The organism is Labrys sedimenti (assembly GCF_034424805.1).
In the GTDB taxonomy this organism is placed as follows: Bacteria; Pseudomonadota; Alphaproteobacteria; order Rhizobiales; family Labraceae; genus Labrys; species Labrys sedimenti.
Genome location: NZ_JAXOUF010000001.1, coordinates 112,319 through 223,657 on the forward strand (window position 1 = coordinate 112,319; position 111,339 = coordinate 223,657).

Annotated in this window: 107 protein-coding genes, 1 tRNA gene and 5 riboswitches (2 of these 113 only partly in view); of the genes, 49 read left to right on the plus strand and 59 right to left on the minus strand. The window is 63.6% G+C overall.

From position 1 onward, the window contains the following. The 7 genes from U1R88_RS00555 to U1R88_RS00585 form a co-directional block, all read left to right on the plus strand. A protein-coding gene (locus U1R88_RS00555; RefSeq protein ID WP_425545384.1) for a GNAT family N-acetyltransferase crosses the window boundary here: on the plus strand, nt 1-405 show its 3' portion. 174 nt of this gene lie to the left of the window's left edge; the window shows 405 of its 579 coding nt (coding positions 175-579); the start codon falls outside the window, past its left edge; its stop codon occupies nt 403-405. Next, the gene (locus tag U1R88_RS00560) at nt 402-1,622 is read left to right on the plus strand and encodes an MFS transporter (RefSeq protein WP_322429530.1); all 1,221 of its coding nucleotides are present in this window, start codon (nt 402-404) and stop codon (nt 1,620-1,622) included. The genes U1R88_RS00555 and U1R88_RS00560 overlap by 4 nt, the downstream gene beginning before the upstream one ends. Before the next feature lie 70 nt (nt 1,623-1,692). Continuing rightward, on the plus strand, nt 1,693-3,225 hold the full coding sequence (locus U1R88_RS00565) for an acyl-CoA carboxylase subunit beta (protein WP_322429531.1): 1,533 nt from the start codon (nt 1,693-1,695) through the stop codon (nt 3,223-3,225). A 417-nt stretch (nt 3,226-3,642) separates the two neighbouring features. Then, entirely contained in the window at nt 3,643-4,479 is an 837-nt protein-coding gene (locus U1R88_RS00570) for a hypothetical protein (RefSeq protein ID WP_322429532.1), read from the plus strand. 338 nt (nt 4,480-4,817) lie between these two features. Further along, on the plus strand, nt 4,818-6,833 hold the full coding sequence (locus U1R88_RS00575) for an acetyl/propionyl/methylcrotonyl-CoA carboxylase subunit alpha (protein ID WP_322429533.1): 2,016 nt from the start codon (nt 4,818-4,820) through the stop codon (nt 6,831-6,833). Between the two features lie 33 nt (nt 6,834-6,866). After that, the gene (locus U1R88_RS00580) at nt 6,867-7,547 is read left to right on the plus strand and encodes a Crp/Fnr family transcriptional regulator (RefSeq protein WP_322429534.1); all 681 of its coding nucleotides are present in this window, start codon (nt 6,867-6,869) and stop codon (nt 7,545-7,547) included. Between the two features lie 99 nt (nt 7,548-7,646). Then, nucleotides 7,647-8,078 carry a hypothetical protein gene (locus tag U1R88_RS00585; RefSeq protein ID WP_322429535.1) on the plus strand — a complete coding sequence of 144 codons (432 nt, stop codon included), beginning with the start codon at nt 7,647-7,649 and terminating at the stop codon, nt 8,076-8,078. Nucleotides 8,079-8,093: 15 nt separating this feature from the next. Here the strand turns inward: U1R88_RS00585 and lipB are convergent, their stop codons facing one another. Beyond that, nucleotides 8,094-8,852, minus strand: a complete 759-nt coding sequence (gene lipB, locus U1R88_RS00590; RefSeq protein ID WP_322429536.1) for a lipoyl(octanoyl) transferase LipB — start codon at nt 8,850-8,852, stop codon at nt 8,094-8,096. Between the two features lie 183 nt (nt 8,853-9,035). Between lipB and U1R88_RS00595 the strand changes: the two genes are divergently transcribed. After that, nucleotides 9,036-9,120: transfer RNA gene (locus U1R88_RS00595), tRNA-Leu, on the plus strand. A gap of 60 nt (nt 9,121-9,180) precedes the next feature. Here U1R88_RS00595 and U1R88_RS00600 read toward each other — a convergent pair. After that, nucleotides 9,181-10,035 (minus strand): polysaccharide deacetylase family protein, encoded by an 855-nt coding sequence (locus U1R88_RS00600; protein WP_322429537.1) that lies wholly within the window; start codon nt 10,033-10,035, stop codon nt 9,181-9,183. Nucleotides 10,036-10,202: 167 nt separating this feature from the next. Between U1R88_RS00600 and U1R88_RS00605 the strand changes: the two genes are divergently transcribed. Continuing rightward, nucleotides 10,203-10,958 carry a glycoside hydrolase family 25 protein gene (locus U1R88_RS00605; protein ID WP_245314897.1) on the plus strand — a complete coding sequence of 252 codons (756 nt, stop codon included), beginning with the start codon at nt 10,203-10,205 and terminating at the stop codon, nt 10,956-10,958. A 28-nt stretch (nt 10,959-10,986) separates the two neighbouring features. Here U1R88_RS00605 and U1R88_RS00610 read toward each other — a convergent pair whose 3' ends face one another. Further along, nucleotides 10,987-11,250: a DUF3253 domain-containing protein gene (locus tag U1R88_RS00610; RefSeq protein WP_322430475.1), complete on the minus strand. Its 264-nt coding sequence runs from the start codon at nt 11,248-11,250 to the stop codon at nt 10,987-10,989. Between the two features lie 798 nt (nt 11,251-12,048). Here U1R88_RS00610 and U1R88_RS00615 point away from each other — a divergent pair. The 3 genes from U1R88_RS00615 to U1R88_RS00625 all read left to right on the plus strand — a co-directional run bounded on the left by U1R88_RS00615 (nt 12,049) and on the right by U1R88_RS00625 (nt 13,686). Next, nucleotides 12,049-12,702, plus strand: a complete 654-nt coding sequence (locus tag U1R88_RS00615) for a glutathione S-transferase family protein (protein WP_156771646.1) — start codon at nt 12,049-12,051, stop codon at nt 12,700-12,702. Next, nucleotides 12,702-13,121 (plus strand): DUF1489 family protein, encoded by a 420-nt coding sequence (locus U1R88_RS00620; protein WP_322429538.1) that lies wholly within the window; start codon nt 12,702-12,704, stop codon nt 13,119-13,121. The genes U1R88_RS00615 and U1R88_RS00620 overlap by 1 nt, the downstream gene beginning before the upstream one ends. A gap of 205 nt (nt 13,122-13,326) precedes the next feature. Beyond that, entirely contained in the window at nt 13,327-13,686 is a 360-nt protein-coding gene (locus U1R88_RS00625) for a hypothetical protein (protein WP_068292227.1), read from the plus strand. 47 nt (nt 13,687-13,733) lie between these two features. On the opposite strand, the gene U1R88_RS00630 is transcribed toward U1R88_RS00625, so the two are convergent. Beyond that, a complete protein-coding gene (locus U1R88_RS00630) occupies nt 13,734-14,309 on the minus strand; it encodes a PAS domain-containing protein (protein ID WP_322429539.1) in 576 nt (191 codons plus the stop codon). A 395-nt stretch (nt 14,310-14,704) separates the two neighbouring features. Between U1R88_RS00630 and U1R88_RS00635 the strand changes: the two genes are divergently transcribed. Further along, a complete protein-coding gene (locus U1R88_RS00635) occupies nt 14,705-15,454 on the plus strand; it encodes a rhomboid family intramembrane serine protease (protein ID WP_322429540.1) in 750 nt (249 codons plus the stop codon). Between the two features lie 8 nt (nt 15,455-15,462). On the opposite strand, the gene folP is transcribed toward U1R88_RS00635, so the two are convergent. The 6 genes from folP to U1R88_RS00665 all read right to left on the minus strand — a co-directional run bounded on the left by folP (nt 15,463) and on the right by U1R88_RS00665 (nt 22,710). Beyond that, nucleotides 15,463-16,758 (minus strand): dihydropteroate synthase, encoded by a 1,296-nt coding sequence (gene folP, locus U1R88_RS00640; protein ID WP_322429541.1) that lies wholly within the window; start codon nt 16,756-16,758, stop codon nt 15,463-15,465. Nucleotides 16,759-16,769: 11 nt separating this feature from the next. Further along, on the minus strand, nt 16,770-17,666 hold the full coding sequence (locus U1R88_RS00645; protein ID WP_322429542.1) for an aminotransferase class IV: 897 nt from the start codon (nt 17,664-17,666) through the stop codon (nt 16,770-16,772). Further along, on the minus strand, nt 17,663-18,229 hold the full coding sequence (locus tag U1R88_RS00650) for an anthranilate synthase component II (protein WP_322429543.1): 567 nt from the start codon (nt 18,227-18,229) through the stop codon (nt 17,663-17,665). The genes U1R88_RS00645 and U1R88_RS00650 overlap by 4 nt, the downstream gene beginning before the upstream one ends. Beyond that, the gene (gene pabB, locus U1R88_RS00655) at nt 18,226-19,584 is read right to left on the minus strand and encodes an aminodeoxychorismate synthase component I (protein ID WP_322429544.1); all 1,359 of its coding nucleotides are present in this window, start codon (nt 19,582-19,584) and stop codon (nt 18,226-18,228) included. Before pabB ends, U1R88_RS00650 begins: the two co-directional genes overlap by 4 nt. A 307-nt stretch (nt 19,585-19,891) precedes the next feature. Then, nucleotides 19,892-21,091, minus strand: a complete 1,200-nt coding sequence (locus U1R88_RS00660) for a benzoate/H(+) symporter BenE family transporter (protein ID WP_322429545.1) — start codon at nt 21,089-21,091, stop codon at nt 19,892-19,894. Between the two features lie 263 nt (nt 21,092-21,354). Continuing rightward, a complete protein-coding gene (locus tag U1R88_RS00665; protein ID WP_322429546.1) occupies nt 21,355-22,710 on the minus strand; it encodes a hypothetical protein in 1,356 nt (451 codons plus the stop codon). A 387-nt stretch (nt 22,711-23,097) separates the two neighbouring features. Between U1R88_RS00665 and cckA the strand changes: the two genes are divergently transcribed. The 4 genes from cckA (at nt 23,098) to U1R88_RS00685 (ending at nt 29,715) form a co-directional block, all read left to right on the plus strand. Continuing rightward, nucleotides 23,098-25,656 (plus strand): cell cycle histidine kinase CckA, encoded by a 2,559-nt coding sequence (cckA, locus tag U1R88_RS00670; RefSeq protein WP_322429547.1) that lies wholly within the window; start codon nt 23,098-23,100, stop codon nt 25,654-25,656. Nucleotides 25,657-25,800: 144 nt separating this feature from the next. Continuing rightward, a complete protein-coding gene (locus tag U1R88_RS00675; RefSeq protein WP_322429548.1) occupies nt 25,801-26,697 on the plus strand; it encodes an alpha/beta hydrolase in 897 nt (298 codons plus the stop codon). Nucleotides 26,698-26,729: 32 nt separating this feature from the next. After that, a complete protein-coding gene (locus U1R88_RS00680) occupies nt 26,730-27,719 on the plus strand; it encodes an alpha/beta hydrolase (RefSeq protein WP_322429549.1) in 990 nt (329 codons plus the stop codon). A 97-nt stretch (nt 27,720-27,816) separates the two neighbouring features. Beyond that, nucleotides 27,817-29,715 carry a hypothetical protein gene (locus U1R88_RS00685; RefSeq protein ID WP_322429550.1) on the plus strand — a complete coding sequence of 633 codons (1,899 nt, stop codon included), beginning with the start codon at nt 27,817-27,819 and terminating at the stop codon, nt 29,713-29,715. A gap of 24 nt (nt 29,716-29,739) precedes the next feature. Here the strand turns inward: U1R88_RS00685 and U1R88_RS00690 are convergent, their stop codons facing one another. Beyond that, nucleotides 29,740-30,363, minus strand: a complete 624-nt coding sequence (locus U1R88_RS00690) for a TetR/AcrR family transcriptional regulator (protein ID WP_322429551.1) — start codon at nt 30,361-30,363, stop codon at nt 29,740-29,742. A 105-nt stretch (nt 30,364-30,468) separates the two neighbouring features. Here U1R88_RS00690 and U1R88_RS00695 point away from each other — a divergent pair, with 105 nt between their 5' ends. Together U1R88_RS00695 and U1R88_RS00700 are read left to right on the plus strand one after the other, a co-directional pair. Further along, complete coding sequence (locus U1R88_RS00695; protein ID WP_322430476.1) at nt 30,469-31,158, plus strand: PspA/IM30 family protein; 690 nt, start codon at nt 30,469-30,471, stop codon at nt 31,156-31,158. A 40-nt stretch (nt 31,159-31,198) separates the two neighbouring features. Then, entirely contained in the window at nt 31,199-31,480 is a 282-nt protein-coding gene (locus U1R88_RS00700; protein ID WP_322429552.1) for a YiaA/YiaB family inner membrane protein, read from the plus strand. Between the two features lie 57 nt (nt 31,481-31,537). Here U1R88_RS00700 and metA read toward each other — a convergent pair whose 3' ends face one another. The 8 genes from metA to metE all read right to left on the minus strand — a co-directional run bounded on the left by metA (nt 31,538) and on the right by metE (nt 47,336). Continuing rightward, nucleotides 31,538-32,461, minus strand: coding sequence for a homoserine O-acetyltransferase MetA (gene metA, locus U1R88_RS00705; protein WP_322429553.1), 924 nt, complete (start codon nt 32,459-32,461; stop codon nt 31,538-31,540). Between the two features lie 55 nt (nt 32,462-32,516). Continuing rightward, a riboswitch (SAM riboswitch) is annotated at nt 32,517-32,594 on the minus strand. A 124-nt stretch (nt 32,595-32,718) separates the two neighbouring features. Continuing rightward, nucleotides 32,719-36,489, minus strand: coding sequence for a methionine synthase (gene metH / locus U1R88_RS00710; protein WP_322429554.1), 3,771 nt, complete (start codon nt 36,487-36,489; stop codon nt 32,719-32,721). Nucleotides 36,490-36,738: 249 nt separating this feature from the next. Then, nucleotides 36,739-37,041, minus strand: a complete 303-nt coding sequence (locus U1R88_RS00715) for a hypothetical protein (RefSeq protein WP_322429555.1) — start codon at nt 37,039-37,041, stop codon at nt 36,739-36,741. Between the two features lies 1 nt (nt 37,042). Further along, nucleotides 37,043-38,131 carry an FAD-binding oxidoreductase gene (locus U1R88_RS00720; protein WP_425545369.1) on the minus strand — a complete coding sequence of 363 codons (1,089 nt, stop codon included), beginning with the start codon at nt 38,129-38,131 and terminating at the stop codon, nt 37,043-37,045. Between the two features lie 228 nt (nt 38,132-38,359). Then, nucleotides 38,360-39,604 carry an aromatic ring-hydroxylating oxygenase subunit alpha gene (locus U1R88_RS00725; protein ID WP_322429556.1) on the minus strand — a complete coding sequence of 415 codons (1,245 nt, stop codon included), beginning with the start codon at nt 39,602-39,604 and terminating at the stop codon, nt 38,360-38,362. A gap of 117 nt (nt 39,605-39,721) precedes the next feature. Continuing rightward, a riboswitch (cobalamin riboswitch) is annotated at nt 39,722-39,926 on the minus strand. A gap of 425 nt (nt 39,927-40,351) precedes the next feature. Beyond that, a complete protein-coding gene (locus tag U1R88_RS00730; RefSeq protein ID WP_322430478.1) occupies nt 40,352-41,467 on the minus strand; it encodes a ribonucleotide-diphosphate reductase subunit beta in 1,116 nt (371 codons plus the stop codon). Between the two features lie 154 nt (nt 41,468-41,621). Then, the gene (locus tag U1R88_RS00735; RefSeq protein ID WP_322429557.1) at nt 41,622-44,537 is read right to left on the minus strand and encodes a ribonucleoside-diphosphate reductase subunit alpha; all 2,916 of its coding nucleotides are present in this window, start codon (nt 44,535-44,537) and stop codon (nt 41,622-41,624) included. Between the two features lie 108 nt (nt 44,538-44,645). Further along, a riboswitch (cobalamin riboswitch) is annotated at nt 44,646-44,864 on the minus strand. A gap of 102 nt (nt 44,865-44,966) precedes the next feature. Continuing rightward, nucleotides 44,967-47,336, minus strand: a complete 2,370-nt coding sequence (metE, locus tag U1R88_RS00740) for a 5-methyltetrahydropteroyltriglutamate--homocysteine S-methyltransferase (protein ID WP_322429558.1) — start codon at nt 47,334-47,336, stop codon at nt 44,967-44,969. Nucleotides 47,337-47,599: 263 nt separating this feature from the next. Beyond that, a riboswitch (cobalamin riboswitch) is annotated at nt 47,600-47,796 on the minus strand. A gap of 90 nt (nt 47,797-47,886) precedes the next feature. After that, a riboswitch (cobalamin riboswitch) is annotated at nt 47,887-48,079 on the plus strand. 113 nt (nt 48,080-48,192) lie between these two features. Here metE and U1R88_RS00745 point away from each other — a divergent pair. The 3 genes from U1R88_RS00745 (at nt 48,193) to U1R88_RS00755 (ending at nt 53,440) form a co-directional block, all read left to right on the plus strand. After that, complete coding sequence (locus U1R88_RS00745; RefSeq protein WP_322429559.1) at nt 48,193-50,115, plus strand: TonB-dependent receptor plug domain-containing protein; 1,923 nt, start codon at nt 48,193-48,195, stop codon at nt 50,113-50,115. Nucleotides 50,116-50,263: 148 nt separating this feature from the next. After that, complete coding sequence (locus U1R88_RS00750) at nt 50,264-51,901, plus strand: fumarate hydratase (RefSeq protein WP_322429560.1); 1,638 nt, start codon at nt 50,264-50,266, stop codon at nt 51,899-51,901. Nucleotides 51,902-52,186: 285 nt separating this feature from the next. Continuing rightward, nucleotides 52,187-53,440 carry a porin gene (locus U1R88_RS00755; protein ID WP_322429561.1) on the plus strand — a complete coding sequence of 418 codons (1,254 nt, stop codon included), beginning with the start codon at nt 52,187-52,189 and terminating at the stop codon, nt 53,438-53,440. Between the two features lie 70 nt (nt 53,441-53,510). On the opposite strand, the gene U1R88_RS00760 is transcribed toward U1R88_RS00755, so the two are convergent. Beyond that, nucleotides 53,511-54,428 (minus strand): NAD(P)-dependent oxidoreductase, encoded by a 918-nt coding sequence (locus U1R88_RS00760; protein ID WP_068294841.1) that lies wholly within the window; start codon nt 54,426-54,428, stop codon nt 53,511-53,513. Between the two features lie 316 nt (nt 54,429-54,744). Here U1R88_RS00760 and recA point away from each other — a divergent pair, with 316 nt between their 5' ends. From recA to U1R88_RS00780, 4 genes are all read left to right on the plus strand, one after another. Further along, on the plus strand, nt 54,745-55,818 hold the full coding sequence (gene recA, locus U1R88_RS00765; protein WP_068294844.1) for a recombinase RecA: 1,074 nt from the start codon (nt 54,745-54,747) through the stop codon (nt 55,816-55,818). Nucleotides 55,819-56,135: 317 nt separating this feature from the next. Further along, nucleotides 56,136-58,787: an alanine--tRNA ligase gene (gene alaS / locus U1R88_RS00770; protein WP_322429562.1), complete on the plus strand. Its 2,652-nt coding sequence runs from the start codon at nt 56,136-56,138 to the stop codon at nt 58,785-58,787. Between the two features lie 4 nt (nt 58,788-58,791). Then, nucleotides 58,792-58,980, plus strand: coding sequence for a hypothetical protein (locus tag U1R88_RS00775; RefSeq protein WP_068294850.1), 189 nt, complete (start codon nt 58,792-58,794; stop codon nt 58,978-58,980). A gap of 37 nt (nt 58,981-59,017) precedes the next feature. Continuing rightward, nucleotides 59,018-59,809, plus strand: a complete 792-nt coding sequence (locus U1R88_RS00780) for an arginine deiminase family protein (RefSeq protein WP_322429563.1) — start codon at nt 59,018-59,020, stop codon at nt 59,807-59,809. 140 nt (nt 59,810-59,949) lie between these two features. Here U1R88_RS00780 and U1R88_RS00785 read toward each other — a convergent pair whose 3' ends face one another. The 4 genes from U1R88_RS00785 to U1R88_RS00800 form a co-directional block, all read right to left on the minus strand. Continuing rightward, a complete protein-coding gene (locus U1R88_RS00785; protein WP_068294857.1) occupies nt 59,950-60,678 on the minus strand; it encodes an ABC transporter permease subunit in 729 nt (242 codons plus the stop codon). Nucleotides 60,679-60,680: 2 nt separating this feature from the next. After that, nucleotides 60,681-61,361 (minus strand): ABC transporter permease, encoded by a 681-nt coding sequence (locus tag U1R88_RS00790; protein ID WP_181161172.1) that lies wholly within the window; start codon nt 61,359-61,361, stop codon nt 60,681-60,683. 121 nt (nt 61,362-61,482) lie between these two features. Next, the gene (locus U1R88_RS00795; RefSeq protein ID WP_322429564.1) at nt 61,483-62,259 is read right to left on the minus strand and encodes a transporter substrate-binding domain-containing protein; all 777 of its coding nucleotides are present in this window, start codon (nt 62,257-62,259) and stop codon (nt 61,483-61,485) included. 129 nt (nt 62,260-62,388) lie between these two features. Further along, nucleotides 62,389-63,189 carry an ABC transporter ATP-binding protein gene (locus U1R88_RS00800; RefSeq protein WP_068294866.1) on the minus strand — a complete coding sequence of 267 codons (801 nt, stop codon included), beginning with the start codon at nt 63,187-63,189 and terminating at the stop codon, nt 62,389-62,391. Nucleotides 63,190-63,340: 151 nt separating this feature from the next. On the opposite strand from U1R88_RS00800, the gene U1R88_RS00805 reads away from it, so the two are divergent. Both U1R88_RS00805 and pssA read left to right on the plus strand, forming a co-directional pair. Next, nucleotides 63,341-64,039 (plus strand): phosphatidylserine decarboxylase, encoded by a 699-nt coding sequence (locus U1R88_RS00805; protein WP_322429565.1) that lies wholly within the window; start codon nt 63,341-63,343, stop codon nt 64,037-64,039. Nucleotides 64,040-64,041: 2 nt separating this feature from the next. Next, nucleotides 64,042-64,866, plus strand: coding sequence for a CDP-diacylglycerol--serine O-phosphatidyltransferase (pssA, locus tag U1R88_RS00810; RefSeq protein WP_322429566.1), 825 nt, complete (start codon nt 64,042-64,044; stop codon nt 64,864-64,866). Between the two features lie 60 nt (nt 64,867-64,926). On the opposite strand, the gene tyrS is transcribed toward pssA, so the two are convergent. Then, the gene (gene tyrS / locus U1R88_RS00815; RefSeq protein WP_322429567.1) at nt 64,927-66,168 is read right to left on the minus strand and encodes a tyrosine--tRNA ligase; all 1,242 of its coding nucleotides are present in this window, start codon (nt 66,166-66,168) and stop codon (nt 64,927-64,929) included. Nucleotides 66,169-66,367: 199 nt separating this feature from the next. On the opposite strand from tyrS, the gene U1R88_RS00820 reads away from it, so the two are divergent. Continuing rightward, complete coding sequence (locus U1R88_RS00820; protein ID WP_322429568.1) at nt 66,368-67,495, plus strand: anhydro-N-acetylmuramic acid kinase; 1,128 nt, start codon at nt 66,368-66,370, stop codon at nt 67,493-67,495. After that, complete coding sequence (gene mce, locus U1R88_RS00825) at nt 67,492-67,896, plus strand: methylmalonyl-CoA epimerase (protein ID WP_322429569.1); 405 nt, start codon at nt 67,492-67,494, stop codon at nt 67,894-67,896. The genes U1R88_RS00820 and mce overlap by 4 nt, the downstream gene beginning before the upstream one ends. Nucleotides 67,897-67,968: 72 nt before the next feature. Here mce and U1R88_RS00830 read toward each other — a convergent pair whose 3' ends face one another. The 8 genes from U1R88_RS00830 to U1R88_RS00865 all read right to left on the minus strand — a co-directional run bounded on the left by U1R88_RS00830 (nt 67,969) and on the right by U1R88_RS00865 (nt 77,568). Then, on the minus strand, nt 67,969-69,396 hold the full coding sequence (locus U1R88_RS00830; RefSeq protein ID WP_322429570.1) for a DEAD/DEAH box helicase: 1,428 nt from the start codon (nt 69,394-69,396) through the stop codon (nt 67,969-67,971). A gap of 465 nt (nt 69,397-69,861) precedes the next feature. After that, nucleotides 69,862-70,422, minus strand: coding sequence for a hypothetical protein (locus U1R88_RS00835; RefSeq protein ID WP_322429571.1), 561 nt, complete (start codon nt 70,420-70,422; stop codon nt 69,862-69,864). Between the two features lie 398 nt (nt 70,423-70,820). Then, nucleotides 70,821-71,234: an HIT family protein gene (locus U1R88_RS00840; RefSeq protein ID WP_322429572.1), complete on the minus strand. Its 414-nt coding sequence runs from the start codon at nt 71,232-71,234 to the stop codon at nt 70,821-70,823. A gap of 4 nt (nt 71,235-71,238) precedes the next feature. Further along, a complete protein-coding gene (locus U1R88_RS00845) occupies nt 71,239-72,477 on the minus strand; it encodes a GNAT family N-acetyltransferase (RefSeq protein WP_322429573.1) in 1,239 nt (412 codons plus the stop codon). Nucleotides 72,478-72,582: 105 nt separating this feature from the next. After that, a complete protein-coding gene (locus tag U1R88_RS00850; protein WP_068294893.1) occupies nt 72,583-73,050 on the minus strand; it encodes a RidA family protein in 468 nt (155 codons plus the stop codon). Between the two features lie 110 nt (nt 73,051-73,160). Further along, the gene (locus U1R88_RS00855) at nt 73,161-74,372 is read right to left on the minus strand and encodes an NADP-dependent isocitrate dehydrogenase (protein WP_322429575.1); all 1,212 of its coding nucleotides are present in this window, start codon (nt 74,370-74,372) and stop codon (nt 73,161-73,163) included. A gap of 113 nt (nt 74,373-74,485) precedes the next feature. Next, nucleotides 74,486-75,130: a glutathione S-transferase family protein gene (locus tag U1R88_RS00860; protein WP_322429576.1), complete on the minus strand. Its 645-nt coding sequence runs from the start codon at nt 75,128-75,130 to the stop codon at nt 74,486-74,488. A 197-nt stretch (nt 75,131-75,327) separates the two neighbouring features. Further along, entirely contained in the window at nt 75,328-77,568 is a 2,241-nt protein-coding gene (locus U1R88_RS00865; protein ID WP_322429577.1) for an NADP-dependent isocitrate dehydrogenase, read from the minus strand. A gap of 72 nt (nt 77,569-77,640) precedes the next feature. Between U1R88_RS00865 and U1R88_RS00870 the strand changes: the two genes are divergently transcribed. Beyond that, nucleotides 77,641-77,763, plus strand: a complete 123-nt coding sequence (locus U1R88_RS00870; RefSeq protein ID WP_322429578.1) for a hypothetical protein — start codon at nt 77,641-77,643, stop codon at nt 77,761-77,763. A 130-nt stretch (nt 77,764-77,893) separates the two neighbouring features. On the opposite strand, the gene U1R88_RS00875 is transcribed toward U1R88_RS00870, so the two are convergent. Beyond that, nucleotides 77,894-78,142 (minus strand): hypothetical protein, encoded by a 249-nt coding sequence (locus tag U1R88_RS00875; protein WP_322429579.1) that lies wholly within the window; start codon nt 78,140-78,142, stop codon nt 77,894-77,896. A 254-nt stretch (nt 78,143-78,396) separates the two neighbouring features. Here U1R88_RS00875 and U1R88_RS00880 point away from each other — a divergent pair, with 254 nt between their 5' ends. The 8 genes from U1R88_RS00880 to U1R88_RS00915 all read left to right on the plus strand — a co-directional run bounded on the left by U1R88_RS00880 (nt 78,397) and on the right by U1R88_RS00915 (nt 83,425). Further along, nucleotides 78,397-79,143: an RNA methyltransferase gene (locus tag U1R88_RS00880; RefSeq protein ID WP_322429580.1), complete on the plus strand. Its 747-nt coding sequence runs from the start codon at nt 78,397-78,399 to the stop codon at nt 79,141-79,143. Nucleotides 79,144-79,216: 73 nt separating this feature from the next. Next, the gene (locus U1R88_RS00885; protein ID WP_322429581.1) at nt 79,217-79,714 is read left to right on the plus strand and encodes a CYTH domain-containing protein; all 498 of its coding nucleotides are present in this window, start codon (nt 79,217-79,219) and stop codon (nt 79,712-79,714) included. A gap of 248 nt (nt 79,715-79,962) precedes the next feature. After that, nucleotides 79,963-80,784, plus strand: a complete 822-nt coding sequence (gene murI, locus U1R88_RS00890; RefSeq protein ID WP_322429582.1) for a glutamate racemase — start codon at nt 79,963-79,965, stop codon at nt 80,782-80,784. A gap of 154 nt (nt 80,785-80,938) precedes the next feature. Continuing rightward, nucleotides 80,939-81,193, plus strand: coding sequence for a PsiF family protein (locus U1R88_RS00895; RefSeq protein WP_068294909.1), 255 nt, complete (start codon nt 80,939-80,941; stop codon nt 81,191-81,193). A 28-nt stretch (nt 81,194-81,221) separates the two neighbouring features. Continuing rightward, complete coding sequence (locus tag U1R88_RS00900) at nt 81,222-81,467, plus strand: GlsB/YeaQ/YmgE family stress response membrane protein (protein WP_322429583.1); 246 nt, start codon at nt 81,222-81,224, stop codon at nt 81,465-81,467. Nucleotides 81,468-81,728: 261 nt separating this feature from the next. Next, entirely contained in the window at nt 81,729-82,292 is a 564-nt protein-coding gene (locus U1R88_RS00905; protein WP_322429584.1) for a DUF4337 family protein, read from the plus strand. 40 nt (nt 82,293-82,332) lie between these two features. Further along, the gene (locus U1R88_RS00910; RefSeq protein WP_068294916.1) at nt 82,333-83,037 is read left to right on the plus strand and encodes a hypothetical protein; all 705 of its coding nucleotides are present in this window, start codon (nt 82,333-82,335) and stop codon (nt 83,035-83,037) included. Nucleotides 83,038-83,143: 106 nt separating this feature from the next. Next, nucleotides 83,144-83,425 carry a hypothetical protein gene (locus U1R88_RS00915; RefSeq protein WP_322429585.1) on the plus strand — a complete coding sequence of 94 codons (282 nt, stop codon included), beginning with the start codon at nt 83,144-83,146 and terminating at the stop codon, nt 83,423-83,425. 42 nt (nt 83,426-83,467) lie between these two features. Here U1R88_RS00915 and U1R88_RS00920 read toward each other — a convergent pair whose 3' ends face one another. From U1R88_RS00920 to U1R88_RS00930, 3 genes are read right to left on the minus strand one after another with little or no spacing between them, the layout of a single operon-like run. Further along, nucleotides 83,468-84,166 (minus strand): DUF930 domain-containing protein, encoded by a 699-nt coding sequence (locus U1R88_RS00920; RefSeq protein ID WP_322429586.1) that lies wholly within the window; start codon nt 84,164-84,166, stop codon nt 83,468-83,470. Nucleotides 84,167-84,169: 3 nt separating this feature from the next. Beyond that, nucleotides 84,170-85,186, minus strand: a complete 1,017-nt coding sequence (locus U1R88_RS00925; RefSeq protein WP_322429587.1) for a serine hydrolase domain-containing protein — start codon at nt 85,184-85,186, stop codon at nt 84,170-84,172. Between the two features lie 11 nt (nt 85,187-85,197). Continuing rightward, nucleotides 85,198-85,560 (minus strand): hypothetical protein, encoded by a 363-nt coding sequence (locus tag U1R88_RS00930; protein ID WP_082980052.1) that lies wholly within the window; start codon nt 85,558-85,560, stop codon nt 85,198-85,200. 265 nt (nt 85,561-85,825) lie between these two features. On the opposite strand from U1R88_RS00930, the gene rpsD reads away from it, so the two are divergent. Both rpsD and U1R88_RS00940 read left to right on the plus strand, forming a co-directional pair. After that, entirely contained in the window at nt 85,826-86,443 is a 618-nt protein-coding gene (gene rpsD, locus U1R88_RS00935) for a 30S ribosomal protein S4 (protein WP_068294931.1), read from the plus strand. Between the two features lie 296 nt (nt 86,444-86,739). Continuing rightward, nucleotides 86,740-87,378, plus strand: coding sequence for a glutathione S-transferase family protein (locus U1R88_RS00940; RefSeq protein WP_322429588.1), 639 nt, complete (start codon nt 86,740-86,742; stop codon nt 87,376-87,378). A 12-nt stretch (nt 87,379-87,390) separates the two neighbouring features. On the opposite strand, the gene U1R88_RS00945 is transcribed toward U1R88_RS00940, so the two are convergent. Then, a complete protein-coding gene (locus U1R88_RS00945) occupies nt 87,391-88,317 on the minus strand; it encodes a LysR family transcriptional regulator (protein WP_322429589.1) in 927 nt (308 codons plus the stop codon). An 87-nt stretch (nt 88,318-88,404) separates the two neighbouring features. On the opposite strand from U1R88_RS00945, the gene U1R88_RS00950 reads away from it, so the two are divergent. Beyond that, complete coding sequence (locus U1R88_RS00950; protein WP_322430479.1) at nt 88,405-89,313, plus strand: DMT family transporter; 909 nt, start codon at nt 88,405-88,407, stop codon at nt 89,311-89,313. A 37-nt stretch (nt 89,314-89,350) separates the two neighbouring features. On the opposite strand, the gene U1R88_RS00955 is transcribed toward U1R88_RS00950, so the two are convergent. The 4 genes from U1R88_RS00955 to purL all read right to left on the minus strand — a co-directional run bounded on the left by U1R88_RS00955 (nt 89,351) and on the right by purL (nt 92,674). After that, on the minus strand, nt 89,351-89,656 hold the full coding sequence (locus U1R88_RS00955) for a putative quinol monooxygenase (protein ID WP_322429590.1): 306 nt from the start codon (nt 89,654-89,656) through the stop codon (nt 89,351-89,353). Between the two features lie 90 nt (nt 89,657-89,746). Next, nucleotides 89,747-90,088, minus strand: a complete 342-nt coding sequence (grxD, locus tag U1R88_RS00960; RefSeq protein WP_322429591.1) for a Grx4 family monothiol glutaredoxin — start codon at nt 90,086-90,088, stop codon at nt 89,747-89,749. 104 nt (nt 90,089-90,192) lie between these two features. Continuing rightward, nucleotides 90,193-90,423, minus strand: a complete 231-nt coding sequence (locus U1R88_RS00965; RefSeq protein ID WP_068294946.1) for a BolA family protein — start codon at nt 90,421-90,423, stop codon at nt 90,193-90,195. 28 nt (nt 90,424-90,451) lie between these two features. Further along, nucleotides 90,452-92,674 carry a phosphoribosylformylglycinamidine synthase subunit PurL gene (purL, locus tag U1R88_RS00970; protein WP_322429592.1) on the minus strand — a complete coding sequence of 741 codons (2,223 nt, stop codon included), beginning with the start codon at nt 92,672-92,674 and terminating at the stop codon, nt 90,452-90,454. A 238-nt stretch (nt 92,675-92,912) separates the two neighbouring features. Between purL and U1R88_RS00975 the strand changes: the two genes are divergently transcribed. After that, complete coding sequence (locus U1R88_RS00975) at nt 92,913-93,149, plus strand: Lrp/AsnC ligand binding domain-containing protein (RefSeq protein WP_068294951.1); 237 nt, start codon at nt 92,913-92,915, stop codon at nt 93,147-93,149. A gap of 81 nt (nt 93,150-93,230) precedes the next feature. On the opposite strand, the gene U1R88_RS00980 is transcribed toward U1R88_RS00975, so the two are convergent. Continuing rightward, nucleotides 93,231-93,695 carry a hypothetical protein gene (locus tag U1R88_RS00980; protein WP_322429593.1) on the minus strand — a complete coding sequence of 155 codons (465 nt, stop codon included), beginning with the start codon at nt 93,693-93,695 and terminating at the stop codon, nt 93,231-93,233. A 443-nt stretch (nt 93,696-94,138) separates the two neighbouring features. On the opposite strand from U1R88_RS00980, the gene U1R88_RS00985 reads away from it, so the two are divergent. Together U1R88_RS00985 and U1R88_RS00990 are read left to right on the plus strand one after the other, a co-directional pair. Beyond that, nucleotides 94,139-94,381, plus strand: a complete 243-nt coding sequence (locus U1R88_RS00985; protein ID WP_322429594.1) for a hypothetical protein — start codon at nt 94,139-94,141, stop codon at nt 94,379-94,381. Between the two features lie 243 nt (nt 94,382-94,624). Next, nucleotides 94,625-94,915, plus strand: coding sequence for a hypothetical protein (locus U1R88_RS00990; protein WP_322429595.1), 291 nt, complete (start codon nt 94,625-94,627; stop codon nt 94,913-94,915). A 159-nt stretch (nt 94,916-95,074) separates the two neighbouring features. Here U1R88_RS00990 and U1R88_RS00995 read toward each other — a convergent pair whose 3' ends face one another. The 3 genes from U1R88_RS00995 to U1R88_RS01005 form a co-directional block, all read right to left on the minus strand. After that, entirely contained in the window at nt 95,075-96,058 is a 984-nt protein-coding gene (locus U1R88_RS00995) for an asparaginase (RefSeq protein ID WP_322429596.1), read from the minus strand. Between the two features lie 46 nt (nt 96,059-96,104). Beyond that, entirely contained in the window at nt 96,105-96,800 is a 696-nt protein-coding gene (purQ, locus tag U1R88_RS01000; protein ID WP_322429597.1) for a phosphoribosylformylglycinamidine synthase subunit PurQ, read from the minus strand. A 137-nt stretch (nt 96,801-96,937) separates the two neighbouring features. Next, the gene (locus U1R88_RS01005; RefSeq protein WP_322429598.1) at nt 96,938-97,888 is read right to left on the minus strand and encodes a LysR substrate-binding domain-containing protein; all 951 of its coding nucleotides are present in this window, start codon (nt 97,886-97,888) and stop codon (nt 96,938-96,940) included. 219 nt (nt 97,889-98,107) lie between these two features. Between U1R88_RS01005 and U1R88_RS01010 the strand changes: the two genes are divergently transcribed. Further along, nucleotides 98,108-98,425: a DMT family transporter gene (locus U1R88_RS01010; RefSeq protein ID WP_068294971.1), complete on the plus strand. Its 318-nt coding sequence runs from the start codon at nt 98,108-98,110 to the stop codon at nt 98,423-98,425. A 33-nt stretch (nt 98,426-98,458) separates the two neighbouring features. Here the strand turns inward: U1R88_RS01010 and U1R88_RS01015 are convergent, their stop codons facing one another. The 5 genes from U1R88_RS01015 to purC all read right to left on the minus strand — a co-directional run bounded on the left by U1R88_RS01015 (nt 98,459) and on the right by purC (nt 101,271). Next, nucleotides 98,459-98,995 carry a hypothetical protein gene (locus U1R88_RS01015; RefSeq protein WP_322429599.1) on the minus strand — a complete coding sequence of 179 codons (537 nt, stop codon included), beginning with the start codon at nt 98,993-98,995 and terminating at the stop codon, nt 98,459-98,461. Then, a complete protein-coding gene (gene purS / locus U1R88_RS01020; protein WP_068294982.1) occupies nt 98,995-99,234 on the minus strand; it encodes a phosphoribosylformylglycinamidine synthase subunit PurS in 240 nt (79 codons plus the stop codon). The genes U1R88_RS01015 and purS overlap by 1 nt, the downstream gene beginning before the upstream one ends. Nucleotides 99,235-99,297: 63 nt before the next feature. Then, nucleotides 99,298-99,864, minus strand: coding sequence for an RNA 2'-phosphotransferase (locus U1R88_RS01025; RefSeq protein ID WP_322429600.1), 567 nt, complete (start codon nt 99,862-99,864; stop codon nt 99,298-99,300). A gap of 82 nt (nt 99,865-99,946) precedes the next feature. Continuing rightward, on the minus strand, nt 99,947-100,441 hold the full coding sequence (locus U1R88_RS01030; RefSeq protein WP_322429601.1) for a hypothetical protein: 495 nt from the start codon (nt 100,439-100,441) through the stop codon (nt 99,947-99,949). Between the two features lie 65 nt (nt 100,442-100,506). After that, nucleotides 100,507-101,271 (minus strand): phosphoribosylaminoimidazolesuccinocarboxamide synthase, encoded by a 765-nt coding sequence (purC, locus tag U1R88_RS01035; protein ID WP_068294993.1) that lies wholly within the window; start codon nt 101,269-101,271, stop codon nt 100,507-100,509. A gap of 361 nt (nt 101,272-101,632) precedes the next feature. Between purC and U1R88_RS01040 the strand changes: the two genes are divergently transcribed. Both U1R88_RS01040 and U1R88_RS01045 read left to right on the plus strand, forming a co-directional pair. Continuing rightward, entirely contained in the window at nt 101,633-101,956 is a 324-nt protein-coding gene (locus U1R88_RS01040) for a DUF1476 domain-containing protein (RefSeq protein WP_322429602.1), read from the plus strand. Between the two features lie 102 nt (nt 101,957-102,058). Beyond that, nucleotides 102,059-102,853, plus strand: coding sequence for an HpcH/HpaI aldolase family protein (locus U1R88_RS01045; RefSeq protein WP_322429603.1), 795 nt, complete (start codon nt 102,059-102,061; stop codon nt 102,851-102,853). Nucleotides 102,854-102,965: 112 nt separating this feature from the next. On the opposite strand, the gene U1R88_RS01050 is transcribed toward U1R88_RS01045, so the two are convergent. The 4 genes from U1R88_RS01050 to U1R88_RS01065 form a co-directional block, all read right to left on the minus strand. Continuing rightward, nucleotides 102,966-103,529, minus strand: coding sequence for an RBBP9/YdeN family alpha/beta hydrolase (locus U1R88_RS01050; RefSeq protein ID WP_322429604.1), 564 nt, complete (start codon nt 103,527-103,529; stop codon nt 102,966-102,968). Between the two features lie 219 nt (nt 103,530-103,748). Further along, nucleotides 103,749-105,059, minus strand: a complete 1,311-nt coding sequence (purB, locus tag U1R88_RS01055; RefSeq protein WP_322429605.1) for an adenylosuccinate lyase — start codon at nt 105,057-105,059, stop codon at nt 103,749-103,751. Between the two features lie 80 nt (nt 105,060-105,139). After that, the gene (rpe, locus tag U1R88_RS01060) at nt 105,140-105,811 is read right to left on the minus strand and encodes a ribulose-phosphate 3-epimerase (RefSeq protein ID WP_322429606.1); all 672 of its coding nucleotides are present in this window, start codon (nt 105,809-105,811) and stop codon (nt 105,140-105,142) included. Between the two features lie 195 nt (nt 105,812-106,006). Further along, complete coding sequence (locus U1R88_RS01065) at nt 106,007-106,996, minus strand: P1 family peptidase (RefSeq protein WP_322429607.1); 990 nt, start codon at nt 106,994-106,996, stop codon at nt 106,007-106,009. A gap of 208 nt (nt 106,997-107,204) precedes the next feature. Here U1R88_RS01065 and U1R88_RS01070 point away from each other — a divergent pair, with 208 nt between their 5' ends. Next, complete coding sequence (locus U1R88_RS01070) at nt 107,205-107,996, plus strand: cytochrome c biogenesis CcdA family protein (RefSeq protein ID WP_068299305.1); 792 nt, start codon at nt 107,205-107,207, stop codon at nt 107,994-107,996. Nucleotides 107,997-108,124: 128 nt separating this feature from the next. Here U1R88_RS01070 and U1R88_RS01075 read toward each other — a convergent pair whose 3' ends face one another. From U1R88_RS01075 to U1R88_RS01090, 4 genes are all read right to left on the minus strand, one after another. Continuing rightward, nucleotides 108,125-109,246: a branched-chain amino acid ABC transporter substrate-binding protein gene (locus tag U1R88_RS01075; RefSeq protein ID WP_322429608.1), complete on the minus strand. Its 1,122-nt coding sequence runs from the start codon at nt 109,244-109,246 to the stop codon at nt 108,125-108,127. 258 nt (nt 109,247-109,504) lie between these two features. Further along, nucleotides 109,505-110,623, minus strand: a complete 1,119-nt coding sequence (locus U1R88_RS01080) for a branched-chain amino acid ABC transporter substrate-binding protein (RefSeq protein WP_322429609.1) — start codon at nt 110,621-110,623, stop codon at nt 109,505-109,507. Nucleotides 110,624-110,746: 123 nt separating this feature from the next. Continuing rightward, nucleotides 110,747-111,100, minus strand: a complete 354-nt coding sequence (locus U1R88_RS01085) for a DUF6867 family protein (protein ID WP_068299296.1) — start codon at nt 111,098-111,100, stop codon at nt 110,747-110,749. 1 nt (nt 111,101) lies between these two features. Further along, nucleotides 111,102-111,339 carry the 3' end of an ABC transporter ATP-binding protein gene (locus U1R88_RS01090; protein ID WP_068299293.1) on the minus strand. Its footprint extends 485 nt past the window's final position, so 238 of the gene's 723 nt are visible here — the last part of the coding sequence; its start codon lies off the right edge, out of view — the gene reads right to left on this strand; its stop codon occupies nt 111,102-111,104.

Below are 111,339 nucleotides of genomic sequence, written 5' to 3' on the forward strand. Positions count from 1 at the left end.
GGCGTCCTGTCCCAGGGGCTGCCTTACCTCGTAGCCGAGACGGAGGGGCGCGTGGTCGGCTATAGCTACGCCACGGCCTACAGGCCGCGCCCGGCCTATCGCTACACCGTCGAGGATTCCGTCTATGTCGCCCCGGACATGGGCGGGCGGGGGATTGGCCGCCTCCTGCTGGAGGAACTGATCGCCCGCTGCGAGGCCGGCCCCTGGCGCCAGATGCTGGCGGTGATCGGCAATAGCGGCAATGCCGGCTCGATCGCCTTGCATCGGCGGTTGGGTTTTTCCGAGGTGGGCGTCTTGACATCGGTTGGCTTCAAGCTTGGGCGCTGGGTCGATACCGTACTGATGCAGCGCCCTCTCGGGATTGGGAATGACGCGCTACCCTTTGACGGCGAGGCCGGGCGATGATCGAGCGCCGTACCGTCCTCTGTCTCGGCCTTTTCCAGTTCGTGGCCTGGGGCGCGACCTATTATCTGGTCGGCGGCTTTGGTGAGCGGATGGCGGCTGACCTCGGATGGCCGCGCGACATCGTCTATGGCGGCTTCGCCCTGGCCTTGTTGGTGATGGGCCTGGTCTCGCCGCTCTGTGGGCGGCTGATCGACCGTCATGGTGGTCGCGGCATGATGGCGGCCGGATCGGTGCTCGCCGCCACGGGATGTGCCGGCCTCGCATTCAGCCATTCTATGCCGGCCTATTTCGCCGCCTGGCTCGTCCTGGGCGTCGCCATGCGGTTGACGCTCTATGATGCCGCCTTTGCGGCTCTGGCGCGGGCCGGCGGAGCCGAGGCGCGCCGGGCGATGGCCCAGATCACGCTGCCGGGCGGGCTGTCCTCCACCGCCTTCTGGCCGCTGGGGACGGCGCTGGCCGACAGCCTCGGCTGGCGGGGAGCCGTGCTCGTCTATGCCGGCCTGATGCTGGCGACGGCGCCGCTTGCCCTGGCACTGCCTGCCGTTCGGCGCCCTGTCGGGCCGATGCCTGATGTCGACAGTTCCCGACAGAGGTCCGACCGGCCCGGTTCCGACCTCCTGCTCGCCGGCGTGCTCTACGCGCTGATCACCACGATCTTGAATTTCCTCAACGCCGGCATGTCCTCCCACATGATCGCCATCCTGGCTGGGCTCGGCCTTGCGCAGGCCTCGTCGGTCTGGATTGCGACACTACGAGGCATCGGGCAATCAGCTGCGAGGCTCGCCGAGATCCTGTTCGGTACCCGCCTGCATCCGCTCGCACTCAATCTGCTTGCCTGCTCGCTGTTGCCGCTCTGCTTTGCCGCCGGGTTCGCCGGGGGCTACTCGCTCACGGCGGCCATGCTGTTCGCCCTCGGCTATGGCGCCGGCAACGGCCTTGCAACGATCACGCGCGGGACAGTCCCGCTCGTCCTGTTCGACCATCGGGCCTATGGCGCCATCACCGGCCGGCTTCTCGCGCCGAGCTTCGTCGTCTCGGCCGGGGCGCCGGTCATCTATGCCCGCGTGATCGATTGGTGGGAACCAGAGGGCGCGCTGGTCCTTTCGCTCGCGCTGGCCGGTGTCGCACTCGCTGCGGCTCTCCTGCTCAAGCAGCGTTTTGCGCCGGCGAGCGCCGGTTCCTGTGGAATTTCCCCGGGGAAAGGCCGAGCCCGGTGAAATCCGGGCGATATCGCTGTATGGAACAAGGCGCGGCAGGTCCTAACAAGAGCCGCGGGAAGCGCCCTTCATGAAGCATATCCTGGCCGAACTCGATACACGCCGCACCCAGGCCCTGCTGGGCGGTGGTGAGAAGCGCATTGCAGCCCAGCATGCCAAGGGCAAGCTCACAGCGCGCGAGCGCCTGGAATTGCTGCTCGATGCCGGTTCCTTCGAGGAATTCGATGCCTTCGTGGAACATCGTGCCGTCGATTTCGGCATGGATCGCACCCATATCGCCGGTGACGGCGTCGTCACCGGCTGGGGCACGGTGAATGGTCGCAAGGTCTTCGTCTTCGCCAAGGATTTCACGGTGTTCGGCGGCTCGCTGTCGGAGACCCACGCCAACAAGATCAACAAGATCCAGGACATGGCGCTGAAGAACCGGGCACCGATCATCGGCCTTTTCGATGCCGGCGGCGCCCGCATCCAGGAAGGCGTGGCGGCGCTGGGCGGTTATGGAGAGGTCTTTCGGCGCAACGTGCTGGCCTCCGGCGTGATCCCGCAGATCTCGCTGATCATGGGTCCTTGCGCCGGCGGGGATGTCTATTCGCCGGCCATGACCGACTTCATCTTCATGGTGAAGGACACCAGCTACATGTTCGTCACCGGCCCCGACGTCACCAAGACGGTCACCAACGAGACGGTGACTGCCGAGGAACTAGGCGGCGCTTCCGTGCATGCCGTGCGTTCCTCCGTGGCGGATGGCGCCTATGAGAATGATGTCGAGGCCCTGCTGCAGATGCGCCGGCTCATCGATTTCCTGCCGGCCAACAATTGCGAGGGGCCGCCGGAGATCCCTTCCTTCGATGATATCGAGCGGCTCGAGCCCTCGCTCGACACGCTGGTGCCGGACAATCCGAACAAGCCCTATGACATGAAGGAACTCGTAACCAAGCTGGCGGACGAGGGTGACTTCTTCGAGATCCAGGTGACGTTCGCGCGCAATATCATCACGGGCTTTGCGCGCCTTGCGGGGCGCACCGTCGGCATCGTGGCCAATCAGCCGATGGTACTGGCCGGCGTCCTTGATTCCGACGCCAGCCGCAAAGGCGCTCGTTTCGTGCGCTTCTGCAACGCCTTCGAGATCCCGATCGTTACCCTTGTCGATGTTCCCGGCTTCCTGCCCGGCACCGCGCAGGAATATGGCGGACTGATCAAGCACGGCGCCAAGCTGCTATTCGCCTATTCGCAGGCCACGGTACCCCTGGTGACGGTGATCACTCGCAAGGCTTATGGCGGTGCCTATGACGTCATGGCCTCCAAACATGTCGGGGCCGACGTCAACTATGCCTGGCCGACCGCCCAGATCGCGGTGATGGGGGCCAAGGGTGCCGTTGAGATCATCTTCCGCCAGGACATGGACGACCCGGAAAAGATCGCCAAGCACGTCAAGGGCTATGAGGACCGCTTCCTCTCGCCTTTCGTCGCGGCCGAGCGCGGCTATATCGACGAAGTGGTCCAGCCATCCCAGACGCGCAAGCGCGTGGCACGCGCCCTGGCCATGCTGCGCAACAAGCACGTCGAGGCCCCGCGCAAGAAGCATGACAACATCCCGCTTTAGCGCGATTGCAGGGCCGAACATTTTGCCTGCCGTAAGGGAAAATAACAAAACATGGTGAATCCCGCTGGCTGGGATCATCGCATGGGGGGCAGACGCGATGCACATCGCAGGGCAGGCCTGCGAAAGCGGCATGGCTGAACCCTGAAAAGGGTTTGATATCAGATAGATATCGGGTGTATCGGAGCGATCTCTTTATATCAGCTCTCTCGTCGAGCCCTTGGCGATCGCCAGGCCCAAAGCTGCGAATGATCGGATTTCGGCCCGACATTGCCACAGGATTGTGGCGAACCGCACATTCTTTGGCCATGTGCGGCTCCTAGGGTGAGACTCATTAACGCCGGTTTGAGTGATCCAGGCTCAAATTGGGTTTCATGAGGCGCCGCGAGTTAGGCGCAAATCAAGGCAAGGCACGACCCCATGGTGACGTCACCTATCGCAACTCTAGTTGAGCCGGCTCTGGAGCGCGGTTCGATCGAGGATTCCGAAGTTCAGCAAATGCGTCAGCGTTGGCAGGACGGCGTGCAGCTCCAGGCCGCCGATGCCGACGCACTCTTTGCGCTTCAGGGCGTATTGGCAGGACGCACCAAGAATTTTAACACCCTCTTCGAGGAAATGCTGACGGCTTTCGTCCTGGATCGTAACGAACCCAAGGGCAGCATTTCCAAGGAGCAGGGAGCCTGGCTCCTTTCGATGCTCGATGGCGGCGAGGGATTGGTGGCCAATGCCGCCGAGCTCGGCCTGCTGATCCGGCTGGTTGAACAGGCCGACAGCGTGCCGGATGATCTCGCCAGCTTCGCATTGCACCAGATCCAGCATGCCGCGATGACGGGTGAGGGGCCGGCGGCCAAGGGCCGCATCCATTTCTCCCGCGTGATCGATACGCAGGACATTGCCAACATGGCCCGCCTCTTCCAGGTCGAGAAGGGCGCCAAGCGCCGCATCATCTCGCGCCAGGAAGCCGAGATGCTGTTCGACATGGCCGAAGGCTGCAACAGCGAGGACCCGGCCTGGGACGGGCTTTTCGCCGAGACCATCCAGGCCCATCTGCTGGCGACCAACCAGCCGAGCAATACGGGCGGCCGCTCGCTGGCCACGCCTGTGGTCCTGGCCGATCGCGACAGTGCCTGGCTGAACCGGCGCATCCAGCATGATGGCCGGGTGAGCCGCGCCGAGCGGGCCCTGCTGGCCCTGGTCGATCCGCGCCAGATGGCGGCGACCAACAACTGGGACCAGTCGATCAGCCAGATGATCTGATCAAGCCACCTCTCCACAGGAATACAGGAATGCCGGCCCAGGGCCGGCATTTTTGTTTTCAATCAAACCCTTAGTGGGCATTGGCGAATCAGGGCATGAACCTACTCTCCAACGTAGTATCGCCCGGCGAGCCTTCGTAGGAAGCCACCTGAGGGCGCGCGGCTTTCACCTGATGACCCTCTGGAACAAGACGACTGTCCGGCGGCGGGCTGGCGTGGCCCAAGAGCGGTGCACGCCGCCTGAATCTGAAAGCCGGCTTATTGCGCGCAGCCGGAATCTATGAGACGCCCTAGGAAAGGGCGGACGGTCCATTCGAACTATTCTGGGTGATTGCGGGCATGTTTTCCAAAGTTCTGATCGCCAATCGCGGAGAGATCGCCTGCCGCATCATCAAGACGGCGCGCCGCATGGGCATCGCCACGGTCGCGGTCTACTCCGACGCCGATCGCGATGCCCTGCATGTCGAGATGGCGGATGAGGCCGTCCATATCGGCCCGCCACCCGCCGCCCAATCCTATCTCCAGATTGAGAAAATCATCGAGGCCTGCCGCAAGACCGGTGCCGACGCAGTACATCCAGGTTACGGCTTCCTCTCGGAGCGAGAGGCCTTCGCCACGGCACTCAAGGAAGCAGGCATCATCTTCGTCGGTCCCAATCCGCATGCCATCGCTGCGATGGGCGACAAGATCGAATCCAAGAAGGCGGCTGCGGCAGCCGGCGTTTCCACCGTGCCAGGGCATCTCGGCATTATCGAGGATGGCCAGGCCGCCATCCGTATCGCCGAGGAGATCGGCTATCCGGTGATGATCAAGGCCTCTGCCGGTGGCGGCGGCAAGGGCATGCGCATCGCCTACTCGTCGGCCGAAGTCGAAGAAGGATTCCGCCTGGCGCGTTCGGAGGCCAAGGCGAGCTTCGGCGACGACCGCGTCTTCATCGAAAAATTCATTGTCGAGCCGCGCCATATCGAGATCCAGGTGCTTGGTGACAAGCATGGCAACGTCATCCATCTGGGCGAGCGCGAATGCTCGATCCAGCGCCGCAATCAGAAGGTGATCGAGGAGGCACCGTCGCCCCTCCTGGATGCGGAGACGCGAGCCTTGATGGGCGCCCAGGCCGTGGCCCTCGCCAAGGCGGTCAATTATGATTCCGCCGGCACCGTGGAATTCGTGGCCGGGCAGGACAAGAGCTTCTACTTCCTGGAGATGAACACCCGCCTGCAGGTCGAGCATCCCGTGACCGAACTGGTGACGGGTATCGATCTGGTCGAGCAGATGTTCCGCGTCGCCGCCGGCGAGAAGTTGGCGCTGAAGCAGTCCGACATCAAGCTTTCGGGCTGGGCCGTGGAATCGCGGGTCTATGCCGAGGATCCCCTGCGCAATTTCCTGCCCTCGATCGGCCGCCTGACGCAATATCGCCCGCCGGCCGAGCGTCGCGAGAAGGGTATCACGGTCCGCAACGACACCGGTGTGTTCGAGGGAGGCGAGATCTCGCTCCACTACGACCCGATGATCGCCAAGCTCTGCACCCATGCCCCGACACGGGCCGGCGCGATCGCCGCCATGTCGGATGCGCTCGACAGCTTTGCCATTGAAGGCATTCGCCACAATATTTCGTTCCTTGCGGCCCTCATGCAGCACGAGCGCTGGAAGGAGGGACGGCTGTCGACCGCCTTCATCGCCGAGGAATTCCCTGGCGGCTTTGCCGTCAGCCCGCCCCGGGGCGCGATTGCCGACAGGCTGGCGGCGGTCGCAACCGCGATCGACCATATCCAGAACCAGCGCAAGCGCGGCATCAGCGGGCAGATGGTCGGCAGGCCCGTGGTGTTCGATCGTCGCCGCGTGGCGATGCTCGGCGATACCTCCTTCACCGTCGAGGTCGACGAGGCGCGCGGCGAGATGCAGGTGACCTTCCTCACGCCGGAGGGGGCACCGGAACGCCTGGTCACGCTGACCTCCGATTGGAAGCCCGGCCAGCCGGTATGGTCGGGACGCATCCATGGCGAACCGGCATCCATGCTGGTGCGCGCCATACCCAATGGCGTGGTGCTGGCTCATCGCGGCGCTGCTGCCGACATCCGCATCTACACCCAGCGCGAAGCCGAGCTTGCTCGCCTGATGCCGGTCAAGAGCAGGGCGACCCTCACGACCGCCTTGCTGTGTCCGATGCCCGGGCTGGTTCGGGCCATCGAGGTCATCGAGGGCCAGGAGGTCAAGGCCGGGGAGGCGCTCTGCGTCGTCGAGGCCATGAAGATGGAGAACGTCCTGCGCGCCGAGCGCGACGCCACCGTCAAGAAGATCCGCGTCAAGCCGGGCGATACGCTGGCAGTCGATGCGGTGATCATGGATTTTGCCTGACGACACGCCCTGGATCGTCGAAGAGCAAGGGGAATGGTTTTGAGCGTCTGGGACCAATTCTTCAGCTGGGGTGCGCTCCCCGGCCATATCGCCTATGCCATCATCGCAATCTCCTACCTCCTGACCAACATCTTCTGGCTGCGGCTGGCCGCGGTGGTCGGCATCGCCCTGGAGGTGCTCTATTTCCTGTTCAGCGGCTCGGCCGTCTGGCCTTCGATCGCCTGGGACAGCGCCTTCATCCTGATCAATCTGGTGCAGCTCGGCATTCTCCTGCGCGATCGGCTCAGCCTGAAGCTTTCGGCCGACGAACAGGCCTTCATCAAACCGATCGTCGGAGACCTCGACAAGGCGCAGATCGCCCAGCTGCTGCGAACGGCGGAATGGCGCACTTTGGAGCCTGGCTCGGTGGTGACCACCGAGGCCGATCCGGTGCGCGAGCTCACTTTCATCTGCGAAGGCCAGACGGAGGTACGCGTGCGCGACCAACTCGTTGCCCATGTCGGCGCCGGCGCCTTCGTCGGCGACGTGTCCTTTGCCACGGGCGTGCCGGCCACCGCCACGGTGGTGACGGAAAATGCCGTGCGCGTGCTGGCTTTCGATCAGGACAAGCTCAAGGCGCTGTGCAAACGGGACGAGCAGATCGCCCATGCCCTCTATCGGCGACTCGGCGGCGGCCTGGCCGACAAGATGCGGGTGGCAACCGGCCGGCTTTGAAGCATTTTGCGAAACAGGCGAATCGAAACTTCGAAACGCGGCGTTAACCCCCGGATGTTACAAGCATATCCAGCTTGGGTTCAGTGCGTTGTCAGGACAATGCTGTCAGTCGTCATCCTGCGTTTGCTGCTTTCACCGTCCGGTGCGATCGATCGCGTTGCCTTCACCGCGGGGGTCTTGCTGCTGGCCGCGCTCACGGTCGGCGGTCATCATGCCCTGCAGGGCTGGAGCGGTCCTTACGGCCTGGGCTCCTTTGCCTTCGTCGCAGCCATCGCCTGGTCGGCCATCTGTCTCTCACGCAAGCGCCTGCACGATTTCGGCTGGTCCGGCCTGGTAATCCCGGCCTTTCTGAGCCTCTATCTGCTGGCTGTCGCGATTGCGATCTTCTTTCTTGACCGGGGCGCGCTCGCTTCCTGGCAGCAGGCCCTGGCAACATTCGGCCTGTTCAGCGGTCCGATGGTAGGCTGGCTGATCGCATTGGCGATCATTCCCGGCAATGGGCTCGCCTCCAGCGCCAGAACGAGCTGGTAAGGCGCATAAGCCCACTCAGGCCAAGGCGCGCGATCCCAGGGCCTTGGCGGCATTTCCCGAATCGCTTTCTGCCCTCGGGAGACACGTCTGTCCGAAGATCGGCTCGAAGGTCTGGCGGAGGGCGAGATCGACGTCCTCCAGCGTCACCGGCAGCCCGAGATCGACCAGGCTGGTCACGCCATGATCGCGCACGCCGCACGGCACGATGCCGGAGAAATGCTCGAGATTGGGTTCCACATTGATGGCGATGCCGTGGAAGGAAACCCAGCGCTTGAGGCGAATGCCGATGGCGGCGATCTTGTCTTCGGCGCCGGCGCCGCGCTCCGGGCGCCTGACCCAGACGCCGACCCGATCCTCACGTCGCTCGCCTCGCACATGAAAGGTCCAGAGCGTGTCGATCAGCCAGGCCTCCAATGCCGTCACCAGTCGCCTGACGTCCTGCCGGCGGCGCTTGAGATCGAGCATGACATAGGCCACGCGCTGGCCGGGGCCGTGATAGGTGTATTGCCCGCCGCGCCCGGTCTGGTGCACTGGGAAGCGATCGGGGGCGACCAGGTCCTCGCGCCGGGCCGAGGTACCAGCGGTATAGAGCGGCGGGTGTTCGAGCAGCCAGACGCATTCATCGGCCGTCCCGTCCGCGATCGCCGTTGCCCTTGCCTCCATGGCAGCAATGGTTTCCTCATAGGGACTGAGGCCCGCCATTACCAGCCATTCCACCTGCGGAGAATCGCGGCCGGGCAGGAAACTATGGTCGAGGGCATTGCGGCTGGTCACTGGATCGGTTCCAATCGGGGGAAACAAGCCCTTCATATCGGCGGATTTCGAGGCTTCGACAAGGGCTTGCACGCTAAGTGCAGGAAAAGCGTGAATTGCCCTTGCTGCCCTGTGATCGATCTGTTAGACGATGCGCCGCTTCACATGGCAGCGCGCTCTTGGCGCCGGCCCCGTGCAGCAACCGCGGTCATGGCGGAATTGGTAGACGCGCTACCTTGAGGTGGTAGTTGGGAGACCAGTGGAGGTTCGAGTCCTCTTGACCGCACCAAATTCGAGCTTGGCTCCAAAGGCGATCCGGAAACGGATCGCCTTTTTGGTTTGTCGATGGCTATGGCGACAACGCGCGCCGGACCTTGCCGACCGGTCTGCCCTGGCGTGCGAGGATACGCTCGGTCTGGGAGAACCAGCCAACGGGAGCCGGTGCTGTTTCGAGCGCACCGGGGCCGGGCACGACATGCACGATTCGGAAGCCGCGTTTCTTCAGTTCCTGCAGAAATTGCGGCAGCATGGCCACGGTGCGGGGTTGGATGTCGTGCAGAAGCACGATGCCGCCCTTGTTCTTCTCGAGCCGTCCGAGCACCAGCTTAAGCTCCTCCTGTGGCGTTTCGGGTTCCCAATCGCTGGCCCACAGATCGGCCCCGAACGTCACCATGTCCAGCGAGGCAAGCCATTGGTTGAGGGCAGGTGAGTCGGCAAAGCCCGGAAAGCGGAAGAAGGGCTGGTGCGGGCGTTCTCGCGCTATGCCCCATACCGCCTTGTCGACGGCACGATAGCCGTTCTCGATATCGGCGCTCGCTCGCTCGAAGGGCAGGCGGCGCAGCACCGGGTGAGTCATCGAATGATAGGCGACGGTATGTCCCTCCTTCGCGACCCGGGCAGCCAAGGCGGGAGCGGCGGCGGCGTTGCGGCCAATCATGAAGAAGGTAGCCTTCACGCATTGGCTTGAAAGGGCATCCAGGATCTTCTCCGTGCGTCCCGGCATCGGTCCGTCGTCGAAGGTCAGTACCACCTCTCCAGGGGCCAGCCGCAGGGTCTGGGGATAGGTCTTGATGCCCACGGCTCCGCCGCCGACGGTGCCGACCGGCAGCGTGCGGGACACGCCCAGCGCCTCCGGCGGGCAGCCCGCGAGGCTGGAGGCGGGCAGGGCGCAGGCGAGGGCGGCAGCTAGGGCCAGGACTTTCATGATAGAACTTGACCGGTAATGGGGGATGATTCGCCTGATAAGCGTGTTTTCGGGCCGTGTCTTCAAAGATTTTTGTCGACAGTGAGGAGCGGTTAAGCTTCTCTCTCTACCCTGTGTTCCAGTCGTTGAAGTGCCGGATGTAACGGCCGTTCATAATGGGTTTCACAATGCGATCGCTGTCGTGCTTCATGCGCCATGGGCTCATCGCAGCAGGTGTGCTGGTTCTCAGTGCCTGCTCGACCGTTCAGCAAGCCTATCCCGAGGCGAACAGGTTTCCGGTGCACGGCATTGATGTCTCGAAATATCAGGGTGTCATCGACTGGAATGCTGCCGCGCGGGGAGGCGTGCGCTTCGCCTATCTGAAGGCGACGGAGGGCGGTGACCGCATCGACGACAAGTTCAAGGCCAATTGGGAGGGAGCCCGCGCCGCGGGCATACCGACCGGTGCCTATCATTTCTATTATTTCTGCCGGCCGGTGGAGGACCAGGTCGCCTGGTTCAAGACCCATGTGCCGCCGGCGAGCGACGCCCTGCCGCCGGTTCTCGACATGGAGTGGAACCACCTCTCGCCGACCTGCAAGCTGCGTCCGCCCGCCCAGAAGATCCATGCCGACATGGCGGTGTTCCTGCGTGAGATGGAGCGCTTCTATGGCAAGAAGCCGATCATCTACACCACGGTGGACTTCCACCGCGAGATCCTGACCGGTGAATTGGAGAGCTATCCCTTCTGGGTGCGCTCGGTGAAGGGGCATCCTTCCGGGCGCTACGGCAAGCGTTCCTGGGCATTTTGGCAGTATACCGCCACCGGCTCGGTGCCCGGAGTCCAGGGTCAGGTCGACCGCAACGCCTTCGCCGGCTCCGAGCAGCAATGGCAGGATTTCCTGGCCCAGAACGTCGCCACCGGCAGTATCGCTGCCAACTGAGATTGCATGCCGCTGGCAGCGCCCTGCGTCAGTCGATCCGCACCGGTCCGAGGCGGTAGACGCCCTTGAAATCGTCGGGATCGGCCGGCGCGCCCTTGCGATAGATCACCAGCCGGCCTTCCTTGGCCAGGCGCACTACGATACGGCGCAAGGGCTGCATCAGCGGTCCCCACTGATCGGCGGCCTTGCCCGCGATTTCTTGCGCGATATCGGCGGGCGCCATTGTCTTGCCGGCCGGCAGGGCTGCGATCAGGCGCAGTGCAGTTTGTTCCAGGACGTCCTTGTCTATCATTGAACTCACGATCTGGATGCGAAAGCGTCGCGCGCTCGCCATGACAATGCGGGACGGTTTCCATCGCTTGAAACGAAAACCGCTCTCTATATTTGCAACCTAGGCCCCATCTCGCTTGGGGGCGTTTCTTGCTTAGGTAGGCCTTTGCTCAGCAGCCGGTTGTGCCCGGCGGGCAATTAGGCACCGGGCCGGCGCCTGCAGGCGCGCTGGGGGCCGGCGATGGGCTTTCGACCCGAGGCGCGCTAGGCGTTGGCGACGGGCTCTCGATTCGTGGGGCTGGGGCTGACCAGCCAGGACGAGACAAACCGGGAGAGCCACCGACATTGGAGGTGACCGGCGGCCTTGAGCCAGGAGGAGCATTCCGCCAGCTGAAATCGCCACCTGGAGACGGGCCGGACCCAGGGCCTGTACCCGGACTTGGCTCTCCGGGAATTGGCCGGCCGGGGCGCGGTCTGCCAGGATAGCGATCGCGGCGGTCGCGACGGTGATCGCCATAATAGTTGCCGCCATAATAGCCGGGATCGCTGTAAGAGGGGCGGTCGGCGTAACCTCCTTCCGGCGTGGCGCAGCCTGCCAAGGGCAAAGCAAACAGGCTGGCAAGCACGAGTATCTTCTTCATGGGCACGACTCCCTGATCCATTACGGTTCGTGGCTGGACAATGAAGGCGCTGCCGCCAGCTTGCAACCGGATGTTTGGCACCAGGGTCGTCAAACTGCAGGCCGCTACGGCATGTTGACGGAGGCAAATCTCCGTTTGCGCGCCCGCGCAGGAGGCGGCATGGTGCGGCCCGTGTTGGAGTGCGCCCCTTGAAACTGATCATCGGCAACAAGAATTATTCTTCCTGGTCCATGCGGCCCTGGCTGGCAGCAAAGTCGGCGGGCATGCACTTCGAGGAGCAGATCATCTGGCTGCGCCATCCCGAAACCTCGGCGATGATCAAGGCGACCTCGGCGGCCGGTAAGGTGCCCATTCTGATCCATGGCGATATCATGGTGCACGAATCCATTGCTATCCTCGAATATCTGGCTGAGATCGCACCACAACTCTGGCCGGATGATCGCGAGAGCCGGGCTCACGCCCGTGCCATCAGCGCCGAGATCCATGCCGGTTTCCTGCCTCTGCGCCGCAACTGCCCGATGAACATCAAGCGCCGGCCCAAGGCCATCGCCCTCGATGATGAAACCCTGGCGAGCGTGGAAAGGGTGGTCGATCTCATCATCGACTGCCGCACGCGTTTCGGCAGCGGCGGCGATTTCCTGTTCGGTGCGCATTTCAACAATGCCGATGCGATGTGGGCGCCGGTGGTGAATCGCTTGCACGCCTATGACGTCAAGGTGCCGGCCGCGGTACGCCGCTATATGGATGCGGTGATGGCGACGCCGATGTGGCGGGAGTGGGAAGCGGCAGCCCTCGAGGAAACCGAAACGATCGTCGATATTGATTCAGTGTGATGAGCCTCAACCTGATCAAGCTATGTGTCGGCGCCGAATCGATCGCCGACCTCGAGGAATGGATCGCCCTGCGCCTGCGCCTGGCGGGTGAACAGATCCACACCACGCGCATGATGCCGAAGAACCGCGAGGCAATCCTTGGTGGCGGTTCGCTCTACTGGGTGATCAAGGGCATCGTCTCGTGCCGCCAGCGCATCACGGATTTGCGTGCGCGCCGTGACGAGGACGGCATCTCGCGTTGCGACATTGTGCTCGATCCGATGGTCGTCGCCGTCGATCCCCGCCCGCGCGGCCCGTTCCAGGGGTGGCGCTATCTCAGCGCGGCCGACGCGCCGCCCGATCTCGCCACGGTCGGCTCGGCCGACGCCGACCTGCCCATCGAGCTCCAGCGCGAGTTGCGCACCATCGGCCTCGTTTAGGCTTTTGAGGCGTCCTCAACGGCTGTGTGAATGCTTCGATGCGCGTTCACGCTATAGTCACACTCCATGCGTCATTATGGCACGTAATCGCCAGGTACCTGAACATTGTTGGTTATCAAGCGTTAACCATGACGTGTGCAGGATGGCACTTCGAAGTTTCACCGCTCTGGCATCATGGCCGTAAGTTGAGTGGATGGAGGACGCCATGTTGATCGCAAGTACAGAAGGGCAGGGCTGGTGCTACGAAGTCATCGCGCAGTCTGACGGCTTTCTCGTCCAGGCTCGCGATCTCGATACCGGCGAAGTTTCCCTGAACGAAACCACGCTATTCCGGACCTCGCCGGTGGCCCTGGCTTATGCCGATATGGCGGCTGCTGCCGACCGTTTCGCCGCCTCGAGGCTCGAAGAGGTCGAGGACTGGCAGGTCCTTGCCGATGATTATCACCATGAACTGGATCGTTTCACCACCATTCGCGATCGCTTGTCCGATGATGGCGTGGGGGGCGAACTGCTTCGTTGCAGCCGGGCGGGTTCGCTGCGCGATCAGGCTTATCGGTTGCACTAAGGGCTTTCGGTCGAGAAAATACTCTTGGATAGGAAACGCAGAATCAGTCAGGCGCTGGCCTTGCCACCTTCGACCAGCGTGAGATGGCCATAACGCCGGATACCGGTAGGCAGGGCCGTATGTCGCTGAACGCGTGCGGTCGCTGGGATCTCTTCCACTGAGACGATATCGAAACGCGAAATGGGATGCAGGCCGATCCAATAGGGGGCCTCGCCTGGTGTCAGGCTGCCGAGGATACGCGAATTGGCCTTGCCGCGATGATGGAGCGGCAGGAGCAGCAATTCCAGATCGAGATGATGGCCTTGCAGCGTGCTGCCGCTCAGCGCGATCACCCGTGCCGTCAGGTCCGACGATACCGCCATTACCAGTTCCGCCAGGCCAGTTCGGTCGGTCCAGCGATCGAGCAGGGAAGCACCGCGCAGTTCCTGGCCGAGCAGGGCGCACATCCGGGTTCCGGCCAGGCGGAACGGAAAGCTGCGGTTCTTGTCGATCTCCACGATGAAGGTATCGCCCAGCACGCGGCGGATGGCGGCCGGATCGATGTCGACACGTTCGGGAGCGGCTCGCTGACCGCGCAACTGGTCCCAATAGCCGTAGAGATCGCGTGTCGCCGTATTCTTCATTGGTCAGCCGCCCCCAGAGCAATGCGCGTACATGGCTGAACGCCCTTTGCTCTAACTCTCTGTTTCCAAGCCAATCCGACGGATTGGCCAGAGCGTCCTGTGGTTTGTGGCATATCTGCCGGATCACAAGGCGCCGGTGGCATGATCCGATTGTGATCGGCCCGTGCCCGTGCTTCAGCAATGCGAGCGACCTTCGTTCGAACGCCGCTCTCGCCCGTCATAGGCGGGCGAGGAGGTGACGATAGCACCGGCATGGGAGCGGACGGCAGGGGGCAGGATGGTTACCGCCTGGAAACGAATTATTAATGTTAACAAAAGGTTAACGCGACCGAATCGATGTTAAGAATGACGGAGCGAATGACCACAGTTTGCTTCCTGCTTCAGGAGATATGTCTTTGTCATTGAAATCGCGCGGCAATATCGATCCGCCGGCGGCCTTCAACGTGCCGGCGGTCGTGCTGCTGCTCACCGGCCTTATCGTCCTCGTTCACATTGCTCGGGCGGTGATACCCGGAAGTTGGAGCGGCTGGCTGGTCGGGGTCTTTGCCTTCACGCCCCTGCGCTACGATCCCTCGATCGGGGAGAGCATTGCCTGGCCCGGTGGACATCTTGCCGATATTGCCGGCTTCCTGACCTGTTTCTTTCTTCAGTCCGACCCGGGCACGCTGATGATCAATGGCGCGGCCCTGCTGATCCTGGGTGCTGCGGTGGCTTGGCGCTTCGGTACCTGGCGCTTTGTGGCCTTCACCGCCCTGTGCACCATTGCAGGCTCGTTCGCCTGCCTGCTGTTCTACTGGGGCAGCGCGGCCGCCATGGTGGGAGCGGGCGGCGGTCTGTCGGGCCTGTTCGCGGCTTCGATCCATTTCCTCTTCAAGGGCGGATCGGCGATGGCCGCTTTTCGCGTCGCCGGCGGGGCGGCCTTTCGCAAGCCGGCCTGGACCTTGCGGGATGCCCTGGCGGACCAGAACGTGCGCATCTGGCTCGCCGTCTTCGCCTTCATCACGGCCTGGAATGCCGTCAGTCCGCTGATCCTTACCACGTCGCAGGTGATGCCCGGCTGGCCGGGCAACATAGGCGGATTCCTGGCTGGCCTGCTCCTGTTTCGCTTCTTCGACCGCCAGCCACGGCTGCGCCGGGTCGTCTGAGTCTCCAATCAGCTCATCGCCTGCCCTTCTACCGCGCTCCAGACCGCCAGGGCTTGCCGCGTCTGTGCGACATCATGGACGCGTACCGCATCGGCGCCGCGCTGCGCGGCGGAGAGAGCGGCGGAAACCGATCCGGCTACGCGCTCCGAGGCCGGCCCATGGCGATCGACGCCGCGGATGAAGATCTTGCGGGAGGCCCCGATCAGCACGGGAAAGCCCAGGGCACGCAATTGCGGGGTGGCGTCGAGCAGGGCCAGATTGTGCTCCATCGTCTTGCCGAAGCCGATGCCGGGGTCGAGCCACAAGCGTGAGGCGGCGATGCCATCCTTGATGGCGCGCTCGCATTTGAAGCTCAACTCGGCGCAGACATCCTTCACCACATCGGCATAAACCGGATTGACCTGCATGCTCTGCGGATCGCCTTGCATATGCATCAGCACCACGGGGACATCATGATCGGCGACGGCCCTGCGGCTGGCCGGATCGTCCAAGGCCGTGACGTCGTTGATCATGGTGGCGCCGGCAGCAAGTGCGCGCGCCATGATCTCGGCATGGCGGGTATCGATTGAGATCAGACGGTAGCGCCGCTTGGCCTCCTCGGCGAGAGCCTCGATCACCGGACCGACGCGTTGCCATTCGGTTTCGATGTCGACGGGAGTGGCCCCCGGACGCGTCGATTCGCCACCGATGTCGAGAATGTCGGCACCTTCCTCCATCAACTGGCGGGCATGGGCGATGGCCGTCTCGGCGTTGTCATAGCGTCCGCCGTCGGAAAAGGAATCGGGGGTGACGTTGACGATGCCCATCAGCAGCGGCACCGTCCTGAGCGCTCGCACATGGGCTCGATCGCTGCGCGCCAGCATCAGGCTGACGGTTTCGCCATTGACGGGATGGCGCCAACTCGGGGCGATGTCGGCAAGCGGAGCGAGCACGAAGGCCCGCTCATGCATGCGCGGATGCGGCACTACGAGGTCCGGCGTATCGATGATGTCGCTGCCATAGCCGATCAGGTCGAGATCCAGCGTGCGGGCTGCATTGCGTTCGCTGCGTTCGCGCCCGAACTGCAATTCCACGTCGAGCAGGATAGAAAGAATCTGGTGGGGGTTGAGGGCGCTCTCGACGGCGATGACCTGATTGGCATACCAGGGCTGGTCCGAGCGCGGCACCGGCTCGGTCAGGAACAGGCGCGAACGCGCGGAAATCGTCAATCCACGGGCCGCCAGGGCGGATACTGCCCGGCGCAGGGTTTCCCGGGGAGCTCCTTCGGAGGATGGCAGATTGGCACCGAGGGCGACGTAGATCATGGAAGCACTGCTCACTGGATGGGAAGGACTACCTCAAGGCGCGCGCCGGTGTCGTGTGTGATGCGGGCCAGGAGGGCATTGAAGAGGCGGTTGATGGACAAGGCTGCCCGGGGAGACGGGACCAGGCTTCGGTTGCCCAGCGCCATGACCGGACGGATCAGGCGCACGGAATTGGTGAGGAACAGGGCTTCCACCCGCTCGAGCAGGGCCGGTGTGAGACTGGCCTCGCTGACGTCGAAGCCTAGGGCCTTCGCTTCCTCCAGCACCAGTTCGCGCATGACACCGTCGAGGCAGCCATCGGCGCAGGGAGGAGTGACGAACCGGCCATCGACGATGGCGAAGAGATTGGCGATGGTGGATGAGACTGCGTTGCCGTCGAGATTGCGGATCAGGGCATCGTCGACGCCGGCTTCAGCGGCCCGGCGCGCGGACAGGATGTTGTCAAGATAGTTGAGGGATTTCAGGCGGGCGAGTGGCGAGAGCTGATTACGCGGTAACTCGGCTTCGCACAGCCTTGCAGGCTGGCCGACAAGCGAGGAGCTCCAGGGCTGGGCCGTCACCAGGATAGTGGGCGAGACACTCGATGGTTGGGTGCCTGGCGGCGGCCACAGGCCCCGGGCAGCCTGCCCTCGCGTCACCGTGGTGCGCAGGATGGCATGCCGTTCGCCCAACTCTTCCAGCAGGCTGTCAAGCGCCGCCTTTAACAGGGATGGGTCGACATCGATGCCGATGGTTGCTGCATGTCGGATGAGCCGGGCGCGGTGACGCTCTTCTGCAAAAGGGCGTCCCTTGAAGCAGCTCATGGTGTCGAATACGCCATCCCCGAGCTGGAAGCCGCGATCGAGGGCATTGACCAGTGGGGCGTCGGCATTGCCGTCCCCCATGAGACGATGAAGAAAGAAGCTCACTGCACGCGATCCAGGAACGCGCTGATGATCTGATGTCCCTGCGGCGTCAGGATCGACTCGGGATGGAACTGCACGCCGAAAGTGGGATGCTGGCGATGGGTGAGTGCCATGATCTCGCCCTCGTCGCTGCGCGCCGTGACCTCCAGCGGGCCATCCTCGTCGATCTCGACGATCAGCGAATGATAGCGCGCCGCCTCGAAGGGCTGCGGCAGCCCGGCGAACAGGCCGCCGCCCTGATGCTCAATACGTGAAGCGCGGCCGTGCATGGGCGTGCGGGCATGGGCTGTGCGCCCGCCGAAGACTTCGCCGATGCATTGGTGGCCGAGGCAGATACCGAGGATGGGCAGCTTGCCCGAAAAGAGCTTGATCAGGTCGAGCGAAGCGCCGGCATCGCGCGGTGCCTTCGGACCAGGTGAAAACACCAGAGCTTGAGCGCCGAGGCGGATGACGTCATCGGCGCTCACGGCGTCATTGCGGACGACATGGGTCCTCGCACCGGCCTCCTCGAAATAGCGTGAGACGTTGAAGACGAAGGAATCGTAATTGTCGACGATCAGGATCATGCCGCTTCCTCCGCGCGGGCGGGATCCTCGAAGGCCGCAATGAGCCGCTCGGCCTTGGCCAGGGTCTCGTCATATTCGGCAAAGGGATCGGAAAGCAGCGTGATGCCGCCTCCGGCTCGGATCGAAAGGTCCTTGCCGTCATAGCTGAGGGTGCGGATGGCGATGTTGAGATCGGCAGCGCCGTCGAAGCCGATCCAGCCGATCGCACCACAATAGGCGCCGCGCGGCTCGCGCTCGAGTTCGCCGATGATCTCCATGGCGCGGATCTTTGGTGCCCCGGTGATCGAGCCGCCCGGGAAGGTGGCGGCGATCAGGTCGGTCACGTCGAGCCCTTCCTTGAGGCGGCCCGTAACCGCCGAAGTCAGATGGTGCACCGAGGCATAGGTTTCGATGCCGCACAAGAGGGGAACCTCGACGCTGCCCGCATCGCAGACCCGCGACAGGTCGTTGCGCAGGAGGTCGACAATCATGATGTTCTCGGCCCGGTCCTTTTCGCTGCGGGCGAGCGACTGGGCGATGGCAATATCCATGGCGGGGTGGGCGCAGCGGCGCTTGGTGCCCTTGATGGGCCTGGCCTCGACCCCACCGGCGTCCAGGCGCAGAAAGCGCTCGGGCGAGGTGGAGGCGATGAAGTTGCTGCCATCGACCAGCAGGGCGGCAAACGGCGCCGGATTGGATCGCCGCAAGGCGAGATAGGTCGCCAGCGGGTCGGCGCCTTGCTGGGGCGTGGCGCTGAAGCGATGGGAGAGATTGGCCTGGAAGATGTCGCCGTCGCGGATATAGCCGACCACGCGTGCGACCTCGGCTTCGTATTCGCTCCGGCTGCGGCTGTCGTGCCAAGTCAATGCACGCGGAGCCGATGTCCGGTGAGGCTGGGCCTCGAGCCCTTCGACGAGCCGTTCGATGCCCGTCTGGTTCGGCGCGATGGCGAAGGCACGCTTCTCGATGGCGTCGAAGGCAAGGAGGTGGTCGTAGAACGGCAGGTCTATCTGGGGAACGCCCGGCGCGGCTGATGGAACCGACGGTCCGAAACGCTCGAACAGGTGGCCCGCTTCATAGGCGAAGCTACCGATCGCGCCGCCTGTGAAGGGAGGCGCTCCCGGCATCGTGGGGCGGGCATGCTGCCGCAGCAGATGACGCAAGGCCTCCATGGGCCTGCCGTCGATGACGGCATCGTTCCAGCGCGCAACGCCGTCGACGACCTGGAACTGGCCGAAAGGGGAGGCAGCCAGATAGGACCACCGCCCCAGCGTTTCATGGGGCATGGCGCTGTCGAGCAGGGCCAGTCGCGGCTGGCTGGCCATGGCGGCCGCAGCTTCTAGGGGATCGATCCAGGGTATCTCAACAATGATCATGGCAGCTCAAGCACAATCCTGGTGCGGCAGAAACATACCGGCCAGCTCGTGTGATGCGGACAGACCGCTTCCGTAGCGTTTTGCGATCTTACGGAGTCACCCAGAATCGCAAAGACGCGTCTAACCAAGGAGTTAGAGCAAACAAGCGTTCAGTCATGAACGCGCTTTGCTCTAGGTTCGGCGATTGGAGCGTCGGGCGGCTTCCCTGTCAGCCGGCCGGAACTCATCACGCAGGGGCTTGCATCCAGGATGGGCCCAAGCGTCCCGCACCTCTCAGCCCTGTGGAGATACGTGGAACATCGCATATCTATGTAGCGCTTTTTTTTGCCTTTGTCGTGCCTCTGTTTGCGCCGGAATAGAGCATAAGCACGACAAGCCCTGCACAAAGGCCCCAGAAGGCGGCACCGATGCCGTAGAGACTGAAGCCGGATGCAGTGATCAGGAAGGTTGCGAGCGCTGGGAGGCGCTGGCTTTCTTCCTGCACGGCGCCAAGCAGGGAGGCCCCGAAAGCGCCTACCAGCGCCAGTCCCGCCGCCGCTTCGATCAGGATCGGGGAGGAGGCGGCGACCAGGCCGGCGGCGATCGCCGACAGCAACGAGAAGATCGCCGCATAGAACAATCCGGCGACCACTGCGGCAGTATAGCGCCGCTCGGGCCGGATATGGGCGTCCGGACCTGCGCAGAGGGCGGCGGTGATGGCGGCGAGGTTGATGGTGGGAGCGCCCAGCAGCGAGGAGAGGGCCGACACGCCCCCGGTCACGAGGAAGGCAGGCCGTGTCGATACCTGATAGCCATAGGCGGCCAGCACGGTCAGGCCTGGAATGTTCTGCGAGGCCATGGTGACGATGAAGAGCGGCAGCCCGATCGAAATCAGTGTTTGCCAATCGAGGCTTGGAGTCACGAATTCAAGCGACGGGAGAGCCAGCGGCAGTGAACTTGCCTGGCCGTCGAAGGCCATGGCGCCCAAGGCGACAGCGAGCGCTGCGGGCGCGGCCCATAGGCGGTAGAAACGCCCGACCACCAGCCAGGTCAGCACCACGGGTATGGCGAATTTCGGCACCTGGCCGATGGCGATCACCGGGGCAAGGCACAGCTTGAACAGGATGCCGGCCAGCATCGCGCCTGCGATGGGACGAGGAATACGGATGATCAGCTTGCCGAGGGGAGACCATAAGCCGGCCACCATGATCAGCACGCCGGTGACCAGAAAGGCGCCCACGGCAGCGGGATAACCCCCGGCTGGCGCTGCAAGGCCCGCCAGGAGGGCCATGCCGGGCGTCGACCAGGCCGTTGAGACCGGCATGCGAGTGGCGAGGCTGAGGCCGGCGCCGCACAGGCCCATGGTGACGCACAAAGCGGCGAGGCCCGAAGCGATCTGCCCCGGCGAAGCGCCGACGGCATTCATGCCATTGATCACCACCGCCACCGAGCTGGTATAGCCGACCACAGCGGTAAGGATGCCCATGCCGGCCGACTGGCCGCTGAGATCTGCAAGGAAGGAGCGCATGGCAGGGGAACCGGAATTCTCTGAGGGGCAGGGCAACATGGCGCGAGACCGCCTTATTCGACCCCCGCCACGAAATGTGCAAGCCACGTGTCGGATGAATTGAGGCGTCGAGCCCGGCCGGCCTGGATATTGCGCTGGTCCCGGCAGGAAACGCAAATATCCCAGCTCCTATCGTGTTTCCCGCGCCTGCCGGTGTGCAGGGTTTGCAGCCACGACACCAAAAGAAAACGGGCGGAAGATCCGCCCGTTGATCGTTTGCCCATTCAGGACTTCTTGCTGTCGTCCCTGTTTCGTCCCAGCAGGCTCGCCATTTCCTCCTCGAGGCTGGCGAAGGGGTCTTCGGCCTCGGCCGGGGCCGGCGTGGTCGTCGGCGCCGGAGGTGGTGTCGGCGTGGAGGCCGCTGTCGGTGTCGGCGCTGCGGTGGTGGCCGGCGCGGTTGTCGTGCTCGGCGCAGGCGCCGTGGTGGCTGGGCGTGTCGGCGTCGTCAGTCTTTCACCGACCCGGAAAGGCTCCGTACGCGTCGGCTCGGCTTGGGGGCGTGGCGCCGGCATGCCCAGCGAGGGCTCGATGCGGCCGCCGGGAGTCGGTAAGGGCTCGCCGGTCGGGCGCGGATCGGCGGAAAAACGAGGCTCGACCCGAAGTTCCGGCGCCTGGCGCGGGGCAGGCGTCGGAGCCGGTGTCGCTTCGGGGCGGCGCCATTCCGGTAAGCGCAGATCCGGCAGCCGAATCTCGGGCAGCGTCAGGCGCGTGGTGGTGGTCGGCGCTGGCGGTTCGCGCGTCTCGGGCGCGGGCTCGAGATCGAGTCCTTCCGCGACTTCGAAATCGAGCTCAGCCTTGGGCTTGGGAGCCGCCGTTGTCTGTGCAGCAGGGGCCGCGGATACGGTCGGCTTCGGCGCGGCAGTGGTTGCAGGCGGATCGCCGGCCAAAAGCTCTTCGAAATGCGCGGTATCGATGGTGGCGCGAGGCTCCTCGGCCGTAGGCACGGCCGGCGCGACGGGAGCAGGCGTCGCCGTGGCCGCGGGCCGGCCGAAATTTGGCAGACGCGACGTGGCGCGCTGGAAGAAGCCCGGTTCACGCGGGGGCACCACGCCCGGACGCGTAGCGGAGGTCGTCGAAGGTACCGGGGGCGTGGTCGCGGCGGCTGGAGAGGTCCTGCTGAGCGGTGTTGTGGCCGGGGCCGGAACTGGCGTCTCGATCTTGGCGACTGGCGGAGGCTCGACGGGCTCCGGACGGGCAAAATCTTCCTCGACTTGCCGGGGCGGAACGGCGACGGCCGTCGTACGTTCCTGGACCGGGGGCGGTGTTGTACCGGGCGTGGCCGGGCGTGCAGCCTGGCCGGCCGGACGGGCGCGCAGGATGCTGGATTCGACGACGACATCGTTCGGGCCGCCGATCATGATCAGATGTTCGACATTGTCGCGCCGCACCAGCACGAGCTGGCGGGTGCCGACGCCGTATGAATCAACCACGCCGAGCCGCGACTGCCGTCCACCTTTGGCGCCGCCGACCTGGGGGCGGTTGATCGCCCGCCAGATGAACATCAAGACGACTCCCACCACCAACAGCAGGCCAGCCAAGGTGAACAACTGCGCGGGCAGCCAAGAGTTCAACGAATCCATCGATATAATTCCTTAGATCTGGTCCGGTGCCGATAGGGGATGGCAGCCTGATGCGACCAGTACTCTTTCCGGGCTGGTTTCTTAGAAGACGGTTAACGTGCAAGAATCAACAGCAAAGTCGCTAAACTGAGGCTTGTCCCTTGAATTTGGCCAAAAAACCGGAGAAATGCCGCAAAAGAGGCGGATTTTTCTTTCCTCTCGCCTGTTTCAGCAGGGATGCACCATGGCCCGGCACATCTTTGGATGGTGCTAAATCGCCGCAAAGGGTCAGGATATTTTTGGTCAACGAGGTTAACACATTTTGAAATGTGAACTGCTAAGCCAAACTGACCATTATGCGGTTCGCCGGAGCGAATCGCCCTTTGACGATGCGCGGTGGGGTTGAACATGGCTGAAGGCGAGGAGGCGGCGGCACGCGGCGCCGCGGTCGATCGCAGCGAACGGCCCAGCGGCATCTTCTGGGTGCTCGTGCTCGCAGCGGTGATCATCGTGATTGCCTTTGGCGTTTATCTGCTTCCATCTGAATGGGGGTGGGCTGCGAGTTTCGGCATTCTTTCGATCTTTGCCATCCTCGGCATGTTGATGATGTTTGCCTTGGCAATGGGTATCGCGCATTTCGGCCTGACAGCGACTGCCCGCAACGATCTCACCAAGCTGATCGCTGACGATTCTCCCGAAGGCATCCTCGTCACCAACAAGGATGGTCGCATCATCTATGCCAACGCGGCCTATCTGATGCTGACCGGTGCGATGGGCGAGCAGGACATCCGCACGGTGGAACGGGCCTTCACCGGTGACCCCGACGTTTCGGAGGCAACCTACCGCCTGGCCCAGGCCGCACGGGTCGGCCAGCGCCTCGCCGAGGAGTTCCGCATCGCTTCCGCCCCGCCTGCCGGAACGGCTTCCTGGTATCGCGTGCGGGTGCGCCCGATCGAGCGCCCGTCTGGAGCAGGGGAAACGGTATGGACCGTCGCCGACATCACGCGCGAGCGCGAGCGCCAGGAAAACGTGTTCCAGGAGTTGCAGCACGCCATCGATTATCTCGACCATGCGCCGGCCGGTTTCTTCTCCGCCGATCCCTCGGGCGAGATCGTCTATCTCAACGCCACGCTTGCCGGCTGGCTCGACTATGATCTCGCCCAGTTCGGCACGGGTGGCCTGACGCTGGCCGATATCGCCCCCGGCAATGCCGGCGCCCTGGTCGTGACGCAGGCCAGCGAGCCGGGCAGCGTGCGCACCGAGATTTTCGACATCGATCTCAGGCGGCGCAACGGCACCATCATGCCGGTGCGCCTGTTCCACAAGATCGCCTTTGCCGCCGACGGCCAGCCCGGTCCGTCGCGCACGCTGGTGATCTATCGCGGCCCGGGCGGCGACGTCTCCGAAGGCCTGCGGGCGGCAGAAGTGCGGTTTGCCCGCTTCTTCAACAATTCTCCCCTGGCCATTGCGACCATTGACGAAAACGCCAGGATCGCGCGTACCAACGCAGCGTTCATGCGGCTGTTCAAGGAGTCCCTCAACGGCGATGCGCCGGGCCATTCCCTGCTCGAGGCCGTCATCGAGCGCGACCGCGAGGGGCTGAGCAAACTGACCCGCCTTGCCATGGCCGGTCGGGGCGACATCGAACCGGCCGAGGCCTCCTTGGTCGGACAGGGCAGCCGCTCCGCCCGCTTCTGGTTCGCGCCCGTCGATCGCGGCGAGAACGAGAAGGAAGCGGCGATCGTCTACATGATCGACACCACCGAGCAGCGCACGCTGCAGGAGCAGTTCACCCAGAGCCAGAAGATGAACGCGGTCGGGCAGCTCGCCGGCGGCGTGGCGCACGATTTCAACAATGTGCTCGGAGTGATCATGCTGGCGGCCGATTCCCTGCTCGGCAGCCACAAGCCCGGTGATCCCGCCTTCCAGGACATCATGGCGATCAAGAGCAACGCCAACCGCGCCGCCAATCTGGTGCGCCAGTTGCTTGCCTTCTCGCGCCGCCAGACCCTGCGCCCGCAGGTGCTGAACCTCAACGACGCGATGTCGGACCTGTCGATGCTGCTGCGGCGCCTGCTGGGTGAGAAGGTGGCGCTGGAGGTCGTGCATGGCCGCGATCTGTGGCCGGTGAAGGTGGACGTCAACCAGTTCGAACAAGTGGTGATGAACCTCACCGTCAATGCGCGTGATGCCATGCCCGACGGCGGCAAGGTGATCATCCGCACGCGCAATGTGCCGATCTCGGAGGCGAGCGCCCTCGACCGCAGCGAACTGCCGCCGGCCGACTATGTCACCGTCGAAGTCGAGGACAATGGCAGCGGCATACCGCCGGCCGTTCTGGACAAGATCTTCGAGCCCTTCTTCACCACCAAGGACGTCGGCAAAGGCACCGGCCTTGGGCTTTCGACCGTTTACGGCATCGTCAAGCAGACGGGTGGCTCCATCCTCGTCCATTCGGTGGAGGGCAAGGGCACGATCTTCCAGATCTTCCTGCCGCGTCTGGTCGAGCCGGCGAAGGCCGCAACCGTCGAGGCTGAGAGTGCTCCGGACCAGGCTGGTTCGACGCCGGCCAAGGCCAAGGAGATGACCGATCTCACCGGGCGCGGCCGCATCCTGCTGGTCGAGGACGAGGAAGCTCTGCGCGCGCTCTCCGCGCGTACCCTAGCGGCACGCGGCTTCGAGGTGATCGAGGCCGGCTCCGGCATCGAGGCCCTGCAGATCATCGACGAAGGCGAGAGCGAGATCGATCTCGTCGTCTCCGACGTGGTGATGCCGGAAATGGACGGGCCGACCCTGCTCAAGGAGATGCGCAGGCGCCAGTCGAAGACGCGGATCATCTTCGTCTCCGGCTATGCCGAGGAAGCCTTCGCCAAGAACATGCCGGAGGGCGAGGAGTTCGCCTTCCTGCCCAAGCCCTTCTCGATGAAGCAGTTGGTCGAGGCCGTGAAGTCCAACATGAAGCCGTAGGGCAGTGGCGGCGGGCTCGAACTCACGGTTACCCCGCCGCCGTCGTGGCTGACCTTCGCGAGAAGGGCGCTGAACATTCGATGCGGATGACTGTTCAGCGATAGTTCAGGTGTTGTTTTATTGATTTTTCTTGCGAATATCCGAGTGATCGCAGCCGTTGTGGCGCTATTGTGCGCCATTTCCGCTCCTGCCGAAGCCGCGGAGACGCCGGGATGCGATCTCGGCGGCACGCAGATCCGCTCGATTCCCGATCCCGTTTCGGGGCGATCCTATGATGTCGAGATCACGCTGCCATCGGATTATCAGGCCAATCCAACCAAGCGCTTTGCGGTACTTTATTATGCCGATGGGGGGCACCTTGCCACATCGGCCACCTGCCTGTCGAAGGAACCCCGGCGCCAGGAGGCCCTTCGGCTGGTGAGAAAGCTCCACCGCGAAGGCAGGCTCGCGGATGAGCCCATCCTCGTCGGCCTTTCCTATGCCAGGGGCGAAGGTTTCGCGGTGAGCCGGGCGCGGGACTATACGCCGGTGGCCGACAAATCCGGCTATGGTGGGGCCGGGACCTTCCAGGTCTATCTCGGCAGGACCGTCATTCCCGCGATCGAGGGCTCTTATCGCGCCGATCCGGGGCGGCGGCTGTTCTGGGGGCATTCCTATGGCGGGCTTCTGGGCGCGCGCATCCTGCTGACGGAACCCGGCCTCTTCCGATCCTATATTCTCGGCAGTCCGTCCTTCTGGTTCGCCGACTATGCCATTCTGTCGATCGAGGCCGATTACGCCAAGACGCACCGCGATCTCGAGGCTGATGTCCTGATCTATGTCGGCGGCGACGAGATCAGCCGCTACGATCCTGGCCGGCGGGGCAATACCCAGGACATGGTCGCCGATGTCAGGACATTCGAGAAGCGATTGAAATCGCGGGGTTTTTCGAGCCTGACCATTCGCTCTCTGGTCGTGGCCGGCAAGAATCACCGCACCGCCATCCCGCCAGGCTTTTCCTGGGCCATCACTTCGGCTCTCGGCGGCCTCTCGGCGCGGTGAAGGTAATGCAGGCGGATCCAGGGGGCCTTTGCGTGTCGGCTTTGCATCGGACAGGGCGCGGTGTCTGGCAGTTGGTTCGGCGGGATGTCGTGCGAGCCGCACTCGGCTGGGCCGCAATCGCTCTCCTGGGCCTGGGCACGCCGGCGGCCGCAGCGCAGACCAAGCCCGGCAATTGGCGCAATTGCGATCCCGGCGGCATCCAGACCCTGTCGGTGCCGGATCCGGTTTCCGGGCGATCCTATGACGTCGAGATCAGCCTGCCGCCCGACTACGACGCCGATACCTCGAAGCGTCACCCGGTTCTCTATCTGGCCGATGGCGGCCGTGCGACCCGTCCGCTGACCTGCCTGGTCAAAGCCCTTTACAGCAAGGGGGAACTGACCGAAGAACCCATCGGGCTTTCCTATGCCAAGGGAGAGACCCTGGAGGTGAGCCGCAAGCGCGACTACACCCCTGTTCCCCTCAAGCCCGGCGATACCGCCTATGGCGGCGGACAGGCCTATCAGCTTTATCTGCGCGCCACGGTGATCCCCCATGTCGAGAGCTTGTATCGGGTGGACCCCGGCCTGCGTCTCTATTGGGGACATTCCTATGGCGGTCTCCTGGGCACCCGCATCCTGCTGACGGAGCCGGGCCTGTTCAAGACCTACATTCTCGGAAGCCTGTCGCTCTGGTTCGCGGATCACGCCATTCTGGCGCTCGAAACCAACTATGCCAAAGCCAACAGCGACCTGAAGGCCAACGTGTTGATGTATGCCGGCGGCTTGGAAGTCAGCCGTTACGAGCCGGCCCGGCGTGGCCAGACCAGGGACATGGTCGGCGACATGAAGGCGTTCGAGGCGCAGCTGAAACAGCGCAGCTTCCCAAGCCTGTCCATCCGTACCCTGGTGGTGCCGGGCAAGAACCACCGGAACACCATTCCGCCCGGATTCACCTGGGCCATCACCTCGGCGCTCGGCGGCGGCAAGACGATGCAGTCACGCCAGGGCGTCTTGCGATCCGCGGGAAGCGAAGGTCCGTAGAACGCCTGGTCGTTGTTTGCTCTTAAATCATACCATCTATGGTTGTAGATAGAGGTGGTGGACGAAGGTCGATATCCCAGCCTTTCCTGATAGCGGCATGCATTCCGAGACTTGTTTTCCCCGCCTCGAACGTCCTGAAGCCGGCTGTGGGGCCTCGTCCGGCTATTTCAACGCGGATCCGACGCGGGTGTTCCCCTCGCTGGACCACCTGCGCAGGGCGATGACCCGGGCCAATCCCTCGGGCGGCCTGTTTCTGGACTACCTCTTGGATGGGGACTATTTCGCGGGCAAGGCGACATGGGTCAATCCGTCTGCCCCAGTACGCCAGGCCTATGAAGCCATGGTGGCAGCCAATCCCTTCTTGATCTCCGAAAGTCCCTATCAGCCCGCCTTTGCCTGCAAGGACGTGCGGGTGAGGGGGCAGAACAAGGTTTTCGTCGCACGGCTCGATACAGCCTGCGAAGAGGCGCGGCGGGTTGCCGGGGAGCACCGCAAGGCACGCGAGGTCGGTATCTGCCGGCCGAGGGCGATATTTGCCGGAGGTCCCGCCGCCAAGATCGGCGCCCTTCTGAGCGGCTTGCAAACAAACCCTGCCGACGCGTCGGACGTGGTGTTCGTGCTGGATGGAGCCGAGCAGTCCAATGAAAGCGGTTCGGCGAGTTACGAGCACGTCAATCATGCCAATGCGCTCAACGCCGAACTCGACAACACCGGGCTCGGCATCCTGGGTACCGCCCTCCGACGCGCCATCTTCGGCGAGGCGGATGCTTCGGTTGCCCTCGGCGTCGATTACAGGAAGGTCGACCTTTGGCCCCGCGGCGTTCGGTTGCGGGATTTGCCTGTCTATCTTCACAACGAATGGCACGGCCTGGCGCAGCGCGTTCGCAAACTCCGGGGATGGCCGACGGCTCATCTGAAGAGCCGCTTGGCCAGCAAGGTTTCGACGCGGATTCTCGCCGAGATCGAGCGGCAGATGGAGATCCGGCTGCGTCTCCACCAGGAGAGTCCACGTGCCGTCTTCCTCTATCTCTCGCGCAGGAACCATGAGGCTTCCCTGGTCGACAACCGCGAGCTTGCGGAGGATGTCGGTCTGGCGATCCGCAAGCTCGACGCGGCCAGCCTGGAGGCCTTCTATGGCTCCGCCATCCTGAATCGCGTGGTGTCAGGCGATCTCTTCCTGGACAATGGTTGCATTCGCCATGGTTTCGATCGCCTCTGCATGGACGCCATGGAGCGCAACGGCATCGAATGCCGGCACCGGCAGCGCTTGACGCAGGTCTATTTCGAGGAGGACGGGCATGGCACGGCCCGGGCGGCTGCGGTCACCGTGGAGGACATGAACACGGGGATGCCCTCGCATCTGGCCTTGGACCATCTGTGCCTCTCGCTCGGCCCGACGGCGACATTCCATTATGAGCCGACCGGCCACATGCTGCCGGCCCTGTCGGATCGCCTTGGCCTCGATCTGCCCGTTCCCCATCAGACCATCGCGACCGGCCTTTCGGCCCAGCTCCTGTTCAGGATCACCGATCCCGACAAGGTGCGGAACCTGCCTTTTACCGGAATGAAACAGACGCATTTCGTCGAGATGGGGCGAACCTCCAGCCATCTGGTGATGAAACTGACCTGTGGCGGCATGATCGGCCTGCCTGTCTATAGCCGGAGCTACGCCATCAATGCGCTGGCGAGCATCCTCGCCATATTGACGCCGGAATGCGGCCTGGCCTTCGAGGACGTGATCTGCGCATGGCCTTGCACGCGAGGCATCAATGGCCCCAACAACGGCCAGATCGTTCGGCTCGGCGACAATGCGGTGGCACGCTTCGGCGAAGGGGGCACGGGCATGTCGAAAATGGGCAGCAATGCCCAGACCATGCTGGATCTGGCAGGAATGAAATGGCCAATCTCACCGGAATTGCGGCTGGACCCATCGCTCTACCGGCATACGGTCATCGACCACCGCAAGCGTGTCGCCAGGCGGCTGGGTCTGCGTTGAGCCATCCCGGCAACCGGTGGTTTCTCATGCACTTTCGAGGCCCCGGCCCATGGCGCTGACCACCAGGGCGATCTGTTCGCGCAGATAGGGCAGGGGCAACTGCACCAGCTTGCCCTCGAGACCAAGCAGCACCATGCCATGGGCGGCCGAGAATAGGGAGCGGGCGAGCAAGGCTCTTTCGGCGGCGGCGAGGCCAGGCTGGAGCACGGCAAGGGGGGCTTCCAGATGCCTGAACAGGACGTCCTGCCGGCTGAGATGCTCTTTCGGCAGTTCCTGCCCTTCAGGCAGGCGAAGGTCGAACAAGGCGTGCCAGCGCCCGCCATGCTCGGCGGCGAAATCGAGATAGCCGTTGGCGAGTGCGATCAGCGTACGATTGGCGATGGCACGCGGGCTGCCGCCGTCTATGGCGGCCAATTCGGCTTGCCGTCCCAGAATGGCGTCGAGCAGGCCAAAGCTGCGCGCGTTGACGGCCAGGATCAGGGCGGTGAGATCGGGAAACACCGTATAGATGGCACCGAGGGCACAGCCGACCTCCTCGGCGAGAGCCCGCGCCTTCAGGGCTGCGTGACCCTGTTCGGCGATGGTTTTTTCGGCCGCTCCGATCAGCTTGTCCCGCAGCTCTTCCCGTCTTGCCTGGGCCTTCGTCATCCCTGATGCGTTCCTTTTGAACATTGTTCAAAATTTATCTTGAACATAGTTCATGATTCGGTTAGCGTTCAAATTGTGAACGTTGTTCATAACACGGAGAGCATGATGTTCAAGACCATCGTGACCTTGTTCCGCGGTGCTGCCGCCGAAGCGGAGGACAATCTGATCGATCGCAATGCCGTGCGGATCCTGGACCAGCAGATCCGGGATGCCCGCGCCGGCCTCGAACAGGGACGGCGAGCCTTGGCGGTGGCCATCGCCCAGGACAAGGCCCAGGCGCGCCGGCTCGGCGATCTGCGGCGGCGCATCGCTGATCTCGACGGACGCGCCATCGAGGCGCTGCGCGGCGGGCGCGACGACCTGGCGGGGGAGGCGGCGGCCGAAATCGCCAATCTGGAAAACGATGCCGCGGCCATTGCCGCCGCCCAGGCGACTTTCGCCGCGGAAGCGGCACGGCTGCGCACCAAGCTGGCGGCAGCCGAGCGCCGGTTTCTCGAAATCGAACGGGGCCGGCGTATCACCGCGGCCGCCGAGACGGTGAACAAGCTCAAATCGGGCTTCGCCGAGGCCGCACCCGGTTCGGCCCTGACCGACGCCGAGAGGACGCTGGCCCGCCTCAGGGAGCGCCAGGTCCATCAGGACGACGTGGACCTCGAGCTCGAGGCCCTTGACACCGGGGGGCGCTCGGCGGCGACAGCCGAAAAGCTCGAGGCGGAGGGGTTCGGCCCCTCGACGCGGACGACGGCCAAGGACGTGCTGGCGCGCTTGAAGGCACAAGCGGCACAGGCTGCCTGAGCCACCCTTCTTTCAACTTCTGAAAAATCGAGACAATCCCATGGAACAGTCAAACCTGATCAAGCACTCCAATGCCTGGGTGACCTTCACCTATGCCGCCTTCGCCGGTGCTGCCGGCATGGTCGGCCTCGGCATCCTGTTTCTTCCGGTCGATATCTGGATCAAGGCCTACCTGAGCATGGGCACAGTGATGCTGATCCAGACCTGCGTGACACTGAGCAAGACCCTGCGCGACCAGCAGGAGGCCGGCCGGCTGCACAACCGCATCGAGGACGCCAAGACCGAGCAATTGCTGATGCGCATAGACCGCGCCAAGGATTGACGGGGGTGGGGGTGCGCGAAACGCGGTGGGCCGGGGCGCCCGCGCAGCCGATGCTTCTCAACGTCCCTTGCCGACCTCCGCCAGATCGTAGGAGGTCGTCTGGTAGATTTCGTTGATCCAGTTGCCGAACAGGAGATGGGCATGGCTGCGCCAGAAATTGCGCGGCGGGAAGGACGGGTCGTCATAGGGGAAGTAGTTCTTCGGCAACTTGATCGGCACGCCCGACTCGACGTCGCGGAAATATTCGTCGGCCAGCGAGGTCGATTCATATTCGACATGGTTGAACAAATAGAGCCGGTTGCCCTTCTGCTCGTGGATGAGACACACGCCGGTCTCATCCGAATCCATCAGGATCTCCAGCTTCGGGTTCTTGCGCACATCTTCGCCACGCACTTCCGTCCAGCGCGAGACCGGGATGTGAAAGTCGTCCGAAAAGCCGTTCAGATAGATGGAGGCCGGCTTGCGGTTGTGGTGCTGGTAGACCCCGAAGGCCTTCTCGGTCAGATCATATTTGGGAATGCGGTGGAAGTGCCAGATCGCCGCCATCGCGCCCCAGCACACGTTCAGCGTGGAATGGACGTTGGTCGTGGTCCAGTCCAGGATCTGCTCGAGTTCCTTCCAATAGGTCACGTCCTCGAAGGGGAGCGTCTCCACCGGCGCGCCGGTGATGATGAAGCCGTCGAACTTGCGGTCGCGGACTTCCTCCCAGGTTTCGTAGAAGGCGAGCAGGTGGTCTTCCGAGGTGTTCTTGGCGCGATGGCCGCCGACGCGAACCAGCGACAGCTCGACCTGCAGCGGCGTCGCTCCGACCAGACGCGCCATCTGCAGTTCGGTGCGGATCTTGTTCGGCATCAGGTTGAGCAGGCCGATCTGCAGTGGGCGGATGTCCTGCCGGATGGCGGCCGTTTCCGTCATCACCCGCACCCCTTCGCTGACCAGGGTGGAGAAGGCAGGCAAAGTATCCGGAATCTTGATAGGCATGTTGCACTCGATCGACGTTGGGCCAGCCGGAAAGCAATGCGACAGGTCCACGGATGGAATGCATCCAGCGGCCCTTTAGCGAGTTGTTTAACGTGGCTGCAAGCCGGCCGGCCAAATCACCACGGGAGAAGAGGTAATCCTGGCGCGCGCCGAAATCAATGGCAATCCTGGGACCGCCGGCTTCCTGCCGACTCTTCCTTGGAAGCGATGCCGCTCGGGTGAGGAAGAGCCAGCTGGAAGCTGGCGGTCCCAGAGGTTTACTCCGCCGCCTCCTTGACGCCGGGCACATAGTTGAGCACCGGCGAGAGCCAGCGTTCGGCTTCCTGCACCGTCATGCCCTTGCGGTCCGCATAGTCCTCGACCTGGTCCTGCTCGATCTTCGACACCCCGAAATAATAGGCATCGGGATGGGCGAAATAGAGCCCGGACACGGAGGCGCCCGGCCACATCGCATAGCTTTCGGTCAGCTGCACGCCGATGCGGGCCTCGGCGTCGAGCAGGCGGAAGAGCGTGCCCTTCTCGGTATGGTCGGGCTGGGCGGGATAGCCGGGGGCAGGGCGGATGCCGCGATAGGGCTCGCCGATGAGTTCGTCGGGGGCGAGGTTCTCGTCGGCCGCATAGCCCCAGAATTCTTTGCGCACGCGCTCGTGCATGCGCTCGGCGAAGGCCTCGGCGAAACGGTCGGCCAGCGCCTTTACCAGGATCGAGCCATAATCGTCATTGGCGCGCTCGAAACGATGGGCGATCGCTTCCTCTTCCATGCCGGCCGTGACCACGAAGCCGCCGAGATAGTCGCCGTGCCCGCTGGCCTCAGGGGCGACGAAGTCGGAGAGGGCGACATTGGCCCGTCCGTCGCGCTTGGTGAGCTGCTGGCGCAAAGTGTGCAGGCTTGCGAGTGGCTGGCTGCGGCTCTCGTCCGTATACAGCCGGACATCGTCGCCGACGGCATTCGCTGGCCAGAAGCCGATGATGGCTTTTGGCTGGAACCATTTCTCCGCGATGATGCGTGCCAGCATAGTTTGGGCATCGTCGAAGAGCTGGCGCGCGGCCGCGCCCTGCTTCTCGTCGGATAGGATGGCGGGATAGCGCCCTTTGAGCTCCCAGGTCTGGAAGAAAGGCGTCCAGTCGATATAGCGCGCCAGCTCGGCGAGATCGTAGTTCTCGAAGACCCGTGTTCCCAGGAAGGATGGTTTCGGCGCCGTGAAGCCGGTCCAGTCCACCTTGTGGGCGTTGGCCCGGGCCTTGGCGAGCGGCAGGCGCAGCTTGTCGGCCTCGCTGCGGGCGTGGGCCGCCGCAACCTTGGTATATTCTGCCTGGACGGTTTCGATATAGCCCGGCTTGATCGTCGGGGAGAGCAGGCTGGAGACCACGCCGACGGCGCGGCTGGCATCGGTGACATAGACGGCCTGGCCACGGTCATAGCGCGGATGCACCTTCACGGCGGTGTGGACGCGGCTGGTGGTGGCGCCGCCGATGAGAAGCGGAATGTCGAAGCCCTCGCGCTCCATTTCGGAAGCGACATGCACCATTTCGTCGAGCGAAGGCGTGATCAGGCCCGACAGCCCGATGATGTCGACCTGTTCCTTGCGCGCGACTTCGAGGATCTTGCTCGAAGGCACCATCACGCCGAGATCGATGATCTCGTAATTGTTGCAGGCGAGCACGACGCCGACGATGTTCTTGCCGATATCGTGCACGTCGCCCTTCACCGTCGCCATCAGCACCTTGCCGGCGCTCTGGCGAACCTCGCCGCCATTGGCGGCCTTCTCCGCTTCCATATAAGGCAGCAGCACGGCCACGGCCTGCTTCATCACGCGGGCCGACTTGACCACCTGCGGCAGGAACATCTTGCCCGAGCCGAAGAGGTCGCCCACCACGTTCATGCCGGCCATCAGCGGACCTTCGATGACGTGCAGCGGGCGCTCCGCCGCCAGACGCGCTTCCTCAGTATCCTCGTTGATGTGGTCGGTGATGCCGTTGACCAGCGCGTGCTCCAGGCGCTTTTCCACCGGCCAGGCACGCCAGGCCAGATCCTGCACCTTGGCCTCCTTCGTACCCGCGCCACGGAAACGTTCGGCCAGCGCCAGCAGGCGCTCCGTCGCATCGTCGCGGCGGTTGAGCACCACGTCCTCGCAGGCGTCGCGCAGCTCCGGATCGATGGATTCGTAGACGGCGAGCTGGCCGGCATTGACGATGCCCATGTCCATGCCAGCCTGGATGGTATGGTAGAGGAACACGGCGTGCATGGCCTCTCGCACCGGCTCATTGCCGCGGAACGAGAAGGAGAGATTGGAGACGCCGCCCGAAATATGGGCATGGGGCAGGGTGGTCCTGATCTGCCTGGTCGCCTCGATGAAGGCGACGCCATAGCCGTTATGTTCCTCGATGCCGGTGGCGACCGCGAAGATGTTGGGATCGAAGACGATGTCCTCGGGCGGGAAGCCGGCCTCTTCAGTCAGGAGCTTGTAGGCCCTGGTGCAGATCTGGACCTTGCGTTCCAGCGTGTCGGCCTGTCCCTGCTCGTCGAAGGCCATCACCACCACGGCGGCGCCATAGGCGCGCACCAGCCGGGCATGATGCAGGAAGGCTTCCTCGCCTTCCTTCATCGAGATGGAATTGACCAGGGGCTTGCCCTGCACGCATTTCAGGCCGGCCTCGATGATCGAGAATTTCGAGGAGTCGATCATCACCGGCACGCGGGCGATGTCCGGCTCGGCCGCGATCAAATTGAGAAACTCGACCATGGCCTTTTCGGAATCGATCAGACCCTCGTCCATGTTGATGTCGATGACCTGGGCGCCATTGGCCACCTGGTCGCGGGCGATATCGAGCGCGGTCGCATAGTCGCCCGCGGTGATGAGCTTGCGGAACTTGGCCGAGCCGGTGACGTTGGTGCGCTCGCCGACGTTCACGAAGGGGATGGTGGCGTCGAGCGTGAAGGGCTCCAGGCCCGACAGTTTCATCTTGGGCTCGAACTCGGGAATCGGGCGCGGCGCGTGCCGTCCGACGGCTTCGGCGATGGCGCGGATATGCTCGGGCGTCGAGCCGCAGCAGCCGCCGACGATGTTGACCAGGCCGTCGCGGGCAAAGCCCTCGATCTGTGCCGCCATCGCCTCGGGGCTCTCGTCATACTGGCCGAACTCATTGGGCAGGCCTGCATTGGGATAGGCGCAGACGAAGGTCTCGGCGACCGTGGAGATCTCGTCGAGATGCGCCCGCATCGCATTGGCGCCGAGCGCGCAGTTGAGGCCGATGGTGAAGGGCCGAGCATGCCGCACCGAATGCCAGAACGCCGTCGGCGTCTGCCCGCTGAGGGTACGGCCCGAGAGATCGGTGATGGTACCCGAGATCATCACGGGCAGGCGCACATCCTTTTCGCCGAACACTTCCTCGCAGGCGAAGATCGCCGCCTTGGCGTTGAGCGTGTCGAAAATGGTTTCGATCAGGATGATGTCGGCGCCGCCGTCGATGAGGCCGCGGATCTGCTCGGCATAGGCGATGCGGAGGTCGTCGAAGCTGACGGCGCGATAGCCGGGATTGTTGACATCGGGCGAGATCGAGGCGGTGCGGTTGGTCGGGCCGAGCGCGCCGGCGACGAAGCGCCGGCGCCCGTCCTGCTGCTGCGCCTTGATCGCGGCGCGGCGGGCGAGGCGCGCACCATCGCGATTGAGGTCGTAGACCGCTTCCTGCATGCCGTAATCGGCCTGGGCGATCGAGGTGGAGGAGAAGGTGTTCGTCTCCAATATGTCGGCCCCGGCCATGGCATAGGCGTAGTGGATCGCCTCGATCGCCGCTGGCTGGGTGAGGGTGAGCAGGTCGTTGTTGCCCTTGAGGTGGCACTCGCAGCCGACGAAGCGCTCGCCGCGGAAATGGTCTTCCTCGAAGCCGAGCCCCTGGATCTGCGTGCCCATCGCGCCGTCGAGGATGAGGATGCGCTCCCGCGCGGCGGCGGTAAGGGCGGCAAGAATCTCCGCGCCCCGGTCGGTTTGGGCAGGCGCGGCGAACAGGGCTTCGACCGGAGCGCTCATCACGAGCTCCTATAACGGAATTACGATATCAAGATATCCTTATATGATAGCAATGAGACAGGAGAGGTCAAGGTGAACTATCCTGGAAGCGCCGGTTTTCTGTCTGGGGATGCTGGGAGGCGGGCTGGAAGGGAAGAGAAGAGGCGGACGAGACGTCGGCGATCCCAGCCGGTGCGATTCCGGCGGGAATCTTTCCGGCATTGCGAGGGAGACACCGCGGCTGGGACCGCGGACGTCTCGTCCGCCTCTTCAGGCATCAATACGCCGCCGCCGACCACGTTGTCGGCCGGCATGGTCCCTGATCTCGTCGAGCAGGGTGCTCAGATGCGGCAGCAGCGGATTGTCCGTGGTCGCGGCCTCGAGCAGCAGGACTTTCAGATCGGCCGCTTCCCTGGCGAGGTCAACGCCGTCTTCGCGGCTGAGGATCCAGGCCAGCAGGAGGGTTCTGGCCTGCTCCTCCGGCAAGGCCGGACCGTCGTCCCGTGTGGCTTTCAGGATAGAATGCACGATGGCGGAATCGACATCGACGGTGTTGTGCGTGGCAATCGTCATCTCAGGCCTCGATCTCGATGCGGCCAAGCGGCCTCGTGCAGCAGGCCAGCACGAGGCCGGCGGCGATTTCCTCCTCGCGAATGCCGCCCTGGTGGGTCATCGCGGTCTCCCCCGACAGGCATTGCACCTTGCAGGTGCCGCACAGGCCCATGGTGCAGCCGGTCGGAATGTTGAGGCCGGCGCTGCGGGCGAGCTGGAGAATGGTGTCGCGGCTGGAGGCCGGCACCTCGATGCCGGACTTGGTGAACGCCACGCTGGCTTCGCCGGCGAGCGCCTCGTCCATACCGATGTCCTCTGCCGGCGCTTCGGCCGGCTGGAAGCTCTCCTCATGATAGCGGCGCATGTCGTAGCCATTGGCTTCGAGCATGTCCTTGACCGCAGCCATGAAGGGGGCGGGACCGCAGCAGAACACTTCGCGTTCCCTGAAGTCCGGTGCGATCAGGCGCAGCGCCGGGGCGTTGAGCCGACCCTGGAAACCGCTCCAGGCCTCTTGAGCTTCTGTTTCCTCCACGATCCAGGCGAGGCGCAGGCGCGGCATGCGCCCGGCCATGCGCTCCAGTTCCTGCCGGAAGATGATCTCGCTCGGCCGGCGCGCGCAATTGACGAAAGCGATATCGGTGGCGGCGCCGTAATCCTCGGCAAACCGGGTCATCGACATCATCGGCGTGATGCCCGAGCCAGCCGAGATGAAGAGGTATTTCTCCGCCGGATGACGATGGAAGCTGAACTGTCCGAGCGGGCCATAGGCCTTCAGCCGCGTGCCAGGCTTGAGATTGTCCAGCATCCAGCGTGTGCCGATGCTCGAGGCCTGGGCCTTTGCGGTGACGCTGATCGAGAGCGGGCGGGACGGACTGGATGACAGCGTATAGGTGCGCAGCACCGGTCCCGTCTCGGCCGGGATCTCCAGCGTGATGAACTGGCCGGGCTCATAGCGAAACCAGCCCTGCTCGGCGGCGCGGAAGGTGAAGGTCGCGACATCGCGACCCTCATGGATGATCGAAACGCATTCGAGCGCCTGGCTCTGGTCGTTCCAGGGCGGCGTTTCGTCGATATGCCTGAACTTCGCCAGGGCTGCGGAGGACGACGGCATGGTGTCTACCCTTGTATATATCGGTTTCGCAAGCACCCTCTCCGGCTGGGGAGGCGGGTGGTCCGGATAGAATTAGGATGTGTCTTGGGGAGCGCGACCTTCGTCATTGCCGGGCTTGATCCGGCAATCCAGCTGCGAACCCGATTGCGCTGGTGGCTTCCGGATAGCCGGATCAAGCCCGGCTATGACAAACTGGAACGCTCCCCACCTGAATGGACTATGGGGACGCTAGGCCACGCTGCGCAGGCGGACGCCGTCGCCACCGAGCGCGGCTTCCATGGCGTTGCGATACCACTCGACGAACTGCATTACGCCGCCCTCGTGCTCGGGCGCGTAGGGGCCGGGCGTGTAGACGGGCGAGGAGACGCCGAGCTGGTTCTCCTCGACGATCTGGCGGTCCTGGTCGTTGGTCATCTGCCAGACATGGGTGAGTTCATCGAGGTCGTAGTCGACGCCCTCGACGGCATCCTTGTGTACCAGCCATTTGGTGGTGACCTGGGTTTCCCTCGGCCCGATCGGAAGCACGCGGAAGCTGACCGCATGGTCGCCCAGCACGTGGTTCCAGGTGGTGGGGTAGTGGAAGAGCAGGAGGGCGCCGATATTACCTTCCTCGATCGTCGGGCTGAGCGGTCGCTGTACGGCCGGCTTGCCGGACATCGTGTAGCTGACGGCATTGCGCAGCAGCGGCATGCGCGCCATGCGGAACTGGCCGTCACCGGAAATGCTGAAAGTGCTGGGCAGGCCGGCTTCCTCGCAGCGTCGCCAATGCTGGCCGATGAGCGGATCCTTGTCGGCACCCTGCACGCCCGTCACCGTCGGGGCCTCGGGGAAGGTGCGGCAAAGCTCGGGATGGTTGCCCGCGCAATGATAGCACTCGCGGTTGTTCTCCCAGACCAGCTTCCAATTGCCTTTTTCGACGATGGTGCTTTCGAAGGCGACCTTGGCGTTCTTCAGGCCATGCGGAGCCAGATAGGGCATGGTGCCGGCCCGGAAGGTCTCGAAATCGGGCGCCTCCTTGGCGAGGCAGATCCAGATATAGCCGGCCACGCTCTCGCAATGGACAGGCTTGAGCCCGTATTGCGTCGCGTCGAAGCCCGGCCCCATGTCGCGGGCGAACAGCAGGCGGCCGTCGAGTTCGTAGGTCCATTGATGATAGGGGCAGACCAGCTTGGCGACGCTGCCGCTTGCCGCTGCGCACAGGCGCGATCCGCGGTGCCGGCAGGAATTGTGAAAGGCGCGGATGGCGCCGTCGCCGGAGCGCAGCACGATCACCGGATAGTCGCCGACCTGGAGGGTGAAATAGCTGCCCGGCTTGCCAAGCTCGCAGTCATGGCCGGCGAACAGCCATTCGCGATACCAGATGTTTTCCATATCCAGCCGGAAGAACTCGGGGTCAGTGTAGAATTTGCCTTCGAGCGTGGTGCCCGGATGGTGGGCCCGGAGGCGGCCCAGCATGTCCTGATGCGCAGTCATGTCAAAATCCCGCGTGACAACCAATGCATTGACTTGGCAGCGGGATGGGAAAGCGGATCGGAGCTCTGCGCCGATGCGATGGCACAGCCGAACCTCCTTCCGGAACGCCCACCGCGTCCGTCGGTTTTCATCGGGGCTGGTTTCCGGGCTCAGGAGCGGCCTTTCGGCCCGACCGCGACGCCTTCCCAGGTCTTCCCGACCCAGTGGCACGTGCCGCGATCTTCTCCTCTACCGTTGCGGGGGCAGCGCCGGATTTGGACCGGCTTCCCAATTCTCCGGGCCGCCTTGGGAGCGGACCGGCACCTCGAATGAGGATTAGAATACATCGAGTCGGCGCGCGGACTAGAGGTGATGCGACGGATGATGGTGTGTTCAGGACATTGTTATCGAGGGTTTTAGGAGGGCAGGTCGGGAAGGGGATAGCGAATGTCCGTCATTCCCCGCATGCCTGCTAAAGAATGTACATATCTCAAGGCTTCAAGGTGAGGCGCGCTGATCCTTCCCCGACTTCGGGGAAGGTGGCGATGCGAAGCATCGACAGAAGGGGGAGAGTGGCGCAGACCAGGCTCGAAAATAGCGAGCTTGCGCCGCTCTACCCCACCCGAGCCGGCTTTGCCGGCCCACCCTCCCCGAAGTCGGGGAGGGATGGTCGCGCACTGCCTTGAAGGCTCGAGATGGGCATCTCCCTGCTCGCTTCGGGAATGATAGAGCACCAAATCCCTGCGCCTTCTCCTCGAAAGCGTGTCTTCAATCCCAGCTCAGCGCGCCGCCGTTCTGGTATTCGATGACGCGCGTCTCGAAGAAGTTCTTCTCCTTCTTCAAGTCCATCGCTTCGCTCATCCAGGGGAAGGGGTTCTCGATATCAGGGAACACCGGCATGAGGCCGAGCTGGGCGCAGCGCCTGTTGGCGATGAAATGCATATATTGTTCGCAGGACACCGCGTTGAGGCCGAGAAATCCGCGCGGCATGGTGTCCCGGCCATAGGCGGCCTCCAGTTCTGCAGCTTCGCGGATCATCTGCTGGAGATCGGCCTGGAAGGTGAGGGTCCACAGATGCGGATTCTCGATCTTGATCTGATTGATCACGTCGATGCCGAAGTTCAGATGGATGCTCTCGTCGCGCAGGATGTATTGATACTGCTCGGCGATCCCCACCATCTTGTTGCGCCGGCCGAGCGAGAGGATCTGAGCAAAGCCTGTATAGAACCACATGCCCTCGAAGATCACGTAGAAGGCGACGAGATCGCGCAGGAAGGCCTGGTCGGCGTCCGGCGTGCCGGTCTTGAAGTCGGGATCGTCGAGATGCTGGGTGTGCTTGAGGGCCCAAGCCGCCTTGTCGGTGATCGAGGGAACCTCGCGATACATGTTGAAGAGTTCGCCCTCGTCGAGCCCGAGGCTCTCGACGATATATTGGAAGGTGTGGGTGTGCACCGCCTCCTCGAAGGCCTGGCGCAGCAGATATTGCCGGCATTCGGGGTTGGTGAGGTGGCGGTAGATCGCCAGCACGATATTGTTGGCGACCAGGCTCTCGGAGGCGGCGAAGAAACCGAGATTGCGCTTGAGCATGCGCCGCTCGTCCTCGGTCAGGCCGTCACGCGACTTCCACAGCGCGATGTCGGCCTGCATCGAGACCTCGGTCGGCATCCAGTGGTTGTTGCAGCCGGCGAGATATTTCTCCCACGCCCATTTGTATTTGAGCGGCAGGAGTTGGTTCACGTCGGCGCGGGCATTGATCATCCGCTTCTCGTCGACCGTGACGCGGCCGCCCTTGCGGTCGATCGCGCCAAGGCCGCTCGCATCCGCTGCGCTCTGCGGCAGGGGAAGCTGGGTTACGGGCGAGGTGGTTTCGGACCAGTCGAGCATCGTCATCGTTTTCTTATCCTCAACCTGTCATTCCCGGCGCGGCCGAAGGCCGCGGGAAGGGAATCCTGGGGCCAAAGAGCGCATCTGCCCCTGGATTCCCTTCCCCTCGCTTCGCTAGGCCGGGAATGACAGGCTCATTCTGTCAATCTTCGAGTTACTGGCATGCTTCGCAGTCGGGATCGTGGATGGAGCAGGCCTTGCCCCAAGCCTCGGACTGCAACATGTCGGACTGCAGCGTTTCCGGCTGCGGCTCGACCAGGATCGGCGCGGCCGCCTGCGGCACCGTGGCGGAGACGGCGTTGAGCTTGCCGTCGGTGCCCTTCAGCGTCGATTTCTCGACATGGGTGGCCGACCGCGAGCGCAGGTAATAGGTCGTCTTCAGGCCGCGTTTCCAGGCGAGGCGGTAGAGCGTGTCGAGCTTCTTGCCGGAGGGGTTGGCGATATAAAGGTTGAGCGATTGGGCCTGGTCGATCCACTTCTGCCGGCGGGCCGCCGCCTCGATCAGCCAGGCGGTGTCGATCTCGAAGGCAGTGGCGTAGAGAGCCTTCAGATCCTCGGGGATGCGATCGATCTGGCCGAGGGAACCGTCGAAATATTTGAGATCGGAAATCATCACCTCGTCCCACAGGCAGCGCGCCTTGAGGTCGCGGACCAAGGCCGAGGTGACCACCGTGAAATCCCCCGACATGTTCGATTTCACGAACAGGTTCTGATAGGCCGGCTCGATCGACTGCGACACGCCGCAGATGTTGGAGATCGTCGCCGTCGGCGCGATCGCCATGGTGTTGGAATTGCGCATGCCGACCGTCTTCACGCGCTGGCGCAGCCCATCCCAGGCCAAGGTAGAGCGCCTGTCGAAGTTGGCGCCCTCGCGCGTTTCGGCCAGCAAGCCCACCGAGTCGATCGGCAGGATGCCCTGCGACCACAGCGAGCCGTCGAAGCTGGGATAGCGTCCGCGCTCGGCTGCCAGATCGACAGAAGCCGAGATGGCGTGGAACGACACCGCTTCCATGCTCTCGTCGGCGAAGCGTACGGCGGCATCGGAGGCATAGGGCAGGCGCAGGCTCTGCAGGGCGTCCTGGAAACCCATGATGCCCAAGCCGACGGGCCGGTGCCTGAGGTTGGAGCGCCGCGCCTCGGGAATGGTGTAGAAATTGATGTCGATGACGTTGTCGAGCATGCGCATCGCCGTCGTCACCGTCGCCTTGAGCTTGTCGAACATCAGCCCGTCGGCATCGACATGGGCGGCGAGGTTGACCGAGCCGAGATTGCACACGGCCACCTCGTCATGGGAGGTGTTCAGCGTGATCTCGGTGCACAGGTTCGAGGAATGCACCACGCCGATGTGCCGCTGGGGCGAGCGGATGTTGCAGGGATCCTTGAAAGTGATCCAGGGATGCCCCGTCTCAAACAGCATGGTCAGCATCTTGCGCCACAGGTCCAGGGCGCGGACCTGCCTGAAGACCTTGAGCTCGCCGCGCGCGGCGCGCGCCTCGTGCGCCTCATAGGCGGCCTTGAAGGCGGGGCCGTAGAGATCGTGCAGGTCCGGCGTTTCGTCGGGTGAGAACAGGGTCCAGGGACCGTCCTGTTCGACACGCTCCATGAACAGGTCAGGCACCCAGTTGGCGGTGTTCATGTCATGGGTGCGGCGGCGATCGTCCCCGGTGTTCTTGCGCAGATCGAGGAACTCCTCGATGTCGACATGCCAGGTCTCCAGATAGGCGCAGACCGCGCCCTTGCGCTTGCCGCCCTGGTTGACGGCGATGGCGGTGTCGTTGGCGACCTTGAGGAAGGGCACCACGCCCTGGCTCTCGCCATTGGTGCCTTTGATATGGGCGCCGAGGCCGCGCACATTGCTCCAGTCATTGCCGAGGCCGCCGGAATATTTGGCAAGCAGGGCATTGTCCTTCACCGCCTTGAAGATGCCTTCGAGATCGTCGGACACCGTGGTCAGAAAGCAGGAGGAGAGTTGGGCGCGTAGCGTGCCTGAATTGAACAGGGTGGGCGTCGAGGCCATGAAGTCGAAGGAGGAGAGAAGATCGTAGAACTCGATGGCGCGGCCTTCCCGGTCGATTTCGCGTAGGGCCAGGCCCATGGCCACGCGCATGAAGAAGGCCTGTGGCAGCTCGAAACGCGTGCCGCGAACATGCAAGAAATAGCGGTCATAGAGCGTCTGCAGGCCGAGATAGTCGAATTGCAGGTCGCGCTCGGGCTTGAGGGAGGCTGCAAGGCGGGCGAGGTCGAAGCGCCCGAGCTCCGGGTCGAGCAATTCGTTGGCGATGCCGATGCTGATATAATCGTGGAAATATTCGGCGTAGCGGCTCGCCATCTCGGCCTGCGTCGCCTGTTTGGGATGGCCTCCGACGAAGCTCAGCGCTTCGCGGCGCAGCTTGTCGTTGAGGAGCCGGGCGCTGACCTTGGCGTAATCGGGTTCCGTCTCGATCAGGGTACGGGCGGCGAGGATTGGCGCAAGCGCCAGTTCGTCCTGGCTGATGCCGTCATAGAGGTTGCGCTGGGTCGCGTTCAGCACCGTTTCGGCATGGGTGTCGGCAAGGCCTGCACAGGCCTCGCGCACCAGGGCGACAAGGCGCGTCTGGTCGAGGGGCTGCAAAGTGCCATCCGCCGTCTTCATGCGCAGGGCAGGGGCGGCGGCGACCTGTGCCTCGGCCTTGGCGGCGCGCTCCTGGGCCCGCTGTTCGCGATAGAGCACATAGGCGCGCGCCACCTTGTGGTGCTCGCCGCGCATCAGGGCGAGTTCCACCTGATCCTGGATATCCTCGATATGGAAGGTGCGGCCGGCATCGGCACGGCGGGTCAGGCCGGCGACGATCTGGGCCGTGAGCTCGGCGACGATGTCATGCACCCGGCGCGAAGCGGCGGCGCTGTTCCCCTCGACGGCGAGAAAGGCCTTGGTCAGGGCCACTGCGATCTTCGAAGCATCGAAAGGCGTGACGCCGCCATTGCGGCGAATGACCTGGTAGCCGGGTTCGGATGCCGGGGACGCCTTGTCGGCGCCGGTACCTGGAAAAGGCTTCCTTGTGGTCGTGGCAGTTTCGAGATCAAGAGACATTCGGCAAACCCCAATATGTTGGAGGCTTGGGCCGAGGAGCGCATTCCGCGCCGACGCAGGATGACGCGCCGCGAGCAAGGCGATCCGTCGGGGCACCCCGCCCGAGGAAACGATACGCATCCACAGGCAGGTCTCCTGGCTCGCGGGTCGTTGCGGACTGCCTGCCTTCCCGGGGAGGGTGGGGTAAACCCACCTCTCGGCCAGTGGCCAATCGACAGCCGCTCTCCGCTTACAGTTGCGGGGGCAGCCCCGGCTTTGCCCTAAGGCCTACCGGATTCCCTATTAGCGCCGGAGGCGAATCCGGCGACCTGTGAATACCGTATCTAGTATGCTTTGGTGCCTATCTGTCAATAGATGGTGTGTATCGCCCTTTTTTTCAATGGGGACAGAGTATGCAGGGGCACAAAATTCGTGCCCCGGCACACTTTTTCAGGCGGATGTCGCCGCCCGCGCCGGGGTGGTCTCCTCACGAAGTTGACGGGCGGCAACAACCATGTTGGCGAGAGCCGGCCGGACTTCCGCCCAGCTGCGGGTCTTCAGGCCGCAATCGGGGTTGACCCAGAGCTGGTCGCCGGCGATCCGTTCCTGCGCCTTGGTGAGGAGGTCGCGCATTTCAGCCACGCCGGGGCAGCGGGGAGAGTGGATGTCGTAGACGCCGGGGCCGATCTCGTTGGGGTAGCGATAGGCCCGGAACGCATCGAGCAGCTCCATTCTGGACCGGGCAGTCTCGATCGAGATCACATCCGCATCCAGGCCACCGACGGCATGGATGATGTCGTTGAACTCCGAGTAGCACATATGGGTGTGGATCTGGGTGGCATCGTCGACACCCGAGGAGGCAAGACGAAAACACGCGACCGCCCAGGCAAGATAGGCCTCCTTTTCGGCGTGCCTGAGGGGCAGCCCCTCGCGAATTGCCGGCTCGTCGATCTGGATGATGCGAATGCCGGCCTGTTCGAGATCCCCGACCTCGTCGCGCAAGGCGAGGGCGATCTGCCGGCAGACCTGCTCGCGTTCGATGTCGTCCCGCACGAAGGACCATTGCAGCATGGTGACCGGCCCGGTGAGCATGCCCTTGACGGGGCGCCTGGTGAGGGACTGGGCAAAGCGCGCCCAATCCACCGTCATGGGCCGGGGACGCGAGACGTCGCCATAGATGATCGGCGGGCGCACGCAGCGCGAGCCGTAGCTCTGCACCCAGCCGTGCCGGGTGAAGGCGTAGCCGGCCAGTTGCTCGCCGAAATACTGCACCATGTCGTTGCGCTCGAACTCGCCATGCACCAGCACGTCGAGGCCGATCTCTTCCTGCCAGGCGATGGCCTGCGCCGTCTCCTGGCGCAGGAAGCCGTGATAATCGGCATCGCCGATAAGACCCTTTGCATGGTCCGCGCGGGCTGTGCGCACGGCACTCGTCTGCGGGAACGAACCGATCGTTGTGGTGGGAAATGACGGCAGGCCAAGCCATTCCTGGGCGCGACGGCGTAGCGGGTAGGGATGCTGGCGTTCGTGCATGGCCGGTCTGATCGCGGCCATGCGATCGGCGACGGCCGGATTGTGTATACGATCGGATACACGGCGGGAGCCTGCGGCCGCGTCCGAGCTGCCAAGCGCTTCGCCGACGGCTTTGCGACCATCGACCAGCGCAGTCGCCAGAGTTTTGAGTTCGCCGATCTTCTGCACCGCAAAGGCGAGCCACTTGCCCAGCTCGGGGTCGAGTTCCGTTTCCAGCGCAAGGTCATAGGGCACGTGCAGCAGGGAGCAGCTGGGAGCCAGCACCACGCGATGCGCGCCGAGAGCCGCGACATCGGGCTCGATCCTGTCGAGAAGGGTGGTCAGGTCGCTGCGCCAGACATTGCGGCCGTCGATCACGCCTAGCGACAACACCTTGTCGGCGGGTGCTTCCTCGACCGCTCGCCCGAGCTGTTCCGGTGCCCTTGCCAGGTCGAGATGCAGGCCGGCTGCCGGAAGGGCGAGCGCCAGATTGAGATTGTCGCCCAGGCCGCCGAAATAGCTCGCCACCATGATCTTGAGATCGGAGACTGTACCGGCCAGGACATCGTAGGTCTGGCGCAGCGCCGTGCGTGTCCGCTCGTCGAGATCGAGCACCAGGCAGGGCTCGTCGAACTGCACCCAGTCGGCACCGGCCGCGGCCAGCCTGCGCAGGATCTCGGCATAGACGGGCAGAAGCCCGGGCAGGAGGGCGAGCGGATCGAAGCCGGCATCCTTGCCCTTGCCGAGCAGCAGATAGGTCACCGGCCCGATGAGGACGGGATGGGTGTGGAAGCCGAGCGTCGCGGCCTCCGTGAATTCGTCGATGGGCTTGGTCGAGGCGAGCTCGAAGGCCTGGCCGCGGCGAAATTCGGGAACCATGTAATGGTAGTTGGTGTCGAACCATTTGGTCATTTCGAGCGCGGGAAGCCCGCCGCCGTGGCCGCCATGGCTGCAGCCCATATTACCTCGATCATCGTGGTCGCGACCATCATGGCCGTGGCTGCCGCGCGCCATGGCGAAGTAGGTGGCAAGCGAGACCGGGCCGCCTTCCCAGCCATAGTGGCGGGGAATGGCGCCGACCGTCGCACTCATGTCGAGGACCTGGTCGTAGAGCGAGAAATCGTTGGACGGGATATGGGTGACACCGAGCAGGCTCTGCCGGGCCCAGTTGCTGGCGCGCAGCTGGGCGGCCGTCGAGAGCAGGGCGGTTTCGTCCTGCTTTCCGGCCCAGAAAGCCTCCAGGGCCGTCTTGAGTTCGCGGCGCGGACCGATGCGCGGCGTGCCGAGTGTCGAGATTGGAATGGACATGCGTGTCTCCTGCCGGTGACCGATGGGTCCCGGTTTGCGGTGAATGGAAGAGGGGAGCGGAGCAGCGGCGCGCCGTCAGGGCACGCCGCAACGCATTCGTCGTCGGGCAGCCGGATTGGCCGCGCCTTCACGCATGACGGCAGTTTGAAGCTTGAACATCGGCAGACCCCATGAAGAACTGGGGGCAAAGGCCGTACGGGAGCGCCTGACCTGCCAGGAACTCTGGCTCTGGTCACGCAACCACCGGGACACCCCGCCCGAGGACGTTTACGTTCGTCGGGGCAGGTCTCCTGGCTCACGGGTCACCGGGCCTGCCCGCCTTCCCACCCGCGAAAAGCAGGCAGTGGCATGATGAGCAAGCTCTCGCCGTCTACAGTTGCGGGGGCAGCGCCGGCATCGCACCGGCTTCCCTCTTAGCTTCCATCACGAGGATGGAAGAACCTCGACCACGCGAGCAGACGCCAAGGCACGCTGAAAGTCAAGGCTGATATAAAGACATGTTTATATAGGCATTACATCTCTGGCGAGTTGACGGCGCGGGCCGATCCGACTACGGCGTCGATGTGACGGTTCCTTTCGAGGATCAAATGGGAACGCGACGAGGGCCGATGCCCGAAGCGCGGCTGCCCCCGCAACTGTGAGCGGTGAGTTCCTGCCAGAACGGCCACTGGATCGCGATCCGGGAAGGCGGCAGGAGACGGCGATCCGCCAGCCAGGAGACCTGCCGTCAGCCGTGGTCACGCGCGACGACATCGGGCGGGGTGTTCCGATGGAAGCCGAACCGTTTGCGCCTCCGGGCATGACGGTGCGGGCCTCCTCGCGGTGACGGCCACTGGACGTCGCGACGAGGTCTGACGTGATCAATCGTTTCCCTGCAGCCGTATTGCCCGGTCTCGGGCTTGTGCTTTTGGCTTCCCTTGCCGCCTTGCCGACCCTTCCAGCCCGGGCACAGCCGGCGGCGGGCGACGAGCCGATCGAACTCGACCCCGTCGTTGTCACCGGGGCGCCGACGCCGGCCAGCCAGCTCGGCAGCGCGGTCACGGTCATCACGGCCGAGGAGATCGAGAAGGGGCAGCGCCGCACGGTAAGCGATGTGCTGGCCACCGTGCCCGGCCTCAATCTCGTGCAGGCCGGCGGTCCGGGCAGCCAGACCGCGGTGTTCATGCGCGGCTCCAACGCCAATCACGTCAAGGTGCTGATCGACGGCATCGATGTCGGCGATCCCGGCAATCCCAACGGCGCCTTCGATTTCGGCAAGTTGCTGGCAGGCGATGTGGAGCGGATCGAGGTGCTGCGCGGCCCGCAAAGCGGCCTCTGTGGCGCCGATGCCATTGGCGGGGTGATCGCCATCACCTCCAGGAAGGGATCCGGCACGCCGAAACTGACGGCCATGCTGGAAGGCGGTTCCTTCGGAACCTTCAACCAGCGCATCAGCCTGAGCGGCTCGCACTCGATGTTCAACTATGCTTTCGGCATCGACCATCTCCGTGCCACCGACACGCCGGTGACGCCGACCGACCTGCTGCCGCCCGGCCAGAGGGCCATCGGCAACCTCTATGACAACAAGGTCTATTCGGCCCGGCTCGGCGCTGATTTTACCGACAATCTCAGCGCCAGCCTGATCGCGCGCTACTCCGATTCGAAGCTCCTGTTCACCGGCGATTCCTTCACCGGGCCGAATGCCCTGCACAGTTCGCAGACTGAAGGGCTTTTCCTCACGCGTGGCGAGGTCGTTTGGCACTCGCTCGATGATCGCTATCGGACCGTCCTGGGCATCGACTATCTCAGGGATCGTCGGCGCAGCGTACCTTCTCCGGAAAACATGACGCCGCCATCGACCAGCATCGGCGAGCGCCTGAAGTTCGACCTGCGCCAGGAGGTCGCAATTACCGATGACCACAAGCTCACTCTCGGGCTGGAGCGCGAGAATTATCGCCTGCAGGCCGAAGACCTGACCGCCTCCAGCGGCAATTCGGCGGCTTTCGCTCAGCTCCAGTCCAACTGGTTCGAGAATTTCTACCTGACCTCGAACCTGCGCTACGACCGCAACGACGATTTCGGTGGCCATCTGACCTGGCGCGTCGCGCCCGCCTATACGATCGCGGCGACCGGGACCTTGCTGCGTGCGAGCTATGGCACCGGCTTCAAGGCGCCGACCCTCAGCCAACTCTATCGCGATTATCCGCCCTTCTTCTATGCCAACCGCAATCTGAAGCCCGAAGAAAGCAGCGGTTACGACGTCGGCTTCGAGCAGCCCCTGTTCGCAGACCGCCTGCGCATCGGTTCTACCTTCTATTACAACCGCATCCGCAATCTGATCGACTACAACGACACCTTCACCACCAATGTGAATGTCGGCCGGGCCACGACCTATGGCAATGAATCCTTCGTCTCGGTCCGGGTGAACCAGCAGATGTCCTTGAGAGGGGACTATACCTTCACCATCGCCCGCAACGACGTCACCGAAACAAGCTTGTTGCGCCGGCCCAGGCACAAGGCAAGCCTTGAGGTTGACTGGTCGCCGACGGAGGCGCTCAACCTGTCGGCCATGGTGCTCTATGTCGGCTCCTGGATCGACGGCAATCGCAGCTTCTCGATCCCGCGCCTAAAGGCTTCCGGCTATGCGACGGTGAATCTGGCTGCGGACTACAAGGTCAACGAGCGCGCGAGCGTGTTCGCCCGCGTCGACAACCTGCTCGACCGCCGCTACGAAACCCCGGTCGGTTTCCAGCAGCTGGGGATTGGCGTCTATGGCGGCGTCCGCCTGAGCGCTTTCTGACAGGTGATGCCCATGCACTCGGAGTTCGCCTTCAGCATGGAACGATTCCAATTGATCATAGGCAGCGGCGAGAAAAGCGACTACATCAGGGCCAAACTGGCGGCGCCCTGGCCCCGCCTCGGCTCGTCCTGATCCGGAGACCCTCTCCATGCCCGATTCCGCCTCCAATGCCCGCTATCCCCATGTTCCCCTGTTTCCCCTGGGAGCGGACGAAACGCCCTATCGCAAGCTGACCAGCGAAGGCGTGCGGGTCGAGAAGCTCGGCGGCAGCGAGATCCTGCAGGTGGATGGCGAGGCATTGCGGCTTCTGGCCGAGCAGGCCTTCATGGACATCAACCATCTCTTGCGCCCCGGCCATCTCCAGCAATTGCGCAACATCCTCGAGGATCCCGAGGCGACGGACAATGACCGCTTCGTCGCCTATGACCTGCTCAAGAACGCCAATATCGCCGCCGGCGGCGTGCTGCCCATGTGCCAGGATACCGGCACCGCCATCGTGATGGCCAAGAAGGGCCGCAAGGTCTGGACGGAGGGCGAGGACGAAGGCGCCATCGCCCAGGGCATCCGCGATGCCTATGAGAAGAAGAACCTGCGCTATTCGCAGCTGGCGCCGCTGTCGATGTTCGAGGAGAAGAACACCAAGACCAACCTGCCGGCGCAGATCGACATTTCGGCGGAAGGGGAGGAGGCCTACAAGTTCCTCTTCGTCGCCAAGGGCGGCGGTTCGGCCAACAAGACCTTCCTCTACCAGGCCACGCCTTCCATCCTGTCCAAGGATCGCCTGATCGCCTTCCTGAAGGAGAAGATCCTCACGCTCGGCACGGCAGCCTGCCCGCCCTATCACCTGGCGGTGGTGATCGGTGGCACCTCCGCCGAACTCACGCTGAAGGCGGTGAAGCTCGCTTCGGCGCGCTATCTCGACAGCCTGCCCACCGAGGGCTCCGAACTCGGCCACGCCTTCCGCGACCTCGAGCTCGAGAAGGAAGTGCACAAGCTCACCCAGTCGCTCGGCGTCGGCGCCCAGTTCGGCGGCAAGTATTTCTGCCATGACGTGCGGGTCATCCGCTTGCCGCGCCATGGCGCCAGCCTGCCGATCGGGCTCGGAGTCTCTTGCTCGGCCGATCGCCAGGCCATGGGCAAGATCACCCGCGACGGCGTCTTCCTCGAGGAGCTGGAACACAATCCGGCGCGCTTCCTGCCCGAGATCGACGAGAGCACGCTCGGCGGGGCGGTGGTGAAGATCGACCTCAACCAGCCGATGTCAAACATCCTGGAGACGCTGTCGCGCCATCCGGTGAAGACGCGCGTCTCGCTGACCGGCCCGATCATTGTGGCCCGCGACCTCGCCCATGCCAAGCTGCGCGAACGCCTGGAGGCGGGCGGCGGCCTGCCCGACTATCTCAAGAATCATCCGGTCTATTACGCCGGCCCGGCCAAGACGCCGGCCGGCTATGCCTCTGGCTCGTTCGGCCCCACCACGGCGGGGCGCATGGACAGCTATGTCGACCAGTTCCAGGCCGCGGGCGGCTCGATGGTGATGCTGGCCAAGGGCAACCGTTCCGCCCAGGTCCGCGAGGCCTGCGCCAAGCATGGCGGCTTCTATCTCGGCTCCATCGGCGGCCCCGCCGCGCGCCTCGCCCAGGACTGCATCAAGAAGGTCGAGGTATTGGAATATCCCGAACTCGGCATGGAGGCGGTGTGGCGCATCGAGGTCGAGGACTTCCCGGCCTTCATCGTCATCGATGACAAGGGCAATGACTTCTTCAAGGAACTCAACCTGGGTTGAGTTCACGCGCCTGCTTTTTCGGCGAGGCCTCTTCCTGAAAAGGGAGGGGCCTTTTTCATGCACGTTTCGCGTGCTGTTGCGAATTCGCAACTGTCATGGACAAAGCCCCTTTGTGTCAGAACGGTGACTCACCTTAACATTGTGTAATGTCTCGCCTGGGAGGAAAGCTTCGATATCGCAGTGCACAACGACTGCGCCTCTTCCGTATGCCCAATATTGCTTTGCCGGCTTGCCGAAGAGAGAGGCCCTTTTGAAAGGGTCGACTTATGAGATCGGGGTATTTCCATGTCTATTCGTGCAATTTTACTCGGCGCTGGCGCCGGATTTCTTGGCATTGCGGCCGCCTCTGCTGCAGACCTGCCGATGAGCAAGGGCGAGGCTGTCGAATATGTGAAGGTTTGTACGGCATTCGGTCCGGGCTTTTTCTATATTCCGGGCACCGACACCTGCCTGAAGATCAGCGGCCAGATCCGGGCCGACTATTGGTTTGCGCAGGCGCCCAGCAATGCCACGGGCAAGCGCAACATCAGCCAGACGCAGTTCCGGACCAATGCCCGCATCCGCTTCGATGCGCGCACTCAGACCGACTGGGGCATGCTGCGCTCCTTCTTCGAACTCCAGGCCGAGTCCAATGCTGGGGCAGCCACGCATGACACCTTCCAGGTACGCCAAGCCTATCTGCAGTTCGGCGGCCTGACGGCCGGTTACGCCTGGTCGCCCTATGCCTTCTACGACCCCAATTATCAGGCCGAGTTCTTCGCGCCCTATTTCGGCGAGCAGGGCCGGCGCAACCTGATCAGCTATACGGCGCAGTTCGACAAGGCCTATGCCACCCTGTCGATCGAAGACGGCCGTGATCATCGCGCCAATGCCTCGGTCTACGGGAACAATGTCGTGGTCAATGGCGTCACGGTTGCTGGTGGCGTCGGCGGTGCCCAGATGCCTGATATCGTCGGCGTCGTCGGCTATGACGACAACAAGAATGGCTGGGGCCGTTTCCAGGTGATGGGCGCCCTCCATCAGAACCGCAGCGCAACGGCCGGCTATAGTACGAAGTACGGTTATTCGATCGGTGTTGGCGGCAACGTCAACCTGCCGGTTCTCGAGGGTGCCTACATCGCGGCCGAAGCCAGCTACGCGGACGGCGCCGTAAAATATCTCGGCGTCGGTGGTTCCCAGCCGAATGGCTCGTCCACCCTCGGCTTCGGCGGCGTGGACGCCTACATAACCAACGGCACGATCCATGATCTCGACAGCGCCAAGGGCTTCGCCGTGCAGGGCGAGGCCGGTCTCAACGTGACCAAGAACCTGCAGGCCATTCTGTTCGGCGGCTATCTGCACTTCGACGCACCGCGCATCGCCTCCAACATCACCGACAATTTCAACTACTATGTCGTTGGCGGGCAGGTGAACTACACCGTCGTCAAGGGCTTCATTGCGGGCGCCGAAGTCTGGTACCAGAACAAAGATCCGGAAGGGCTGAACAGCAAGACGGTCGACGCCGTCGGTGCCGGCGTGCGTCTGCGCCGCACCTTCTGATCCGGCCTATACAGGTGGAAACAAGAACGCCGCGCCCGCAAGGGCGCGGCGTTCTGCCTGTGATGTCCGGTCAGTTCTGGTTGGCCGGGACGAGATCGGTGCCATTCAGGCGGCCGATATAGTCGGTGAGCATCGGCACATAGCGCTCGGCGCCGCCGGCGGCCATCGCCACGCCGAACGAGTTCTTCACCGCATTGCCGATCGGATTGACCAGCCCGGCGGCGTCCGCCATCGCCTCCAGATAGGTCAGGTCCTTGAAGGCATTGGCGATGGTGAATTTGTGCGCATTCTCGTCGCCCTCCAGGACCCAGCGTGAGAAGGTCTGGTAGAAGCCGCAATCCATGCGCCCACCGCGAATGACGCTGTCGAAGCGCTTGGGCGTGATACCGACCTTCTGCGACAAGGCGAGGGCCTCCGCATAGAGAGCGGCATAGCCCAGCGACACGAAGTTGTTGAGCAGCTTCATGCGATGACCATCGCCCGTGCCGCCGATATGCACGATGCGTCCGGCCCAGGTTGAAATCACCGGCTTGAGGCGCTCGAACAGGGCGTCGCTGGCGCCGATCATGGTGTCGAGCGTGCCTTCCCAGGCCTCCTTTGGCGTGCGGCCGAGCGGAGCATCGGCGTAATCGATGCCGGCCTCGGCGAGTTCGGCGGCAAGCGCCAGGGTGGAGTTGGGGTCGGAAGTCGAGCAGTCGACGACGACGGAACCAGGCTTCAGGCCGGCCTTCAGCCCGTCAGGGCCCCGTATCAGCGCTTCGACCTGCCGCGAACCGGTGACGCACAGGAAGACGATGCTGGAAGCCGCGCCTACCTCGCGCGGCGTCTTGGCTTCCTTGGCCCCGCGCGCCACCAGATCCTCGACGGGCGCGCGGTTGCGATGCCCCATCACCGTCAGTGCGTAGCCCTTCTCCACGATGTTCTTGGCCATGCCATGGCCCATATAGCCGACTCCGATGAAGCCGACGCTCTCCTGCCTATTCGTCATTGCAATCGTCCCGTTTCCTGTCCCGCATATCCGGAGCGGGTTGCCGGCGCATCCTGCCGGCAGGGAGTGTGGACGGGGAGGGCTGTGGGGCGCAAGCCTGAACGGCGCAATGGTATGATGATTTATCGCAAGCTCGCCCGGTGATCAGCCTTTGTTAAATAAGAAATTTGAGAACAAAAATAGAACTTGCGTTAATTAGAACAAAATGGGTACATAGCGCCACGGGGCTTCGAATTGCGACAAGGTTGCAGCCCGGTGTTGGAAAATGATTGGTCCGGATGACGAATCCGTTCGTGCTTGATAGGGAAACGGGCATATGAGTCAGACGCAGCTGCGCTTGGTCGAAGGAAGCTCCATGGACAAGACGAAGGCGCTCGACGCCGCCCTATCACAGATCGAACGCTCCTTCGGCAAGGGTTCGATCATGCGGCTCGGCAAGGGCACCAAGACGATGGAGGTCGAGGCGATCTCCACCGGTTCTCTTGGTCTCGACATCGCCCTCGGTGTCGGCGGCCTGCCCAAGGGCCGGGTCATCGAGATCTACGGGCCGGAATCCTCGGGCAAGACCACGCTGGCGCTGCACTCCGTCGCCGAAGCCCAGAAGCGGGGCGGTGTCTGCGCCTTCATCGATGCCGAGCATGCGCTCGATCCGGTCTATGCCCGCAAGCTTGGCGTCAATCTCGACGAATTGCTGATCTCGCAGCCCGACACCGGCGAGCAGGCGCTGGAAATCTGCGACACGCTGGTACGCTCGGGTGCGATCGACGTGATCGTGATCGACTCCGTGGCGGCGCTGACGCCCAAGGCCGAAATCGAAGGCGAGATGGGCGATGTGCAGCCCGGTCTGCAGGCCCGACTGATGAGCCAGGCTTTGCGCAAGCTGACGGCCTCGATCGGGCGTTCCAACTCGATGGTGATCTTCATCAACCAGATCCGCATGAAGATCGGCGTGATGTATGGCAGCCCGGAAACCACCACGGGCGGTAACGCACTGAAATTCTACGCCTCCGTCCGCCTCGATATCCGCCGTATCGGCGCGATCAAGGACAGGGAAGAGGTGGTCGGCAACCAGACCCGCGTAAAGGTCGTCAAGAACAAGGTCGCGCCGCCCTTCAAGCAGATCGAATTTGACATCATGTATGGCGAGGGCGTCTCGAAGGTGGGCGAACTGATCGACCTCGGCGTCAAGGCCGGCGTGGTCGAGAAGTCCGGTGCCTGGTTCAGCTATGAGAGCCAGCGCCTCGGCCAGGGCCGCGAGAACGCCAAGCAGTTCCTCAAGGACAATCCGGATGTTGCCGACAAGATTGAGGGCCAGATTCGCCAGAATGCCGGCCTGATCGCCGAGCGCATCCTCGACAATATCGATCCGGCGGACGCCGGGGACGATTGAGGCTCGTAGCCGCCAGGAGCGGCGAGTGGCGTGCTTCACGAAATAACCCGCCTGTTGGCCCCAACAGGCGGGTTTTTCATGGATGAGCGCCTCGACAGGCCGGAACAGCCTCGCTACAACGCCCCACCACCATGCAAGTTCCTCTTGATCGAGCCACAGGCTCGATCAAGAGGAACTTGCAAGAATTCAAGCACTTGCAGAATATCTCGATATTGCCCATTCGTGGGCAATATCGAGATATTCTGCTTAGGATGCTGGCCAAGCCGATAGGAAGGGACCAGCGAAACAGGCGATTGGGCCAAATAGGCAAATTGGGCATGAGCGGCGTCAACGAGATCCGATCCACCTTCCTCGACTATTTCGTGCGGAACGGCCACGAAGCCGTGGCATCCTCACCGCTGGTGCCGCGCAACGATCCGACCCTGATGTTCACCAATGCCGGCATGGTGCAGTTCAAGAATGTCTTCACCGGTATCGAGAAGCGTCCCTATTCTCGGGCCGCGACTTCGCAGAAATGCGTGCGCGCCGGCGGCAAGCACAATGATCTCGACAATGTCGGCTATACGGCCCGGCATCACACCTTCTTCGAGATGCTCGGCAACTTCTCCTTCGGCGACTATTTCAAGGATCGCGCCATCGAGCTCGCCTGGAACCTGATCACCAAGGATTTCGGCCTGCCGGCCTCCAAGCTCCTGGTGACGGTGTTCTCCGAGGATGACGAGGCCCATCGGCTGTGGAAGAAGATCGCCGGCCTGCCGGATGACCGCATCATCCGCATCCCGACCTCGGACAATTTCTGGCGCATGGGCGATACCGGTCCCTGCGGTCCGTGCTCCGAGATCTTCTACGATCATGGCGATCACATCTGGGGTGGTCCGCCCGGTTCGCCGGACGAGGATGGCGACCGCTTCATCGAGATCTGGAACCTCGTCTTCATGCAGTTCGAGGAACTGGTGGGCGGCGAGCGCGTCAACCTGCCTCGGCCCTCGATCGATACCGGCATGGGTCTCGAGCGCATCGCCACCGTTCTGCAGAACAAGCACAACAATTACGACATCGATCTCTTCCAGGCCCTGATCCGTGCCTCGGTCGAGGCGATCGGCGTGCCGGCCGAAGGGCCGGCGCTGGCCAGCCACCGCGTCATCGCCGACCATCTGCGCGCTTCCTCCTTCCTGGTCGCCGACGGTGTGCTGCCGTCGAATGAGGGCAGGGGCTATGTCTTGCGCCGGATCATGCGCCGCGCCATGCGCCATATCTCCCTGCTCGGCGCCAAGGATCCCATCATGTGGAAGCTGGTGCCGGCGCTGGTGCGCGAGATGGGCGCCGCCTATCCCGAACTCGTGCGGGCCGAGGCTTTGATCAGCGAGACCCTGCGCCTGGAGGAGACCAGCTTCCGCCGCACGCTGGAGCGCGGTCTGGCCCTGCTCGACGCGGAGACCCTGAAGCTCGGCGACGGGCAGGTCTTCTCGGGTGATGTCGCCTTCACCCTCTACGACACCTATGGCTTCCCGCTCGACCTGACCCAGGATGCGCTGCGCGCGCGCAACATTTCGGTCGATCTCGAAGGCTACCAGGCCGCCATGCAGCAGCAGAAGGCCAAGGCCCGCGCCGCCTGGGCGGGATCCGGCGATGCGGCGACCGAGACCGTCTGGTTCGGTTTGCGCGAACAGGTCGGGGCCACCGAATTCCTCGGCTATGAGACGGAGACCGCCGAAGGCGTCGCCCTGGCCCTGGTCAAGGACGGCAAGCCGGTCGACCGCATCGGCGAAGGCGAGAAGGGCTTCCTCATCCTCAACCAGACGCCGTTCTACGGTGAGTCCGGCGGCCAGCAGGGCGATACCGGCATCGTGCAGGCTGGTGGCCTGAGGGTGGCGGTGACCGACACCCAGAAGAAGCTCGGCGATCTCTTCGTGCATGCCGTCACTGTCGAGGAAGGCACGCTCAAGGTTCAGGAGCCGCTCGAACTCGTCGTCGATCATACCCGCCGTTCCGCGATCCGGGCCAATCACTCGGCCACGCATCTTCTGCATGAGGCGCTGCGCCTGACGCTCGGCGATCACGTCGCGCAGAAGGGCTCGCTGGTGGCTCAGGACCGCCTGCGTTTCGACTTTTCGCATCCCAAGCCGATCTCGGACGAGGAGATCAAGGAGATCGAGGACCTCGCCAATGCCGTCGTGCTCGACAACAGCGAGGTGACCACGCATCTGATGAGCGTGGACGACGCCATCGCCTCCGGCGCGCGCGCGCTGTTCGGCGAGAAATATGGCGACGAGGTCCGCGTCGTCTCGATGGGGCAGCGTCAGCCCGGCTCGAACAAGGCCTGGTCGGTCGAGCTGTGCGGCGGCACCCATGTGCGCCGCACCGGCGACATCGGCCTGATCCGCATCGTCTCCAACGGCGCCGTCGCGGCCGGCGTTCGCCGCATCGAGGCGATGACGGCAGATGCGGCCCGGAGGCACCTCGTCAATGAGAGCCGCCTGCTCCAGGGCTTGGCCGACGTGCTGCGCACGCCCGTGCCGGAAGCGGGCGACCGCCTGGCCACGCTGGTCGAGGAGAATCGCAAGCTTGAGCGCGAACTGACCGAGGCGCGCAAGAAGCTCGCCATGGGCGGCGGCGGGGGCGACAGCGAAATCCGCACGGTCGGCAAGACCCGGCTGCTGGCCAAGGCCGTCACCGGCATCGAGCTGAAGGACCTCAAGGCGTTGGCGGACGAGGGCAAGAAGCAGGTCGGTTCGGGTGTGGTCGCCATCGTCGCGACCTCCGAGGACGGCCGTGCCGGCCTCGTCGTCGGCGTGACGGCGGACCTGACCGGCAGCTTCAATGCCGTCGATCTCGTGCGCAAGGGCTCCGAGGCGCTCGGCGGAAAGGGTGGCGGCGGACGGCCCGACATGGCGCAGGCCGGCGGCCCCGACGGATCCAAGGCCCAAGCTGCCCTCGATGCCATCGCCGCGGCGCTGGCCGAGGCTTAAGGCGATGGCCGAGCCCAACACGCCGAACTGGATGAGGCCGCTCTGGGTCCGCCTGCTGCTCTGTGTGCTGCCCGCGGCCTGGGCCGGGGTGGAGCTCTATAACGGCAACCAGTTCTGGGGCCTGATGTTTGCGGCCGTCGCCGCCTATGGGCTGTGGACCCAGGTCATCCAATATCGTCCGCCGGAAGAGTGAAACCGGCGGACTTCAATCCCTTCCGATCGGAGCGAGCATGAGCGCCTTTCCCGTCTATGCTTTCGACAATGCCATCGTGCGCCTGCCGCCGGCGAGCGTGACCCAGGGCCTGCGGGCCGAGGACCGTGGCGCGCCCACCCATGAAGGCGTCTCGACCGAGCATCGTCTCTACATCGAGGCCTTGCAGGCTGCGGGGGTTGCCGTCGAGGTTCTGCCCGCCCTCGAGACTTTCCCGGATTCGCTGTTCGTCGAGGATCCGGCCTTGGTGTTCCCGGAAGGAGCGATCCTGCTGCGGGTCGGCGCCAAGAGCCGTTTCGGTGAGACCGCCGAGATCGCGCCCGTGCTGCGCGCGCGCTTCGGGAAGGTCCTGACGTTGCAGGGCCCCGGTTTCGTCGACGGCGGCGACGTTCTGGTCACGCCCCAGGCGGTGATGATCGGCCTCTCCGACCGCACCACGAGGGAAGGGACGGAGGAGTTGATCGCTCTGCTGGCCGAACTCGGTCGCAAGGGCGTCGTCGTCACCACGCCTCCGGGCGTCCTGCATTTCAAGTCCGACTGTTCGCTGCTCGACGACACCACCATGCTGTCGACGGCGCGTCTCGCTGCCTCCGGCGTGTTCGAGGGCATGCGGGTGCTGCTGACGCCCGAAGGCGAGGAGGCTGCGGCCAACGCGCTCAGGGTGAATGACCGGGTTTTCGTCGGCATCGACTATCCGCGCACGGCCGCCCTGCTCGAAGCCGAGGGCTATAGCGTCGTCCGGCTGCCGACATCGCAGATCGCCAAGATCGATGCAGGCCTGTCCTGCATGTCGCTGCGCTGGCATACCTGAAATCCGACGTTCGCAAGCAGGGACTTGGAGTGTCGATCTCGGGTCGATATCCTCGGATATGCTGCATCTGTCGGCAGGAAGTTGCCGACCTCGCTCCATCAAGTGCCGGAGCCGTGGTCGGCACTGCGTGATGCGCTGTCTCAGTGCGGTTTCACCGTCTTGGCGAAACCGGCTTCCAGGCGCCGGTAGATGGCTTCGATCACTAGCGTGGTGATGAGATAGCCGATCGCGACCACCAGGAGCGGCGTATAGGTGATCGCCTCGCGCGAGCGAATGATGTTGATCTGGCCCAGCAGATCCTGGACGCTGACCAGATAGGCGAGGGCGGTCGACTTCAGGCAGAGCACGGTCTCGCCCGCAAAGGTCGGCATCATCGCCTGCATGGCGCGGGGCAGCCAGATACGGCGCACCAGCGCAAAGCCGCGAAAGCCATAGGCCCGCGCCGCTTCCAGTTCGCCGCGCGGGACCGACAGCAGCGCGCCGCGCACGACTTCGCCGACATAGCCGCCCACGCTCAGCACCAGGGCGAAGATGACGTAATAATAGCCGTCCTTCAGGACCGGCCAGATGAAGGATTGCCGGATGCCGGGAATGGCGGGAAACAGCGAGCCCAGGCCCTGGTAGTAGACGAACATCTGCACCAGCAGGGGCGTGCCGCGGATGACCGACACGAAGCTGGAGGTGATGGCGTAGATCAGCTTGTTCTTGGAAACCCGGCCGAAGCCGACCAGCACCGCCAGGGGAAAACCGAAGAGCAGCGAGAAGAACAATAGCTTCAGCGTGGTGTAGAAGCCGCTGAGGATGGCCGGCCAATATTTGCCGATCCAGCCGAAATTCTCGAAAAACCAGCTTGCCAGATCCGCGGACATGGTCACCCCAGCTTGGGAGTCCAGCGCCGGATGTGACGCTCGAACATTTTGATGAAGATGTTGGAGAATTGCGTCAGCGCGTAATAGATCGCGCCGCAGAGCAGCAGGAAGGGGAAATACATGCGCGTCGAGGCTGCGGCCTGCACGGCCGTGAAGGTGAGCTCGTTGTAGCCGACCACGAAAATCAGGGCCGAATCCTTCAGCATGGTCATCCAGAGATTGGTCAGGCCGGCAAAAGCGAAGGGAATCATCAAAGGCAGGATGACGCGCCGGAACAGGCCGAAGCCATGCATGCCATAGGCGCGGGCCGCCTCGATCTGCCCCTTCGGCAAGGCAAGTACGGCTCCGCGCAGGATCTCCGAGGTATAGGCGCCATTGACCACGCCGAGCACGGTGATGGCGGCGAAGAAGCCGCCGATTCCCAGCGTGCCGTAGCCGAGCCAGGCCATCAGGGCATTGAGCCCCTGCTGACCGGCATAATAGAGGATCAGGATCAGCAGCACCTCGGGCACGGCACGGCAGATGGTGGAATAGCCATTGGCGAGCGCGACCAGCCAGCGCGGCCCGCGCAATTTGGCCCAGGCGACCAGGCCGCCGATGACAAGGCCGGTCAGATAGCCGCCGACCGAGATTTCGATGGTGATGACCAGGCCCTGGAGCAACGATACGCCCCATCCGGACATCAGGAGATTCCAGAAAGCTTCCACGCCCGACCCCGCAGGAAGAAAAGGCGCCGGCCCGAATTCTCAGGCCGGCTGGAGAAAGCCCGGTTCAGTTCAGCAGGAGCGAACCGGACTGCCTATCTCACTTCGGCGGCGTGCCGACGTCGTACTTGAAGTATTTCTTCTGGATCGTGTCGAATTCGCCATCGGCATAGACCGCCTTGATGCCGGCATCGAGTTTGGCCTTCAGATCGGTATCCTCCTTGCGGAGGCCACCGCCGACACCGGCTTCGAACACAGGATCCTTGGGGAACTGCTTCATCTCGCAGCATTGGCCGTCCTTGCCGGCCAGGAAGTCGTCAAGTGCGGCGGCGTCGGCCATCACCAGGTCAAGACGGCCGGCCGCGAGGTCGGCATTGGCGGCGTCCTGCGTGCCATAGCTCTTGATGTCGGCATCCGGGTAGGTCTTCTGGACATATTGGGCGTGGATGGTGCTGGTCTGCACGCCGATCGACTTGCCCTTCATGCCCTCCGGCGTGAAGTCGAACTTGTCGGCCTTGTTGCCGATGAATTCGGGGGGCGTGTTGTAGTAGCGGATGGTGAAGCCGATCTGGGCGGAGCGCTCCGGCGTGATCGTCATGGAAGCCCAGATCACGTCGATCTTCTTGGCGATCAGGGCAGGGATGATGCCGTCCCAGGCCGTGGCGACGATCTCGCAATCGAGCTTGGCGGCCTTGCAGACGGCCTTGGCCAGATCGACCTCGAAGCCGACCCACTGGCCGGAGGCATCCTTTGAAGCGAAGGGCGGGTAGGGCTCGGCCGCGACGCTGACCTTGATGGTATCGGCCTGGGCCGAGGCGAAGGCCACGCCGCAAAAGAAAGCGGTCGCCATAAGGAGTTTGGCGCTGAAGTGTTTCATTTTGGTCCCCTGATAGATAGCTGTTTTTTCTGGATTTTCTTGGATTATCGTACCTGATGCGCGAGTTCTGGTGCCCTCCTGCCCCCCGAACTTTTCCGTCAAGCGGAAACGCTTGCCTCGCAGGCCGCCCTAGTGCTGGCGCGGCGTGACGAATTGACGGCAACGCTCGCTGTTGGGATTGCCGAACACCTTCTGGGGTGGGCCCTCCTCCTCGACATTGCCGTTGTAGAGATACATCACGTGGTTGGCGACATCGCGGGCGAAGGCCATTTCATGGGTCACCAGCAGCATGGTGCGGCCCTCTGCGGCGAGATCGCGGATGACCTTGAGCACCTCGCCGACCAATTCCGGGTCGAGCGCCGAGGTCGGTTCGTCGAACAGCATCACCTTGGGGCGAATGGCAAGGGCGCGAGCGATCGCTGCGCGCTGCTGCTGGCCGCCGGAGAGAAAGGCGGGATAGACGTCCTTCTTGGCGTAGAGGCCGACCTTGTGCAGCAATTGCTCGGCATGAGCGATCGCCTCGGCCTTGCTTTCGCCGAGAACATGCACCGGTGCTTCGATGACGTTTTCGAGCACCGTGCGGTGCGCCCACAGGTTGAAGCTCTGGAACACCATGCCCAGGCGGCTGCGAATGCGCTGGAGCTGCTTCTGATCGGCGACCGACATGGCGCCATGGCCGTCCGGCTTCAGGCGAATCTCCTCGTTCCCGATCAGGATGCGGCCGGAATTGGGAACCTCGAGCAGATTCGTGCAGCGCAGCATCGTGCTCTTGCCCGAGCCCGATGCTCCGATCAGGGCGATCACGTCGCCTTCATGGGCCGTAAGGGAAACGCCTTTGAGGACTTCCAGGAGGCCGAAACTCTTGTGAATATTGTCGAGTTGAACAACGGGTGTCCGGCTCGCTCCCGCTTGTGGGGCGTCCTCTGGCATAAAGCGACCTCATCTGACGTTCGGTTGCCCAGAACTGTATCAGCCATTTCAGTTTGCACAAGGTGCGGGCAGCCACTCTTGTCGATAACGACATGCTCTGGTCTTTATCCGCTGCATGCGATAGGCAGGTCGCGAAACGGGAACCCTGCCTATGTCGCTCGCTGCCTCCATTCGCAAAGTCCTGGTGCCGATCAACCGCGAGGGCTATCCCTTTCTGGGGATCGCGGGCATAGCCACGCTGATTGCGCTGGGTTGGATCAAGGTTCTGTTCTGGCCGCTTTTGATCCTCACGGCCTGGGTCGCCTATTTCTTCCGCGATCCCCAGCGGGTGACGCCGGTGCGCGAGGGCCTGGTGGTCTCGCCGGCCGACGGTGTGGTCAGCCAGATCGCCAACGTGCTGCCGCCGCCCGAACTGGGGCTGGCCAGCCAGTCGCTGCTGCGCGTTTCGATCTTCATGAACGTCTTCGATTGCCACGTGAATCGCAGCCCGGTGACGGGGACGATCACCAAGATCGCCTATAAGCCCGGCAAGTTCCTCAATGCCGATCTCGACAAGGCCAGCGAGGACAACGAGCGCAACGGCTTCATCATCGATACCGGCACCAGCCGCTACGGCGTGGTGCAGATCGCCGGCTTGGTGGCACGACGTATCGTCTGCTGGACCAATGAGAACGAGCATGTGGCCGTCGGCCAGCGCCTGGGCATGATCCGCTTCGGTTCGCGCGTCGACGTCTACCTGCCGGAAGGGGTGCGCCCTTTGGTCGGCATCGGCCAGAAGATGGTGGCCGGCGAGACGATCCTGGCGGATGCCAATGCCGCAATGCCGAATCTGACTCATCGCGTCGGTTGACCATGGACCCGCTCTTCCCGCCTTTTCAGCCTGGAAGTCCGGATCCCGAGGGAACGAGGCGGCGTGCCATTCCGCTGCGCGTCCTCATTCCCAACATGATCACGCTGCTCGCGCTCTGCGCGGGCATGACGGCCATTCGCCTGGCCATCGAGAACAAGCTCGACCTCGCCATCGGCTGCATCGTGGTCGCAGCGCTGCTGGACGGCGTCGATGGACGCGTGGCGCGCTATCTCAAGGGCACCTCGAAATTCGGAGCGGAGCTCGATTCGCTTGCCGATTTCGTGAATTTCGGCGTGGTTCCCGGCATCGTTCTCTATTTCTGGGGATTGCACGATCTGCGATCGATTGGGTGGATCGGCTCGCTGGTCTTCGCCATCTGCATGGTGCTGCGCCTCGCCCGCTTCAACGTGACCAGCAGCGATCCCAACCGGCCGGCCTTCCAGGCAAACTTCTTCACCGGCATGCCGGCGCCGGCGGGCGCCTGCACGGTGCTGCTGCCGATCTACCTGGATTTCCTCGGCCTCACCCATGAGCCGAGCCATGCCAAATATGAGCTGGCCTATGTGCTGCTCATCGCCTTCCTGATGATCTCCACCATCCCGACCTTCTCGGGTAAGAAGCTGGGCAATCGCATTCCACGCGAATGGGTGCTGCCGATCTTCGTGGTCGCCGTGGTGGTGGTGATGCTGCTGGCCCTCTATCCCTGGGAGTCGCTGACCTCGCTCACCGTCGGTTATCTGGCGACCATTCCGTTCGGCGTCATCTACTACCGCAAGCAGGCAAGGGCCTATCAGGCCTCGCTGCAGGTGGAGCACAGGAGCGAGTAGTTCTTTGGAGCGCGGACATCACAGCGACATGAAGGCATGTCGCTGTGATGTCCGCGCTCCTTACACAGGCCTTGCCAGCACGTGCTTCTTCTTGCCGAGCGACAACTTGATCACGCCGTCGGCGGTGACGTCGGCCGAGGTCAACACCGCCTTGGGATCGCTGACTGAAGCGTCATTCACCCGCAGGCCGCCGCTGGCGATCTGGCGGCGCGCCTCGCTGGTCGACGGCACCAGGCCGGCTTGCACGAAGGCATTGAGCAGGCCCACGCCTTCGGCGAGGCCCGCCAGCTCGAAGCTCGGCAGGTCGCCGGCCAGCGTGCCTTCCTCGAAGGTCTTGCGCGCGGTCTCCTCGGCCGCCTTGGCCTTGTCGCGGCCATGGACGAGGGCTGTCGCCTCGGTGGCCAGGCGCTTCTTGGCCTCGTTGATCTCCGAGCCACCGAGGGCGGCGAGGCGGGCGATCTCGTCGAGCGGCAGCGTGGTAAACAGCTTGAGGAAGCGCTCGACGTCGGCGTCCTCCGTGTTGCGCCAATACTGCCAGTAGTCATAGGCCGAGAGCATGTCTTCGTTGAGCCAGACGGCGCCGGCGGCGGTCTTGCCCATCTTGGCGCCCGAGGCGGTGGTCAGTAGCGGGCAGGTGAGGGCGTAGAGCTGCGGCGTTCCCATGCGGCGGCCGAGATCGATGCCGTTGATGATGTTGCCCCACTGGTCGGAGCCGCCCATCTGCAGCACGCAGTCGTAGCGCCTGGAAAGCTCCACGAAATCATAGGCTTGCAGGATCATGTAGTTGAATTCGATGAAGGAGAGCTCCTGCTCACGGTCGAGACGCAGCTTCACCGAATCGAAGGACATCATGCGATTGACCGAGAAGTGGCGGCCGATGTCGCGCAGCATCTCGATATAGTTGAGCTTGGTCAGCCAATCGGCATTGTCGACCAGGATGGCGCGCTCGTCGGCATAGTCGATGAACTTGTCATAGACCTTGAGGATGCTGTTCTTGTTCGCCTCGATCTGCTCGAGCGGCAGGATGCGGCGGGTTTCATCACGGCCGGAGGGGTCGCCGACGCGTGTGGTGCCGCCGCCCATCAGGGTGATGGGGCGGTGGCCCGTCTTCTGCAGCCAGTGCAGCATCATGATCGGCACGAGATGGCCGATATGCAGCGAACTTGCCGTGAGATCGACGCCGACATAGGCGGTCAGGCGTCCGCCGGCGGCCTTCTCGTCGAGGCCTTCCAGATCCGATACCTGGTGAATGAAGCCGCGCTCGGTGAGGGTGCGCAGGAAATCGGATTTTAACGCGGTCATGGCAAACGCTTTCAAACGGCTTATAGATGTCTAGAGCAAAGCGTGTTTGGACGGAAACGTCCGTTTGCTCTAGCTCTTTGGTTCGACGCGTCTTTGCGATTGCTGGCGTGTCCGCCAGATCACAAAACGCTTTAAGCGCCCTCTAACAGGTTTGGCGGCGCTTTGGTACAGGGACGCCGCGAAATCGGGTGATTTGCGCATGAAGACGATGATGACGGCACTCGGGCTGATGTCCGGGACCTCGATGGACGGTATCGATGCCGCCCTGATCGAGACGGACGGCGAGGGCACCGTCGATATGGGACCGACAGTCGAGCTCGCTTACAATGAGGAAGAGCGCAGCCTGCTGCGGCAAGCCCTGGCCGATGCGGTGGCGATGAAGCGTCGCAATGAGCGTCCCGACGCCCTGGTGGCGGCCGAGCGGCTGATCACCCGCAAGCATGCCGACGTCGTTTCCGATTTCCTCAAGGCGCATGATCTCAGCCCCGATGATATCGATGTCATCGGCTTCCACGGCCAGACGGTACTGCACCGCCCGCAGGAGAAGCTGACCGTGCAGCTCGGCGACGGCCAGGCGCTCGCCGACAGCCTCGGCATCCAGACCGTCTATGACATGCGGGCCGCCGACGTGGCCGAGGACGGGCAGGGCGCGCCGCTGGTGCCGGTCTATCATCAGGCCCTGGTGCAGGCCGCCAAGCTTGCCGGACCCGTCGCCGTGCTCAATCTGGGCGGTGTCGGCAATGTCAGCTACGTTGCAACGGGGCGCGACCCGATCGCCTTCGACACCGGCCCCGCCAATGCGCTGATCGACGACTTGATGATGGAGCGCACCGGCATCGCCCTGGACCAGGACGGCAGGCAGGCCCTGGCCGGCAAGGTCGACGAGACGGTGCTCGGCCAGTTGATGGCGCATCCCTATTTCGGCGAGGCGCCACCCAAATCGCTCGACCGCAACGCCTTTTCCCGCGAAGCGGTGGCGGAATTGTCCACGCCCGATGCGGTGGCGACCCTGGCCGCCTTCACCGCCCGCAGCGCGGCGGCCGCGCGGCAATGGCTGCCCGCCGAGCCGAAATTGTGGATCGTCTGCGGCGGCGGCGCCCGCAATCCGGCAATCCTCAATTTCCTGCGCACCGAGACCGGTGTGCCCGTTCGTACGGCCGACGAGTTCGGCTGGTCGGCGTCGATGATGGAAGCGCAGGCTTTTGCCTATCTCGCGGTTCGATCCCTGAAGGGGCTGCCCCTGACCTTTCCCTCCAGCACCGGCGTCCGCAAGGCGCTCACCGGCGGCATCCTCGCCGTGCCGGGCCAGAAGCGGGCAAGCGCATGATCGGTCGTCTCAATCACGTCGCCATCGCCGTGCGCGACCTCGGTGTAGCCACCGCCGTCTATCGCGATACGCTCGGTGCGCATGTCTCGCAGCCCCAGGTCCTGCCGGAGCACGGTGTCACCGTCGTCTTCATCGAATTGCCCAACACCAAGATCGAGCTCCTGGAACCCTTGGGTGAGGCCTCGCCGATCGCGCGCTTCCTCGAGAAGAACCCGGACGGGGGCATGCACCACATCTGCTACGAGGTCGACGACATCCTCGCCACGCGGGACCAGCTGAAACAAGCGGGGGCGCGCGTCCTGGGGGACGGTGAGCCGAAGATCGGTGCCCACGGTAAGCCGGTGCTGTTCCTGCATCCCAAGGATTTCTCGGGTACGCTGGTCGAACTGGAACAGGTTTGAGGCGCAACCAGCCTTCTCCCGCAAGGGGAGAAGGAAGTCGCGCTTCACTCGTCTTGGTCGAAACGTGTGGTCTCAGCCGTTGCTCTTGCGCCGGATCGGCGTGAGCAGGAAGGATGGCACGTGATCGCCCATGCCAATCACCACCGGACCGTCATCCTCGTCGCGTCGACGCGGCCTGTCCGATTGCGGCCGGCGCTGCTCGGAGGTTGGCTGCGGCTCGTGGCGCGGGGCCTTGGGCGTTTCGTCGCGCTCGCGCGCGGGCTTCGCCTCGCGGCTCTTGCCGTGCTGGCGCGGTTCCTCGGTCTTGCTGCCGCGCTCGCGACGCCCGCGCCGCGGCTTGGCGTGGATTTCTTCCTCTTCATCACCGTCGATCGGCGGCGGATCACCGGTGAAGGGGATCTTGCCGCCGGTCAAGGTCTCGATGGCGGAGACATGCTTGCCGTCGGCGGAACTGACCAGGGTGAATGCCCAGCCCGACCGGCCGGCGCGGCCCGTTCGGCCGATGCGGTGGACATAGTCGTCGGCATGGACAGGCACGTCGAAATTGAAGACATGGCTGACTTCGGGAATGTCGAGACCGCGCGCGGCGACGTCCGAAGCCACCAGGATCGGCATCTCGCCATTGCGGAAGCTTTCCAGCGCGGCCATGCGGGCGCGCTGATCCATGTCGCCATGCAGGGCAACGGCGCCGAAACCGTGGCGCACCAGCGAGCGGTGCAGGATGGCCACTTCCGACTTGCGGTTGCAGAAGACGATGGCGTTCTTGAGATTCTCCGCCGAACGGATCAGGCGGCGCAGGGTCACGCGCTTTTCCGCGGGGGGCGATTTGGTATGCACCAGAGCCTGGGTGATCGTCGTGGCGGCGGTGGCCGGCCGGCTGACCTCCACCTGCACCGGATTATGCAGGAACTGGTCGGTGATGCGCTTGATCTCCGCCGGCATCGTCGCGGTGAAAAACAGTGTCTGCCGAGTGAAGGGCACCAGCTTGCAGATACGCTCGATGTCGGGAATGAAGCCCATGTCGAGCATGCGGTCAGCTTCGTCGATGACAAGAAGCTCGACGCCGGTAAGCAGCAGCTTGCCGCGCTCGACGTGATCGAGCAGGCGGCCGGGCGTGGCGATCAGCACGTCGACGCCGCGCGTGATCTTGGCATCCTGGTCACCGAAGGAGACACCGCCGATCAGGAGGGCAACCGACAGGCCGCTCTTGCTCCCGTAGCGATCGAAATTCTCCTGGACCTGCGCGGCCAATTCGCGGGTCGGCTCCAGGATCAGCGTGCGTGGCATCCGGGCGCGGGCGCGTCCCTTTTCCAGCAGCGTCAGCATGGGCAGCGTGAAGGCTGCCGTCTTGCCTGTGCCGGTCTGGGCGATGCCGAGCACGTCACGGCGTTGCAGCACGTGGGGAATGGCCTGGGCCTGGATGGGTGTGGGATTGGTGTATCCGGCCGCTTCCACGGCGGCGAGGACCTTTGAAGAGAGACCGAGTTCAGCGAAGCTCATTGCGGAAATGTCGAACCAACAGAGGCCGCCCCGATCGGACGGCGGAGGGCGGCTCGCATCGCCGCACGGACAAAAGGGGCCCTATCGGGTGGGCCCGGATGGCGCGACCATAGGGTTAGGCGAGGAAATGTCAATGGTTTTGCCGGTCAAAGCCGCGGTTTGTGCTCGATTTTCAGGGCCTTTGCGCTGGTTTACTGCTTGATAGGCGCTTTTGGTGATGATGAGACGGCGGGATTGCATGCCCGAGCAGTCGGGACGACGATCTTTCCCTGGCGTCATTTCAACGAAGGCGAAGCAAAGGCGCCTTGCGATTTGATGGAGGCATTCGAATAACGAAGGCACGTGAAAACGATGAGCTGGAAAAATAGACACGCAGCGGTGAGTGCATTCGACTCTCGTTAAAACACGCAAAACAAAAAAGGCGGGCATTGGCCCGCCTTACTTCTGCATGATGATGAGCCAGCGTTATTCGGCCTCGGTCTTCTTCTTGGCGGGCTTGACCGGAGGCTTGGCGGGCTTGGCTTCGGCGGTCTTGACCGGGCGGGGCTTGGGCTTCTTGACGACAGGCGCTTCGGTGGCTTCGCCGAAACGTTCGTTGATCTTGCGTGCGATGGGGTCGTCGCGCTGGGCTTCCGGATCCATCGGCAGGATGGTCTCGATCGGATCAGCCTGGTCGATCGACCCAGTCTGATCCTGGATGATTGGGAATTGCGGCGCGAGGGGATTGGCCGCTGCCTGCATCGAATTGGCATCCGCGGTAGGCACAGCGGCAGGTGCAGCCGGTGCCGGAGCAAGATTGGCAATGACCGGCGTCGTCACGGGGGCAGGGGCTGCCACCGCTGCGACCTCGGCAGGTGCAGCCGGTGCCGCGTGGATCGAGCGAGCCGTGTCAATGGCGCCGACGAAAGCCACGAAACCGGCGGCAACCAGGGCGCCTTCGCGCTTCAGTTTCCAGTGGTGGCGGGCCCGGTAGGCAGTGTGCCAAAGCCAGCCGACAGTGATATCGACAGCACTTGCGACCAACATGACGAACTCCAACTCAACGCGACCTCAGTGAGAATCACTATTGCGCGTGATGGTGAAGAAAAACTTGCCAAGGCGAATCAAGCGCCAAGAAATTTTGCCGGGGCAAGTTTCGTCGAGGGGTAATTGTGCATATGGGTCATCCCGGACGCGCTGCAGCACATGGTGATGCGGCGCAGATCCGGGATCGCAAGCCAATCGAGGTTCAGTCTCAGCGCGATCCCGTATCTGCGAAGCAGCATTGCATGCTGCATCGCGTACGGGATGACCAAGGGTGAGCAATTACGTCGGCTGGTCTGAGCAGGGATTTCCCGGGACCCCAAGCGTCTTGTCTGCCTCTTCGTCTGCTGTGAACTCGGCAGTTCCAGGATGCAGGCGAGACGCCTGCGATCCCAGCGCGCCTACAGCAGGGCGCGGATCTTGGCTGCGTGCTGGCCGAGGATGGCGTGATCGGCCATGGCGCGCGGGCGGACGGGAACGCCCGTCTTCATCGGCAGGATGTGGAAATGGATATGCGGCACTTCCTGCCCACCAGAGACTTCGGAATGCAGGCGCAGCGTGTGGCCGTCCGCGCCGAACGCCTTGCAGGCGGCGAGCGAAACCTTCTGGGCGATCTGGGCGAGGTAGGCCAGTTCCTCCGGCTCCACGTCGAAGATGTTGCGCGCCGGCTTCTTGGGGATCACCAGGCTATGCCCGTCGACGATCGGCATGATGTCGAGGAAGGCGAGGGTGCGATCGTCCTCGTAGAGCGTGTGGTTGGGAATTTCCCCACGCAGCAGCTTGGCGAAGATATTGTCGGGATCATAAGCGGTCATGCCGCTATCCTTTCCTGAAGGGCGTTGCCTCGTCGAGAGCTTCGTGGTGGGCGGCAATTTCGGCGCGCTCATGCGCGAGATAGTCGTCGACCGCCCGGCGAAAACCGGGATCCGCAATATAATGGGCGGAATAGGTTGTCACGGGCCGATAGCCGCGCGCCAGCTTGTGTTCGCCCTGGGCTCCGGCTTCCACGCGCCGGAGGCGGCGCTCGATGGCAAACTCGATGGCCTGATGATAGCACACCTCGAAATGCAGGAAGGGGTGGTCCTCGATGCAGCCCCAGTTCCGGCCGTAGAGCGTGTCGGAGCCGATGAAGTTGATGGCACCAGCGATGTAGCGGCCCTCGCGCCTGGCCATCACCAGCAGGACATGCTCGGCCATGGTCTCGCCGATGAGGGCATAGAATTTGCGATTGAGGTAGGGACGGCCCCATTTGCGTGAGCCGGTGTCCATGTAGAAGGCGTAGAAGGCGTCCCAGGCCTCCTTCGTGATGGCAGCCCCGGTCAGCCTCTCGATAGTGATGCCGTTCGCGAGCGCATCGCGACGCTCGCGCTTGATGGTCTTGCGCTTGCGGGAGGCAAGGGAAGCCAGAAAGGCCTCGAAATCGTCATAGCCCTCGTTGAGCCAATGAAACTGCTGGTCGGTGCGCTGCAGAAAGCCCTGGCCGCCGAGCCATTGCCAGTCGTCATGGCCGATAAAGGTGGCGTGGATCGAAGAGCCGCCGATGGATGACAGGGCGGCCTTGGCGCCCTTCACCAGGGCCGACGAGACGAGGGCGGCGTCCTCGCCCGGCGCGACCAGGAAGCGCCGGCCCGTCGCCGGCGTGAAGGGGATGCTCACCTGGAGCTTGGGATAGTATTGACCGCCGGCCCGTTCGTAGGCATCGGCCCAGCCCCAGTCGAAGACATATTCGCCTTGGCTGTGGCTCTTGCCATAGGCGGGCATGACGCCGGCGACCCTATCGTCTTCGTGGGTGACGAACAGATGGAGGGGCGTCCAGCCCGAGCGTCCGCCGACACAGCCGCTCGCTTCGAGAGCATGCAGGAAATCGTAGGAAATGAAGGGATTGAAGTGTTCGGCCGAAGGATCGGGAGCAGCCGCTTCGTCCTCGGCACCCGGATGACGCCCGGATGGGCAATCCTGGGGCGTGGCGGCGAGGGGATTGGCGCAGCGATCCCAGGCCTGGCGGCCGATGGCCTCGATCGAGGAAGCTGCCTTGATCGTAAAGCCCTGGTCGCTCAAGCCTGCATTCCCTCAACCGATACCTGTCCGGGGAATTTGGGCCTATTCGCGTCGAATGCAAGAGGCGCGGCTCGAGTTGCGTTGCCGCGCCCCGTATGCGCGGCCTCAGGCGACTTCGATCAGCGCCTCGACCTCGACGGTCGCATCGAGGGGAAGGGAGGGCACGCCCACGGTGGAGCGGGCATGGCGCCCCTTGTCGCCGAAGACCTCGACCATCAGGTCGGAGGCACCGTTCATCACCATCGGATGGGTGGTGAACTCCGGCGCGGCGGCAATGAAGCCGCCGAGGCGGACCACGCGCACCACATTGTCGAGCGAGCCGACGGCAGCCTTGATCTGCGCCAGGATATTGATGGCGCAGTAACGGGCGGCGACACGGGCGTCCTCGACGGTGACCGTGCCGGTGCCGAGCTTGCCGGTGGCGGCCAGCTTGCCCTCATTGTTGAAGCAGAGCTGGCCGGAGATCACGAGGGTGTTACCGGTGCGCACCGTGCCGACATAGTTGGCGACCGGAGCGGCAGGGGTGGGCAGGGTGATGCCGAGTTCGGCAAGGCGGGCGTCGATGGCTGACATGGGGAAGCCTTCAAAGTGAGGGGCCTGAGATCGCAGGCATCTTTGCCTGCTCTGGGAAATGCCATGCTTTTTCAGGAAAGTCAGGCTGGAAGCCTGCGATCCCAAAAAAATCAGGCCATGGCCTTCTTGAGGTTCTCGTCGATCTTGTCGAGGAAGCCGGTGGTCGACAGCCAGCTCTGATCGGGACCGACCAGCAAGGCCAGATCCTTTGTCATGAAGCCGGTCTCGACGGTGGCGACGCAGACCTTCTCCAGGGTCGCGGCGAATTTGGCGAGTTCGGCATTGTCGTCGAGCTTGGCGCGATGGGCGAGGCCGCGCGTCCAGGCGAAGATCGAGGCGATGGAGTTGGTCGAGGTCTCCTTGCCCTTCTGGTGTTCGCGGTAGTGGCGCGTCACCGTGCCATGGGCAGCTTCTGCTTCCACCGTCTTGCCGTCGGGGCTGAGCAGCACGGAGGTCATCAGGCCGAGCGAGCCAAAGCCCTGGGCCACGATGTCGGACTGCACGTCGCCGTCATAGTTCTTGCAGGCCCAGACATAGCCGCCCGACCATTTCAGTGCCGACGCGACCATGTCGTCGATCAGGCGATGCTCGTAGGTCAGCTTGCGCTTGTCGAACTCGGCCTTGAACTCATTGGCGAAGACTTCGGCGAAGATGTCCTTGAAGCGCCCGTCATAGACCTTGAGAATGGTGTTCTTGGTCGACAGGTAGACCGGGAAATTGCGCTGCAGGCCGTAGTTGAACGAGGCGCGCGCAAACTCGCGGATCGATTCGTCGAGGTTGTACATGGCGAGCGCCACGCCATCCCCCGGCGACTTGAACACTTCCTTCTCGATCACCGAGCCGTCCTCGCCGACGAACTTGATGCTGAGCGTGCCCTTGCCGGGGAAGCGGAAATCGGTGGCGCGATACTGGTCGCCGAAGGCATGGCGGCCGACGACGATCGGCTGGGTCCAGCCCGGCACCAGACGGGGCACGTTGCGGCAGATGATGGGCTCGCGGAAGATCACGCCGCCGAGGATGTTGCGGATGGTGCCGTTGGGCGACTTCCACATTTCCTGGAGATTGAATTCCTTCACGCGGGCTTCGTCCGGCGTGATGGTGGCGCATTTCACCGCCACGCCGTGGCGCTTGGTGGCCTCCGCCGCCTCGACGGTGACGCGGTCGCGGGTCTTGTCCCGGTTCTCGATGCTGAGGTCGTAATAGTCGAGCTGGAGGTCGAGATAAGGGAAGATCAGCTTGTCCTTGATCTGCTGCCAGATGATCCGGGTCATCTCGTCGCCGTCCATATCGACGACCGGATTGGCCACCTTGATCTTCGCCATCGTACAAGCCTCATTTATTGGGAAATATCGGCGGGGCTATAGCACCGTGATCCAGCTGGGGGAAGTTCGGCCGACGATAGCGCCTGCTGTTTTTGCCGGGTGAAACCGGGCAGTTACTGCGGGGCTGGGGCCCGCTTGGCCTCGGCAACCAGCCTGTCATCGATCTCGCGGGCCCGGATGGCGGCGGGACGGCCGGCGATTCGCTGCCAATAGGCGGTGAGGGCCGGGCGCGGCTCGATCGTCTTGAACATCAGGCCCCAGCCGATCTGCGAGCCGAAATAGACGTCGGCAGCCGAGAAGCGGTCTCCCGCGATGAACTCGTTCTGGGAGACGGCATAGTCGAGAGCGTCGATCACGTCGGCATAGCAGCCATAGCCGACCATGCGCTTGCGCTCGTCGGGGATCTCGATGTTCAACGCCTTGTTGGTCACCGCGGCCTCGACCGGGCCGGCCGCGAAGAACATCCAGCGATAGTAAAGACCCCGCTGCGGCGAGCCGGGCGGCGGCGCCAGTCCGGCCTGCGGAAAGGCATCGGCGAGATAGGCGCAGACGGCGCCGCCCTCAGTGACGACCACGCCGCGATGGGCAATGGCCGGAACCTTGCCCATGGGGTTGAGGGCGAGATAGTCGGCCGATTTCATGCTGGTGCCGAAGTCGAGGATCTCGGTGCGATAAGGCTGGCCGGTTTCCTCGAGCATCCAGCGGGCAATGCGGCCGCGCGACATCGGATTGGTGTAGAAGACGAGTTCATCGCTCATGGGGCTGTCCTGCTGGAAGTGCTGGCAGGAGCATAGCCATGCAACCGGATTTGGCCAGGGCAATGCCTCGCCGAACCGGGACTACGACCGTGGAACGCGTGGGGTCGAGGTTACCGAAGACAGCACAATGCCGGCGCGGCGGGGGCCGTGCCGGTGGAGTGTCAGCCGCCGGCTGACACTTCGCACATCCCGCAGCCCTATGCTGCTCCCACCTGCGCCAGCACCGCATTGAGCGTGGCGCTCGGCCGCATCACCGCCTCGCATTTCTGCCGGTCGGGCAGATAATAGCCGCCGATATCCGCGGGCTTGCCCTGCACGGCTGCGAGCTCGGCCAGGATCTTGGCCTCGTCGCGCTCCAGCGCCTCGGCCAGTGGTTTGAAGTGCGCCCGCAGGGCCGAGTCTTCCGTCTGGGCGGCGAGTTCCTGGGCCCAGTACAGGGCCAGGTAGAATTGGCTGCCGCGGTTGTCCAGTTCGCCGGTGCGGGGCGAGGGGGACTTCTTGTTGTCCAGGAGCTTGCCGGTCGCCGCATCCAGCGTCTTGGCGAGCAGCTTGGCCTTGGCGTTGCCCGTCTTGATGCCGAGATCCTCCAGCGAGACGGCCAGCGCCAGGAACTCGCCCAGCGAATCCCATCGTAGATGGTTTTCCTCCACCAATTGCTGCACGTGTTTGGGCGCCGAACCGCCCGCACCCGTTTCATACATGCCGCCGCCGGCCATGAGGGGCACGATGGACAGCATCTTGGCCGAGGTGCCGAGCTCCATGATGGGGAAGAGGTCGGTGAGATAGTCGCGCAGGATGTTGCCGGTGACGGAAATCGTGTCCAGGCCACGGATCACCCGCTCCAGCGTATAGCGCATGGCGCGTACCTGGCTCATGATCTGGATGTCGAGACCGGTGGTGTCGTGCTCGGCGAGGTAGGCCTTCACCTTGGCGATCAACTGTGCCTCGTGCGGGCGATAGGGGTCCAGCCAGAACAGTGCGGGCATGCCGGAATTGCGGGCGCGCGTGACCGCGAGCTTGACCCAGTCGCGCACGGCCATGTCCTTGACCTGGCACATGCGCCAGATGTCGCCCTGCTCGACGGTTTCGCTCAACAGCACCTCGCCGGTCGCGAGATCTGTGATGTTGGCCACGCCGTCCTCGGGGACCTCGAAGGTCTTGTCGTGCGAGCCATATTCCTCGGCCTGCTGCGCCATCAGGCCGACATTCGGCACGGTGCCCATGGTGCGGGGATCGAAGGCGCCGTGCCATTTGCAGAAGTTGATCATCTCCTGGTAGATGCGGGCGAAGGTGCTTTCCGGCATCACGGCCTTGACGTCCTTCAGGCGGCCGTCGGCACCCCACATCTTGCCGCCATTGCGGATCATGGCGGGCATGGAGGCGTCCACGATGATGTCGTTGGGCGAGTGGAAATTGGTGATGCCCTTGGCCGAGTCGACCATGGCCAACTCGGGCCGGTGCTCGTGGCAGGCATGCAGGTCGCGCTTGATCTCGTCCTGCATGCTTTGCGGCAGGGTCCCGATCTTGTTGTAGAGGTCGACCATGCCGTTGTTGACGTTGACGCCGAGCTCGTCGAACAGCTTGCCGTGCTTGGCGAAGGCATCGCGGTAGAAGATCTTCACGCAATGGCCGAACACGATGGGGTGCGACACCTTCATCATCGTGGCCTTCACATGGAGCGAGAACATCACCCCGGTCTTGTGCGCGTCCTCGATCTGCTTTTCGTAGAAATCCAGCAGCGCCTTCTTGCTCATGAACATGGAATCGATGATCTCGCCGTCCTGCAGCGAGACCTTGGGCTTGAGCACGATGGTCTTGCCGCTGGTGGTGATCAGCTCCATCTTCACGTCGCGCGCCTTGTCGAGCGTCATCGACTTCTCGCCATGGTAGAAGTCGCCGTCATGCATGTGGGAGACATGCGTGCGTGACGCCTGGCTCCATTCGGCCATACTGTGCGGGTTCTTGCGTGCATAGTTCTTCACCGCCAGCGGTGCGCGGCGATCCGAATTGCCTTCGCGTAGCACCGGGTTCACGGCGCTGCCGATACATTTGGCATAGCGAGCGCGGATCGACTTCTCCTCGTCCGATTTCGGGTTCTCGGGATAGTCCGGGATCTTGTAGCCCTTGGCCTGCAATTCCCGGATCGCCGCCGTCAACTGCGCCACCGAGGCGCTGATATTGGGCAGCTTGATGATGTTGGTGTCGGGCAGCAGCGTCAGCCGGCCGAGCTCCGCCAGATTGTCGGGAACACGTTGCGCGTCGGTCAGGAATTCCGGAAATTCACCGAGGATGCGGCCGGCAACCGAAATGTCGCTGGTGGCGACCTCGATGCCGGCGGGCGCGGCGAAGGTGCGGACGATGGGCAGGAAAGCGGCGGTCGCCAATGCCGGGGCTTCATCGGTCAGCGTGTAGATGATGGTGGGAGGTGTGGCGCTCATACGCTGGCTTCCTTGGTCAGTCGGAGTCAGGGCAACAAAAGGCGCTCACGCCGACATACGGATCGGCGCTGAGTGCTCCGTGAATTGCAGGACGGGGTGGTCAGGGGGCGTGTCTTTCCGGCAACGGGTGACCTCGATGACTTGGCGCTCGATGACCTCCTGAAACTGCCACCTGCTTCAGGCTTCGGCAACTGAATTATGCCCGTAACGTGGGGCTATGCCACGGTACCGAAGGCTTGTGATCAGCACGGCAAAACACTCCCGGAGCTGGGCTCACGGGAGTGTCGGTCAATCGTATAAGGCGGATGGGGCAGATCAGCTGCGGTCAGTTGCACACTTCACGGGTGCGATAGATGTAGCTCTGCGCATAATCATCCCAGACGCGATAGCTCACCGTCCGGCAATCGTAATAGGTCGTGCGGCTATAGGTCTGGGTTACGCGATAGGAATTGGAGTAGGTGGGATAATTGTAGCCGCTCGCATAGCCATTGTCGCAATCATCGGCGAAGGACGAAGCGGTGGCGGCGGTGAAGGTCGTGGCAGCGAAAGCGAGGGTCAGAAAGATCTTGCGCATAATCGTGGTCCTTTAAGCCGGGCTTCGTGCCCTTGTTGATGAAGGCATCCTAGCGACGCAGATCCGGCCCGGCGGTGCGTTCGGGCACATTGGCTCGGCCACCGATCGGCGGCGTGTATCCGCGGGAACATGGACCGTCCTAGTTCGGGGCCTTGCAAAGAAGCTGTCTTTATCCGCCGAATGGTCTATGCAGCCCGGACTTTTCCTGTTTTCGAGCCTTTTTCGTGATGTCTCAGTCGAATGCGAGCACTGCCGTGACGCCCCCCGCCGTGATCCTGGTCCGCCCCCAGCTCGCCGAGAATATCGGCATGTGCGCCCGCGCGATGATGAATTTCGGCCTTAGCGAGATGCGCCTGGTCTCCCCGCGCGACGGCTGGCCGAAGAAGGGCGCACGCCAGGCTTCCTCCGGTGCGTCGGCCGTGCTCGACAACGCCAAGCTGTTCGAGACGACCGAAGAGGCTATTGCCGATCTCAATTACGTCTTCGCCACCACGGCGCGCGAGCGCGGCCAGATGAAGGATATCTTCGCCGCCGACGAAGGCGCCGGCAAGATGCAGGCTCTGGCCGGGGACGGCGCCCGCAGCGGCATCCTGTTCGGGCCCGAGCGCATGGGACTTTCCAACGACGACGTCGCCTTGGCCGATGCCATCATCTCCTTCCCGGTCAGCCCGGCCTTCACCTCGATCAATCTCGCCCAGGCGGTGCTGCTGGTCGGCTATGAATGGTGGAAACTGGTCTCGGGCGGCAAGGCTCCGATCGCGCCCACCCGCATCTCCCCACCGGCGACACGCGAGCACATGCTGGCCTTCTTCGACTATCTGGAAGGGGAACTCGACGCGGTCTCCTTCTTCTATCCGCCGGAAAAGCGTGAGGTGATGGTGCGCAATTTCCGCAACATCTGGCACCGGCTGGCAATGACCGAGCAGGACGTCCAGACCCTGCGCGGTGCGGTAGCCTCGCTCGTCGGCAGCCGGAACGGCACGCGAATCAAGCGCGATTGAACCGGGGCGAGCGCGGAACACCTGTCACAGGCCCTCGCTAGGCTGCGCCCATTTCCATCGGAATGGGTGTTGCATGGCTGTCGAGATCGAACGCAAATTCCTTGTCCGCAACGACGATTGGCGCCCGCAGGTTCGAGGCTCCGCCGTCATCCGGCAGGGCTATTTCTGCCGCACGCCTCTGTTGCGGGCACGCATTCGGATCTACGGCGACAAGGGCTTCATCACGCTCAAGAGCGAACCGGGCACGCGCAGCCGCCATGAGTTCGAGTATGAGATCCCACAGGCCGACGCCGCCGAGATCATCCGGCGCTTCTCGATCGAGCCTCTGGTCACCAAGACGCGCCACGACGTTGACCATGCTGGATTGCGCTGGGCCGTCGACGTTTTTACCGGTCCCAATCACGGGCTGGTGCTGGCCGAAGTCGAGCTTGAGTACGAGGACCAGCCCGTTCCATTGCCTGACTGGGTCGGCGAGGAAGTGACGGGCGACCGGCGCTACGGCAATTCGAACCTGGCGCGTTTTCCCTTTGCAAGCTGGGGTGAGGAACTGCTGCCGGCTGATGTCCTGTGAGGAAATTATCGGGCGTACCGCTTTGGGATCAAAAAAAGATCACGATCGCAACGCTTCATTCACTCATCTGGGTTTGAATAGGCGTGCGCCCGGTTGGGTAGTGCGTACGGGCAACCAATATGCAGCGATTGATTCCGGATGGCGTCGATCATTCCGAAGAGCGTCCCATGAAGGCTAGCCTTCTCGGGCAAACTAGTTTGCCCCACAGGGTCGACCTTCTGGCTGGCACGGTTTATGGAGCTGCGGTCATGTCTGACCGCGCTCCAACTGTCCTTGTCTTTGATTCCGGCCTCGGCGGCCTCACCGTATTTTCCGAATTGCGAACGACGCTTTCCGGCGCGCGCTTCGTCTATGCCGCCGACGATGCGGTCTTTCCATATGGCCGCCTTGCCGAAGACGTCGTGGTCGAACGCGTCGTCGAGGTGATGGAGCGGCTGATCCCACGTTACCAGCCGTCCCTGGTCGTCATTGCCTGCAACACGATCTCGACCGTCGTCCTGCCCGTGCTGCGCCAGCGCTTCTCGGTGCCCTTCGTCGGTACCGTGCCCGCGATCAAGCCGGCTGCCGCACTGACGAAGACCGGACGTGTGGCAATCCTGGCGACGCCGGGGACCGTCAAGCGCGACTATACGCGCGAGCTGATCCGTTCCTTCGCCGCCACGATCGAGGTAGAGCTCGTCGGCGCGGTGGGACTGGCCAGCCTGGCCGAAGCCGTCTTGCGCGGCCAGCCCGTCGAGGATGCTGCGATTGCCCGCGAGATCGTACCCTGTTTCGTCGATCGCGACGGCAAGCGGACCGACGTGGTGGTGCTGGCCTGTACGCATTATCCCCTGGTGCTGGAGGCGATGAAGCGGGTGGCGCCCTGGCCGGTCACCTGGCTCGATCCCGCCCCGGCCATCGCCCGTCGCGCCGCCGATCTCGCCGGCCCGATTCCGGCGCGCACGGTGGTGGAAGACGGTCTGGCCGTATTCACCGGCGGCGCCGGGCTGACCGATGAACTGAAAGCCGCGCTTGCCGCCCGCGGCCTTCCGGCCGTCGCCGTCGAGGCCATGCCGCCGCGCTGGCATTGAGCATCGTGCCGAAGGCGGATGCCGGTTTTCGCTAAAAACGATCTGGCCTGACGCTGACCCCTATACTTTGGGATGTATCGCAGCGTCATTGTGTTGCTGCGGGAACGGTGGCAACCTGCGGTTGGGTTGGGGGCTCAACCTGGAAACGCTCATCATGAAGATCAGCACGCTGTTGGCCTCCGTCGTCGTCGCGGGATTTGTTGCGACCGGTGCTCTTGCGCAGACCGCGACGCCTGCACCTTCCACGCCCCCCGCCGCAACGACAGCTCCTGCAAAAGCCAAGACGAAGGCACCGCAATCGGCGGCATCGCAGGCCTGTTCCGCCCAGGCCGATGCCAAGGGCCTCCATGGCAAGGACCGCAAGAAGTTCCGTCAATCCTGCATGAAGAGCGGTGGCAAGGCAGGTTGAGGCTTAACCTCGTCGTCGGAGGTGCGCCATGCATCTGCTCACGTTCCTGATCGTAGGGGTCATCGCCGGCTGGCTTGCCGGCCTGCTCGTCAGCGGGGGCGGTTTCGGCCTCATCGGCGATCTCATCGTCGGCGTGGTCGGCTCGTTCATCGGCGGCTTCGTGCAGCCCCACATTCCCATTCATATCGGGAGTGCGATCGTGAATGAGATCGTCTTCGCTGTCGTCGGAGCCGTTATCCTGCTTCTTGCGCTCCGCCTTCTGAAGCGAGCCTAGGCCTCGATCCAAAAGCAATGCGCCGGAGCCGGCGCCATAGAAAGGGCATGCGACCTTGAAGTGTCGCATGCCCTTTTCCGTGGGAGAGGGCGGCGATCACGCCTCTTACGCTTTTTGTAGTTTCCTCCATGGCGTGCAGGTGCTCCTGCCGCGACTGAAAGCCGGCAGTGACCAAGGGCCGGGCTCTTCGGCCGATCGCCTCATGGCATGCTCCTTGCGACTAGGCGCTCCAGCGACTGTTGAATGTCGATGGATGGAGCGATGGAAGACACGACGCAGGAACATCTCGAGCACGCCGAACATGCCGAACATGCGGCCCATGACGGCAATCCCTTCCTGATCACGGTATCGGTCACGATTGCCGTCCTCGCCGTACTGGCCGCCACCATCGGCAGTTTCGAGTCGCTGGAGACCGCCGAGGCCATCAACGACAAGAGCGAGGCAGCCTATCTGCAGAACAGGGCCAGCGATCAATGGGCCTTCTATCAGGCCAAGAGCATCAAGAAGAACGCCTATGAGATCGCCGCTGCGGGCGGGGGGCCGAACAAGGACGACTTTCTTGCCAAGGCCAAGCACAACGACGACGACGCCAAGGCGATCCAGACCCAGGCCGTCGAGATCGAAGGCCATGTCGACGCCAAGTTGCGCGACAGCGAGGCACGGGCTCATCGCCACCATGTCCTCACCCTGGCGGTGACGCTGCTGCATGTCGCCATCGCGGTGGCGACGCTCTCGATCATCACCCGCGGCAGGCGCTGGCCCTGGCTGTGCTCCCTGGCGCTCGGAGCGCTCGGCCTGGTGGCCGCCGCTTTCGCCTATGTCTGATTTTCTCTCCCCAATCGGGCCCGTTCCCTCCGAGGTTCCCATGCGTGAACGCCATATTGTCTTTCGACATAGGGCGCTGGATTTCTGGCTGGCGCGCGGCGCCGTTCTGGTCATCGTGTGCTTGCAATTGCTGGTGATCAATCAGCTTTCCTTCGGCCCTCGCTGGCTTGCCCCTGCCGTCGAGCTGATATTGCTGATCCCGCTGTCGATCGCCACGGCTTGGACGCAAGCCGGCATTCGCAATGCGGTGGCCGATCACCACTGGCAGGCGGTCAACCGCTTTCGCATCCTGATCCGCCGGACGGCCCTCATCCTGACGGCCGTCATCAGCTTCATGAATTGCGGGGCCTTGTTCCTGCTGGTCCGGGCCCTGATCGAAGGCCACGCCGGCAACGGCACGACGCTGCTGATCGACGCACTCAACATCTGGGTTACCAACATCATCGTCTTTACCCTGTGGTTCTGGAGCACGGATCGCGGCGGCCCCCCGACCTGCGGCCTGGTCGAGCGCGCCCGCTCCGATTTCCTGTTCCCGCAGATGACCTTGAACGATCCGCATCTGCGTGACTGGCTGCCGGGTTTCGTGGACTATCTGTTCCTGGCCTTCACCAATGCCACGGCATTCTCGCCGACGGATACGATGCCGATGACCCCGAGGGCCAAGCTGTTGATGCTCGCCGAGGCGATGATCTCCCTCCTGACGGTCGCCCTCGTTGCAGCCAGAGCGGTCAACATACTGGCCTGAGGCCACGGGCGACCCTGGAAGCTCTTTGTCTCCAATCTCCTGCCAGGAGCCATCACGGCAGAATGCCGATGGACGGCCGGGCATCGACGATGTCGGAATGATCGCCATGACCTTTCAGCCTCTGCCCCATGACGAGCACCCGGCCATCGTGGCGGCCGAATTCAAGCGCATCCGGAGCAGCCTGACAGACAACGAGGCCCTGCTTCTGGCCTGCCTCACCAATGTACTCAATGAGCTGCCCGCCTGGCTCGACGGAGACTATGCCGCCGGCAGTGCGCTCGATCATGCGCAGGCGGTCATCAACGTCATGCTGGACGGTTCGGGACTGGCGCCGAACTCGGCGCAGACCTATGAACGCGCCGACGAACTACGGAAAGACGGGACATAGGCGCCGCGATGAGGTACTCGCTTCGTGCTGCCCGCATTGAACTCAATCCTGCGGCTTGTCACTGACAGGCAGGTTGAAACGGCCCCATTCGTTCCTGGGTATGGTTGCCCCGGCCTGGAATGCGAACGCTGAGACCTTGGCACGATCTGCGGTGAGGTCGCAGCGATATTTCAGGGCGAACCACTGCTTCCGGCTCCGGAATGCCGCACCGTCGGCCGTTACGCTCGCATCCGCCGTCTTTGTTTCTACCCGCGCATAGGCGATCGTGAGGTCGGGCTCGAGCTCATGGTTCCAGGCCCGCAACTGGGCCATCGCCTCGATATTGCACAATTGCTCCATGCGTTCGTCGCGGCCGAGGAGGGGCAGCATCTTCCTCGCCTGCTGGCTGCGTGGATCCGCCAAAGCGAGATCGGACAGGATCTTCCGGGCCTGGATCATCGCCGGTGGCGGTGGCAGGGCTTCGCTCGGCCTGGGAGGGGGCGCTCCTTCCTGCGGAACGCTCTCCGCCGAGGGTTCCTGCGCCTGCGGTCTGGCCGGCAGCGCGGGAGGCTGCGGCGCCGGCGCCGCCGGCTTTGGTATTTCCGCGACGAATTCGACCTCGATGCTGTTTTCTGGAGGCTGTTCCAGCGGAGCGGGCCGAGGAAGCAGGAACAGCAGGGCAAGGGCGATGGCATGCAGCAGCAGCGCCGCCGGCAGACCGAAGGATATGGTGCGATTCTGCGGGAGCGTGGCGGCAGGCATCGCTCAGGGAGCGGCCGTGGCGATCTGCTGCATCAGCACCATGAAATCCCTCATATGGATGCCGGCCGGGTTCTGGGCCGGATCGACGGTCTGCACCATGACGAGGCGTTTTGTCGGAATATAGGCGAGGAACTGCCCGCCATAACCCGCCGCCATGGCTGCGCCTTCGCCCCAATTGTCCGATGGCAGCGACCACCACAAATAGCCATAGGCGCTCTTGCGCCGGGGCACCGGAGAATAGGCGGCCGTGGATTGCCGAACCCAGTCGGCAGGGACGATCTGACGGCCGTTCCAGCGGCCCTCATTGAGGAAGAGCAGTCCGAAACGGGCGAGGTCCCTCGCGCTCATGCGGAAGGGATAGGCCGGATGGCGCGACAGGGGAGACAGGACGTAGCGTCCGTCCCGGGCGGAGAAATCCTCCATGCCGATCGGACGGGCGATACGCTTCTCGAAGCTCCTGAAGATGTCCTCGCCGTCCGCCTGGCGATAGATCGTGCCGAGGACGTTGAAATCCCAATTGTTGTAGAACCAGAATGTGCCATGGGGGTGGCTTCCGCGAGCTGGGCGCTTGTTGCGGATGTCCGCGGTCTCGTAGGCGGCGGGATGATAGACGCCCGATCGGGCCATCAGGAGGTCGCGGACATCGGCCTGTTTTTCGGCGGCGGTCAGCGCCGGCGAGGTATCGTCGATACCGAGCCTTTCCAGGCTGTCGCCGAGCGAAATCCTGCCTTCGCCGACGGCAATGCCGTAGAGCGCGCTGAGGAGGCTCTTACGGACCGACGCGACGTTGACGCGCCGGCTGAGGTCGCCGGTGCTGGCGATGATATGGCCATCCCGGATCACGGCCAGGGCGGTGGGGCGGTGGGTGCGAGCAAAGGCGGTGACGGCCTTGGCGGTTTCGTCGGCCCAGCCGCTTTCGGCCGGGGCGGTTTGCCAATGCCGGCCGGGCTCGGCCCGAGCCGGGGAGAGCGGGCCGATGAGGCAGGCGATGAGGCATGCGAGGATGGAAAGACGCCTCATCCGCACTTTGCCTAGTCGACCGTCACGACGATGAAATCCTCGTATATCTCGACATTGATCAGGGGCGATCCGTTGATGACGGCATTGGCTGCGGAAGCGCTGATGCGGCCGCGATTGAGCATGCTTTCCAGGCGCGCGCGGTTCTCCTTGCTGGAGAAGAAGCGGTCGGGCTCGTCTTCCCTGTCGCGATGATAGCCCAGATAGAAATTGGCGCGATCCTGCCGGATGATCGCGGCGACTGAGGTCAATCTTTCGCCATTCGTGTTGAAATGATCGGCGCTGGAGAGACGGGCCGTATAGGTTTCGAGCGGTGCCGCACTGGCAAAGCTCAACGAGGCCGCCAGAAATGCGGCGGAGAGGGAAAGGGTTTTCATCAATGAAGACTCACATGGGCCGAGTTTGCCCAAGCTAGTCACCCGCCATGCTACTGTCGAGTTGCCCAGGATACAGGGAAGCGGATCCTGTCTTGGAATTGACATGCAGCGATCTTTCGACTAAGCGAACGCCACACGCGGGGCCTTCGGGTCCCGCGTGATGTTTTACGCTCCCGTGACGGCTGGTTTTCCGGCTGTCTGTCGCCCGGGTTCCGGGAGAGGAGGGCGCGTTCCTCATAAACTTCGCAAACCATAGAGGACGCGAATGTCGAAGCGCCATAACGCTAAGTACAAGATCGATCGCCGCCTTGGCGAGAATATCTGGGGTCGCCCGAAGAGCCCCGTCAACCGCCGCGAGTACGGCCCGGGCCAGCACGGCCAGCGCCGCAAGGGCAAGATGTCCGACTTCGGCACCCAGCTCCGCGCCAAGCAGAAGCTGAAGGGCTATTACGGCTCGATCTCGGAAAAGCAGTTCCGTAAGATCTATGAAGAAGCCCGCCGCCTGAAGGGCGACAGCTCCGCCAACCTCATCGGCCTGCTCGAGCAGCGCCTGGATGCGGTGGTGTATCGCTCCAAGTTCGTGCCGACCGTGTTCGCTGCCCGCCAGTTCGTCAGCCATGGCCACGTCAAGGTCAATGGCCGCCGCGTCAACATCCCCTCCTACAAGGTCAGGCCGGGCGATGTCGTCGAGGTCAAGGAAGCTTCCAAGCAGCTCGTGCTGGTGCTCGAGGCCGTTGCTTCCGGCGAACGTGACGTTCCCGACTACATCGAAGTCGATCACTCCAAGCTGACCGCCAAGTATGTCCGCGTTCCCACGCTGCAGGACGTGCCCTATCCGGTCCAGATGGAGCCGAACCTGGTCGTCGAATTCTATTCGCGCTAAAGCGAATACGACCTGATAGACTACGAAAGGGCCGCCATTCTGGTGGCCCTTTTTCTTGGTCGGTCCGACTGCGCACTCTGGAAGGCCCGCAAATCGGGATAGCCGTATTGCAAAAAGATCATGCGACACGCCGGCTCAGTCGCTTATGGTCGGATCTGACGAGCCGGCGAAACAAGCAAGAACAGCGGCAGGGGTTGCACAGAACCAATAAGTAAGAGATTGGGGCGGTCTTTCGTGATCGCCGCATAATGTCGGGAGGTGGCCGGTCTGCAGCCGGTCGATGCTAAGAGGTCTGTATGGTTTACACGCTTTGGGGCGAACCGGATTCCGGCTCTTTCATGGTCGAGGCCGCCTTGGCCGAGGCGGGGCAGGACGTTCACCTGATCGATATCGATCTGACCAAGGACGAGCAGCATACCGCTCAATATCTTGCGATCAATCCGTTGGGTAAGATCCCGGCGCTGCGCTTCAACGACGGAACCACGATCGTACAGTCGGCTGCCATTCTGCTGGCCTTGAGCGAAGAACATCCCGAAGCGCGATTGATGCCGGCTCTTGACGCCCCCGACCGCCGCCACGCCCTGCGCTGGCTGATCCATGTGGCGGCCGAGATCTATCCCCTTATCGAACTCTACGATTATCCGCTGCGTTTCGCTCCGCCGGAGACGCATGAGACGGCGATGCGTTCGCGCGTGCGCCAGCGCATCCGCGAACGCTGGCAATTGGTGGAGCAGGCGGCCAGCGCCGAAGGCAGCTTCCTGTTGTCGGGCTTTTCGGCCATCGATCTTGCCGTCGCCGCCATCAGCAATTGGGCGATCGGCAATGAATGGCGTGCCAGGGAATGCCCGAAGCTGACCCGGATCGCCGAGACCGTGGCGCAACGGTCCGTCATCGCGCCGATCTGGCGGCGGCATTTCGGCGAGCAGGAGAACTGAGAGGCAGCCCGTTCAGCCCTTTCGGCCCGGAGCGGTAAAGGCGGCGACATCGGCCTCGCTGTGGCCCGCTTCGCGCAGGAGGCGTCCGGCAAGCTCTGCTGCCGGGCCTCGCAGAGCTTCGTCCGAACGGATCAGATGAAAGGCCACGTGGTAATCGATCGTTCGGTCTGAAACCGGCACCAGACGCCCGTCCGCCACGGCGGCGGTGGAAAGGGGTGGACGCGCCAGGGCGATGCCCAGTCCCTGGCAGCAGGCATCGATGACCAGATTGTAGTCCTCGAAGCGACGGTCCTGGCCGCGCGGCACATAGTCCACGCCTTCCGGGGCCAGCCAGCGCCGCCATCCCTCGATATTGGAATCGTGCAGGATCGGCAGTTCGAGCAGGGCCTGCGCGTCATTGCCGTGCCGCAGGCGCTCGGCGAGGGCAGGCGAGGCGATCGGAAAGGCCTTCTCCTGCCAGAGCTGCACGCCGCGCACGCCGGCCCAGGGGCCCTTGCCGCAACGTATCGCCAGATCACTGCCTTCGCCGAGATCTGCGAGGCGATGTTCAAGGACCAGCTCGAGATGGATGTCGCTGCCTTCCAGGCGGGCAAGGCGGGGAAACAGCCAGAGCGAGGCGACCGAGGGCGTCACCGACAGGCGTACCACCGCCTTGGCGCGGTGGGGCGACCAGCGCTCGCCGCTATTGCCGAGCAGTGCCAGGGCCTCCTCCGTCCGGGCGAAGAAGCGCATGCCCTCCGGCGTCAGGTTCACACCGCGGGCCTTGCGCTCGAACAGGCGTATGCCCATCCAGCGCTCCAGGCGCGACACCTGACGGGAGACGGCGCCATGGGTGACGCCGCTCTCCTCGGCCGCGGCCGAGAACGAGCCGAGGCGTGCCGCGCGCGCGAAGGTCTCAAGCGTGTCGAGAGGCGGAAGACTGGGCGAGCTGTGAACCATGGGCACAGAAGATCATTGATTGAGGTGCTTTTCAAGCACGTCAAACAGGAATAGGTCACAGCTGTCACTGAGAGTTGGGAGACGATGATGACCAGCGTGGCCTGTGAAGCCGAGGCAACCAAAAAGAAGAGCGGATTCGATGCGGTGGCCTTCGGCGCCATTCTGGTGACCATTCTCTCCTGGGCCTCGTCCTTCGCGCTGATCCGTGTCTGCCTGACGGCTTTGACGCCGATGGAACTGGCTGCCGCGCGTTATGTCGCGGCGGGTGCCATCGGCCTGGCCTATCTGGTGGCTGTACGCCCGCCCATGCCGCTGCCGCGCGACTTCCTGCGCCTTGCCATTGCCGCCGTGTTGTTCATTGCCGTCTATGCCGTGTTGCTCAACACCGGCGAGCAGACCGTACCGGCCGGCCCCGCCAGCTTTATCATCAACACCATGCCGGTGCTCACCGCCCTGATTGCCATCTTCGCGCTGGGCGAACGCTTCGGGCGCTGGGGCTGGGTCGGTACGGCCACCTCCTTTGCTGGCGTCGCGCTGATCGCCGTGGCAACGGATACGGGCTTCAAGCTCGACCCCAATGCGTTGATGATCTTCGGTGCCGCGGTCTGCGCCGCCATTGCCAGCGTGTTGCAGAAGCCGCTCCTCGGCCGGTTTCCCGCCCTGGCGATCACGGCCTGGATCCTGTTCATCGGCGCCTTGCCATTGCTGCCGGCGGTGCCCGCCACGCTCCGGGCCATGGCCGTTGCTCCGGCCGAGGTGAACTGGGCCGTCGCCTATCTCGTGATCTTTCCCACCGCCATCGGCTATGTCACCTGGGCCATCGCCCTCAAGCGGCTTTCGGCGGCACGGGCTTCCAACTTCCTTTATGGCGTGCCGCCCACGGCCACGCTGATCGGCTTCCTCTGGCTCGGCGAGGTGCCGACGCCCGTCGGCATGCTGGGCGGCGCGCTGGCGATCCTCGGCGTGGTGATCGTCAACGTAATGAAGGGCCGGTAACAAAGGGGCTGGTCTCCAGACCAGCCCCTATCTCGCCTCATGTCGGGCGGGGCGTGCCGATCTCGTAGCAGTGCAGATTGCGTTCGCCGATGCCGAGTGCGGGCCAGCTCGCCCGCCACTCTGCGATGTGCTGCGAGGCGAAATGGCGGTCGAGGGCAGCTGCATCGCGCCAGATCTCCTTCACATGGATGAGACCGGCATCGAGAACGTCCTCGGCGTAGGAATATTCGTCGCAGCCCTCTTCGGCACGGCTGTTCTCCACCATGCGTTTCATGGCCGGGCGCGCCGCGGCCAGGTTGGCGGCCGGCAGGCGCACCGTTCCGACGATCAGCAATTTGCCCATGGGCCTCTCCCGATCTGGTCCTGCCGAACGAAAAAGCCAGGCTGTGAAGCCTGGCTTGGTATCGCGGCAAGCTTGCTGCTGCAGCGGCGATCAGGCCTTGGCGGGAGCCTTTACCGAAATGTTCTTTTCCTGCAGGAAAGTTACCAGCTCGCCCGACTGGAACATTTCGCGGGCGATGTCGCAGCCGCCGAGGAACTCGCCCTTGACGTAGAGCTGCGGCACCGTCGGCCAGTTCGAGAAGTCTTTGATGCCGCTGCGCAGATCCGGGTTCTGCAATACGTCGTGGTCCTTGTAGTCGACCCCGAGATAATCGAGGATCTGTACGACCTGTCCGGAGAACCCGCACATCGGGAACGCCTTGTTGCCCTTCATGAAGAGCACGACGTCATTGGACTTGATCTCGTTTTCGATGAAGGCGGCGATATCGCTCATGGCTCAATCTCGATCTTGGTAATTCTGGATCTGACGCGGATGATGCCAAGTATGTAAGCACACTCGCGCCCAATGTCAGGGCTCAACCTAACATAATTTATCGATCAGGGGGCGCTCGTGGAGAGCGCAAGCGCGTGCAGCACGCCGCCCATCTTTCCCTTGAGCGCCGCATAGACCATCTGGTGCTGCTGCACGCGGGATTTGCCCCGGAACGCTTCGGAGATCACCGTCGCGGCGTAGTGATCGCCATCCCCGGCGAGATCGCGAATTTCGATCTGCGCATCGGGGAAGCTTTCCTTGATCATCGCTTCAATGTCGGCGGCCGGCATCGGCATTGGAATAGGGTCCTCTTCAGGCGACTTGTCAGGCAGCTCGGCGCGCCGAGCCCATCAAGGTCGGCAGGAACGATTCGTGGCGCTCGCTCAGCACCGAAACCAGGATGGGCCGGCCTTCGGGCAGGATCAAGGCATCGCCGCCGGTTGTGCCCAGCGTGGTGACGGGCACGCCGGCCTCAGCTGCGGCCCTGGCGAAGGCATCGACCTTGTCGGCGGCAAGGGTAACGACGTAGCGGGCCTGATCCTCGCCATACCAGAAGGCATGCGGTTCGCTACCCTGCGGCGCCTGCGACAGGTCGGCACCGATACCGCGTCCCAGGGCCATTTCGGCGACGGCGACAGCGAGGCCGCCATCGGAGATATCGTGGCAGGTCTTGAGGTTTCCGGCGCGAATCTCGCCGCGGATGAAGTCGCCATGGCGCTTCTCGACGGCGAGGTCGACCGGCGGCGGGGCGCCTTCTTCGCGCTTGAGGATCTCGGCGAGCCAGATGGACTGTCCCAGCCAGGTGCCCGATCCGCCAACCAGCATCACGGTCTCGCCCTCGGCCTTGAAGGCGACGGAAGCGGTTACCGAGACGTCGTCGACGAGGCCGACGCCACCGATGGTCGGGGTCGGCAGGATGCCGCGGCCGTTGGTCTCGTTGTAGAGCGAGACATTGCCGGAGACGATCGGGAAGTCCAGGGCACGGCAGGCTTGCCCGATGCCGTCGAGGCAGCCGACGAACTGACCCATGATGTCGGGGCGCTCGGGATTGCCGAAATTGAGGTTGTCGGTCACGGCGAGCGGCAGGCCGCCCACGGCGGAGATGTTGCGCCAGGCCTCGGCCACAGCCTGCTTGCCGCCCTCGACCGGATCCGCCTCGCAATAGCGCGGCGTCACGTCGGAGGTCATTGCCAACCCCTTGGGGCCGTCGAGCACCCGCACGACGGCGGCGTCGCCGCCGGGCGTCTGGATCGAATTGCCAAGGATCAGTGTGTCATATTGCTCGTACACCCAGCGCTTGGACGCCAGTTCCGGTGAGCCGATAAGGTTGAGCAGCGCCTCGCCCGTCGAAAGGTTCGTCTTCAGCGAGCCGGCCTCGATCACGGGCAGCTTGGGCGAGGGGACATGAGGACGGTCATAGAGCGGTGCCTCGTCGCCGAGTTCCTTGATCGGCAGGTCCGCCTTCAGGTCGCCATTGTGGAAGATGCGGAAGCGAAGATCGTCCGTGGTCTTGCCGACCACGGCGAAGTCGAGGCCCCATTTGCGGAAGATCGCCTCGGCCTCGGCTTCCTTGCCGGGCTTGAGCACCATGAGCATGCGTTCCTGGCTTTCCGACAGCATCATCTCATAGGCGGTCATGCCGGCCTCGCGCACCGGCACCTTCTCGAGGTGGAGCTCGATGCCGAGATCGCCCTTGGCGCCCATCTCCACGGCGGAGCAGGTGAGGCCGGCCGCGCCCATGTCCTGGATGGCGATGATGGCGTCGGTCGCCATCAATTCCAGGCAGGCTTCGAGCAGCAGCTTCTCGGCGAAGGGATCGCCGACCTGCACGGTGGGGCGCTTTTCCTCGGACTTGTCGTCGAACTCGGCCGAGGCCATGGTGGCGCCGTGGATGCCGTCGCGGCCGGTCTTGGAGCCGAGATAGACGATCGGGTTTCCGACGCCCGTGGCCTTGGCGTAGAAGATCTTGTCCTGCTCGGCGAGGCCGAGGGCAAAGGCGTTGACCAGGATGTTGCCGTCATAGCGGGTATGGAAGCGCACCTGGCCGCCGACCGTGGGCACGCCGAAGGAATTGCCATAGCCGCCGACGCCGGCGACCACGCCGGAGACGAGGTGCTGGGTCTTGGGATGATCGGGCGCGCCGAAGGAGAGCGCATTCATGCAGGCGATCGGGCGAGCGCCCATGGTGAAGACGTCGCGCAGGATGCCGCCCACGCCCGTCGTCGCGCCCTGATAGGGCTCGATATAGGAGGGGTGGTTGTGGCTCTCCATCTTGAAGACGGCGGCGAGGCCGTCGCCGATGTCGATCACGCCGGCATTCTCGCCCGGGCCCTGGATCACGCATTTGCCGGTGACGGGCAGCTTCTTTAGGTGGAGGCGCGAGGACTTGTAGGAACAATGCTCGTTCCACATCGCCGAGAAGATGCCGAGCTCGGTGAAGGTCGGCTCGCGTCCGATCAGCTCCAGGATCCGCTGATACTCATCCGGCTTCAGCCCGTGCTGGGCGATGAGTTCGGCTGTGATGGCGGGTTCCGAGTGGGCGGACATGCCGGGTCGATCTCCTGTCAAGGCAGCGCTTCGGCAGGGGGAACGGCGGATGGCCCATGGCTCCGGCCGGCAAGCCCCAGCACAGCGCTCCAGCGCTTCTGTTCATGGCAGGCGATAGGGGTATCCGAGCCGAATGTAAACCATTGATCGCATATACGCGCCGCGATCCGCATTGACACCGCAACTTTGTTGGCCTTCCTGTGGGCGGACACTCGTTTACAGTCTCGGAGTATCGGCGATGCGGACGTTTTTCGTGGAGATCAAATGCCAGCTCGGCCGTACCTATGAGGTCGCCAGCGCGCTGGCTGAGGCCGAAATTGCCTCGGAGATCTATTCGATCGCCGGCGATTTCGACGTGCTCGCCAAATTCTACGTCAATGACGATGTCGATATCGGCCATTTCGTCGGCGAGAAGGTCCAGTCCATCCCCGGCATCGCCAATACGCGCACGGTCCTGACTTATCGCGCCTTCTGAGGCGCTGAAATCCTCAAACGCAAAATGGCGGCTCGAAGCCGCCATTTTTCGATGTGTCGAATGAAGCGTGAGAGCCGCTGATCAGCTCTGACCCATGGCTTCCGGCAGCGTAGCCCACTGGGTGACGCGATTACCGTCGGCGCAACGCTCGGCCGCCTTCGAGCCGGAGATCACGTCACCGGTTCGCGCGCCATTGGTGACGATCAGGAAGACCTGCTGGCCGCTACCGGAATCGGCGCTGACGCAAGCGGCATATTCGTCGGGATGGGCCTTCGCCGCGGCAGGCGTACGCCAGCCATTGGAGATGCGCGCATCGGTGATGCGGCCGGGGACGAGTTGGGTCAGCTTGTGGGCCAGGGTTGCCCGGCCGGCCTGCGGCACGGGAAACTGCTGGGTGCCGTCCGCCGTGACGACCGGCTGCTGATTGGAAACGTCCGGCCGGCCGGCTTCGCCGGAGCGCGGACCGCAGGCGGCCAGCAGCAGCGAAAGCGCAACGGCCCCGGACAAGCCCCAAGCAAGACGCTGACGGGAAGATTGATGGTTCATATGCCTGCTCCAGTGCACCGAAATCAGAATCGCACCACCCCGGCGGGCTGGCAACCCGCTGTGTGCCTGCGCACCACCTGATATGAATCACTGGCGCAGGATGTGCCAAAACGCACACGCGATAGCAGATTCATGCAGAACTTCTGCGACAACGTTAACGGCACGGCGGGATGGGATAGAATCTTGCGTGCGAGCGCGCTTGGCATGGCTGGAGAGTGCCCCGAGCATGCGGGCCGTCGGAATGACCAAGCTATCGACGTGGTAGTGCCGGACAATGGCCCCATTCGCCCACTATAGAGCCGCCATTCCAAGGGCGGCCGGTTCGGACGACGGGCCTTTTGGTGATCACCGCGCACAGAATGGCAGTCTGTTCCGGACGCTTGCGCCCGATGGCCTGCGCTGCCTGCCGGTGGTCGCCCTTTTTCAAACTCAAGGAGATTTCGATGAGCAAGGTCAGGATCGTTGACGGCAACGGCGTCTGGCATTTCGTCAGCCAGGGGTGTGCCCTCGATATCGGCGTGAATCCCGGCGAGGGCTATCATGTCTATCACCGGGAGGATGGGCACTGCCTGCCGGTGGCGCACAAGGTCAAGCACCTGTTGGGCAAGCAGGTGGTTGTCGCGCCGCGTACAGAGGGACAGATCAGCGAAGAGGATTTGCTCGAAGCTCTGGAGGCCGTCGCCTGAGGCGGTTCTTTCATGCAATGGTCACGCTTGAGGCAGACTATGGCCAGATTTCGCGAGAAGAATGCGCGTCGGCGAAGCTCCTGACGCCAGGACGTGGACGCTGGGTTGGTCATGGGCCGCCCGAGTGTTGGCGACCCCTTGAACCGCCTGCGGGGCGGGAGGCGATCAATGCCGACGGTGAGCAGGACAGCCGTGACGTCACTCCGTCGACAGACAAGCCACTCAACCCGAAAGGACGACGCCATGAAGCTGACATCGGTACGAATCGAACACGCTCTGACCCAGATGGATGGCCGGGTCATTCCCGAATCCAATCCGATCGTGCAGGAACTCATCTCTATCTTCGGGGACCATACCTTCTTCGTGTCCAACGCCGGGCTCAGCACGGTGGAGCCGGTAGAGGCCGGAGATACTGATCTCGACAAGGTCCGCATCGTCAGATTGGCCAGGTGGGCCGATGAGAGCAAGGCCAGCCTGGTGCCTCATCCGCCGATCAATACCGAAACGATGGTGACTCTCAGCGCCGCCGCCTGAGCTGTCCTGGAAGTCCGAGTTATTTCCGGAGGTCATGGCGGCGTACAAGCTGCCATGATCGTCCAAGCCGGATCGCCTTGCCTGAACCTTCAGGCTGGCAGGGCAAGATGATCACGGCGTCATTGGATCGGCCAAATCCAGCCGACCCGGCTTCAGCGGCTATCCGCCCAGATATTCGATTTCCGCCCTCAGCGCGTCGTGGTCGAGGCCCTGGCCGAGCAGGACGGCGGCGAGAAGCCGTGCCTTATGACCGCTAAGGTCTCCGGCGAAGATGGCACCGGCGCGCTGAAGATCGGTGGCTCCGCCATTTCCATAGACGGGCAATACCCGCCCGCGCGGGCAGCGCGAGCAGATGATCACCGGAACGCCACGCTTGATGACATCAGCGACGGCCTTGGTCACGGCTGGCGGCGTGTTGCCGCGTCCGAACCCTTCCAGCACGATAGCCTTGCTGCCGTGATCGGCGGCATAATTGAGATAGCCGCCATCCATGCCCATGGCGAGGCGGATCAGCGTGACGTTGGGCTCGATGGTGCTGGGTGCGTAGGCGCGCCGCAGGGCCGGGCGACGATGCAGGCAGATCGCACCTGCGTCGATCTCGCCGAGCTTGCCGTGTTCCCAGGACATGAAGGTGTCGGTGCGCGAGGTATGCGTCTTGCTCACGTCTCGGGCGGCGTGGAATTCCTGCTCGAAACAGATCATCGCGCCAAGCCCGCGCGCGGCGGGCGCCGCAGCGAGGCGGATGGAATCGGCAATGTTGCGCGGGCCGTCGGCATCGGGCTCATCGGCTGCGCGCTGGGCGCCGGTGAAGACCACCGGCTTGTCCGAGGCGAGCAGGAGGTCGGCGAGATAGGCGCTCTCCTCCATGGTGTCGGTGCCGTGGGTGACGACGACGCCCTCGCAATCTTCCAGCGCCAGAAGCTCGTTGATGCGAGTGGCCAAGGCGAAGGCCATGGGCAGGTCGATGGCGAAGCTGTTGAGGTTGCAGAACTCCTCGACCTCGATCTCGATCCCGGGCAGGGGATCATGCAGCATGGCGCGCAGCGCCTGTCCGTCGAGGCCGGCAACCACGTCGCCGGTGCTTTCGTCGCGCCGGGAGGCGATCGTGCCGCCCGTGGTGATCAGGTGAACCTTGCGCGTCATTGGGTCTTCAATCCTGGGGTCTTCAATCCTGCGTCGTCGTCGACGATCAGGCCGAAGCCATGGCGTTGACGACACTGGTGAACAAGCCGCGGCCGTCCGTGCCGCCGGCCAGCGGATCGATCAGGTTTTCGGGATGCGGCATCATGCCGAGAACGCGCCGATTGGCCGAATAGATCCCAGCGATATTATTGAGCGAGCCGTTGGGATTGGTGGCGGCGCTGACCTTGCCGGCGGCATCGCAATAACGGAAAGCCACCAGGCCGTCGCCTTCGAGCTGTGTCAAGGTCTCAGAGCTGCAGAAGTAGTTGCCCTCGCCATGGGCGACGCAGACATCGATGGCCTGGCCCTGGCGATAGGTGTTGGCATAGGCCGTATCGGTGCGCTCGACCCTGAGATGAACCCGCTTGCAGATGAATTTGAGATCGGCATTGCGCATCAGGACACCGGGCAGCAGGCCTCCATCGGTGATGATCTGGAAGCCGTTGCAGATGCCGAGCACGAGGCCGCCACGTTCGGCGTGGTGGCGGATGGCATCCATGATGGCGGCACGGGCGGCGATGGCGCCGCAACGCAGATAGTCGCCATAGGAGAAGCCGCCGGGGAGCACGACGAGATCGGTTCCTGCCGGCAGCTCGGTGTCGGCATGCCAGATCATGTCGACATGTGCGCCAGCCTGCCTGAGGGCCTTGGCGACGTCCCCTTCACGGTTGGAACCGGGAAAAATGACGACAGCTGCTTTCATCGGATCCTGCTTGTTCGGTTGCGGCAATGATGCCTGGAGACTGTGGCGTCCAGGCTCTGCCATGCGTGCGCATATGGTTCCAGAGGGGCAGCGGGGTCAAGCAAAGAGTGGAAGCCGAGCCCGGAAACTGGGCGAAACTACCCTGAATGCCCCGGTGTGGCGGCAGTCTTGCCGTCTTGCTCGGGTGAGCGAGGAACACCCTCGGCAAACTCGGCCAGGACCCAGTCCTTCAGCACGGCCACCGCCGGCCGGTTCTCCGCGCCTTCCGGATAGACGAAGCTGAACTTCAGCCCCTCCATGATCGGGCCGAAGGGCTGCACCAGCACGCCTGAGGCAAGTTCGTCGGCGACCAGCGACAGGCTCAGCAGAGCAACGCCCTGGCCGGCGATGGCGGCCTGGATGGCGCTGCTTTCGTCGTTGAAGCTGATGCCGCTGTCCGGATCGAGATGGTCGATGCTGGCGCGTCGGGCCCAGGAGCGCCAGTTCGGCACATCCACCGTCGAGGCGATCGGGCCCCAGTCGAAATGCAGCAGCGTCGCGCCCGGAAGATCGGCCGGCTCGCGCAGGGAGAGGCGGTGGCTGCAGACCGGCGCGAATCTGTCCGTCAGCAGGGGCAGGGCGGTCATGCCGGCATAATGTCCGAGGCCGTAGCGGATGGCGGCGTCGGCATCGCCGGCATTGAGATCCACCGTGTCGTCGGAGGCGTGCAGGCGCAGGTCCCAGCCCGGATGCAGGTTGCGCAGCCTGCCGACGCGCGGCACCAGCAGCTTGGCGGTGAAGGCGACGGTCGCCGACAGGGTCGCGATGCGCCGGCGCGGACGTTTCCTGACGGTTTCCACAGCCTCGGCCATGCTGTCCAGGGCGGCACGCAGGGCAGGGTAGAGGCTGCGGCCCTCCACGGTCAGTCGGACCTTGCGGGTCTGGCGCTCGAACAGGGAAACGTCGAGATAGGCCTCCAACTGGCGGATCTGGTGGCTGACCGCGGTCGCGGTGACGCCGAGTTCGGCGGCTGCCTTCTTGAAACTCTCCTGCCGTGCGGCGGCCTCGAAGGTGCGTAGGGAGGCGAGAGGCGGCAAGCGGCGCATCATCGGCTCCGATCCGGCCTGGCAGCATGTGGCAGAAGCGCCGTCACTCCCGCGCGCGCCAACGGTCCGGCAGCGCTCGTATCCGGTATCTCCATGCCTGAATAGGATTCATCCATTACTTGAAAACTTCGAATTTGTTGATTTGAAAGTCAATCACTTAATACGAAGAGGAAGGCTCATGCTCCCCATGAGATGAATTCAATTTTGCAAAGGAAAGCCATCATGGCTTGGCTCTATCTGGCCGCAGCGGCGGTCTTCGAAGTGATTTTTGCCTTGAGCATGAAATATGCGGAGGGCTTCACCCGCCCGCTGCCGACGGCAATAACCGTCATTGCGGTGATCGGCGGCGTCGGTTTGCTGACCCTGGCACTGAAAAGCCTGCCGGTCAGCGTTGCCTATCCGATCTGGACGGCGGTCGGTACGCTGGGAACCGTGATCTTCGGTTACATCTTCCTGCGCGAACCGCTCACGGCCATGAAGATCGTCAGCGCAATCGCCATCGTCGCCGGTGTCGCCGGCCTCAAGGCGTCGACGGTGTAATTCCCCATAACGGAGTTGACCGCGACGGCAATCTCAGTCCTTCGGTTCGATCTTCTCCAGAAGGCGATCGAACAGCACCAGGTCGGCCGGCGTCAGCCGGTCGGCCTTCATTCTTATTTCCAGCGTGCCGTTGCCGCGCCGCAGCAAGGCGATGACGGCCGCCGTCTTGGCCAAGGCCCGGTCCTCGATGTCGTAGAGGCCGCGATAGCCCGTCGTGCCGCCCGACGCGATTGGTTCCACCGGCTGGCGGGGGCGTATGCGCGAGCCGGGGGTGAGGCTCTGGATCCGCAGATCGATCATCGCCCCGGTCACGGCGCCGGGGCCGAAGGCGCCAAAACCCGGGCTTGTCAGACTGCGCTCGTCGGACAGGAAGGTCGCCACCGCGTGGGGCGGGCAGGCCGGGGCGGCACAGCGCAAGACGAGCAGGGTCGGTGGCGCGGAAGCCTCCCTGACCCAGACGCTCTGATCGTAGCGCAGGCTGAAACCGCCGGTCTCTACGAGCTCTTCAGCGAAGCAGGTGCTGCCGGCCCCAGCCAGGCACAGGACGGCTGCGACCAGCCGGATCGGCATCAGGCGATGTCGATGCTGTAGTTTTCGATCACCGTGTTGGCGAGGAGCTTTTCGCATGCGGCCTTCAGCGTTTCGCGTGCGGTCTCGGCATCGGCCTGGCCGAGTTCGATGTCGAACACCTTGCCCTGGCGCACGCCATCGACATCCTTGATGCCGAGCGAAGCAAGAGCGCCCTCGATCGCCTTGCCCTGGGGGTCGAGGACGCCATTCTTGAGCGTAACGATCACACGGGCCTTCATTCGACACCTGCCTTCTAACGAGGAAAATCTTCGGCTTGCGCTTAAAGCAGTCCGGCCGATGGTTCAATCATTGCCTTGCCGAGCGGGGCGGGAAAATGTCTCGAATACGCTCAGGAAATGAGGAGGGACGGCCTCGGTCAGCCAGACGCCGTTGTCGCTGCGGTAGAATTGCAGCCCTGACGCCTGCATCGCCCGGGCATCGACACGCAAGATGATCCAGGGGCCGGCGCGGCGCATGGCGACCTTTCGCGCCGTATCGTGGTCGGCAGATAGATGCACGTGCTGGCGCGAGCGTTTTTCGAGACCGGAAGAAAAAATGCCGGCCTGGTTGGACGCTGCGGTGCCATGCCACAATTCGGCCGGCGGCGTGGCGGCGGCCAGGCCGAGATCGACAGCCACGCTGTGGCCCTGATTGGCGCGAATGCGCGTGCCGGCGATGACGAAGCGCTGCTTGTCGCTTTCCCTGACAACCCGTTCGATATCCTGCAGGCCCGCGCCCACTTGTTCGGCCGCGGTCCTGGCAAGATCGTCGATCTCGACCCAACCCTGCGCGTCGAGCACCAGCCCGGCCGTTTCGGGCGCGTGGCGGAGCACGAGGCTCATGAATTTGCTGAGTTTCTTGTCGTCCATGCACGATGTCCGATACCGCAGGTCGTTGTCGTCGCATCCTGCTGAAGGGCGTCATTCCCTTTTCGGCAGGGTGCTTCGGGCGCTACTGTGTCGCCTCGTCGATGAGTTTTCTGGCGATGCGAGGTTCGCCGGCAATGACGACGATGAAGCTGGTCCCGCCCGCCTTGCGCTGACCGACGGCATAGGCATTGATGTGATGGGCTTTCTTGCCACCGGTCATCGCGAGTTGGATCCCCTTCCAGGCGCCGGAACCGAAACTGTCGACGCTCACCGTCGGGGGCGGCATCTTGGTCTTGGGGTCGGATTTGGCCAGCTGAACCGCAAGCCGCTTGGGCTCAAGCAGGGATCGCTCGATTGTGAGGGCGTCAGGGCCGGTCACGGTGAAGCGCTCGATCGCTGCGTCATAGCCACAGCGCATTTTGGTGCACAGCTGCAGCCCATCGACCCGGATATTCTCGCGCGAGACGAAGGCCCGCATCGGCAGCACCACCCAGGAACTGGAATCGGGCAGTGACACGGCCGGGTCGCCCGCCCACATGTCGAACAGGCTGCAGCCGGCCAGGGCGAGGACGCCCACGCCAGCAAAAAGGGCTCGAACGCCGTGACGCGCGAGCCCTGTACGCAATGTTACACTGAACGCGCTCACTGAACCAGCTTAGGCCCCTTGACGACGACATTGTCCATCTCGTTCATGATGCCGAGACGGCGGGCGACTTCGGTATAGGCCTCGACGAGGCCACCCATGTCGCGGCGGAAGCGATCCTTGTCGAGCTTGTCATTCGACTTGATGTCCCACAGGCGGCAGGAGTCCGGCGAGATCTCGTCCGCCAGGACGATGCGCATGATGTCGTTCTCCCACAGCCGGCCGCATTCGATCTTGAAATCGACGAGCCGGATGCCGACGCCCAGGAACAGGCCGGACAGGAAGTCGTTGACGCGGATGGCGAGCGCCATGATGTCGTCGAGTTCGGGCGGGCTGGCCCAGCCGAAAGCGGTGATGTGTTCTTCCGACACCATCGGGTCGTTGAGCGCATCGTTCTTGTAGTAGAACTCGACGATTGAGCGGGGAAGCTGCGTGCCTTCCTCGATGCCCAGGCGCGTGGCGATGGAACCGGCGGCGACGTTGCGGACCACGATCTCGAGCGGAATGATCTCCACTTCGCGGATCAACTGCTCACGCATGTTGAGGCGGCGGATGAAATGGGTGGGCACACCGATATCGTTAAGGTTCTGGAACAGATATTCGGAAATGCGGTTGTTGAGGACGCCCTTACCGTCGATGACCTCGTGCTTCTTGGCATTGAATGCGGTGGCGTCGTCTTTGAAGTGCTGGATCAGCGTGCCGGGCTCGGGACCCTCATAGAGGACCTTCGCCTTGCCTTCGTAAATGCGGCGGCGGCGGTTCATCGGGATGTACCGTGGTTTGAGAAAATCCGTCAAAGGGCCTGGGCTCCTGGAAATGCGATCCGTGGCCGGCGCAATTGGCGATTCGATTTGCGGGAGCAAACCGGAGACGAGGCCAACTTACCCGATCATGCCTCCGCGCACAACTTCGTGCAGGCGGCGCACTCGATCGGAACCAAGCTTCACGAATCAAGCCAAAGCACATTTGCTAGTGCCCGGCATGAGTGTAGTTTCAACACGCCCGGCATCCAGGGGGAGGAGAGGGCGTTACGGCGCATTAATTTGATTTGGGGATTGCGCGCCTATATGCAACAGGCATGGCCGGTCCTTCAAGGAAAACCGGTAGCTGAACAGGATTTAACGGATGACCACCTTCGACAAGCGGGAAGAGGCTTTCGAAAGCAAATTCGCCCATGACGAGGATCTGCGCTTCAAGGCGACCGCTCGCCGGAACAAGCTCCTCGGCCTGTGGGCCGCCGAAAAGCTCGGCCTTTCGGGTGACGACGCCAACGCCTATGCCAAATCAGTTGTGCTGTCGGACTTCGAGGAAGCCGGCGACCATGACGTGGTGCGCAAGGTGCTCAGCGATTTCGCCGAAGCTAATCTGAGCATGAGCGAGCCGCAGGTCCGCCAGATCATGACCGAATTGCTCGGCCGCGCCGTCCAGGAAATCCAAAACGGCGTTTGATGCGCGGCGTTTTGAAAGAGGGCGTTTGAGCGTCCTCACTCAATCCATCTCTCACGATGCCCCGCCCCTGCGGGGCATCGCAGCAATGTGATCGGAAAGACCATGACTGCCCCCACGCTGCGCGCGCGCCTGGCCAGAGGCGAAAAGATCTTTGCAGCCTGGATGGGAGCAGCGTATCCGCGCATGGCCGAGGCGCTCGGTCGCGCCGGCTTCGATGCCGTCATCGTCGACCTGCAGCATGGCGAGGCTTCCTTCGGCGAAGCGCGCGATGCCGTCAGCGCAGCGCATCTGGCCGGCACATCGATGGGTGTGCGGGTCGGCCTGGACGGTTTCGGCGAAGCCGCAAGGCTCTATGACGTCGGCGCGGAGTTCGCCATCCTGCCGATGATCAATTCGGTGGCGGACGCCCGCCGTCTGGTCGACACCCTGAAATACCCACCTGTCGGCGGACGGAGTTGGGGCGGTACCCGGGCCATTTCCCTGTTCGGCGCCGAAACCGAGGCGTATCGCAGTGCTGCGAACGACCAGCTGATCGCGCTGGCGATGATCGAGACGCGGCAGGCGGCCGATGCGCTGGAGGACATCCTCGACGTGCCCGGGCTCGATGGCGTGTTCGTCGGGCCGAGCGACCTGTCGATCAGCCTGAGCAATGGTGCCAGGCTCGATCATCAACTGCCGGAATCGGTGGAAGTGATCAATCGGGTTCTTGCCGCTGCCAAGGCACGCAACAAGCTGACGGCGATCTATTGCGGCAATGGCGAGGCAGCGGCCCGCAATGCCGAGCTCGGCTTCGATATTATGGGCATCGGCTCTGACTGGGCCTTCCTCACCGCCGGAGCCCAGGCCGCCTTGAAGGCTGCGCGCGGCCATGCCGGCCCGGCCGGCCCGAATTATTGAGTCAGGCGCTGTTTCTTCCGGGTGCGCGGACGTCTCGTCCGCTCTTGGAAGCGCGGCGCGTGCGGACAGGAAGGGGCGGACGAGACGTCCGCACACCCGGAAGAAGTCCGCGCTACTGGCTTTCGTGCTTGAGCTTGGAGAGGAAGGAGGCCAGTCTCAGCAGGCCTTCCGGCCAGGGGCCATGCCCTGACTCCACATTGATATGCCCGGCTTCGCCTGCATCGACGAATTCGCTGTTCCAGGCCTCGGCAAAAGCGGTGGCGCGGTTGATCTCGCAATAGGGATCGTTCCGGCTTGCCACCAGCAACGACGGGAAGGGCAGGGCCGTCATCGGGATCGGGTTGAAGTCGAGATCATAGCCAGGCAGCAGATCCGGCTTGTCCCAATCTGAAGGCGCCACCAGCATCGCACCGATGACATGGCCTTTCAGGCGCTCGGCAGCGAAGACGGTGGTGATCACGCCGATCGAATGGGCGATTATGATGGCCGGACGGCTCGAGTCCCGCACCGTCTCGGCAAGTCTGTTCACCCAGGCCTTGCGCTCGGGATGATCCCAGTCGTCCTGTTCGACGCGGCGGGCGGTCGAAAGCTTGGCCTGCCAGCGTGACTGCCAATGGCCTGGGCCGGAATTGCCGAGACCCGGCACGATCAGGATGTCGGCATCGGAAATGCGCACGTCGATGTTTCTCCGGCTCGGTTGGTAGGCACTTCAGCCACAGAGATCGAGCCCATCTCGACTCAAGATCATCGCTCTATTCTAGGGCATCGTACCGAAAAGCGGGCACCGGTTTTCGGTAAAAACGACGCTGCAGGAGCAAGGCGGCGGACCGGAAGGCGGAATGCTCCGGCGCCGCTGCCCGTCCGCAATTCCTCCCAAGCGAGGCTCGGGTCGGGCTCAGGCTTCCGGGCCGAGGACGCGATCGAAGATCGTGTCGACATGCTTGAAGTGATAACCCTCATCGAACATCGCTTCGAGCTGAGCATCCGACAGCTTGGCGGAGACTTCGGGATCGGCCTTGAGGAAGGCAAGGAAATCGCCTTCGCCCCGCCAGACCTTCATGGCGTTGCGCTGGACCAGGCGGTAGGAATCCTCGCGGCTGGCTCCGGCCTGGGTGAGGGCCAGCAGCACGCGCTGCGAATTGTGCAGGCCGCCGAGGCGATCGAGATTGCGACGCATGTTTTCGGGATAGATCAGCAGCTTGTCGATCACGCCGGCCAGGCGAACCAGGGCGAAGTCCAGTGTTACCGTGGCATCGGGGCCGATCATGCGCTCGACCGAGGAGTGGGAGATGTCGCGCTCATGCCAGAGCGCCACGTTTTCCAGCGCCGGCGTCACGGCCGAACGCACGATGCGGGCGAGGCCGGTGAGGTTTTCAGTCAATATGGGGTTGCGCTTGTGCGGCATCGCCGACGAGCCCTTCTGCCCGGCCGAGAAGAACTCCTCGGCCTCCAGCACTTCGGTGCGCTGGAGATGGCGGATCTCGATGGCGAGGCGCTCGATCGAGGAGGCAACCACGCCGAGGGTGGCAAAGAACATCGCGTGGCGGTCGCGCGGGATCACCTGGGTCGAGACCGGCTCCACGGCCAGGCCCATCTTCTCAGCCACATAGGCTTCCACCGCCGGATCGATATTGGCGAAGGTGCCGACAGCGCCGGAGATCGCGCAGGTCGCGATCTCCTTGCGTGCGGCGACGAGGCGCTCGCGGTTGCGCGAGAATTCGGCATAGGCCTGGGCGAGCTTGAGGCCGAAGGTGACCGGCTCGGCATGGATGCCGTGGCTGCGTCCGATGGTCGGCGTATATTTATGCTCGATGGCGCGCTTGCGCAGAGCGGCGAGCACCTCGTCGATATCGGCGATCAGCAGGTCGGCGGCCCGCGACAGCTGCACGGCCAGGCAGGTGTCGAGCACGTCCGATGAGGTCATGCCCTGGTGCAGGAAGCGCGCTTCCGGGCCGATGATCTCGCCCAGATGGGTGAGGAAGGCGATGACATCGTGCTTGACCTCACGCTCAATCTCGTCGATCCGCGCCACGTCGAAGGTGGCATCCCTGGCCTTTTCCCAGACCTTGGCAGCCGCCTCCTTGGGCACGACGCCGAGCTCGGCCAGCTTGTCGGTCGCGTGGGCCTCGATCTCGAACCAGATGCGGAAACGGGACTGCTCCGCCCAGATGGAGACCATTTGCGGGCGGCTATAGCGTGGGATCATGGAAAAAGTCCTTTCGCGCCCCTTTTAGGCGCGGGTGCCGGGAAAGTGAAACGCAAATCTGCGGATGGGAGGCGACGATATCAGAGAGCCGCCGTCGCGGCCTCACGGATGGCGGCAATGTTGGCGGCATAGGCGGCCGGACCGCCCTTGAACACATAGGAGCCGGCGACCAGTGCATTGGCGCCGGCCCGCACCACCAGCGGCGCGGTTTCCGGCGTGATGCCGCCATCGACCTCGATATCAATGTCGCGCTTGCCCACCCGGGCGCGGACGGCGGCGATCTTCGACAGGGTCTCGGGAATGAAGGCCTGGCCGCCGAAGCCGGGATTGACCGTCATCACCAGGATGAGATCGGCGAGGTCGAGCACATAGTCGACCACTTCCGGCGAGGTGCCCGGATTGATCGCCACGCCGGCGCGCTTGCCGAGCTTCCTGATGTGCTGCAGCGAGCGATGGAGATGCGGGCCTGCCTCGGCATGGACGGTGATGGTGTCGCAGCCGGCCTTGGCGAAATCGTCGAGATAGGGATCGGCCGGCGAGATCATCAGATGGGCATCGAGCTTGGTGGTGACGTGCGGCCGCAGGGCAGCGGCGACGCCGGCGCCGATGGTGAGGTTGGGCACGAAATGGCCGTCCATCACATCGTAATGCACCCAATCCGCGCCGGCGTCCTCGATCGCCCGCACTTCCGCGCCGAGTGCGGCAAAATCGGCCGAGAGAATGGAAGGGGCGATGATGATGGGGCGGGACATGGCGGATCCTGGGCTGTGACGGTCGCGGTGAACGGGCAGTACCTGCCAGAGCCGGCCACCCATTGCAATCGTTGAGAGGGGGCCTGAGACAGCAGGCGTCTCGCCTGCTGCCGGAAGCGGCACATTTGCGGGAAAGAAGATGCAGGCGAGACGCCTGCGGTCCCAGGCAATTGACTTCCTCCCGATGTCGGCCCGTCATCGCCCTCTGAAACGATCCCGCCAACTCGGAAGAGCACCGGGGAAAGGCAGGGCAACCGCCTCATAGACGGCGCGGGCACAGGCCCTCGCCAGGGCATGTGCCGCTGCCGTGCCCAGGGTGATCAGATCACCGATCGGTTCGGTCAGCGCCACGCGCCCCGTGGCGGCGGCAAACACGGTGTCGCCATCGAGCGGGGTATGGACCGGGTGGATCGCCCGAGCCAAGCCATCCTGTGCCATCACGGCAAAATGCTTGGCCTGGGCCTTGGTGAGCACGGCATCCGTTGCCACCACGGCGATCGTGGTGTTGCCGGCCTGCATGGCCTTGTGGCGCAATGCCAGCGCATCGTCGGGCCAGGGTGTCGGCAGGCCGAGGCCGCCGAACTCTCCAGCCTGCTCGTAGGGCGTCGCCCAGAAATGAGGGCCGTTGCCGATGGTAACGCTGCCGAGGGCGTTGACGGCGACAAGCGCCCCGACGGTATGAAGCCCGCAGCGCGCCGAGGCAGAGCCGAGCCCACCCTTCAGGCCAGCCGTGGTGGCGCCCAATCCGGCGCCCGCCGATCCCAGCGCGAAGGTCTTGGCGGACGCTTCGGCCGCGGCGAAGCCGAGCTCGCGGTAGGGCGGAAAGCGCCCCCAATTCTTGTCGCCGCCATTGAGAAGGTCGAACAGGATGGCGCCGGGCACGATCGGGACCCTGACGGCGCCGACCTGGAAACCACGACCCTGCTCCGCCAAAAAGGCCCCGATGCCGGCACCGGATTCCAGGCCGAAGGCCGAACCGCCCGACAGGGCGATGGCATCGATCCGCTCGACCGTCCGCTCCAGGGCGAGCAGATCGGTTTCCCGCGTTCCCGGGGCGCCGCCGCGCACGTCGACGGCGGCGACCGCCGGCTCCTCGAACACCACCGCCGTCGCGCCGGAGGCGATCGCGGCGTCTTCGGCATTACCGACCAGCACGCCGGCGACATCCGTGATGAGATTGCGCATGAATCAGCCTCCGCTCGTCGGCAGCTTCGCACCGCCTTGGAAGCGAGACAATCGGGCTGATGGCAGGGCTGCCCTGCGACATCACTTCCGATCACGAGACAGGGAGTTTGACGAAACGGGCTTGGGCAAAAGGCGTGGGCGCGCTAGAGCAGGGGCTTCGCCGCCGGAAGGTGGCGTTGACGCATGAATGCCTGTTCTGGATGGGTCCATGGCCGATATTACCCTGCCTGCCGTGTTCGTGGCCGGCCTGTTCTCCTTCCTCTCGCCCTGCGTGCTGCCGCTGGTGCCGCCCTACCTGACCTTCCTGGCCGGCTCCACCCTGGATGAGATGACAGGGCAGACCATCGACAAGGGTGTCCGCCGTCGTGCGGTGATCTCGGCCCTGTGTTTCGTCGCCGGCCTGGCCACCATCTTCATCTCGCTCGGCGCTGGCGCCTCCTATCTGCTCGTCTTGCGCCGGGCGATGGCCAGTGGCCTCAGCGCCCTGGCCGAAAAGGGCATGCTGCCCGCCTCCTGGGCCAATTCGATCGATCCGTTCTATCTCCTGGCCGGCATCGTCATCATCGCCATGGGTCTGCATTTCCTTGGCGTCTTCCGCATTTCGTTGCTCTATCGCCAGGCTCGCTTGCAGGCCGGCGCCGGCTCCGGCCCCTGGGGCGCCTTCGTGATGGGGCTGGCCTTCGCCTTCGGTTGGACGCCCTGCATCGGGCCTGTCCTGGGCACGGTGATCGCCGTGGCCGGCAAGGACGGCAGTGTCAGCCAGGGGGTCACCCTGCTCGCCATCTATACGCTCGGCCTGGGACTGCCCTTCGTGGTAGCCGCCTTTGCCATGAACCCCTTCATGCGCTTCCTGCGGACCTTCCGGGCCCACCTCGGCACGGTGGAGAAGGCGATGGGCGGGTTGCTGGTGGTCGCCGGCGTTGCCTTCCTGACCGGCGGCATGGCCGATTTCGCCATCTGGCTGCAGAACACCTTTCCGATCCTCAGCAAGCTTGGCTGAAATCCGCGCATCCGGGAACATGTCCGCTCAGGACTGTCCGGGATTGCCGCCAGTCGCCCAGATAATAAAAAACCGCCCCGGTGGAACCGGGGCGGGTGATGCTTCACATCGCGCTGGAGGCAAGGACCTCAGGAGGGGTTCTGCTCCGCGGCGATCTTGCCGTCTGCAGCCTTCTTCCAAGTGTAGATGGCGTAGGCCGGTTGTGCCAGGTCGCCCTTCTTGTCGTAGGAGATCTCGCCGATCACGGTCTGGAACTTCTTGCCCGAATGCATGACCTCGGCGATCTTCTGCGGATCGGCGGACTTGGCCTCTTCGGCCGCCTGCGCCAGCACCTGCACGCCGGCATAGGCCAGCAGGGTGAAGCCGGCCGGATCGGTGCCACCCTCGCGGAAGCGCTTCGCCAGGTCGGCATTCGCCGGGTAATCCTCGATCTTCGGCGCGAAGGTCATGAGCGTGCCGACCACGGCGTCACCGCCGATGGTGGCGAATTCCGGTGAGTTGAGGCCATCGGCGCCCATCATGATGGTCTTGCCGCCCTGGTCGCGCAGCTGCTTGAGGATCAGCGCGCCCTCGGTGTAGTAGCCGCCCCACAGCAGCACATCGGCCCCGCTGGACTTCAGCTTGGTGACGAGACCGGAATAGTCCTTTTCGCCAGCGTTGACGCCTTCATAAAGGACTTCCTTCACGCCGGCATCGTTGAGGTATTTCTTCGCGCCCTTGGCCAGGCCTTCGCCATAGGTCTGCTTGTCGTGCGCGATGGCGATCTTCTTGTCCTTGAAATGAGCCAGGACATAGTCCGCCCACACCTTGGACTGCTGGTCGTCGCGCCCGCAGGTGCGGAAGGTGTTCCACAGTCCGCGATCGGTCAGCTTCTCGCTGGAGGCCGAGGGGGTGACGTTGATGATATTGTTGTCGGCATAGACATCCGAGGCAGCGATGGCACCGCCGGAGGTGACATGGCCGATGACCCAGGTTATGCCATCGCCCACGAATTTGTTGGCGACAGAGACGCTCTGCTTGGGATCGGCCTGGTCGTCGCCGACGCTGATCTCGATCTTCTGGCCGAGCACGCCGCCCTTGGCGTTGATGTCCTTCACCGCCATATCGGCGCCTGCCTTGGCCTGCAGGCCGTAGGAAGCAGCGGGGCCGGTCATCGGGCCACCCACGCCGAGCTTGATCTGCGCCTGCGCGCTGCTGCCCAAGGCGAGGCCCGCTGCGAGTACAGCGCCGGCCAATGAAAGTTTGTTCATGGGGTTCTTCCCTGTTGTACTGGGCGCAGACCGTTCTTTTCTGGACCGGTTCGGCTGTGCCCGATGACGCCATTGTCTAAATTTCCAGCGGCTTGTCACGGAAATTCAGGCGAATTCGCAAAGGGGAGGGCAGCCTCGCCATCTCCCCCTGCGTCATGTCCCATGTCGCGGCCCGATCCGAGCCGCGAATAGGAAGCCTCCAAAGAAATCGCCCCAGCGAACCGGGGCGATTGAGATACTACGAAGAATGAAGGCAGGTCACTTGTTCTGGAAGAAGTCGATCTTGCCGTCGGGACCCTTCTTCCAGGAGAAGATGACGTAGTCGATCTGCTTCATGTCGCCCTTGTCGTCATAGGAAACATCGCCGATCACCGTCTTGAAGGCCTTGCCCGAATGCATCACCTCGGCCATCTTCTGCGGATCCGTCGATTTGGCTTGTTCCGCGGCCTGGGCCAGGACCTGCACGGCCGCATAGGCCTTCAGCGTATAGCCTTCCGGCGTGAAGCCGCTGTCCTTGAACTGCTTGACGATGGCGGCGTTGGACGGATCATCCTCGGCCTTGGGCGCGAAGGACATCTGGGTGCCGATCACGGCATCGCCGCCGATGGTGGCGAATTCAGAGGAGACCAGGCCGTCGCCCGAGACCATCACGGTCTGCATGCCCTGGTCGCGCAACTGCTTGAGGATCAGGGCCGCTTCGGTGTAGAGGCCGCCATAGATCAGCACGTCGGCGCCAACCGCCTTGAGCTTGGTGACGATGGCCGAATAGTCCTTCTCGCCGGTGTTCACACCTTCGAACAGGACTTCCTTCATGCCGTCGGCAGCCATCAGCTTCTTGGCATTTTCGCCCAGGCCCTGGCCATAGGTGGTCTTGTCATGGACGATGGCGACCTTCTTGCCGGGATAGGTGGCCTTGACGTAATCGACCCAGACCTTGGCCTGCTGGTCGTCACGGCCGCAGGTGCGGAACATGCCCCAGAGTTTGCGGTCCGTCACCTTCTCGTTGGTGGCGGCCGGGGTGATGGCCACGATGCCGTTGTCGCCATAGACTTCGGAAGCGGGGATGGTCACGCCGGAGTTGTAGTGTCCCACCACCCAGGTCACGCCGTCGCCGACGAACTTGTTGGCGACCGAGACGCCCTGCTTGGGATCGGACTGATCGTCACCGACCGTCGATTCCAGCTTCTGGCCGAGTACGCCGCCAGCCGCATTGATGTTCTTGATGGCGAGTTCCGCGCCCTGCTTGATCTGGGCTCCAGAGGCCGCACTCGGACCGGTGATCGGTGCGCCGATGCCGATCTTGATCTGCGCGAAGGCGGACGTGCTGAGCAGCAGGCCCGCTGCCAGCGCTGCGCCTGTCAACCAGACTTTTTTCATGTCGTTCTCCCAGTGGATTGGTGGAGCTTGCGGCTCCGGTCTGCGGATAGTCAGGACGTGAACGAGGCCGTCAGCCCAAGTTGCGCGTACAGCTCATCCGATTTCCTTGTTGCTTGTATTCGGTCATTCCGCGCTCGAGCGTGCACTCCAGCCGAGTGCTCCCGATCGCTGGAACATCCAGCCATATTTGCCGACCATCTGCTTGGCGAGCCGGATGCGATAGGACAACAGGCCGATGAGCTGGATAATGATGAGGTCGACCACGAAATAATAGGGCGAGAACATGTTGCCCCCGAACGGCGCCTGATGGAGGAAGCGCACGCCCATGGTCAGCAGCACCAGATAGAAGAACAGGATCGGGTAGCGGCTCCAGGTCGAGGCGCTGGCCTTGCCGGTCATCCAGGCTGCCCAGCCACCCATCAGCAGCGTGACAAGCACGAAGACGAAGGGGCTGTCCTCATAGAGGTAGGTTTCCATCTCAATGACCCCCTTCCAAATAGGCTGCGCGCACTTCGGGCCGGGCGAGCAGTTCCTTGCCGGTGCCGGACATGGTGATCTGGCCGTTGACCATGACATAACCTCGATGCGCAAGGCGCAGTGCATGGAAGGCGTTCTGCTCGACGAGAAAGACGGTCAGCTTCTCCGTCTCGTTGAGCACCCGGACGGCGTCGAAGATCTGCTTGACGATGAGCGGCGCCAAGCCGAGCGAGGGCTCG

Excerpts from the sequence above, each read along its gene's own strand:
- purB (WP_322429605.1), bottom strand. The coding sequence starts at position 105,059 with ATGATCCCACGCTATAGCCGCCCGCAAATGGTCTCCATCTGGGCGGAG.
- U1R88_RS00800 (WP_068294866.1), bottom strand. The coding sequence starts at position 63,189 with ATGCCAGAGGACGCCCCACAAGCGGGAGCGAGCCGGACACCCGTTGTT.
- cckA (WP_322429547.1), top strand. The coding sequence starts at position 23,098 with ATGGCTGAAGGCGAGGAGGCGGCGGCACGCGGCGCCGCGGTCGATCGC.
- U1R88_RS00910 (WP_068294916.1), top strand. The coding sequence starts at position 82,333 with ATGCGTGAACGCCATATTGTCTTTCGACATAGGGCGCTGGATTTCTGG.
- U1R88_RS00865 (WP_322429577.1), bottom strand. The coding sequence starts at position 77,568 with ATGAGCGCCACACCTCCCACCATCATCTACACGCTGACCGATGAAGCC.
- U1R88_RS01065 (WP_322429607.1), bottom strand. The coding sequence starts at position 106,996 with ATGCGCAATCTCATCACGGATGTCGCCGGCGTGCTGGTCGGTAATGCC.
- U1R88_RS00565 (WP_322429531.1), top strand. The coding sequence starts at position 1,693 with ATGAAGCATATCCTGGCCGAACTCGATACACGCCGCACCCAGGCCCTG.
- U1R88_RS00915 (WP_322429585.1), top strand. The coding sequence starts at position 83,144 with ATGACCTTTCAGCCTCTGCCCCATGACGAGCACCCGGCCATCGTGGCG.
- U1R88_RS00920 (WP_322429586.1), bottom strand. The coding sequence starts at position 84,166 with ATGCCTGCCGCCACGCTCCCGCAGAATCGCACCATATCCTTCGGTCTG.
- rpsD (WP_068294931.1), top strand. The coding sequence starts at position 85,826 with ATGTCGAAGCGCCATAACGCTAAGTACAAGATCGATCGCCGCCTTGGC.
- U1R88_RS00630 (WP_322429539.1), bottom strand. The coding sequence starts at position 14,309 with ATGAAGAATACGGCGACACGCGATCTCTACGGCTATTGGGACCAGTTG.
- U1R88_RS00900 (WP_322429583.1), top strand. The coding sequence starts at position 81,222 with ATGCATCTGCTCACGTTCCTGATCGTAGGGGTCATCGCCGGCTGGCTT.
- U1R88_RS00700 (WP_322429552.1), top strand. The coding sequence starts at position 31,199 with ATGGAACAGTCAAACCTGATCAAGCACTCCAATGCCTGGGTGACCTTC.
- U1R88_RS00955 (WP_322429590.1), bottom strand. The coding sequence starts at position 89,656 with ATGGGCAAATTGCTGATCGTCGGAACGGTGCGCCTGCCGGCCGCCAAC.
- U1R88_RS00950 (WP_322430479.1), top strand. The coding sequence starts at position 88,405 with ATGACCAGCGTGGCCTGTGAAGCCGAGGCAACCAAAAAGAAGAGCGGA.
- U1R88_RS00895 (WP_068294909.1), top strand. The coding sequence starts at position 80,939 with ATGAAGATCAGCACGCTGTTGGCCTCCGTCGTCGTCGCGGGATTTGTT.
- tyrS (WP_322429567.1), bottom strand. The coding sequence starts at position 66,168 with ATGACCGCGTTAAAATCCGATTTCCTGCGCACCCTCACCGAGCGCGGC.
- U1R88_RS00695 (WP_322430476.1), top strand. The coding sequence starts at position 30,469 with ATGTTCAAGACCATCGTGACCTTGTTCCGCGGTGCTGCCGCCGAAGCG.
- U1R88_RS00575 (WP_322429533.1), top strand. The coding sequence starts at position 4,818 with ATGTTTTCCAAAGTTCTGATCGCCAATCGCGGAGAGATCGCCTGCCGC.
- alaS (WP_322429562.1), top strand. The coding sequence starts at position 56,136 with ATGAGCGGCGTCAACGAGATCCGATCCACCTTCCTCGACTATTTCGTG.
- pabB (WP_322429544.1), bottom strand. The coding sequence starts at position 19,584 with ATGATCATTGTTGAGATACCCTGGATCGATCCCCTAGAAGCTGCGGCC.
- U1R88_RS00580 (WP_322429534.1), top strand. The coding sequence starts at position 6,867 with ATGGTTTTGAGCGTCTGGGACCAATTCTTCAGCTGGGGTGCGCTCCCC.
- U1R88_RS00785 (WP_068294857.1), bottom strand. The coding sequence starts at position 60,678 with ATGTCCGCGGATCTGGCAAGCTGGTTTTTCGAGAATTTCGGCTGGATC.
- U1R88_RS00685 (WP_322429550.1), top strand. The coding sequence starts at position 27,817 with ATGCATTCCGAGACTTGTTTTCCCCGCCTCGAACGTCCTGAAGCCGGC.
- U1R88_RS00725 (WP_322429556.1), bottom strand. The coding sequence starts at position 39,604 with ATGACTGCGCATCAGGACATGCTGGGCCGCCTCCGGGCCCACCATCCG.
- U1R88_RS01080 (WP_322429609.1), bottom strand. The coding sequence starts at position 110,623 with ATGAAAAAAGTCTGGTTGACAGGCGCAGCGCTGGCAGCGGGCCTGCTG.
- U1R88_RS00790 (WP_181161172.1), bottom strand. The coding sequence starts at position 61,361 with ATGTCCGGATGGGGCGTATCGTTGCTCCAGGGCCTGGTCATCACCATC.
- U1R88_RS00830 (WP_322429570.1), bottom strand. The coding sequence starts at position 69,396 with ATGAGCTTCGCTGAACTCGGTCTCTCTTCAAAGGTCCTCGCCGCCGTG.
- U1R88_RS01085 (WP_068299296.1), bottom strand. The coding sequence starts at position 111,100 with ATGGAAACCTACCTCTATGAGGACAGCCCCTTCGTCTTCGTGCTTGTC.
- U1R88_RS00585 (WP_322429535.1), top strand. The coding sequence starts at position 7,647 with ATGCTGTCAGTCGTCATCCTGCGTTTGCTGCTTTCACCGTCCGGTGCG.
- metH (WP_322429554.1), bottom strand. The coding sequence starts at position 36,489 with ATGAGCGCTCCGGTCGAAGCCCTGTTCGCCGCGCCTGCCCAAACCGAC.
- purC (WP_068294993.1), bottom strand. The coding sequence starts at position 101,271 with ATGAACCGCCGCCGCCGCATTTACGAAGGCAAGGCGAAGGTCCTCTAT.
- U1R88_RS01015 (WP_322429599.1), bottom strand. The coding sequence starts at position 98,995 with ATGCCGATCCGGCTGGTCGCAGCCGTCCTGTGCCTGGCTGGGGCCGGC.
- mce (WP_322429569.1), top strand. The coding sequence starts at position 67,492 with ATGATCGGTCGTCTCAATCACGTCGCCATCGCCGTGCGCGACCTCGGT.
- U1R88_RS00855 (WP_322429575.1), bottom strand. The coding sequence starts at position 74,372 with ATGGCGAAGATCAAGGTGGCCAATCCGGTCGTCGATATGGACGGCGAC.
- purS (WP_068294982.1), bottom strand. The coding sequence starts at position 99,234 with ATGAAGGCCCGTGTGATCGTTACGCTCAAGAATGGCGTCCTCGACCCC.
- murI (WP_322429582.1), top strand. The coding sequence starts at position 79,963 with ATGTCTGACCGCGCTCCAACTGTCCTTGTCTTTGATTCCGGCCTCGGC.
- U1R88_RS01045 (WP_322429603.1), top strand. The coding sequence starts at position 102,059 with ATGACTGCCCCCACGCTGCGCGCGCGCCTGGCCAGAGGCGAAAAGATC.
- U1R88_RS00995 (WP_322429596.1), bottom strand. The coding sequence starts at position 96,058 with ATGACGCGCAAGGTTCACCTGATCACCACGGGCGGCACGATCGCCTCC.
- U1R88_RS00780 (WP_322429563.1), top strand. The coding sequence starts at position 59,018 with ATGAGCGCCTTTCCCGTCTATGCTTTCGACAATGCCATCGTGCGCCTG.
- U1R88_RS01040 (WP_322429602.1), top strand. The coding sequence starts at position 101,633 with ATGACCACCTTCGACAAGCGGGAAGAGGCTTTCGAAAGCAAATTCGCC.
- U1R88_RS00850 (WP_068294893.1), bottom strand. The coding sequence starts at position 73,050 with ATGTCAGCCATCGACGCCCGCCTTGCCGAACTCGGCATCACCCTGCCC.
- U1R88_RS00905 (WP_322429584.1), top strand. The coding sequence starts at position 81,729 with ATGGAAGACACGACGCAGGAACATCTCGAGCACGCCGAACATGCCGAA.
- U1R88_RS00755 (WP_322429561.1), top strand. The coding sequence starts at position 52,187 with ATGTCTATTCGTGCAATTTTACTCGGCGCTGGCGCCGGATTTCTTGGC.
- folP (WP_322429541.1), bottom strand. The coding sequence starts at position 16,758 with ATGATCTACGTCGCCCTCGGTGCCAATCTGCCATCCTCCGAAGGAGCT.
- metA (WP_322429553.1), bottom strand. The coding sequence starts at position 32,461 with ATGCCTATCAAGATTCCGGATACTTTGCCTGCCTTCTCCACCCTGGTC.
- U1R88_RS00570 (WP_322429532.1), top strand. The coding sequence starts at position 3,643 with ATGGTGACGTCACCTATCGCAACTCTAGTTGAGCCGGCTCTGGAGCGC.
- U1R88_RS00840 (WP_322429572.1), bottom strand. The coding sequence starts at position 71,234 with ATGACCGCTTATGATCCCGACAATATCTTCGCCAAGCTGCTGCGTGGG.
- U1R88_RS00690 (WP_322429551.1), bottom strand. The coding sequence starts at position 30,363 with ATGACGAAGGCCCAGGCAAGACGGGAAGAGCTGCGGGACAAGCTGATC.
- U1R88_RS00980 (WP_322429593.1), bottom strand. The coding sequence starts at position 93,695 with ATGAACCATCAATCTTCCCGTCAGCGTCTTGCTTGGGGCTTGTCCGGG.
- U1R88_RS01025 (WP_322429600.1), bottom strand. The coding sequence starts at position 99,864 with ATGGACGACAAGAAACTCAGCAAATTCATGAGCCTCGTGCTCCGCCAC.
- U1R88_RS00720 (WP_425545369.1), bottom strand. The coding sequence starts at position 38,131 with ATGCCGTCGTCCTCCGCAGCCCTGGCGAAGTTCAGGCATATCGACGAA.
- U1R88_RS00620 (WP_322429538.1), top strand. The coding sequence starts at position 12,702 with ATGAGCCTCAACCTGATCAAGCTATGTGTCGGCGCCGAATCGATCGCC.
- U1R88_RS00605 (WP_245314897.1), top strand. The coding sequence starts at position 10,203 with ATGCGATCGCTGTCGTGCTTCATGCGCCATGGGCTCATCGCAGCAGGT.
- U1R88_RS00750 (WP_322429560.1), top strand. The coding sequence starts at position 50,264 with ATGCCCGATTCCGCCTCCAATGCCCGCTATCCCCATGTTCCCCTGTTT.
- U1R88_RS01070 (WP_068299305.1), top strand. The coding sequence starts at position 107,205 with ATGGCCGATATTACCCTGCCTGCCGTGTTCGTGGCCGGCCTGTTCTCC.
- U1R88_RS00860 (WP_322429576.1), bottom strand. The coding sequence starts at position 75,130 with ATGAGCGATGAACTCGTCTTCTACACCAATCCGATGTCGCGCGGCCGC.
- grxD (WP_322429591.1), bottom strand. The coding sequence starts at position 90,088 with ATGAGCGATATCGCCGCCTTCATCGAAAACGAGATCAAGTCCAATGAC.
- U1R88_RS01010 (WP_068294971.1), top strand. The coding sequence starts at position 98,108 with ATGGCTTGGCTCTATCTGGCCGCAGCGGCGGTCTTCGAAGTGATTTTT.
- U1R88_RS00610 (WP_322430475.1), bottom strand. The coding sequence starts at position 11,250 with ATGATAGACAAGGACGTCCTGGAACAAACTGCACTGCGCCTGATCGCA.
- U1R88_RS00925 (WP_322429587.1), bottom strand. The coding sequence starts at position 85,186 with ATGAGGCGTCTTTCCATCCTCGCATGCCTCATCGCCTGCCTCATCGGC.
- U1R88_RS00990 (WP_322429595.1), top strand. The coding sequence starts at position 94,625 with ATGAAGCTGACATCGGTACGAATCGAACACGCTCTGACCCAGATGGAT.
- U1R88_RS01075 (WP_322429608.1), bottom strand. The coding sequence starts at position 109,246 with ATGAACAAACTTTCATTGGCCGGCGCTGTACTCGCAGCGGGCCTCGCC.
- U1R88_RS00760 (WP_068294841.1), bottom strand. The coding sequence starts at position 54,428 with ATGACGAATAGGCAGGAGAGCGTCGGCTTCATCGGAGTCGGCTATATG.
- U1R88_RS00625 (WP_068292227.1), top strand. The coding sequence starts at position 13,327 with ATGTTGATCGCAAGTACAGAAGGGCAGGGCTGGTGCTACGAAGTCATC.
- U1R88_RS00875 (WP_322429579.1), bottom strand. The coding sequence starts at position 78,142 with ATGCGCAAGATCTTTCTGACCCTCGCTTTCGCTGCCACGACCTTCACC.
- U1R88_RS00805 (WP_322429565.1), top strand. The coding sequence starts at position 63,341 with ATGTCGCTCGCTGCCTCCATTCGCAAAGTCCTGGTGCCGATCAACCGC.
- U1R88_RS00885 (WP_322429581.1), top strand. The coding sequence starts at position 79,217 with ATGGCTGTCGAGATCGAACGCAAATTCCTTGTCCGCAACGACGATTGG.
- recA (WP_068294844.1), top strand. The coding sequence starts at position 54,745 with ATGAGTCAGACGCAGCTGCGCTTGGTCGAAGGAAGCTCCATGGACAAG.
- U1R88_RS00650 (WP_322429543.1), bottom strand. The coding sequence starts at position 18,229 with ATGATCCTGATCGTCGACAATTACGATTCCTTCGTCTTCAACGTCTCA.
- U1R88_RS00985 (WP_322429594.1), top strand. The coding sequence starts at position 94,139 with ATGAGCAAGGTCAGGATCGTTGACGGCAACGGCGTCTGGCATTTCGTC.
- U1R88_RS00775 (WP_068294850.1), top strand. The coding sequence starts at position 58,792 with ATGGCCGAGCCCAACACGCCGAACTGGATGAGGCCGCTCTGGGTCCGC.
- U1R88_RS00835 (WP_322429571.1), bottom strand. The coding sequence starts at position 70,422 with ATGTTGGTCGCAAGTGCTGTCGATATCACTGTCGGCTGGCTTTGGCAC.
- U1R88_RS00975 (WP_068294951.1), top strand. The coding sequence starts at position 92,913 with ATGCGGACGTTTTTCGTGGAGATCAAATGCCAGCTCGGCCGTACCTAT.
- U1R88_RS00820 (WP_322429568.1), top strand. The coding sequence starts at position 66,368 with ATGAAGACGATGATGACGGCACTCGGGCTGATGTCCGGGACCTCGATG.
- U1R88_RS01005 (WP_322429598.1), bottom strand. The coding sequence starts at position 97,888 with ATGATGCGCCGCTTGCCGCCTCTCGCCTCCCTACGCACCTTCGAGGCC.
- U1R88_RS00600 (WP_322429537.1), bottom strand. The coding sequence starts at position 10,035 with ATGAAAGTCCTGGCCCTAGCTGCCGCCCTCGCCTGCGCCCTGCCCGCC.
- U1R88_RS00730 (WP_322430478.1), bottom strand. The coding sequence starts at position 41,467 with ATGCTCGACTGGTCCGAAACCACCTCGCCCGTAACCCAGCTTCCCCTG.
- U1R88_RS00560 (WP_322429530.1), top strand. The coding sequence starts at position 402 with ATGATCGAGCGCCGTACCGTCCTCTGTCTCGGCCTTTTCCAGTTCGTG.
- metE (WP_322429558.1), bottom strand. The coding sequence starts at position 47,336 with ATGTCCATTCCAATCTCGACACTCGGCACGCCGCGCATCGGTCCGCGC.
- U1R88_RS00945 (WP_322429589.1), bottom strand. The coding sequence starts at position 88,317 with ATGGTTCACAGCTCGCCCAGTCTTCCGCCTCTCGACACGCTTGAGACC.
- U1R88_RS00930 (WP_082980052.1), bottom strand. The coding sequence starts at position 85,560 with ATGAAAACCCTTTCCCTCTCCGCCGCATTTCTGGCGGCCTCGTTGAGC.
- purL (WP_322429592.1), bottom strand. The coding sequence starts at position 92,674 with ATGTCCGCCCACTCGGAACCCGCCATCACAGCCGAACTCATCGCCCAG.
- U1R88_RS00665 (WP_322429546.1), bottom strand. The coding sequence starts at position 22,710 with ATGGATTCGTTGAACTCTTGGCTGCCCGCGCAGTTGTTCACCTTGGCT.
- U1R88_RS00795 (WP_322429564.1), bottom strand. The coding sequence starts at position 62,259 with ATGAAACACTTCAGCGCCAAACTCCTTATGGCGACCGCTTTCTTTTGC.
- U1R88_RS00660 (WP_322429545.1), bottom strand. The coding sequence starts at position 21,091 with ATGCGCTCCTTCCTTGCAGATCTCAGCGGCCAGTCGGCCGGCATGGGC.
- U1R88_RS00715 (WP_322429555.1), bottom strand. The coding sequence starts at position 37,041 with ATGACGATTGCCACGCACAACACCGTCGATGTCGATTCCGCCATCGTG.
- purQ (WP_322429597.1), bottom strand. The coding sequence starts at position 96,800 with ATGAAAGCAGCTGTCGTCATTTTTCCCGGTTCCAACCGTGAAGGGGAC.
- U1R88_RS00940 (WP_322429588.1), top strand. The coding sequence starts at position 86,740 with ATGGTTTACACGCTTTGGGGCGAACCGGATTCCGGCTCTTTCATGGTC.
- rpe (WP_322429606.1), bottom strand. The coding sequence starts at position 105,811 with ATGTCCCGCCCCATCATCATCGCCCCTTCCATTCTCTCGGCCGATTTT.
- U1R88_RS00735 (WP_322429557.1), bottom strand. The coding sequence starts at position 44,537 with ATGTCTCTTGATCTCGAAACTGCCACGACCACAAGGAAGCCTTTTCCA.
- U1R88_RS00965 (WP_068294946.1), bottom strand. The coding sequence starts at position 90,423 with ATGCCGATGCCGGCCGCCGACATTGAAGCGATGATCAAGGAAAGCTTC.
- pssA (WP_322429566.1), top strand. The coding sequence starts at position 64,042 with ATGGACCCGCTCTTCCCGCCTTTTCAGCCTGGAAGTCCGGATCCCGAG.